This is a genomic window from Blautia sp. AM23-13AC (assembly GCF_003435675.1).
In the GTDB taxonomy this organism is placed as follows: domain Bacteria; phylum Bacillota; class Clostridia; order Lachnospirales; family Lachnospiraceae; genus Fusicatenibacter; species Fusicatenibacter saccharivorans.
In genome coordinates this window covers 115,344-230,686 of sequence record NZ_QTUL01000003.1, presented here as the reverse complement: position 1 = coordinate 230,686, position 115,343 = coordinate 115,344, and the positions used below count along the sequence as shown (strand labels likewise).

General features: G+C 46.9%; 101 protein-coding genes, 4 pseudogenes, 1 CRISPR repeat array and 1 riboswitch (2 of these 107 cut by a window edge). Of the genes and pseudogenes, 87 read left to right on the top strand and 18 right to left on the bottom strand.

Features of this window, described 5'->3' with window-relative positions; translation table 11 throughout:
- From DW642_RS05805 to gloA2, 21 genes are all read left to right on the top strand, one after another.
- A protein-coding gene (locus DW642_RS05805) for a nucleotide sugar dehydrogenase (RefSeq protein ID WP_117509575.1) crosses the window boundary here: on the top strand, window positions 1-149 show its 3' end. It extends 1,099 nt beyond the left edge of the window; only the last 149 of its 1,248 coding nucleotides appear in the window; its start codon lies off the left edge, out of view; it ends in the stop codon at window positions 147-149.
- Window positions 150-181: 32 nt separating this feature from the next.
- Window positions 182-1,855, top strand: coding sequence for a phospho-sugar mutase (locus DW642_RS05800; RefSeq protein WP_117509574.1), 1,674 nt, complete (start codon window positions 182-184; stop codon window positions 1,853-1,855).
- 21 nt (window positions 1,856-1,876) lie between these two features.
- Window positions 1,877-3,187 carry a sugar phosphate nucleotidyltransferase gene (locus DW642_RS05795; protein WP_117509573.1) on the top strand — a complete coding sequence of 437 codons (1,311 nt, stop codon included), beginning with the start codon at window positions 1,877-1,879 and terminating at the stop codon, window positions 3,185-3,187.
- A gap of 19 nt (window positions 3,188-3,206) precedes the next feature.
- Window positions 3,207-4,172 (top strand): type I phosphomannose isomerase catalytic subunit, encoded by a 966-nt coding sequence (locus DW642_RS05790; RefSeq protein WP_117509572.1) that lies wholly within the window; start codon window positions 3,207-3,209, stop codon window positions 4,170-4,172.
- 25 nt (window positions 4,173-4,197) lie between these two features.
- Window positions 4,198-4,938, top strand: a complete 741-nt coding sequence (locus tag DW642_RS05785) for a WecB/TagA/CpsF family glycosyltransferase (protein ID WP_117509571.1) — start codon at window positions 4,198-4,200, stop codon at window positions 4,936-4,938.
- Between the two features lie 8 nt (window positions 4,939-4,946).
- Complete coding sequence (locus DW642_RS05780; RefSeq protein WP_117509570.1) at window positions 4,947-5,822, top strand: glycosyltransferase; 876 nt, start codon at window positions 4,947-4,949, stop codon at window positions 5,820-5,822.
- Window positions 5,823-6,055: 233 nt separating this feature from the next.
- Window positions 6,056-7,171, top strand: a complete 1,116-nt coding sequence (locus DW642_RS05775; RefSeq protein WP_117509569.1) for a glycosyltransferase family 4 protein — start codon at window positions 6,056-6,058, stop codon at window positions 7,169-7,171.
- Between the two features lie 15 nt (window positions 7,172-7,186).
- A complete protein-coding gene (locus DW642_RS05770; protein WP_117509568.1) occupies window positions 7,187-8,302 on the top strand; it encodes a glycosyltransferase family 4 protein in 1,116 nt (371 codons plus the stop codon).
- Between the two features lie 43 nt (window positions 8,303-8,345).
- Entirely contained in the window at window positions 8,346-9,416 is a 1,071-nt protein-coding gene (locus tag DW642_RS05765) for a glycosyltransferase family 4 protein (protein WP_158554983.1), read from the top strand.
- An 18-nt stretch (window positions 9,417-9,434) separates the two neighbouring features.
- Window positions 9,435-10,643, top strand: coding sequence for a glycosyltransferase family 4 protein (locus DW642_RS05760; protein WP_117509566.1), 1,209 nt, complete (start codon window positions 9,435-9,437; stop codon window positions 10,641-10,643).
- A 15-nt stretch (window positions 10,644-10,658) separates the two neighbouring features.
- Window positions 10,659-11,813, top strand: coding sequence for an O-antigen ligase family protein (locus DW642_RS05755; protein ID WP_117509565.1), 1,155 nt, complete (start codon window positions 10,659-10,661; stop codon window positions 11,811-11,813).
- Window positions 11,814-11,901: 88 nt separating this feature from the next.
- A complete protein-coding gene (locus DW642_RS05750; RefSeq protein ID WP_117509564.1) occupies window positions 11,902-12,714 on the top strand; it encodes a glycosyltransferase family 32 protein in 813 nt (270 codons plus the stop codon).
- Between the two features lie 35 nt (window positions 12,715-12,749).
- Window positions 12,750-13,655, top strand: a complete 906-nt coding sequence (locus DW642_RS05745; protein WP_117509563.1) for a glycosyltransferase — start codon at window positions 12,750-12,752, stop codon at window positions 13,653-13,655.
- A 32-nt stretch (window positions 13,656-13,687) separates the two neighbouring features.
- The gene (locus DW642_RS05740; protein WP_117509562.1) at window positions 13,688-15,214 is read left to right on the top strand and encodes a lipopolysaccharide biosynthesis protein; all 1,527 of its coding nucleotides are present in this window, start codon (window positions 13,688-13,690) and stop codon (window positions 15,212-15,214) included.
- Between the two features lie 6 nt (window positions 15,215-15,220).
- Window positions 15,221-15,673 carry an acyltransferase family protein gene (locus DW642_RS16210; RefSeq protein WP_242991135.1) on the top strand — a complete coding sequence of 151 codons (453 nt, stop codon included), beginning with the start codon at window positions 15,221-15,223 and terminating at the stop codon, window positions 15,671-15,673.
- Between the two features lie 52 nt (window positions 15,674-15,725).
- Window positions 15,726-16,208: a hypothetical protein gene (locus tag DW642_RS16205; RefSeq protein WP_242991134.1), complete on the top strand. Its 483-nt coding sequence runs from the start codon at window positions 15,726-15,728 to the stop codon at window positions 16,206-16,208.
- A gap of 64 nt (window positions 16,209-16,272) precedes the next feature.
- Entirely contained in the window at window positions 16,273-16,458 is a 186-nt protein-coding gene (locus tag DW642_RS05730) for a hypothetical protein (protein ID WP_117509561.1), read from the top strand.
- Window positions 16,459-16,598: 140 nt separating this feature from the next.
- Entirely contained in the window at window positions 16,599-17,369 is a 771-nt protein-coding gene (locus tag DW642_RS05725) for a glycosyltransferase family 4 protein (protein ID WP_117509560.1), read from the top strand.
- A gap of 16 nt (window positions 17,370-17,385) precedes the next feature.
- The gene (locus DW642_RS05720; protein ID WP_117509559.1) at window positions 17,386-18,288 is read left to right on the top strand and encodes a sugar phosphate nucleotidyltransferase; all 903 of its coding nucleotides are present in this window, start codon (window positions 17,386-17,388) and stop codon (window positions 18,286-18,288) included.
- 40 nt (window positions 18,289-18,328) lie between these two features.
- Window positions 18,329-18,658 (top strand): hypothetical protein, encoded by a 330-nt coding sequence (locus tag DW642_RS05715; protein ID WP_117509558.1) that lies wholly within the window; start codon window positions 18,329-18,331, stop codon window positions 18,656-18,658.
- 120 nt (window positions 18,659-18,778) lie between these two features.
- The gene (gene gloA2, locus DW642_RS05710; RefSeq protein ID WP_117509557.1) at window positions 18,779-19,162 is read left to right on the top strand and encodes an SMU1112c/YaeR family gloxylase I-like metalloprotein; all 384 of its coding nucleotides are present in this window, start codon (window positions 18,779-18,781) and stop codon (window positions 19,160-19,162) included.
- A gap of 102 nt (window positions 19,163-19,264) precedes the next feature.
- Here the strand turns inward: gloA2 and DW642_RS16760 are convergent, their stop codons facing one another.
- A complete protein-coding gene (locus DW642_RS16760) occupies window positions 19,265-19,321 on the bottom strand; it encodes a hypothetical protein (RefSeq protein WP_442857742.1) in 57 nt (18 codons plus the stop codon).
- 50 nt (window positions 19,322-19,371) lie between these two features.
- On the bottom strand, window positions 19,372-19,782 hold the full coding sequence (gene tnpA, locus DW642_RS05700; RefSeq protein ID WP_242991132.1) for an IS66 family insertion sequence element accessory protein TnpA: 411 nt from the start codon (window positions 19,780-19,782) through the stop codon (window positions 19,372-19,374).
- Window positions 19,783-20,038: 256 nt separating this feature from the next.
- Between tnpA and DW642_RS05695 the strand changes: the two genes are divergently transcribed.
- From DW642_RS05695 to DW642_RS05650, 10 genes and pseudogenes are all read left to right on the top strand, one after another.
- Window positions 20,039-21,436 (top strand): ATP-binding protein, encoded by a 1,398-nt coding sequence (locus tag DW642_RS05695; RefSeq protein ID WP_112483362.1) that lies wholly within the window; start codon window positions 20,039-20,041, stop codon window positions 21,434-21,436.
- Between the two features lie 533 nt (window positions 21,437-21,969).
- Window positions 21,970-22,383, top strand: a pseudogene (locus DW642_RS05690) (reverse transcriptase domain-containing protein); the annotation flags it as partial.
- A gap of 59 nt (window positions 22,384-22,442) precedes the next feature.
- Window positions 22,443-23,033, top strand: a complete 591-nt coding sequence (locus DW642_RS05685; protein WP_242991131.1) for an IS3 family transposase — start codon at window positions 22,443-22,445, stop codon at window positions 23,031-23,033.
- A pseudogene (locus tag DW642_RS05680) lies at window positions 22,990-23,295 on the top strand (ATP-binding protein); the annotation flags it as partial. The gene DW642_RS05685 and the pseudogene DW642_RS05680, both read left to right, overlap by 44 nt.
- Window positions 23,296-23,404: 109 nt before the next feature.
- A pseudogene (locus DW642_RS05675) lies at window positions 23,405-23,557 on the top strand (MerR family transcriptional regulator); the annotation flags it as partial.
- Window positions 23,558-23,931: 374 nt separating this feature from the next.
- On the top strand, window positions 23,932-24,303 hold the full coding sequence (locus tag DW642_RS05670) for a hypothetical protein (protein WP_242991130.1): 372 nt from the start codon (window positions 23,932-23,934) through the stop codon (window positions 24,301-24,303).
- A gap of 53 nt (window positions 24,304-24,356) precedes the next feature.
- The gene (locus tag DW642_RS05665; protein ID WP_022461287.1) at window positions 24,357-24,749 is read left to right on the top strand and encodes a helix-turn-helix domain-containing protein; all 393 of its coding nucleotides are present in this window, start codon (window positions 24,357-24,359) and stop codon (window positions 24,747-24,749) included.
- Window positions 24,750-24,830: 81 nt separating this feature from the next.
- Window positions 24,831-28,604 (top strand): HD domain-containing protein, encoded by a 3,774-nt coding sequence (locus tag DW642_RS05660; protein WP_117509554.1) that lies wholly within the window; start codon window positions 24,831-24,833, stop codon window positions 28,602-28,604.
- A 323-nt stretch (window positions 28,605-28,927) separates the two neighbouring features.
- The gene (locus tag DW642_RS05655) at window positions 28,928-30,124 is read left to right on the top strand and encodes an AAA family ATPase (RefSeq protein WP_117509553.1); all 1,197 of its coding nucleotides are present in this window, start codon (window positions 28,928-28,930) and stop codon (window positions 30,122-30,124) included.
- Entirely contained in the window at window positions 30,124-30,885 is a 762-nt protein-coding gene (locus DW642_RS05650; RefSeq protein ID WP_022461284.1) for a hypothetical protein, read from the top strand. Before DW642_RS05655 ends, DW642_RS05650 begins: the two co-directional genes overlap by 1 nt.
- Before the next feature lie 363 nt (window positions 30,886-31,248).
- Here the strand turns inward: DW642_RS05650 and DW642_RS05640 are convergent, their stop codons facing one another.
- Window positions 31,249-32,421, bottom strand: coding sequence for a sensor histidine kinase (locus DW642_RS05640; RefSeq protein WP_117509551.1), 1,173 nt, complete (start codon window positions 32,419-32,421; stop codon window positions 31,249-31,251).
- Entirely contained in the window at window positions 32,418-33,065 is a 648-nt protein-coding gene (locus DW642_RS05635; protein ID WP_022461282.1) for a response regulator transcription factor, read from the bottom strand. Before DW642_RS05635 ends, DW642_RS05640 begins: the two co-directional genes overlap by 4 nt.
- A gap of 133 nt (window positions 33,066-33,198) precedes the next feature.
- On the opposite strand from DW642_RS05635, the gene DW642_RS16640 reads away from it, so the two are divergent.
- The 3 genes from DW642_RS16640 (at window position 33,199) to DW642_RS05620 (ending at window position 35,274) form a co-directional block, all read left to right on the top strand.
- Window positions 33,199-33,342, top strand: coding sequence for a CD1871A family CXXC motif-containing protein (locus DW642_RS16640; protein ID WP_055218540.1), 144 nt, complete (start codon window positions 33,199-33,201; stop codon window positions 33,340-33,342).
- Window positions 33,335-34,249: a 4Fe-4S binding protein gene (locus tag DW642_RS05625; RefSeq protein ID WP_117509550.1), complete on the top strand. Its 915-nt coding sequence runs from the start codon at window positions 33,335-33,337 to the stop codon at window positions 34,247-34,249. Before DW642_RS16640 ends, DW642_RS05625 begins: the two co-directional genes overlap by 8 nt.
- A gap of 83 nt (window positions 34,250-34,332) precedes the next feature.
- Complete coding sequence (locus tag DW642_RS05620; RefSeq protein WP_117509549.1) at window positions 34,333-35,274, top strand: TlpA disulfide reductase family protein; 942 nt, start codon at window positions 34,333-34,335, stop codon at window positions 35,272-35,274.
- A 370-nt stretch (window positions 35,275-35,644) separates the two neighbouring features.
- Here the strand turns inward: DW642_RS05620 and DW642_RS05615 are convergent, their stop codons facing one another.
- Both DW642_RS05615 and DW642_RS05610 read right to left on the bottom strand, forming a co-directional pair.
- Window positions 35,645-37,114, bottom strand: coding sequence for a PTS transporter subunit EIIC (locus DW642_RS05615; protein ID WP_117509548.1), 1,470 nt, complete (start codon window positions 37,112-37,114; stop codon window positions 35,645-35,647).
- Between the two features lie 210 nt (window positions 37,115-37,324).
- Window positions 37,325-37,804 carry a PTS sugar transporter subunit IIA gene (locus tag DW642_RS05610; protein ID WP_117509547.1) on the bottom strand — a complete coding sequence of 160 codons (480 nt, stop codon included), beginning with the start codon at window positions 37,802-37,804 and terminating at the stop codon, window positions 37,325-37,327.
- Between the two features lie 537 nt (window positions 37,805-38,341).
- On the opposite strand from DW642_RS05610, the gene DW642_RS05605 reads away from it, so the two are divergent.
- The 4 genes and pseudogenes from DW642_RS05605 to DW642_RS16635 form a co-directional block, all read left to right on the top strand.
- The gene (locus DW642_RS05605) at window positions 38,342-39,682 is read left to right on the top strand and encodes a TrkH family potassium uptake protein (protein ID WP_055227415.1); all 1,341 of its coding nucleotides are present in this window, start codon (window positions 38,342-38,344) and stop codon (window positions 39,680-39,682) included.
- Between the two features lie 19 nt (window positions 39,683-39,701).
- Window positions 39,702-40,349 (top strand): potassium channel family protein, encoded by a 648-nt coding sequence (locus tag DW642_RS05600; protein ID WP_022462603.1) that lies wholly within the window; start codon window positions 39,702-39,704, stop codon window positions 40,347-40,349.
- A 235-nt stretch (window positions 40,350-40,584) separates the two neighbouring features.
- Window positions 40,585-42,573: a DUF4118 domain-containing protein gene (locus DW642_RS05595; RefSeq protein ID WP_117509546.1), complete on the top strand. Its 1,989-nt coding sequence runs from the start codon at window positions 40,585-40,587 to the stop codon at window positions 42,571-42,573.
- Window positions 42,566-42,652 (top strand): annotated as a pseudogene (locus tag DW642_RS16635) (DNA-binding response regulator); the annotation flags it as partial. The gene DW642_RS05595 and the pseudogene DW642_RS16635, both read left to right, overlap by 8 nt.
- A 285-nt stretch (window positions 42,653-42,937) precedes the next feature.
- Here the strand turns inward: DW642_RS16635 and DW642_RS05585 are convergent.
- Both DW642_RS05585 and DW642_RS05580 read right to left on the bottom strand, forming a co-directional pair.
- Entirely contained in the window at window positions 42,938-44,218 is a 1,281-nt protein-coding gene (locus tag DW642_RS05585; protein WP_117509545.1) for a metallopeptidase TldD-related protein, read from the bottom strand.
- A complete protein-coding gene (locus DW642_RS05580) occupies window positions 44,218-45,639 on the bottom strand; it encodes a TldD/PmbA family protein (RefSeq protein WP_117509544.1) in 1,422 nt (473 codons plus the stop codon). Before DW642_RS05580 ends, DW642_RS05585 begins: the two co-directional genes overlap by 1 nt.
- 244 nt (window positions 45,640-45,883) lie before the next feature.
- Here DW642_RS05580 and DW642_RS05575 point away from each other — a divergent pair, with 244 nt between their 5' ends.
- The 23 genes from DW642_RS05575 to DW642_RS05465 all read left to right on the top strand — a co-directional run bounded on the left by DW642_RS05575 (window position 45,884) and on the right by DW642_RS05465 (window position 74,345).
- Complete coding sequence (locus DW642_RS05575) at window positions 45,884-46,813, top strand: beta-ketoacyl-ACP synthase III (RefSeq protein WP_117509543.1); 930 nt, start codon at window positions 45,884-45,886, stop codon at window positions 46,811-46,813.
- Window positions 46,814-46,864: 51 nt separating this feature from the next.
- Window positions 46,865-47,092 carry an acyl carrier protein gene (gene acpP / locus DW642_RS05570; RefSeq protein WP_022462597.1) on the top strand — a complete coding sequence of 76 codons (228 nt, stop codon included), beginning with the start codon at window positions 46,865-46,867 and terminating at the stop codon, window positions 47,090-47,092.
- Window positions 47,093-47,122: 30 nt separating this feature from the next.
- A complete protein-coding gene (gene fabK, locus DW642_RS05565; RefSeq protein WP_022462596.1) occupies window positions 47,123-48,061 on the top strand; it encodes an enoyl-[acyl-carrier-protein] reductase FabK in 939 nt (312 codons plus the stop codon).
- A complete protein-coding gene (gene fabD, locus DW642_RS05560; RefSeq protein WP_117509542.1) occupies window positions 48,058-48,978 on the top strand; it encodes an ACP S-malonyltransferase in 921 nt (306 codons plus the stop codon). Before fabK ends, fabD begins: the two co-directional genes overlap by 4 nt.
- Window positions 48,979-49,006: 28 nt before the next feature.
- Window positions 49,007-49,747, top strand: a complete 741-nt coding sequence (gene fabG / locus DW642_RS05555; RefSeq protein ID WP_022462594.1) for a 3-oxoacyl-[acyl-carrier-protein] reductase — start codon at window positions 49,007-49,009, stop codon at window positions 49,745-49,747.
- 16 nt (window positions 49,748-49,763) lie between these two features.
- Window positions 49,764-50,999 carry a beta-ketoacyl-ACP synthase II gene (gene fabF, locus DW642_RS05550; RefSeq protein WP_055227403.1) on the top strand — a complete coding sequence of 412 codons (1,236 nt, stop codon included), beginning with the start codon at window positions 49,764-49,766 and terminating at the stop codon, window positions 50,997-50,999.
- Window positions 51,000-51,035: 36 nt separating this feature from the next.
- Window positions 51,036-51,551: an acetyl-CoA carboxylase biotin carboxyl carrier protein gene (gene accB, locus DW642_RS05545; protein WP_055218562.1), complete on the top strand. Its 516-nt coding sequence runs from the start codon at window positions 51,036-51,038 to the stop codon at window positions 51,549-51,551.
- 26 nt (window positions 51,552-51,577) lie between these two features.
- Entirely contained in the window at window positions 51,578-52,015 is a 438-nt protein-coding gene (fabZ, locus tag DW642_RS05540; protein WP_022462591.1) for a 3-hydroxyacyl-ACP dehydratase FabZ, read from the top strand.
- Window positions 52,012-53,358: an acetyl-CoA carboxylase biotin carboxylase subunit gene (locus DW642_RS05535; RefSeq protein ID WP_117509541.1), complete on the top strand. Its 1,347-nt coding sequence runs from the start codon at window positions 52,012-52,014 to the stop codon at window positions 53,356-53,358. The genes fabZ and DW642_RS05535 overlap by 4 nt, the downstream gene beginning before the upstream one ends.
- A gap of 392 nt (window positions 53,359-53,750) precedes the next feature.
- A complete protein-coding gene (locus DW642_RS05530; RefSeq protein WP_117509540.1) occupies window positions 53,751-55,586 on the top strand; it encodes an acetyl-CoA carboxylase carboxyltransferase subunit alpha in 1,836 nt (611 codons plus the stop codon).
- A 1,146-nt stretch (window positions 55,587-56,732) separates the two neighbouring features.
- The gene (cas3, locus tag DW642_RS05525; protein WP_147326101.1) at window positions 56,733-59,255 is read left to right on the top strand and encodes a CRISPR-associated helicase Cas3'; all 2,523 of its coding nucleotides are present in this window, start codon (window positions 56,733-56,735) and stop codon (window positions 59,253-59,255) included.
- A gap of 19 nt (window positions 59,256-59,274) precedes the next feature.
- Window positions 59,275-60,009: a type I-C CRISPR-associated protein Cas5c gene (cas5c, locus tag DW642_RS05520; RefSeq protein WP_117509538.1), complete on the top strand. Its 735-nt coding sequence runs from the start codon at window positions 59,275-59,277 to the stop codon at window positions 60,007-60,009.
- Window positions 60,006-61,940, top strand: a complete 1,935-nt coding sequence (cas8c, locus tag DW642_RS05515; RefSeq protein ID WP_117509537.1) for a type I-C CRISPR-associated protein Cas8c/Csd1 — start codon at window positions 60,006-60,008, stop codon at window positions 61,938-61,940. The genes cas5c and cas8c overlap by 4 nt, the downstream gene beginning before the upstream one ends.
- Window positions 61,941-61,944: 4 nt before the next feature.
- Window positions 61,945-62,802, top strand: coding sequence for a type I-C CRISPR-associated protein Cas7/Csd2 (cas7c, locus tag DW642_RS05510; protein ID WP_117509536.1), 858 nt, complete (start codon window positions 61,945-61,947; stop codon window positions 62,800-62,802).
- Window positions 62,803-62,836: 34 nt separating this feature from the next.
- Window positions 62,837-63,502, top strand: coding sequence for a CRISPR-associated protein Cas4 (cas4, locus tag DW642_RS05505; RefSeq protein ID WP_055264944.1), 666 nt, complete (start codon window positions 62,837-62,839; stop codon window positions 63,500-63,502).
- Entirely contained in the window at window positions 63,499-64,530 is a 1,032-nt protein-coding gene (gene cas1c / locus DW642_RS05500) for a type I-C CRISPR-associated endonuclease Cas1c (RefSeq protein ID WP_117509534.1), read from the top strand. The genes cas4 and cas1c overlap by 4 nt, the downstream gene beginning before the upstream one ends.
- Before the next feature lie 10 nt (window positions 64,531-64,540).
- Window positions 64,541-64,831: a CRISPR-associated endonuclease Cas2 gene (cas2, locus tag DW642_RS05495; protein WP_117509533.1), complete on the top strand. Its 291-nt coding sequence runs from the start codon at window positions 64,541-64,543 to the stop codon at window positions 64,829-64,831.
- Window positions 64,832-65,002: 171 nt separating this feature from the next.
- Window positions 65,003-67,217: direct repeats of the CRISPR family, unit length 30 nt; unit sequence GTCGCCCTCCGTGAGGGCGTGAGTTGAAAT.
- A gap of 289 nt (window positions 67,218-67,506) precedes the next feature.
- Window positions 67,507-67,911, top strand: a complete 405-nt coding sequence (locus tag DW642_RS05490) for a YbaN family protein (protein ID WP_117509532.1) — start codon at window positions 67,507-67,509, stop codon at window positions 67,909-67,911.
- Window positions 67,908-68,255 (top strand): nitrous oxide-stimulated promoter family protein, encoded by a 348-nt coding sequence (locus DW642_RS05485; RefSeq protein ID WP_022462170.1) that lies wholly within the window; start codon window positions 67,908-67,910, stop codon window positions 68,253-68,255. Before DW642_RS05490 ends, DW642_RS05485 begins: the two co-directional genes overlap by 4 nt.
- A 13-nt stretch (window positions 68,256-68,268) precedes the next feature.
- Window positions 68,269-70,008 carry an ABC transporter ATP-binding protein/permease gene (locus DW642_RS05480; protein ID WP_117509531.1) on the top strand — a complete coding sequence of 580 codons (1,740 nt, stop codon included), beginning with the start codon at window positions 68,269-68,271 and terminating at the stop codon, window positions 70,006-70,008.
- A complete protein-coding gene (locus DW642_RS05475) occupies window positions 70,008-71,738 on the top strand; it encodes an amino acid ABC transporter ATP-binding/permease protein (RefSeq protein WP_117509612.1) in 1,731 nt (576 codons plus the stop codon). Before DW642_RS05480 ends, DW642_RS05475 begins: the two co-directional genes overlap by 1 nt.
- A gap of 63 nt (window positions 71,739-71,801) precedes the next feature.
- Window positions 71,802-71,995: riboswitch (cobalamin riboswitch) on the top strand.
- 294 nt (window positions 71,996-72,289) lie between these two features.
- A complete protein-coding gene (locus DW642_RS05470) occupies window positions 72,290-73,594 on the top strand; it encodes a sirohydrochlorin cobaltochelatase (RefSeq protein WP_117509530.1) in 1,305 nt (434 codons plus the stop codon).
- 139 nt (window positions 73,595-73,733) lie between these two features.
- Window positions 73,734-74,345 carry a hypothetical protein gene (locus DW642_RS05465; RefSeq protein ID WP_022462174.1) on the top strand — a complete coding sequence of 204 codons (612 nt, stop codon included), beginning with the start codon at window positions 73,734-73,736 and terminating at the stop codon, window positions 74,343-74,345.
- Between the two features lie 112 nt (window positions 74,346-74,457).
- On the opposite strand, the gene DW642_RS05460 is transcribed toward DW642_RS05465, so the two are convergent.
- Window positions 74,458-74,916 carry a DUF2798 domain-containing protein gene (locus DW642_RS05460; RefSeq protein WP_022462175.1) on the bottom strand — a complete coding sequence of 153 codons (459 nt, stop codon included), beginning with the start codon at window positions 74,914-74,916 and terminating at the stop codon, window positions 74,458-74,460.
- Between the two features lie 359 nt (window positions 74,917-75,275).
- Between DW642_RS05460 and DW642_RS05455 the strand changes: the two genes are divergently transcribed.
- A complete protein-coding gene (locus tag DW642_RS05455; protein WP_117509529.1) occupies window positions 75,276-76,100 on the top strand; it encodes a TrmH family RNA methyltransferase in 825 nt (274 codons plus the stop codon).
- A gap of 91 nt (window positions 76,101-76,191) precedes the next feature.
- Here the strand turns inward: DW642_RS05455 and DW642_RS05450 are convergent, their stop codons facing one another.
- Entirely contained in the window at window positions 76,192-77,067 is an 876-nt protein-coding gene (locus tag DW642_RS05450; protein WP_158554981.1) for an AraC family transcriptional regulator, read from the bottom strand.
- A 198-nt stretch (window positions 77,068-77,265) separates the two neighbouring features.
- Here DW642_RS05450 and DW642_RS05445 point away from each other — a divergent pair, with 198 nt between their 5' ends.
- Window positions 77,266-78,810: an alpha-amylase family glycosyl hydrolase gene (locus DW642_RS05445; protein ID WP_117509527.1), complete on the top strand. Its 1,545-nt coding sequence runs from the start codon at window positions 77,266-77,268 to the stop codon at window positions 78,808-78,810.
- Between the two features lie 58 nt (window positions 78,811-78,868).
- On the opposite strand, the gene DW642_RS05440 is transcribed toward DW642_RS05445, so the two are convergent.
- The gene (locus DW642_RS05440) at window positions 78,869-80,920 is read right to left on the bottom strand and encodes a HelD family protein (RefSeq protein WP_117509526.1); all 2,052 of its coding nucleotides are present in this window, start codon (window positions 80,918-80,920) and stop codon (window positions 78,869-78,871) included.
- A gap of 136 nt (window positions 80,921-81,056) precedes the next feature.
- Here DW642_RS05440 and sigK point away from each other — a divergent pair, with 136 nt between their 5' ends.
- The 11 genes from sigK to DW642_RS05385 all read left to right on the top strand — a co-directional run bounded on the left by sigK (window position 81,057) and on the right by DW642_RS05385 (window position 93,882).
- The gene (sigK, locus tag DW642_RS05435) at window positions 81,057-81,683 is read left to right on the top strand and encodes an RNA polymerase sporulation sigma factor SigK (protein ID WP_022462180.1); all 627 of its coding nucleotides are present in this window, start codon (window positions 81,057-81,059) and stop codon (window positions 81,681-81,683) included.
- 195 nt (window positions 81,684-81,878) lie between these two features.
- Entirely contained in the window at window positions 81,879-83,402 is a 1,524-nt protein-coding gene (locus DW642_RS05430) for a YifB family Mg chelatase-like AAA ATPase (protein WP_117509525.1), read from the top strand.
- Window positions 83,403-83,405: 3 nt separating this feature from the next.
- Entirely contained in the window at window positions 83,406-84,275 is an 870-nt protein-coding gene (dprA, locus tag DW642_RS05425; protein ID WP_117509524.1) for a DNA-processing protein DprA, read from the top strand.
- A gap of 367 nt (window positions 84,276-84,642) precedes the next feature.
- Window positions 84,643-86,724: a type I DNA topoisomerase gene (topA, locus tag DW642_RS05420; RefSeq protein WP_117509523.1), complete on the top strand. Its 2,082-nt coding sequence runs from the start codon at window positions 84,643-84,645 to the stop codon at window positions 86,722-86,724.
- 261 nt (window positions 86,725-86,985) lie between these two features.
- Window positions 86,986-87,807, top strand: a complete 822-nt coding sequence (gene codY, locus DW642_RS05415) for a GTP-sensing pleiotropic transcriptional regulator CodY (protein WP_022462184.1) — start codon at window positions 86,986-86,988, stop codon at window positions 87,805-87,807.
- A 347-nt stretch (window positions 87,808-88,154) separates the two neighbouring features.
- Complete coding sequence (groES, locus tag DW642_RS05410) at window positions 88,155-88,439, top strand: co-chaperone GroES (RefSeq protein ID WP_022462185.1); 285 nt, start codon at window positions 88,155-88,157, stop codon at window positions 88,437-88,439.
- 36 nt (window positions 88,440-88,475) lie between these two features.
- On the top strand, window positions 88,476-90,101 hold the full coding sequence (gene groL, locus DW642_RS05405) for a chaperonin GroEL (protein ID WP_117509522.1): 1,626 nt from the start codon (window positions 88,476-88,478) through the stop codon (window positions 90,099-90,101).
- 268 nt (window positions 90,102-90,369) lie between these two features.
- The gene (locus tag DW642_RS05400) at window positions 90,370-91,041 is read left to right on the top strand and encodes a hypothetical protein (protein WP_117509521.1); all 672 of its coding nucleotides are present in this window, start codon (window positions 90,370-90,372) and stop codon (window positions 91,039-91,041) included.
- Entirely contained in the window at window positions 91,034-91,543 is a 510-nt protein-coding gene (locus DW642_RS05395; RefSeq protein ID WP_055227377.1) for a DUF6106 family protein, read from the top strand. The genes DW642_RS05400 and DW642_RS05395 overlap by 8 nt, the downstream gene beginning before the upstream one ends.
- 69 nt (window positions 91,544-91,612) lie before the next feature.
- Entirely contained in the window at window positions 91,613-93,070 is a 1,458-nt protein-coding gene (gene guaB / locus DW642_RS05390) for an IMP dehydrogenase (protein WP_117509520.1), read from the top strand.
- 101 nt (window positions 93,071-93,171) lie between these two features.
- A complete protein-coding gene (locus DW642_RS05385) occupies window positions 93,172-93,882 on the top strand; it encodes a peptidoglycan recognition protein family protein (RefSeq protein WP_022462190.1) in 711 nt (236 codons plus the stop codon).
- A gap of 97 nt (window positions 93,883-93,979) precedes the next feature.
- Here DW642_RS05385 and DW642_RS05380 read toward each other — a convergent pair whose 3' ends face one another.
- The 4 genes from DW642_RS05380 to DW642_RS05365 are packed head-to-tail and all read right to left on the bottom strand — an operon-like array spanning window position 93,980 to window position 97,030.
- On the bottom strand, window positions 93,980-94,504 hold the full coding sequence (locus DW642_RS05380) for a VanZ family protein (RefSeq protein WP_117509519.1): 525 nt from the start codon (window positions 94,502-94,504) through the stop codon (window positions 93,980-93,982).
- 43 nt (window positions 94,505-94,547) lie between these two features.
- Window positions 94,548-95,372 carry a metal ABC transporter permease gene (locus DW642_RS05375; RefSeq protein ID WP_117509518.1) on the bottom strand — a complete coding sequence of 275 codons (825 nt, stop codon included), beginning with the start codon at window positions 95,370-95,372 and terminating at the stop codon, window positions 94,548-94,550.
- Window positions 95,369-96,076 (bottom strand): metal ABC transporter ATP-binding protein, encoded by a 708-nt coding sequence (locus DW642_RS05370; protein WP_117509517.1) that lies wholly within the window; start codon window positions 96,074-96,076, stop codon window positions 95,369-95,371. The genes DW642_RS05375 and DW642_RS05370 overlap by 4 nt, the downstream gene beginning before the upstream one ends.
- Complete coding sequence (locus DW642_RS05365) at window positions 96,077-97,030, bottom strand: metal ABC transporter substrate-binding protein (RefSeq protein WP_242856691.1); 954 nt, start codon at window positions 97,028-97,030, stop codon at window positions 96,077-96,079. It lies immediately after the preceding gene.
- 13 nt (window positions 97,031-97,043) lie between these two features.
- Here DW642_RS05365 and DW642_RS15975 point away from each other — a divergent pair, with 13 nt between their 5' ends.
- Window positions 97,044-97,397, top strand: a complete 354-nt coding sequence (locus DW642_RS15975) for a hypothetical protein (protein ID WP_173815799.1) — start codon at window positions 97,044-97,046, stop codon at window positions 97,395-97,397.
- Window positions 97,398-97,399: 2 nt separating this feature from the next.
- Here DW642_RS15975 and DW642_RS05355 read toward each other — a convergent pair whose 3' ends face one another.
- Window positions 97,400-99,184, bottom strand: coding sequence for an ABC transporter ATP-binding protein (locus tag DW642_RS05355; RefSeq protein ID WP_117509516.1), 1,785 nt, complete (start codon window positions 99,182-99,184; stop codon window positions 97,400-97,402).
- Between the two features lie 67 nt (window positions 99,185-99,251).
- Entirely contained in the window at window positions 99,252-101,015 is a 1,764-nt protein-coding gene (locus DW642_RS05350; protein WP_117509515.1) for an ABC transporter ATP-binding protein, read from the bottom strand.
- Between the two features lie 643 nt (window positions 101,016-101,658).
- Between DW642_RS05350 and DW642_RS05345 the strand changes: the two genes are divergently transcribed.
- Genes DW642_RS05345 through DW642_RS05335 form a run of 3 tightly spaced genes read left to right on the top strand, consistent with a single transcriptional unit; the run spans window position 101,659 to window position 105,539 of the window.
- Window positions 101,659-102,498 carry a carbon-nitrogen hydrolase family protein gene (locus DW642_RS05345; protein ID WP_117509514.1) on the top strand — a complete coding sequence of 280 codons (840 nt, stop codon included), beginning with the start codon at window positions 101,659-101,661 and terminating at the stop codon, window positions 102,496-102,498.
- 23 nt (window positions 102,499-102,521) lie between these two features.
- Window positions 102,522-103,706, top strand: a complete 1,185-nt coding sequence (locus DW642_RS05340) for an iron-containing alcohol dehydrogenase (protein ID WP_117509611.1) — start codon at window positions 102,522-102,524, stop codon at window positions 103,704-103,706.
- A 15-nt stretch (window positions 103,707-103,721) separates the two neighbouring features.
- Window positions 103,722-105,539 carry an N-acetylmuramoyl-L-alanine amidase gene (locus DW642_RS05335; protein ID WP_022462200.1) on the top strand — a complete coding sequence of 606 codons (1,818 nt, stop codon included), beginning with the start codon at window positions 103,722-103,724 and terminating at the stop codon, window positions 105,537-105,539.
- 97 nt (window positions 105,540-105,636) lie between these two features.
- Here DW642_RS05335 and DW642_RS05330 read toward each other — a convergent pair whose 3' ends face one another.
- Window positions 105,637-106,869 (bottom strand): argininosuccinate synthase, encoded by a 1,233-nt coding sequence (locus DW642_RS05330; RefSeq protein WP_055218598.1) that lies wholly within the window; start codon window positions 106,867-106,869, stop codon window positions 105,637-105,639.
- 282 nt (window positions 106,870-107,151) lie between these two features.
- Between DW642_RS05330 and argC the strand changes: the two genes are divergently transcribed.
- The 9 genes from argC to DW642_RS05285 all read left to right on the top strand — a co-directional run.
- A complete protein-coding gene (argC, locus tag DW642_RS05325; RefSeq protein ID WP_022462202.1) occupies window positions 107,152-108,192 on the top strand; it encodes an N-acetyl-gamma-glutamyl-phosphate reductase in 1,041 nt (346 codons plus the stop codon).
- 52 nt (window positions 108,193-108,244) lie between these two features.
- A complete protein-coding gene (argJ, locus tag DW642_RS05320) occupies window positions 108,245-109,468 on the top strand; it encodes a bifunctional glutamate N-acetyltransferase/amino-acid acetyltransferase ArgJ (protein WP_117509513.1) in 1,224 nt (407 codons plus the stop codon).
- A gap of 48 nt (window positions 109,469-109,516) precedes the next feature.
- A complete protein-coding gene (argB, locus tag DW642_RS05315) occupies window positions 109,517-110,413 on the top strand; it encodes an acetylglutamate kinase (protein ID WP_022462204.1) in 897 nt (298 codons plus the stop codon).
- On the top strand, window positions 110,400-111,590 hold the full coding sequence (locus tag DW642_RS05310) for an aspartate aminotransferase family protein (protein WP_022462205.1): 1,191 nt from the start codon (window positions 110,400-110,402) through the stop codon (window positions 111,588-111,590). Before argB ends, DW642_RS05310 begins: the two co-directional genes overlap by 14 nt.
- A gap of 292 nt (window positions 111,591-111,882) precedes the next feature.
- Entirely contained in the window at window positions 111,883-112,314 is a 432-nt protein-coding gene (locus DW642_RS05305) for a DMT family transporter (protein WP_117509610.1), read from the top strand.
- Window positions 112,315-112,427: 113 nt separating this feature from the next.
- Window positions 112,428-113,132 (top strand): helix-hairpin-helix domain-containing protein, encoded by a 705-nt coding sequence (locus tag DW642_RS05300; RefSeq protein WP_117509512.1) that lies wholly within the window; start codon window positions 112,428-112,430, stop codon window positions 113,130-113,132.
- Window positions 113,133-113,149: 17 nt separating this feature from the next.
- The gene (locus tag DW642_RS05295; protein ID WP_022462209.1) at window positions 113,150-113,839 is read left to right on the top strand and encodes a response regulator transcription factor; all 690 of its coding nucleotides are present in this window, start codon (window positions 113,150-113,152) and stop codon (window positions 113,837-113,839) included.
- A complete protein-coding gene (locus DW642_RS05290; RefSeq protein WP_242991129.1) occupies window positions 113,784-115,262 on the top strand; it encodes a sensor histidine kinase in 1,479 nt (492 codons plus the stop codon). The genes DW642_RS05295 and DW642_RS05290 overlap by 56 nt, the downstream gene beginning before the upstream one ends.
- Before the next feature lie 12 nt (window positions 115,263-115,274).
- On the top strand, window positions 115,275-115,343 hold the 5' end (the start) of the coding sequence (locus DW642_RS05285; RefSeq protein ID WP_055227346.1) for a GerMN domain-containing protein. Its footprint extends 855 nt past the window's final position; the window shows 69 of its 924 coding nt (coding positions 1-69); it begins with the start codon at window positions 115,275-115,277; its stop codon lies beyond the right edge, outside the window.

Below are 115,343 nucleotides of genomic sequence, written 5' to 3'. Positions count from 1 at the left end.
ACGGAGAGACTTTCTTTGGATCAGTAGTGGTTAATGATCTGGCTAAGTTCAAGGAAATGAGCCACGCCATCATCGCAAACCGCTATGACAAGAGCCTTGATGATGTGAAAGAAAAAGTTTATACGAGAGATATTTTCCAGCGTGACTAAGAACGCAAACAGAAGATGAGGGAATAAAAATCATGAATATTAAAAAGGAATACGAGCGTTGGCTGGCAAATGCAACCGCAGATGCAGATGTTGCTGCCGAACTGAAATCGCTGGACGATGCCAAAATCGAGGACGCATTCTATCGTGACCTTGCCTTTGGTACGGGAGGTCTGCGTGGCGTGATTGGCGCGGGCACGAACCGGATGAACATCTACACCGTGGCAAAGGCTTCTCAGGGGCTGGCGGACTATTTAAAGAAGAACTTTGAAACTCCGTCTGTGGCCATCGGTTATGACAGCCGCATCAAGAGCGATGTGTTTGCAAAAGTCGCCGCTGGGGTGTTTGCGGCTAATGGTGTCAAGGTCAACATCTGGCCTGTTCTGATGCCTGTTCCTACCGTGTCCTTTGCGACCCGCTATCTGCACACCTCCGCAGGTGTCATGGTGACGGCCTCCCACAATCCCAGCAAGTACAACGGCTACAAGGTCTATGGCGCGGACGGCTGCCAGATTACCACTGAGGCCGCTGCAGAAATCCTTGACGAGATCGAGAAGCTGGACATTTTTGCCGACGTCAAGACCAGCGACTTTGAAGCAGGTGTGGCAAACGGCAGCATCCAGTACATCCCGGACGAGGTCTATACCGCATTCGTGGAGCAGGTCAAGAGCCAGTCTGTTCTGTTTGGCGAAGAAGTCAACAAGAACGTGGCCATCGTGTATAGTCCGCTGAACGGCACCGGCTTGAAACCTGTGACCCGTACCTTAAAAGAAATGGGTTACACCAATATCACTGTTGTCAAGGAGCAGGAGCAGCCGGATGGCAACTTCCCGACCTGCCCATATCCCAACCCGGAAATCAAGGAAGCTATGGCACTGGGCATGGAGTATGCCAAAAAGTGTAATGCTGACTTGCTGCTGGCGACTGATCCCGACTGTGACCGTGTGGGCATCGCCGTCAAGAACAAGGCAGGGGAGTACGAATTGCTGACCGGCAACCAGACTGGTATGCTGTTGCTAGATTATATTTGCAGCCAGCGCGTCAAGCACGGCAAGATGCCCGCAGACCCGGTCATGGTCAAGACCATTGTCACCATGGATATGGGCGAACAGATCGCCACCCACTATGGCCTGCGCACCATCAACGTGCTGACCGGCTTCAAGTTCATCGGGGAGCAGATCGGCAAGCTGGAACAGCAGGGCAAGGCCGACAGCTATGTGTTCGGCTTTGAAGAGAGCTATGGCTACCTGACCGGCTCCTACGTCCGGGACAAGGACGGCGTGGACGGTGCCTATATGATCTGCGAGATGTTCAGCTACTATGCCACCAAGGGCATCAGCCTGCTGGACAAGCTGGAGGAGCTGTATAAGACCTACGGCTACTGCCTGAACACCCTGCACAGTTATGAGTTCGACGGCAGCGCTGGTTTTGCCAAGATGCAGAACATTATGCAGGCGTTCCGGGGCGACATCAAGGAGTTCGGCGGCAAGAAGGTCGTGAAGCTGCTGGATTACGCTCCGGGTCTGGACGGTCTGCCCAAGTCCGATGTGCTGAAGTTCCTGCTGGAAGACAACTGTTCCATCGTGGTGCGCCCCTCCGGTACCGAGCCGAAACTCAAGACCTATATCTCGGTCAGCGCGGAGAACAAAGCTGCGGCCGAAAAGGTGGAAGTAGAGATCTGCAAGAGTGCGGAAGAGTATTTGAAATAAGGAATAGAGGAGAAAATAAAAATGAATGTTATTTTACTTTCTGGTGGTTCCGGCAAGCGGCTCTGGCCTCTTTCAAACGATGTGCGCAGCAAGCAGTTTATCAAGCTGTTTAAGAATAATGACGAGTATGAGTCTATGGTGCAGCGTGTCTACCGCCAGATCACTACGGTAGATGCAGATGCAAAAATCACCATTGCGACCAGCAAATCGCAGGCAAGTGCCATCAAGAATCAGCTGGGTGAAAAGGCATCTATTTGTGTAGAGCCCTGCCGCCGTGATACCTTCCCGGCCATCGCACTGGCTGCTGCCTATCTGCACGACGAACTGGGTGTGGCAGAAAATGAAGCTGTTGTTGTCTGCCCGGTTGACCCCTATGTGGATAACACTTATTACGAAGCCGTCAAAAACCTGCAGGAACTGGCAGAGCAGGGTGGAGCAAATCTAACCCTGATGGGCATTGAACCGACTTATCCCAGCGAAAAGTATGGTTACATTATCCCTGAAAGCGGCGAAAACGTCAGCAAGGTCAAGGAGTTCAAGGAAAAGCCGGATGTGGAAACTGCCAAGAAGTATCTGGCACAGAGTGCATTGTGGAATGCAGGCATCTTTGCATTCAAACTTGGCTATCTGCTGGACAAGGCTCATAGCATGATCGACTTCGAGGACTACCGTGACCTGTTCAATAAGTATGAAACCATGACAAAAATCAGCTTTGACTATGCCGTGGTCGAGAAAGAGTCCAGCATTCAGGTTCTGCGGTATAGCGGTGACTGGAAGGATGTTGGTACATGGAACATGATGGCTGAGGTCATGGCAGACAAGACCAAGGGCAAGGCTGTTCTGGATGAAACCTGCGAAAACACCAATGTGGTGAATGAACTGAATATCCCGATTCTTTGTATGGGCTGCAAGGATATGATCGTTGCGGCTAGCGGCGATGGCATTTTGATTGCTGATAAAGAGCGCAGCGGTTACATGAAGCCCTATGTGGAGAAAATCGAGACCGAGGCAATGTATGCCGAGAAGTCTTGGGGTAGTTATACGGTAATCGATGTGCAGCCCGGCTCTATGACAGTTAAGATTTCCATGAGAGCGGGTGAGCACATGACTTACCACATGCATAACTACCGTGAGGAAGTCTGGACAGTTGTTTCTGGTAAGGGCAAGGCAGTCGTAGACGGCATGGAGCAGGTGCTGCGTACAGGCGATGTGATTACCATTGCAGCAGGCTGCAAGCACACGGTTGAGGCTATCACTGCATTGGACATGATCGAAGTTCAGCTTGGTGATGAAATTAGCGTTGCTGATAAGATCAAATTCCCCATGGTGTAAGAACTAAGGGGTGATGGCTATGGAAATCATGAAATTGATTCCGACTGGAAAGGACTATCTATGGGGCGGCACCCGACTCCGGGAAGAATACGGAAAGAAAATTGATTTGACCCCGCTGGCGGAGACATGGGAATGCTCTGTACATCCGGATGGCCCTAGCTATGTGGCGAATGGAATCTATAAGGGACAAATGCTGGCAGAGGTGCTGAGTGCTCACCCCGAATATCTTGGTACAAAGGTGGAGAACGGAGAACTGCCTGTATTAGTAAAATTCATCGATGCCAAGAAAGATTTGTCTGTTCAGGTTCATCCGGATGATGCATATGCACGAGAACACGAAGGCGACAACGGCAAGACCGAGATGTGGTATGTTGTGGATGCTGACGAAGGCGCACATTTGATTTATGGCTTTCAACATAAGGTGACGGAAGAGATTCTCCGGAAAGCAGTTGAAACTGGAACTTTGGACAAGCATCTGCAAAAAGTGGAGGTTCACAAGGGCGATACCTATTTTGTCCCGGCGGGAACTGTACACGGCATTGGCAAGGGCATCTTGGTAGCTGAGATTCAGGAAAGCTCCAATGTAACCTACCGTGTCTATGACTATGACCGTGTGGATAAGAACGGCAAAAAGCGTGAGTTGCACTTTGACAAGGCTGTTCAGGTCATGGATATGAATGTTGAACCGGACGTGAACCAGAAACCGAGAATGGTGAAATACTATTCCGGCTGCTCTCGTGAGCTACTTTGTCGTTGCAAATATTTTGAAACAGAAAGAATACAAGTAACGAAAGGCTTTGCATTTTCTGTTATGGATGCATCTTTTCAGGTGTTAATGTGCCTAGATGGATACGGTGAAGTGCAGACGATGGATGCGGAGCAGAAGCCGATGCGATTCAGCAAGGGCGAAACACTGTTTTTACCAGCTGGGCTGGGCAGATGTTTAGTCGTTGGAGATGCAGAATTGATTAAAGTTCGGTGCTAAATCAGTCGGTGGTGAGGATGATTAAATGGCAAGAATGAAATTTATGAATACAGAGATTGATAATCTGACAATGCAGGAAACATTGCAGGCTATTGATCGACTGATTCAAGAGGATAAAAGTGCATATGTGGTAACTCCCAATGTGGATCATATTGTACAGCTTGAAACAAGTAAAGAATTACAGGCGGTTTATGAAAATGCGTCATTGATTCTGACGGATGGTAAACCACTGTTGTGGATCGCTAAATGGTATGGAACACCGATTAAAGAGAAAATTTCAGGATCGGATTTGTTTCCACTCTTGTGTGATATGGCTGCGAAAAAAGGATATAAGATGTTCTTTTTAGGTGCTGCTGAAGGCGTAGCAGCCAAAGCAGCTGAAAATCTTATGCATAGATTTAAGGGCTTGCAGGTTGTCGGTACATATTCTCCGCCATTCGGTTTTGAAAAGAATCCTGTGGAAATGGATAAAATTAAATCCATGATAAAAGAGGCTAATCCGCACATTTTGATTGTTGGATTAGGATGTCCGAAACAGGAAAAGTTTATGTACCATCATTGTAAAGAACTTGGAGTACCGATTTCCTTTGGATTAGGTGCCAGTTTTGACTTTGAAGCAGGAAATATTAAGAGAGCTCCCCGGTGGATGTCCAATCATGGCCTGGAGTGGTTTTTTAGAATCACGCAGGATCCGAAGCGTATGGCAAAGCGTTATTTAGTAGATGATAGAAAAATTCTCGGACTAGCGATTAAGTATAAAAAATAGGTGGATAAATGAATTTAGTAACGATAATTACCCCCATTTATAATGGTGAAAAGTACTTGATCCGCTATTTTGAGCAGGTAAATGCGATTAGGTACAAAAATTTACAGATAATCGTTGTTAACGACGGAAGTAAAGATAAAACATCAGAAATAGTACAAAAATATGCAGAGGAAGATAGCCGAATAGAATTCATCGATAAAAAGGTGAATGACGGTGTCAGCAGCGCAAGAAATGATGCCTTAAAAAGAGCAAAAGGGACGTTTTGTTTCTTTTTTGATTGTGATGATACTTTTGATGCACAAATCGTTGAAAAATGCGTAGCAAAAGTAAAATCTGATACAGACACTGTTTGCTATAATTATGCGTCGGTGCGTAGAAATGGAAGCATAGCTGAACATCAGTTTTCCTATTTAAAATGTCAATATAATAAAACGGAAATTTTGGAGCAGGTATTACCAAACTCCTTTGGAACATCGATAACAGACTTAAAGGGATATCTTTCAGGAAAGCGTGGAATGCGTCAAGGAAAGGAACTAAACGGTCCATGGCGCATGATGTATTCGCTCGAGATAATCCGAAAAGAAAATATCTACTTCCGAAAAGATCTGCGTGTTGGTGAAGATACGATTTTCACTAACAAATATCTGGCAGTAGCAGATGTGATTTACACTATAGATGAGCCATTGTATTATCTTCACAACAATGACGGATCAGCGATAGAAACATATAATCTTGATGCCAATCGAATGATTTTGGGCAAATTGCAGCTTATTAAGGCGAAAGATGAGTTAAGTGATGAACTGCAACGGAATGGCATGGATACATATGAGCTGTGGGGGGGGGAGAATATATACTTTCCTCCGTTCAAATTGGCTATGCTTTAGCGAAGAATAAAAAATTATCATTCGCTGAAAAATGTAAGGCCTTAAAAAGTTACCATTTGAATTCCTTGGTAAAAAATCAATGGAATCGCCTTAGAGTAAAAGACATTATGGAAACAAAAAGCATTAAGGCAATTCCGGTTTTGCTATTAAAAATAAACTGGATAACTCTTACAGAGTTAATGCTTATCTTGTTTTGCAAAATGGGATTTAAAATCAGCTAAGAAAGGGCAGAGATGAAAGTATTAATAGATTTGACTTCTCTTGCAGATAACTTTTCTGGAATTGAGCGATTCGCGCTTAGTATTACGAAGGAACTGATTACAGATCAAAGCAGAAGTGATATTGAATTTATACTCGTTTTCAAAAATGAGGTGCATAAAGAATTTGCTGCGGAGCAGCATAATGTAAAAAAAATTATTGTGAGGGGAAAGAACAAACTGGTTTTTAATCAGTTGCAGTTACCATTAAAACTTGCAGCTATAAAAGCCAATTATTACTTTTTCCCGGCGTTTCCGGCACCATTTTTCTTCTTTAACCGGAATGCAATAAGTGCAATTCATGACGTGGGATGCTGGGATTGTCCAAGCAAGAATAGAAAATACATGACGCTCTATTTTAAGATCATGTATAGAAAAGCTGCGTTTGGGCATAAGAATGTCGTTACGGTGTCACAGTTCTCTAAAAATCGGATTTCAAAGATTTTGAAAAAAGAGCCTGACGAGATTGCAGTTATTTATGACGGTTTGTCGGACTGTTTTGCTGATTTCTGCTACGATAAAGAACAAGACATGAAAGCAAAAGGAGCTTATGGACTTCCTGAAAAGTATATTCTTTGCCTCTCAACATTAGAGCCGAGAAAGAATATGAGACTTTTGGTAGAGGCATTTAGTGAGTTGACTAAAGAAAAGAAAATTGATACCAATCTAGTTCTAGCCGGGAGAAAAGGTTGGCTAATGGATGATTTGTTTTCCAACTTGGATAAAGAAATTGTTGACCGGATTCATTTCACGGGCTTTGTGGATGATAACTTATTGCCATATGTGTATAGGAATGCACAGGTCTTCGTATTCCCATCGGTATATGAGGGATTCGGAGTGCCTCCAATTGAAGCAATGTCTATGGGAATTCCGGTGATCTCCTCAGATGCAGCTTCATTACCAGAGGTTTTGGGTAATGCGGCTTATTATTTTGAAAATCGTAATCTAAAAGATTTGAAGAAACAGATTGTAACCGTCATGAATCTTCCAAAGGAAAAGATGGAGCTGACGAAAAAGGCTGGGGTAGAACAAGCACAACTATTTAATTGGAAAAATGAAGCATTGAAGTTAAGAGACACGTTGTTTAGGTGATGTGGGGGTGATTAAATGCGAATTGGCATAGATGCAAGACCTTTGATTTCAGAGTCCCCTTCTGGAATTGGTATCTATCTGCTGGAGATACTACGAAATCTTGAAAGAAATGAAAATACTACATATATTCTCTATACGAACGAGCCAATCAGAAATCAAGATCCAGTGCTGGCTGGGTTTGAGAAACATGTAGTTCATGGAAAAATTGGAACGTTCACCATATGCTTTGGTTTAGATAAAGCATTAAAAGCGGACAAAATAGATGAATTTTGGGGGACAGAACATATGCTGCCCCTTTTTGCGCATGGTGTAAAAAAAGTTTTAACTGTGCATGATTTGGCATTACTAATTAATCCGAAATGGGGAAGCAGGAAAAATGCCATTATGCAAAATATTTTCTGCCGTCTTTCTTGTAAGCGGGCAGACAAGATAATTGCAGTTTCAGAAGCTACGAAAAAAGATATTGTTTCGTTATTATCAATTGACGCAAATAGAATTACGGCAATTCTAAATGGGGGGGGGTACGGCAAGTATATAACTCCCTCTAATGAAGAATGTAAAAAAATTAAGAAGAGATTTGAAATAGAAGCCGGACCATTCTTTGCGTATACTGGTAATATTGAGCCGAGAAAAAACATTGTTACGATTTTAAAGGCGTTTGAAATAGCTTGTGACAGGTTGGATAAAACTACATCGCTTGTTTTAGCAGGAAAATTGAGTTGGAGAACACAGCCTATTATCGGAGCGATAGAGCAAAATAAATACAAAGATCGAATTCATCTGCCGGGATATATTTCAGAAGAAGAAAAGAAATACCTGATGCACAATGCATGTGCATTTGTATTCCCATCTAATTATGAGGGATTTGGAATTCCGGTAGTAGAAGCAATGTCTTGTGGTGGCATAGTTATTACTGCGGACAATTCCTCTCTAAAAGAAGTTGGCGGAAAAGCTGCCTTTTATGTACAAAAAACAGATGAGGTGTCGCAATTGGCAGATAGAATGGTGCAGTGCTTTAATCTGTCAGATGCCGAAAGAAAGAAATTAACGGTGGATGGAGAAAGCTGGGCAGCACAATTTAGTTGGAAAAAGTGTGCCCATGAAACACAAGCAGTGTTAGAGCAAGGTTAAAAACAAATCTCTCCTTAATTACATGTTTAAGGAGAAATTATCGATGAAGAGAATTGTTTTTAACGGATGCTGGGTAGGAACAAATGTTGTTGGAGTTAGTAGATATGCTTATAACATAATAAAAGAGTTGGATAAATTGCTTGAGGGCTCTAAGGATAAGTATTATGTGGAGTTACTCGTTCCAGCTGATGCTGTTGAGTGTGATTTAGGCTTTAACAATATCACGATAGTGAAGAAAGGCCAATGTACTGGAAAAGTAAATAAAATCTTTTGGGAACAAGTGGTTTTTCCGCATTATGTAAAAGAAACTAAAGGGGTTGGCGTTGATTTAACGCTGAGCATTCCGGTGCATGGGATAAAATATATTGCTATCCATGATTGCATATATGAAAGCTTTCCGGAAAACTATAAAGGGCACGAACTTCATCGAGCACTATATATGTGGAAAGTAAAGAAGGTTACACGGCAAGAGAAGGTTCAAATAATAACGGTCAGTAATGAGTCTAAGAGGGAAATTGTTAAATATTATAATGTTGCACCTAACAGAATAACTGTAATTGGTAACGGTTGGGAACACATGAAGGACATTACCTCAGATGAGCGAGTGTTTGAAAAATGTAAAATTGATGATAAGAAACCGTATTTCTTTGCACTGGGTTCAAAATATAAACACAAAAACCTGACATGGATTTTGAATGCTGCGAAAAAGAATCCTGAATACAATTTTATTTTGACGGGGAATGATTCCTTTTCAAATGAGTCTGAGGAATTGAATCGGAAAAAAGTAGATAATGTTATATTTACCGGCTTTGTGTCTGACGGAGAAATGAAAGCATTAATGCTTAATTGTGAGGCCCTGATACAGCCGTCGTTTTATGAAGGGTTTGGAATTCCGCCGATTGAAGCTTTAAGCATGGGTAAAAAAGTAATTGTAGCAAAGGCAAGCTGTTTGCCAGAAATATATGAGGATTCAGCGATTTATATTGACCCTAATAATAGCGATGTAGATTTGAACCTGCTTATGAAAGAGCCGGTCGGAGATGCCAAGTACATTTTGGAAAAGCATTCATGGAAGAAATCAGCAAAGGAAATGCTCAAATTGATTGGCAGTTGAGTAAGGGAGGAATTCGCTTTGAGAATACTGATTATAAATTCTTTCTATGCACCAGATATTCGTGGTGGAGCAGAATACAGTGTGAAAAAACTTGCAGAAGGGCTGCAGAGCAAAGGACATACAGTTCGTGTTCTATGCCTTGGAGATTTTAACACCGAAGAAATAATTGACGGCATCGAGGTTGTTCGTTTCAAGCCATCTTGTGCACATAAGGAAAAGAATATTCATGATGTGCCGCGGTGGCGAAGACTTTTAGGACATCTTTTGGAAATATGGAATATTGGAAACTCGAAGCGTTTGTCCCAAGAAATTGATCGGTTTGCGCCAGATGTAATTAATACGAACAATTTATATGGCATTACGCCCGTTGTGTGGAAAATTGCTAAACAGAAAAAAATTCGCTTGGTTCATACGATCCGTGATTACTACCTAATGTGCCCTCTTGTTGCGATGTCGTGCAAAAAGACAAATGGTGAAAAATGTGTACATCCGGGATATGGGTGCCAGCTGCATAGAAATTTGAACCGAGTGCATTCGAAATACGTTGATTGTGTAACGGCTCCCTCAGCATTGACGCTAAATGTATTGGTAAATGACGGCTTTTTCAAAAATAGTGAAAAGAAAGTTATCGCAAACGCAACAGATTTTGATATTGATGCGGTAAAAAAAATCTTATCGGTTCGAGTGGCCGAGGTTGACAAACGGCAAAGTGTTTCATTTGTATATCTTGGAACATTGAGCGAACAAAAAGGTATCCGCTGGATGATAGATTCGTTTGAGTCTATAGAAAATAAAACGTGTAAGTTGTATATCGCAGGAAAAGGTGATTTGCAGAACTACGTCATGGAAGAAACAAAAAAGGATAATAGAATTGAATTTGTTGGTTTCTTGAATGAACAGCAGGTTTCACAGCTTCTTCAAAGTGCGGATGTTTTGCTTTGCCCTTCATTGTGGGAAGAACCTTTTGGGCGCGTTGTGCTTGATGCCTATAAAAATGCAATGCCTGTGATTTGTAGCAATATGGGAGCATTACCAGAATTAGTCGAGGATGGAAAAACGGGTTTTGTTGTTGAAGCAAGGAATCTTGAACAATTCAAGGATCGAATGACGTATTACATCAATGATAAGAAGAGAATTGTCCAGCAGGCGGAGAATGGCGTTAATCAGTTGGAAAAATATACGATAGAACATCAGATAATTGAATTTGAAACGGTGTATAAGGACTAAAGAGAGGAGGATTAGATGTCATTTACAATAAAGAAGCCAACTATGAAGTTGCCAATATATTGGATTTTTATCCTTTTCTTATTACCGCCATTTCTTCTAAATAGATCGGATTTGTTCATTATATGTGATTTATGGCACCTAGCGCAGCTAGTAATGGTATGTATAATGGCATTTTACTATTTTGTGAATTATAGAGCCAGAAACACTATAGTAAATGCAGTTTTATGCTATTATATCGTGGCAATAATATCAAGTTATTTAAATGGGTATTCTATTAACACAATAAAATGGGATATTGCGAGTGATCTTGGTATTGTGTTGGTAATATATTTGCTATTCAATAAAAACAAAGAAAAAGCGCTGTATTATTTATCAAAAATTTTATGGCTGTATTTGCTTATTAATACATTGGTTATGCTCATATGGTCGAACGGCATTGCATCTGGACGTATCGGCCAGATAGTTTGGTTTTTAGGCGGAAAGAATAATATATTGCCATGGATTTTGATTGGCGGAGGATGCATAATACTCGATTCATATGAACGAAACAAGAAAATAACCTTTATTACATATTTGAAATTAGCAATATGTAGTGTACAGGCTTTTTTATGTGATTCTTCCACAGCAGTGGTGGTTATGATTATTCTTTGGGGAATTTATGTGATTAATATTATAGTGCATAATCAAAAACTATTAAATTTCTTTATTGGTGGAAAACGCCTGTTTTTACTTGTTGCCATTGGATTTGTTTTTGTTGTTTTTTTTACAACCAGGTCAAATGTTTTGCAAGAGTTCTCAGAATGGTTTGGAAAAGATGTAACCTTTAATGGCAGAACTGGCATATGGATAGTAGCATTAAATTATATAAAAGATAATCCTTTGTTTGGCGCTGGTCCGGTTCTTGTTTTTGACATGGGATGGAGTGTGTATATGACACATGCCCATTGTTTGTATCTTAATATATGTGCTCATAATGGAATCATTGGATTGAGTTGCTTAATATATATATTATGGAATGTATTAAAGAATGCAAAAAAAATACCACTTGTTGTTATATTTAGTCTGTTTTTATATTTAATAGGTTCCATTGTTGAGGTGTATTCATTGAGTACGTTGCTTTTGTTCTGCATGGTTCTCAATTGTCTTGAACAGAAAAATAGTAGAACGTAGAAATAATACAAAATTGAACATCGTTAAGGATTCCGGTGTAACTTTGATATAAAATATATTTTACATAAGAATTTTGAAAGGAAAAATAATGATACCTAAAACGATACATTACATTTGGTTGGGTGAAAATGAGCCAAATGAGCACGTAAAAAAATGTATGCAATCATGGTGCATTCTTCAAGATAGTGGTTGGAATATTAAGAAATGGGATGACCACAGTCTCCAACAGTTAAACATGCCTAAAGTTGTGCTTGCTGCACTTGAAAATAAAAAATATGCGTTTGCGGCCGATTGGCTAAGACTTTATGCTTTATATTTAGAAGGGGGGGTGTATCTCGACACAGATGTTGAAATAATTAAAAAGTTTGATGATCTTCTGACGGAAGAGACAGCAATGCTTTTGGGCTATATTTTTGATGCTTCATTGGGAACAGCAGTTATAGGAGCTGAACCTGGAAATCAAGTGATTGGTGCATTACTAAAGCAGTATGAAACAGCAGAGTATCAATATAACTCTGAAACCCGAGATTTTAAAATCAAGTTTGAATTTATGCCGGAAATGTTTATGGTTAACAATAACGATATGTTTACGGCTTATTTTCTGAAAAATGTTAAAGGATTTGCATTGACTGGGAAAAAATGCCGATGCGGTGACAATGGAGAAATTCAAATTTATCCAAAAGAATATTTTGAGGGCTATTCAATGTGCTTTAAGAATAATTACTCAATACATCATTGCTTTGGAAGTTGGCGTTATTTTGAAAACGTGAATGAAAAACATGAGGAAAGTACACTTCGAAACTATTTAAAAAATATCTATTTTCTAAGGTGGGTGAAAGATAAATACATAAGGATGAAAAAGAAAAATCTACCATTCCAAAATTATTTGGTTAGAAGATAGATGCGTAAATGCCATAAAAGGAGATCTTAATTATAATGAAAGCGATGCTAGACATCATATCACAAAAGATGGAAAACCGGTTCCGTAGATATAGAGACTATTGTATAAAAGGAGAAAAATCATTACAGATCGAAAATGAGCTTTTAAAATTAGAATCACAGTATAGAGTAAATACTGTACAGCGTGAACAGAAAATCATAGTATCATTAACTAGTTTTCCTGCGAGATTTGAAAAACTTCATCTCGTTATCAGAAGCCTGCTTGTTCAAACAATGCCGCCGGATGCAATTATATTATATCTAGATGATGATGTTGTTGTTGAGGAACTACCGGATTCCTTAAGAAAATTAGAAAAATACGGTCTACAAATAGAATGGCGTCATGGGCGGATAAAGCCACATAAAAAGTATTATTACGCTATAAAAGAACATCCCGATGATATTGTTGTAACGGTGGATGATGATGTGATGTATCCAGCAGAGTTGATCGAAAGTTTATATAAAGCACATCAGAGATTCCCGGGTTGCGTCGTAGCGACACGAGCGCATAGAATATTATTTAGTAACCATAAGACGATTAGAAGCTATAATAATTGGCATTGGGCGGATGAACATCGTAATAAGCCATCGCTAGCACTTATGGCTACCGGAGTTGGTGGTGTTCTGTATCCACCATATTGCATGAGCGAAGAACTTTTGAATCAAGAATTGTTTTTGAAGTTGTCTCCCAATGCAGATGATTTGTGGCTGAAAGTTATGCAAATAAAAAAAGGAACAAAGGTTGTTTTGTGTGATAGTAAAGTGTCGCATATGAGAGCAGATATTCAAGGCACACAAGAACAATCTTTGAATTCAAGTAACGTGCATAAATGCGTTAATGATGAATATATGGAAAGAATGATTCAGTATTTTCATTTAACAGCAAATGATTTCGGTTGCTAAGACAAAAGGATAATCAACGGGGAAAAGGTTTAATGGATAATTCAAGAACAAAAAAATCAATAAGGAATACAATAGTTGCACTTGTTGAGCAGGGAATATATACTGTTATGTCTTTTTTTTGCAGGACAGTATTTATTTATTCGCTGGGAAAAACTTATTTAGGATTTAGCGGTCTTTTTAGCGATATTTTAACGCTTCTATCTTTGGCAGAGCTTGGTGTCGGTACTGCGATTCTATATTCCATGTACAAGCCAACAGCTAAAGGTGACCACAAACAAGTGACAGCTTTACTTAATCTCTATAAGAAAGTTTATAATACGATTGGCGTTATTATCACGGTTGTTGGCCTTTCATTGACGCCGTTCTTGAAATATCTGATTTCGGATATTCCGGATATGCCGGAAATACCGCTGATTTATATTCTTTATCTATTAAATACAACAGCGAGTTATTTCTTTGTTTATAAGAAGAGTATTCTGATTACAGATCAAAAAAGCTACATTGCTTCGTTGACATATATATGTACGACTACATTGCAGAATCTGCTTCAAATTGTATTCTTACTGACGACACATAATTTTATTATTTATCTTTTGATTCAAATTGCGTGTACGCTCGCGAATAATATTATTATTTCCGTTTACGTTAATCGACACTATTCGTACTTAAAGCAGTATAAAGATGAACAGCTGTGTAAAGAGGACAAGCAAGTAATCTACAATAATGTTAAAGCGATGTTTGTCAGCAAGATTAGTTCTGCAGTTGTTACGTCAACGGATAATCTTCTGATTTCAAAGTTTGTCAGTACGATTGTCCTAGGCTTGTATTCAAATTATACTCTGTTTACGACAATGCTTCGTACAATTCTCTCAAGGATTTTTGAGGCATTGACAGGAAGCGTTGGAAATCTTGTGGCACTTGAATCCAGCGATAGGGTATACAAGACTTTCAGAAAAATATGGTTTGTTAATTTCTGGTTGGTATCTTTTTCCTGTGCAGGACTATTTGCCCTTGTGAATCCTTTTATTACTCTTTGGGTGGGAGAATCGTATCTGCTGGAAGAGAAGGTTGTGTTCATTGTTTGCTTGAACTTGTACATGCGACTCATCAGAAATACATTTTTGACATTCAATGATACATACGGCATGTTTAAGCAGCTGAAGCCGAAGTGCATTGCAGAAGCTATTATTAATTTGACGGTATCACTACTTTTTGTTGGGCCGATGAAGATGGGCATATATGGAGTCCTGCTTGGTACATTTGTAAGTAATATTACAACGAATTTTTGGTACGAGCCATATTTGCTCTTTAAGAAGTTTGGGGTTAGTCTGAGAAAATATTTCCTGCTGTTTGGAGAATATATTCTGTTAACAGCAATAAGTGCAGGCACAATGTTCTGGGTATGCAACTACGTAATTGCTTTGAATGGGTGGATTGGCTTTATCCTCAAAGTTGCGGTTACATGTGTCTGCATTAACTTGTTCTATATTGTAGTGTTTGCAAGGACGGATGAGTTTAAGTATTTTTTGGAAATTGTCAAGGCAAAAATTAAAAGGTAAAGACAAATGGAAAAAGGTAACAGATTGCAATCAGTTGATATCGCAAAAGGAATTTTAATTATATTAGTGGTTATTGCGCATGCACAAGTTGACATGGTTCATGATATTATCTTTATGTTCCATATGCCTCTTTTCTTTGTAATTTCTGGCTTTCTTATGAAACGAGAAACGCTGGTAAAGGTTGGGTATGTACGCGGAAAGATTAAGCATCTGATGATTCCATATATGACATATTTAGTGCTTGATATGCTGCTTGTACGAAAGACACTTTCTGTACACGATTGGATGTATGCTATTTGGGGTGGTCGAGCAGTAACAGGTGTTTACTGGTATATAACCTGTTTTATCTTCACCATTTTTATGCTCACTGTTCTTTTGAGAAAATTTTCCGACAGAATAGTGAAAGGTTTAATTTTAGTGGGGGGGTATAGCGATTCTCGAATCGCACCTTCTGGATAGGGTTCATTTTCTGAAGTTTCCTGGTATTCCGTGGAATCTGGATGTTGCTTTGATGGCACTTGTCTATGTTGGAATTGGGTTCTTTTATAAGGATAAAATTAAAGAACTACTGGAATGTGATTCAAGGAGATTCGATTTATTGTCAGGGTTGATAGCGGTAGCTTTATCTCTATTCTGTTGGTTCATTTATAGAAATGAAAATCAACTTTATTATTTTGATATGAAACCAGTGTACTACAAAGAATTTATATCGGCATTATTGATTCCGTGTGCATTTGGAATGGTGCTCGCAAGGTTGGTTTATTGGATGCAAAAAAATAAATGGCTAGATAGCTGGAATCGTTTTTTTGTACTTTGTGGGCAAGCAACTATTCCAATCATGTTTATGCACATCCCACTGAATCACTGGAAAACTGAATTGGCCTATGGTCGTTGGATTTTTGTATTGATTGGAGCAGGTTTACCAATAGTATCAACCATTTTGTTCCACAGTAATAGAGTTATGAGGAAACTCTTTGGATTACCGAATTTGTGAAAAATTTCCTTGTGAACTAAGATGTTGCTGAACGATGCGGAAAAAGGTTGAGAGGAATAAAATAATGAAAGTAGCTTTTTTTATTGATGATATCACAAAAGATGGAGGGACTGAGAGACGCACAGCAGTTTTATCTGATTTGCTTGCTGGCAGGGGATTTGACGTTTCTATTCTATCAATAAATGCAAGTAAAAATAGAAGCAAATATGAGATAGATTCTAATGTGAATGTCAAAACGTTTAATTTGTAAAAAATTGAAAATGCTGTAAGTAGACGTATGAAAACATTCAAATACTTAGGACATGAAATTATGGGGGGGGGTACGACGTAATTGTTGTAGTAGATACCTATAAGTCTTTATGCTTTGTTCTGTTTGTGCCTTTGTTGAAGATGACAAAAACAAAACTGATTTCGTGGGAGCATTTCAACTATAATTTTGGCGATAAACATTCCCCACGATGGTGGGGAAGAAAAGTTGCGGCAAAAATAAGCGACGCTGTTGTAGTTCTATCGAAAGCTGATTATGATGTATGGAAAGCTGATGTAAAACAAAAAGAACGTCTGAAACAGATTTATAATTTTCCTTGTTTTGATTTGAAAAAGCCTCGATTTGATGTTGAGTGCAAAACTGTTTTAGCGGTTGGTAGACTTGAAGAACAAAAGGGATTCGACTATTTGCTTGATATATGGAAGCTTATAGAAAATGATAAAGATTTTAATGAATGGAAGCTTCAGGTAGTGGGAAGCGGCTCTCTTGAACAGCAATTACGCGATAAAGAAAATAATTTGGGACTGAAAAGAGTAAAATGGTTGCCTTTCACAGAGCATATTGAGGAGTGTTACAAAAACGCATCTATCTATGTGATGAGTAGTCGATTTGAAGGATTTGCGCTCGTTTTGCTCGAAGCAAAAGCCTTTGGTCTTCCTATAGTTAGTTTTGATATTAAAAATGGACCAAATGAAATTGTGCAGAATGGCGTGAATGGTTATATAGTACCACCTTTTGATATAAGTATGTTTGCTGAAAGTCTAAAAGTACTTATGAAAGACGATAAGCTGAGAGCACATTTTACAGAAGATTCTCAGAGAAATATGTACCAGTTTTCAAAAGATAAAATTGTTGCAAATTGGATTCAGTTGTTAGAAGAACTTACAGAGTAGGAAGAGACATACAAAAATGAAAACAACATTACTTATCATGGCGGCCGGAATCGGCAGCCGCTTCGGAACAGGAATTAAACAGTTGGAACCAGTTGATGATGCTAACCATATCATCATGGACTACTCAATCCATGATGCGATTGAAGCTGGTTTCAACCATGTGGTATTTATTATCCGTAAGGATATCGAGAAGGAGTTCAAAGAGGTTATCGGCAATCGCATTGCCTCCATTTGCTCTTCTCATAACGTAACAGTAGACTACGCTTTTCAGGATATCAACGATATTCCGGGAGTTCTGCCGGAAGGTCGTACTAAGCCGTGGGGAACCGGACAGGCCGTGCTTGCAGCGAAGGCCGTAATTAAAACTCCGTTCATCGTCATCAATGCAGATGATTACTATGGCAAGGAAGGCTTCAAGGCTGTCCATGAGTATCTGGTGAATGGCGGCAAATCCTGTATGGCGGGCTTTGTGCTGAAGAACACCCTGTCTGATAATGGCGGTGTGACTCGTGGTATCTGCAAGATGGATGAGAATGGAAACTTGACTGAGGTTGTGGAAACCAAGAACATCGTAAAGACTGCAGATGGAGCAGAGACAGACGGTGTGGTTGTTGATGTGAATTCTCTGGTATCCATGAACATGTGGGGATTGACTCCGGAGTTTCTGGATGTACTGGAGGAAGGCTTCAAAGAGTTCTTTGAGAAAGAAGTTTCGGGTAATCCTCAGAAAGCCGAGTATCTGATCCCTATCTTCATTGGAGAATTACTGGAGCAGGGCAAGATGTCTGTAAAGGTTCTGAAGACTAACGACACCTGGTATGGAATGACCTACCATGAGGATGTCGCAGCAGTAAAGGATAGCTTTAAAAAGATGCTGGAGAACGGTGTGTATAAGGCTGATTTATTTGCAGACTTGTGATATACTTGAACCATCATAACAGGAAAGAGGTTTGTGTCCTATGCCTAGAACTAAAGGTAGCAAGAATAAGCCCAAAACTGTGACTGCAGATTTTGCAACACAGATTGCAGAAAAGCAGTCCGCGAAGGAAGCACTCGTAGCCGAGATTGCATCCATCACTGCAAACATTGATACTTTGAAAGCTGACCTGAAAGAAAAGAAGACTGCTCTGAAGAAAGCTGAAAAAGAAGTGGCATCCCTGGAAGCGAAGAAGGCAAAGGCAGATGCTAAGGCCGCTGAAGAAGCAAAGAAGGCTGAAGCCGAGAGTGTGGTTAAGAGATTATTAGCCAGCGGTGTGAGCGCAGAGGAGATTCTGGAAAAGCTGAAATAAACAAGGAACCCAAGAAAAAAATAAATGCCGTGTGGACAAACTGAACTCCAGGAGTTCACACGGTATATTTTGAAGGTAGTTATATAGCTTATAACGGAAATAAAAAGGAGCGTGAGAACAATGAACTTATCAAAAATACATCACATCGCAATCATCGTATCCGACTACGAAGCTGCAAAGGATTTCTATGTGAACAAGCTGGGATTCTCTGTCATAAGAGAAAACTACCGCTCGGAGCGTAAGGACTGGAAACTGGATCTTCGTGTTAACGAACACACAGAGCTGGAGATTTTCGCTGAGGAAAATCCTCCGAAGCGTGTGAACCGCCCGGAGGCATGTGGTCTGCGTCATCTTGCGTTCTGCGTAGACAGTGTAGAGCAGACGATGAATGAACTGGCAGAGGTAGGGATTGAATGTGAGCCGATCCGTGTGGATGATTATACCGGAAAGAAGATGACATTCTTTCACGACCCAGATGGACTGCCGTTGGAGCTGCATGAGTAAAATGAAGAAAACAAGAAAACCAGGCGGTGGTCGGAAGAAGCTGAAGCCGGAGTACGATGCCGGGAAGAACCTGAAAGAACAGATGGAAAGTGCAGTGGCGCTTTATGAGGAAGACTGGTCTTCGATAACGGTGCAGAGTCCGTCAATAGATTTCCTCATATCCGTGTAGCCACAGACAATGTAGATCTTCTCAAGTCCGGAAACATCGCCTAACATGAAAACTCCTGAAGCATGCGAAAAGTCCTGGTGAGCAGAACAGGATCCGCATCATTGCTGATGCGGACTGTGATATCCTTCATAGAAACTTCAATCGTATGTGAATTGTCAAGGTTCGAATTTAGCATCTGCGATGCGGTATGCTGTTCCGGAATGTGATCCGGAACAATGTCAATGGGAACCACGTCCTGTTTCGGGCGTGGAACCTCAAGATGACCATAATTCGCCGCTGGGATCTGATCCGCTGCTGTTTTCCGACAACGGCTGACCCAGTTGTAAAAGGTGCTTACTGCAATGTCGTTTTCACGACACCAGTCAGCATCTGTCATGCCGCTCTGACGGCATTCATTGATAAGTCTGATCTGTTCCACCATCGGAACGCGGGTCTTGCGAATACCTGCCATAACCTATCCTCCATAATTGTAGTGAAATAATCTAAGTATCTATCAGCTGCAATTATAGGGGAAATCTAAGGATTTGAAAATCCGCAGGAATACTTGGCGCTTACCGTACAAAGAGCTGGCAAGTCAGTCGGACTTCGATCGATTCTAAAGGTTCGACTTATTTTACTTGACTTTGCAGACTATCTGATTTATTATACTCGTAAAGAAGTAACTTACGAGTTACTAACTCACGAGTATAATTATTGGAGGTGAGTAGATGAGTCAATTCTATTGCCGTGAGGATGAGCTGCGGAAACTGAATAAACGGTATGCAGGTGATAAGTTTGAGTGCATTGTCATCTACGGCAGACGGCGTGTTGGTAAAACGGCACTGATCAACGAGTTCTGCAAAGATAAGCCTACCATTTTCTTTTCTGCATTGAACACGACAGGAAAGGAAAATCTGGAAGCTCTCTCAAAGTCGATTATGAGTTTTGAGCGGCCGGATATGGAGTCTGCACCGGAGTTCAGGTCCTATGATGCAGCTTTGGATGAGTTGACAGCACTTTCAAAGGAAAAGAGGATTGTCTTTGTCATTGATGAGTATCCTTATCTTGCAAAAGCAAAACCAGCTATTTCAGCGATGCTGCAGCACATCATCGACCACAAATGGACAGAGTCCAAGATGTACCTGATTCTTTGCGGCTCCTCTATGAGCTTCATGGAGAGTCAGGTGCTTGGAAAGGAAAGTCCGTTGTATGGCAGACGTACTGGCCAGTTTAAGATTGAGCCGCTAGACTATAAAGAAACCGCTGTGTTCCACCCAAATCTGTCTGCAGAAGACAATTCCCTGATTTATGGGATCACGGGAGGAGTTCCCCACTATATCAATAAGTTGGATGTGCGAGATAGTGTGGATGAAGCTCTGTTGGATAATTTCTTTGACCGCTCCAGCTATCTGTATGAGGAACCGGGGAACTTACTGAAGCAGGAACTCCGGGAGCCGGCCATTTATAATGCAATCATTAAAGCGATTGCAGAAGGTGCTTCCCGAATGAACGATATCAAGATGAAGGTCGGCGAGGAAAACTCGGTCGTATCGAAGTACCTGAAAACGCTGATCGACCTTGGCATTGCGAAGAAAGAAACACCGATTACAGAAAAACCGGGTAAGAAAACCATCTATCTGCTGGCTGATAACTTCTTCCGTTTCTGGTATCGGTTTGTGCCAATCAATATGAGTGCCATTGACTCTGGCAGAATTGCAAAGACCTATCCACACGCTGTAAAGCAGTATCTTCCTGATTACATGGGTCTAATTTATGAGAAGATGTGTCAGGATTACCTGCTCTATTATTCGGATAGCCTTCCTATTGAGCTGAGTGAAATCGGCCAGTGGTGGGGGACAGACCCGAAGAAGAAAAAGCAGATACAGATTGATATCGTCGGAACTCCTGTTGAGGGCAAAGACTATATCATCGGTTCATGCAAATACCGGAATGAGAAAATCGGTGTGGATGAACTCGATTTGATTCGGGATTATGCCTCAGTTTTTGGAAAGGGCAACAACTATCACTACTATATCTTCTCGAAAGGCGGATTCACAGATGGACTTCTTCAGGCACAAGAGCGAGGTGAAGTTCGGCTGATAACGCTGGAAGACCTTTACAAGTAAAAATTCTAATCAACCCTGCTGGTGAAAGCTGGCAGGGTATTTTTAGTTTGCGCGCCATGGGCGCGCTCTAACGGGTGAAAGTCCCGAACACGCCTAGGCGACAAGGAAGTGTATAGCTGAACAGCAAGGGTGTCTATCGTAAGGTAGAATCTGAAGGAAGCTGTAAGCAAACTCTTGGTCTGACGGACAGAAATCACATATGAGGCTAGGTTCCGCTTGGTAAGTCTGCTAAATAAGACAAAGCCGTAAAGTTGCCGTTTGTAGGAACCGAGTAAATGTGGCGGATATATGAGAGGAAAGAGCGTGCACCTTAAGCGTGGAGGTCTCACAGAGGTTTCATTAGCCTAGTAACAACGAACTGTGAGAAGTCAGCCGAGCCCATAGTAGCGAAGAAGTCTCTGTAATGGAGATGGAGCGAAGGGGCGAACAATCAATAAGTTTGAGTATGTCTCGTATTGCAGAAATGACAACATCTGCCGTAACCAATCGGGAAAAGGGTGGTCAAATCAAGCGAGACGGAAAGGAAAGAACGCATGGACACAAGTAGTCTAATGAAGCAGATACTATCCAGCGATAATCTCAACAGAGCATATCTGCAAGTCGTACGAAATAAAGGTGCCGAGGGAGTGGACGGAATGAAGTACACAGAACTTAAAGAACATCTTGTAAAGGACGGCGAAATTATCAAGGAACAGTTGAGGACAAGAAAATATAAACCTCAACCAGTACGAAGAGTGGAGATACCAAAGCCAGACGGTGGTGTCAGAAACCTGGGAGTACCAACAGTAACAGACAGATTCATACAACAAGCCATTGCACAGGTCTTAACACCAATCTATGAGGAACAGTTCCATGACCATAGCTACGGATTCAGACCGAATAGATGTGCACAGCAAGCAATCCTAACAGCACTTGATATGATGAATGATGGTAAGCCATTTATCTTGAAGTGTCTGAGAAGACGGAAGCTGCCAAAAAGGCTGGATGCCGGGTTTCCGTTTCCGGAATGTTGAAATTTTTAGGTGTCTCTCGCTCAGGATATCTTGCATGGCTCCACCACGTACCTTCTGATACAGAAAAACGTCGTAAAGCTGTAAAAGCAAAAATACAGGATATTTATGATAATTCCAAGCAGAACTACGGTGCTCCGAAAATCACTGTAGAACTTCGAAAAACTGGTGAAGTCATTTCGGAAAGAACCGTTGGTACATATATGCGCCAAATGGGAATTCGTGCTCAGTGGAGCAAACCATGGACGATCACCACAAAAGATTCCGATTTTAGCACTGAATTACAAAATATCCTTGATGAGCAATTTAATCCTGATCGTCCGAATGCAGTCTGGTGTTCGGATATTACCTACATCTGGACAATAGATGGATTTGTCTATCTGACCAGTGTTATGGATTTATTTTCCAGAAAAATTATAGCCTGGACGCTTTCAGAAACACTGGAAGTATCTTGCGTGATTGATACTATAAACAAAGCCAAAGCTCGCCGAAATATCGATCAACCATTCATTATCCATTCGGATCGTGGCAGCCAATATGTTGCAACAGGCACGCATCAAATCCACAAATCTGGATTACCTGAATAAACTGACCAAGCTGGATCTGCTTGTGATCGATGATTTCGGTCTTATGGATCTCGACCTTGATAAATGCCGGGCTCTCTTTGAAGTCCTTGACACCAGAGATGGAAGAAAATCAACTGTAGTCATCTCACAATTTCCAGTCAGCACATGGTTCGATATGTTTGCCGATAACACCTACGCCGATGCGTGTCTTATACGAATCACGGATAAGCACCATACGTATCGTCTGGAGATGAACGGTATAAATATGCGTGAAACAGAATGATGTAATCTAGCGGTACTTCGTACCGTTAAAAATGGAATAGCCGTTCCGCAGTAGCGGAACTGGCGTTCCGTTTAAGCGTAATTTGCAGTGTACGATGAACACGTCAAATATCAGAAATTATAAACCAAAAGATTTTGCTGAATTATTAGGGGGTTCGGTCAAAACGTTGCAGCGATGGGACCGGGAAGGAATTTTAAAAGCCAACCGTACTCCAACAGACAGACGCCATTACACTTATGATCAGTACCTTCAATTTAAAGGAATTCATACAGAGTGGAGAGTATTGGGGTCAGACCCTCTTATGATTTTCTTACAATGAATTTGCACTTTTTAAAAGGAAGAAAGCTGCTTATCACGGCCGGTGTGTATGAATCGGAAGTGGCGGAGAAGGTACAGGATACCTTTGAGAAGTATCGAGAAACACAGAGTTATAAAGAAGCCATCCTCTCAACCGCAAATACTCTTCAACTTTCCAAAGCCTCCGTCACCTCATACCTGCCATATCAGAAAGGCGTGTACTTCCCGAGTACAGCAGATAAAGAGAAAATCAGTGTTGGAGCAGAGCGGCAGCGGAGATACAGAGCGATAAGAAAACTGAGATCAGAGCCGACAGAGGAGCACCTGTGGGAGACGGTCTTGCTTTATTGTGGTGTGCAATTTAAAACCTATTCCGGCTTACCCTTTACCTATGAAATACGAAAGGGCAGAAGCGGCGAATATACAAAGGAATTGTGGATCGACCGCCGAGGGAAGAGCAAAAGCCTGGCGTGGAGTTCTGTGCTGCTGGCACTGGGGAATATCAAAAAGGTAGGAGAAGTAGTTGAACGACCAAAGGCTCTGAGTGACATCCGGGGTGTGACTTACATCTATGGGATGTTCTATCGCTTCGGACTGATCGATGTGCCGAAAGAAGTGAAGGAAAAGAAAAATGATCGAGGCAATAAAAAACAGAAGAAGGGAAGAGAAGATATGCTTGAAGAAAATATAAAATTTTTTAGGAGACTTTAAAAATCCTATCATTTATGATATGATCTATATAATATATGCGAGAGGAAAAATATATGGATTACGATATTGAAATGAATAAGAAGGATTACCAAAGAGAAAAAGAAGCTCGTGCGAAGCGGTTGGAAGCATATGCGGAAGCGATTCAAACGATCACTTTGCAGAAATCGTCCAAAGTGATAGAAGAACTTATAGAGGAGAGACGCAGGCAGGGGCTGACACAGCAGGACTTAGCGGATATGACGGGAATTCTTGCACCGAATCTGGCGCGGCTGGAGAGCAGAAAAAGGGTTCCAACACTGGTCGTGCTGCAAAAATACGCTTCGGCGTTAGGAATGCACATTGAAGTAAAATTGTGTGATGGAACAGAAGAGGAAAGATATACAAGATCAGATGTGACAAATCAAGAATATGATACCGATGTGAAACGGGTGGCGAAGCCGGTATAGGTGAATATATGCAAAAATTATATGGGAAAATCTTTTAGTTATACGAGAAAACATATTTGATAGTAAAGGGGCAAAATACAAATGAAAACCAGACGAATCACCTTAGAAACGCATCTGCACAAGATAGCAGAATATGATGAAACTGTAAAAAATCTGGAAAGTGTATTCAATATTCAGAAGCAGAAAGTTATAAGATATATCGGCTCTGTCGTTACATCGTTTCCCACTTATAGTACGCACGATGCCGTTCATTCCATGAATATTATTTCAGCGATCGAAAAGATTCTTGGACAAAAGACGATTAAGAAAATGTCGGGCATTGATACGTTTTTAATCTTAATGTGTGCTTATATGCATGATACAGGAATGCTGTATTCGGACGAAGAAGTGAAACAATTATGGGAAACGGAGGGATTTCAGGATTTTCTCACTTCTGCCAGAAAGAGAGAAGATGAAGTAGGAAGAGCTGCGCGGAAGATTGATAAGGCAGAAAAAGGAGAAGGATGTTCGGTTCTTGAAGTACGCCGTTCTGTTGCTGTGATTCTGATGGAGTATTTCCGCCCAAGACATGGCCAGAGAATCAAGCATGTGACAGATGCCAGAACAAGTGAATTTGGTTCATTACTGTCGATAGATGATTCATTCCTGCCAGACAGAATTATTCATAACATCTATCGGATATCCATGGCGCACAACTGGTCGTTTGAGGATATTTTAAAAGAAATGCCATTGGCAGATTCATTCGGTGTTGAAGAATTCCATCCGAGAATGGTTGCATATCTGATCCGTATGGGCGATTTATGTGATATGGATAATAATCGTTTTAATGGTGTTGGAATCAAAGTATTCGGCAATCTCGGAGAAGAAAATCTTGCACATTATTTCAAACATAAGAGTGTAGAGACTTTACATATATCTTCGGATGGGATAGTAGTTGTTGCCAATGTCTGTTATGATATGATTCAGAGGGAATGTGAAGAGAACTGGCTGAAACATATGGAGAAAGCAGAACGGGATTCTGCGCTGAAAAATATATTTCAGAATACGGTGAAAGAGCATATTAACTGGAAATCCTGGCTGGAGCAGGAGGTTACTGCAGGAAAGATGCATTCAATGGAATTATTTCCAGAGAAAAAGTTTATTTCTGTTCCTGAACTGAAGTATAAGATTTTGATTGACGGAGAGGAATCTGAATCTACACATAAAAATCTGAAGTTTCTTTTCTCATCTGAAAAGGCATTTAAACTGATTGAAGATATCAGCATTTACCAGAATAATAAATTGATTTTTGTGAGAGAACTGATACAGAATGCACTGGACGCAACAAAGATGCAGTTATACAGGACGTTGTCTGCGTATGGCTTTCAATTTAATGAAAAAACATCGCCGTTTGATGTAGAAAGAGCATATCCCAATATTTTTGAGGAACATGCGATTATGATTCACACAGACTATAGTCGTGAAACGGGAAAAGTTTATTTTTCGATTCGGGATAAAGGGATTGGCATCAGCATGGATGAGTTTAAACGTAATATTCTGACAACAGGACGAAGCTGGCCGGAACGAAAAGAATACCAGGATGAAATCAAAAGAATGCCGGAATGGCTGAGACCGACAGGGGCATTTGGAATTGGACTGCATACGGTATTTTCAGTAACAGATTCCCTGACGATACGAACTAAGTCCGATAGTGAGAACAAGGCAAATGAGATGACATTATATTCAGGGAAAAAAGGTGGTTATGCATTTTGCAAGAAAACGAATCAGACTCTGCAAAGGGGATCAGAATTTAGTTTTTCGTTTCTGTTAACGGAAGAACTGAAAGAATGGGTAACCGGAAGTAATGGTGGAAAATTGTTTCTCGAAAATGTAAATGATGGAATACAAAAGGAAATTAAAAAGATAATGGAAACGTGGTGCGTAACACCTATGGTTTCCATCTATGCGGATCAGGATTATGGAATACCAGCTTTTTCGCAGTCGACCTGGTACAATGAACTGAGCAGAACAGAAAAAGAAAATCAATTGATTGATCAGTCTGTCGAGTCAGAACGATATCATTTTGCGTTTACAGATGACTACCGGTCGATAATGGTGTGGGATCGGGAGAAGGATTGTGCATTAAGTTTTGGAATGGAGAGCATGGAAGGAAATAACGTTTGCTATAAGGGGATTCGTCTTACAGAAAGGATGGAATCTGGCAAATGCAGTGACAGCTTATATCTGAATCAGATGGATGTGCTGGATGGTGCAGGAAATGATTGGGTGGACGCAGCAAGAATGAAATTATCTCTGGCAGCACGCAGAAAACTGGAAAGCGTTGTGGAAGAGGCTACTGCATTTGCAAAAAGAATATATGTTTTCATGTTGGATGAATTTTATCAAGACAATGATATTAGAAATCTCACAAATGATATTGATGCAATGGCAAATAGAATTTATCAGAAGAAAGAGATATCATTGAAAGAAATATGGACAGAGGGCTGTGAACTTAAGAAAAAATATTGGGGAGTGCCAGAGTGGTGGAACCATAAAATGCTTACCAGAAAGATACTGCCATATTTTTTAATTGTAAAAATGTTAGATAAAAGCATAAAACTGTGGGATCCAGAGTCTGGGATGGAAGAGGTGCAGCATATATTTTGCCTTGCAGATCAGTTGATTAAAAGATGGAAAATGGATTGGAACGGAATGCACGGGGAATCCTTTCAACAGTCGTATTTTGATCAGCAGATGAGAACTCTGCTGTGGCATTTTCTGCAGATTGCAGGAATTGGATTTTCCTATGTTGCGTTTGAAAAAGTGAATTTTGACGATAACGAAAAAAATACGTTGTTTGAATATAAAAATTTGATTACGCAGAAAAGCTTTCAATTTTATCAAAAAGCATTTCCGTTCTGCTCGCAATGGAAATTTACAAAAGATATGTATCAGTGCGTAGAGGAGAGTGCCATAAGCGGGTTGATTCGATGGCGACCGGAATTCAGGAACAGAGTTCCGGATTTTATTAGATGGAAATATTGCCTGCCGAATTCGGCTTTGGATAAAGTGTTTGTGGAATGGAGAGCAGAGCACTGTTTTTCAAATGTAAAACCGTTGGAAATATTCCTGAGATTTTCAGGGATTCCTGAAATTGTATTAGACATACCAGGGGAAAACTGCCCGATTGGAGAAAAAGAGAAAAAAGTATGGCGTAAATTCTGCACAGAGTCCTATCTTAACTGGAAACTGTTTTATCGAATCAGACCATTATCTGAAGTTGCAAAAGATATGCTGAATAAAGAGACGATTGTTTTAAGGAGACCATTTACGACATATATAAGTGAACTGTTTCCGGTTTTCCACAGAATGTCTCTTGTAAGTATGGACGAAAGAAGGATGGAATTCAGCATTCATAACAGTAACACACACGGAGTACAGATAGATTCACAGACGAAAAAGAGAATATTTAAAGAATTCTGGAAAGAAGTAGAGCGGAGCCATGATCCGAAGGGATATGTGGCTATGATTGGAATGGAAGAATATCCGATGCTTGGAATTGAAAATGCAGAAGAACAATATCATGCACAGATTGGAATGCTGGCGAAGTATCCGGAGATACCATTATGGGATTATGGGGCAGGAATCAAAGCGTTTATGGATCAATTCATTGGATGTCCAATTGATGAAAAGAGTCAGGAAATTATAGATCGTATTATTAATTCAGAGGGTGGAAAGGCAGTGATTCATTACATCGCAGTGTACAGAAAAAAGACGGGAGATGATGTGAAAGAAGAGAAAATTGAGACACAGTACAGGGAGTTTTTGAAAGACTTGATTTATTGTTGGGCAGATGGAAGATGCACGTTTGGATGAAAAAACGAAAAATAACAGTATACGAATCCCTGCCATTTTGATTCGCGGAGTTGATATTATGCCATCATTAGCATCATTTACGAGAGTATGAAACTTTTCTGTAAAATAATGTTTAGAAGGTTTTTCTGTGATGCAATAAATATCGTTAGGAGGGTCTTTATTATGGAAAGACAAAAGAAACCTGTATATCGAGTACAAATTTTCAAAACGAAGAAAAATTCTAAAATAAGTTTGTAATTATTTTAGAAAACTGGTATACTTAATTTGAAACATGGCAAAGCTTATGTTAAGCTTGAGCTGGCTTTATGAAGGAAGTGAGTGCTTTGAACATTAAAAAGCTAGTTTTTAAAAATTTCAAGACATTGGAAGAGGTGTCGTTTGAGCCGGGACGTGTAAATGTTTTTATTGGAGCAAATGGCTCTGGAAAAACAACAATCCTTGAGGCTATTGGTTTGCTTTGTGCTGCTATGACAGATCGAGTAGATAACGCAAGTATGCAGCGGAAAGGTATTCGTCTTAGTGTTCCGGGACTTTATAAGTCGGCATTCTCCGATTTAAGGAGAAAAGCACCAACCATCAATTTTGATGTGTCTTGGCGACAAAATGAAAAGAACTATCAATATGGAGTCAATTTGAATGTTCCAAATGAATCGGATTCAGCCAGACGAGACATGTGGCGTTATCATTCGGAAAAATTGACTGTAAATAATCAAACACTGTGGGGAAGAAGCGGTGCATCAAAAACAACATATGATCCGTATGTGGGGTTACTGATGCTCGAACCTAATGAAGAACTTGCTGAGGTTAGACCGGAAATTGAGAAGTTTAAGAACTATGCGATTTATCAACCTAACACACAAGCATTGAGAGGAACGCTCCCTGATCCGTATCAGGTTAATCCTATCGGTTTGTGCGGAGGCAGACTTGCAGAGGCAATTGAAGAAATCATGAGGCAAGATGAAGACGGTGAAAGCTACTTGCAGAATCTTCCACTGGATGAAGTCTTGGAACTGATCGATTGGGCAAGTGGGTTTGATGTGACTGCACCTAAAAAGTCAAGCGTAAATGCTGCTGTTCCGACGACGAGAAGAATTTTGGAGTTCCAAGATCGATATTTGACTTCAAAAACAAGCTTTACCGCTTACGATGCCAGTGAAGGAGCGTTGTATGTTCTGTTTCTTCTTTGCTTGGCATTGCACCCTGATGCACCGGGCATTTTTGCTGTGGATAGTTTTGATCATGCAATGCATCCTAGACTTGCGAGAGAGACGACAAAGCTGTTCTGTAAAACAATTCTGGAACAGGATAAGACTGTTTTTGTAACAACCCACAACCCTCTGGTTTTGGACGGACTTGATTTAATGAATGATGATATAAGATTGTTTGCAGTAAACAAAAGCAGAAAATCAGGTCACACATCTTTACAGAGAATTCAGGTGACTAAGGAGTTAATGGATTCTGGTTATTCTCTGTCGAGATTGTGGACAGAAGGACGGTTAGGGGGCGTACCAAATCTGTAATGAAAACGATAGGAATTGTTGCAGAAGGCCCACGGGATTTTGAACTGATTGCAGCAGTCATTGATACAATTACCAATGAAGAAAACAATTATCAAATGATTCAGCCAGAACCCAACATGATCGGACAGTTTGGAAATGGTTGGAAAGGTGTCTGGAAATGGTGTGAAGACAATCAGGGAAAGCTGAAGGCCTATATGCATTCCTTGACACCAGTACTTGATCTTTTGGTTGTCCATATGGATGGAGATGTCCAAAGATGCGAGAAAGAAGTCCATTGTGTTTGTCAAAGGGCACTTTGTGATGCGCCGGAAGGAGCACATCCGCTTACCTGTGAAAAAATAATTGGAGATAGAAACGAATGTCCGGTTGCGTTACCGTGTGAACACCATGGAAATACTCCAGATGCAGAGGCTGATTTTTTAAGAACATTCATAGGGACGTTGTTGCTTCCGGAAGATGGACTGGCTGTGAGCTATATGATTCCGTTTGATGCAACGGATACATGGATTGTGGCAGCCTGTGATCAGTACGATGATTATGAAACATTACTTGATCCGTGGGTTAACATCATTGCACATTCACCGCAATATCATGGAGTGAAAATTAAAAATCGTCCTAAAAAAGAAAAACGGACATACGAAAAGTTAATTGAAACTGTTTGTGAAAATTGGGATGATGTGGTTGCAAAATGTCCACAAGCAAAACGGTTTGATGAAGATGTGCGTGATTTTTTGATTGAACAGAAAACAGCAAATGTGTGATAAACGGGGCTTCTTTTCGCTGAGGAAAGTGACTGAAGCACATCCGAATCAGTATTATTTTGAGCGAATTGATACATGTGATAATGCGTTGGTTCGCTCTTTTTTTGCCCAACGGAAGGAAGCATGAAGGCTGTGCCTCATACCGCATGAACCACAGACAGCACCCAGGTGTAATCCGAAGTGCAGCTGTGGCTTATGCGGTTTTGTTTCTGAAACTGGAAAATATTGGACTGAATAAAATAAAAGTTTCCGAAATGGGAAAATATTTTGATGTTCTGCGTATAATATGCCATACTGAGAAAAAAAGAAGAAATGGAGTCACACCAGAACAGATGATATCATCGACTGGCTTTTGGGATGATGTCACTGTGTAAAAACTACCTCAAAGATCGTTCCACCGGACGGGCTGGACTGAACGGTTATTCTGCCGTCATGTACGCGCACGATTTCACGAACCAGGGCCAGCCCAAGGCCTACTCCGCCAAGCTGGCGGCTTCTGGATTTATCTACGCGGAAGAATGGTTCAAATATGCGTTCTTTTAATTCAGCCGGGATTCCGCTTCCGGTATCTTCTACGGACAGGCAGATGTTTTTTCCGCTCCGGTATGCGGTTACGGTAACCTGTCCGCCGAAATGGTTGTATTTGATTGCATTCTCAACAAGATTGTATACCATCCGGTAAATCAAAATGTCACTTCCGACCATAGTGGTATCTTTACAGTTCCCGATCAGTTTTATCTCCTTTTCCTGGGCAAGCGGTTCCAGATCCACCAGTACTTCATCGACAAGGGCGTCAACGGCAATGGTTTCATCCCGCCCTATCGTTTGAAGCTCACTCATATCGAGCAGTGTCTTGACCATTTTGCTGAGCCGGCCGTTTTGCTCTGTCACCATTTTCAGTGTTTGTAAGGTGTCGGCGTCATTGCCCGGATGCGGGGTGGAATGGTATAAATCGAGCTGTACCTGCATGACAGACAATGGGGTTCGAAGCTCGTGTGCTGCATTTGCCGTAAATTGTCTCTGGATTTCAAAAGCATCTGCGAGACGTTCCAGCATCTTGTTATACGAAATACGAAGCTGGTTCAGCTCTTTTACTTTGTTTTCTTCAATGCGCGAATCGGCCAGATTCTGTGCCTGCACCTCCTCAATTTTTTCAGAGAACTCACGAATGGGCCGAAGTGCATGACCACTGATAAAATAGGTAGCGACACCGCCAAGAAGGGCCAATAAGGCGGAAAGGATCAGACTGTTTCTTTTGTAGTCTGCTTTGTTGTTATACACCTGCACAGAGAAATCTCTGGCAAATTCATCCCAATTGTCCTCCGGAATGCTGATATAGATTTGATCGGAACCGTCTGCGGTACCGTCTCCGCCCTGATCTCCGGCATCATCGCCCCGGGCATCTACGGTCTCCTGCAGGGAATCGATATAATAAATTCCGTTTTTATAGACAAGCAGGGTCAGACATCCACAGATGACCGCAATATACAGGGTAATGATACAGGTAAGTCTCCACTGCAGTGATATTTTTTTCATCGGTCGGACTCCTCTCGTATTTGATATCCTTCGCCTACTTTATTCAAAATCGGATCGTATCCAAGTACCGCCCTGAGCTTTCGCCGAAGCGAAGACATATGGACGCGGATGGATCCGCTGAAGCTGTCCACGGAGGCATCCCAGACATGCTCGATCAATTCTTCCTGGCTTACCGGTCTGCCAAGGTGAAGAAGCAGATATTCCAAAATTCCGTTTTCTTTTCTTGTCAGGGAAACCAGGGTTCCGTTGGCATAGGCCTCTCGTTTGATGGTATCGAATTTGATCCCGCCACTTTCCAGACAGACATCCTTCTGCACAAATTTTCTTCTTGTCAGACTGCGGATCCGCGCTTCCAGCTCCTGCAGATGGAACGGCTTTTCCATATAATCATTTGCCCCGGCATCGAGTCCTTCTACTTTGTCTGCAATCTGTCCTCTTGCAGATAAGATCAGCACCTTCGTTTCTTCGTTTTCCTTCCGGAGTTCTTTTAGAAGATCCATTCCGTCCATGCCGGGCAGATTGAGATCCAGGACAATCAGATCATAATTTTCTGCCAGGATGCATTCCAGAGCCTCCGCGCCATCATAGCAGGTATCTACCTCGTACCCGGCGGCGTACAGACTTCTGGCAACTGTGTCACACATTTGTTTCTCATCTTCCACGATTAATAATCTCAAAATTTTTTTCACCTGCCCATTTCTTAACAATGATTTTACAACAGCTATTGTATAATATCAGAGTCAGCTGGTCAATCAATAAAATCAAAGGAGCAACCACATTTTGAAATGCAGAAAAATATCTCAAATTGTTTTAGTTATCACAGGCATAGCAATGATGGGCTATGGCGCCGTCAGAGGGGAAGCGGCTGCTGTGCTTGGGAAAGCAATTAAATTATGTCTGGAGTGTGTCGGAATTGGATAAGAAAAAGAAGTTACTATCAAAGAAAATAGCCGGAATACGCGGGTGGATCCAGGCAGCGGCCACACTGCTTACCAATCCTCATATCCCCAATTTTTTTCAGGGCAAAATATATCAGGGCAAAGCGAAAACGGTATGCGTACCGGGACTAAACTGTTATTCCTGTCCTGCCGCGACGGGAGCGTGCCCCATCGGAGCCTTTCAGGCGGTTGTCGGATCATCCAAATTTAAGTTTTCCTACTACATAACCGGGTTCCTGATTTTACTCGGCGTGACACTGGGAAGATTCATCTGTGGTTTTTTGTGTCCGTTTGGATGGTTTCAGGATTTGCTTCACAAAATCCCCGGAAAGAAATTCTCTACGGCCAGACTGAAGCCGCTGCGGTATCTGAAATATATCATCCTTGTTGTTTTTGTGATTCTTCTGCCGATGTTTGCAACGAATTCGATCGGGATGGGAGATCCGTTCTTCTGCAAATATATTTGTCCGCAGGGCGTTCTGGAGGGGGCGATCCCGCTTTCCATCGGAAATGTCGCAATCCGGTCTGCACTGGGCAAGCTGTTTTCGTTTAAATTCGGTATTCTGATTACGGTTGTCGTGCTCAGCATCTTGTTTTACAGACCCTTCTGCAAATGGATCTGTCCTCTTGGGGCAATCTATTCCTTATTTAATAAGGTAAGCTTTTTACATATCACGATTGAAAACAGCAAATGTGTCGGATGCAATCAGTGTTCCAGGGCATGTAAAATGGATATCGACGTGTGCCGGACCCCAAATCATCCGGAATGCATCCGATGCGGAGCCTGCATCAAGGCCTGCCCGAAGGATGCGATCCACTATCAGTTTATGGGAAAAACGTGTCAGAAAAAGGACACCGGAGATCAACAGTCAGAGATCAGAAACCATTGATTAGCAGCAGATCACGAAGCATCGAAGGATGATATTGAATTTTTGTTTTTTACATTATACTATCTTAAAAGGAGCCATAATTTATGAAAACCAAAAGAACTTTTATCCCTGTTTTTACACTCAGCGTAGCATTATTACTTACCGCATGCAACGGAAAAGAGGCTGCAGACACAAAGAAAACGCAGACAACCCAGACGGAGTCCGGCACAGAAGCTGTTACGGGATCTGTTGCGGAATCCGGAACCGAAACGGCAGGGGCTTCCGGCACAAAGCTGGACGATTTATATCAGCAGGAGAACCAGATTTTTTCAGATCATGCGGATGTATGGAACAAGGTGTTTGGCATGATGAATAAAAGCACGGCTGATCCGAGCGGAAATTATGGGGATTATCTGGCAGACACGGTTGAAGCCAACAAGGACTCTTTTTCAGAGGACGAGCTGAATACACTGACGGATGATATTGCAACGATACGAAAAATCGAGGAACAGATAGCGGAAATGGAAAACGGCAATACAGCATCGGAAGATACCGACGCGAAAAACGATTCCGAAGAGGCATCTCCGTTCCGGGATTTCTCGGGTCAGGATTATGATGGCAATACAGTTGACGAAAGTCTGTTTTCCAAAAATGCGGTAACGGTCGTGAATTTCTGGTTTACCGGCTGCAAGCCTTGTGTTGCTGAGTTATCCAAGCTGAACGAATTAAACGATGCAATCAAATCCATGGGAGGCGAGGTTGTAGGCATCAACACAGAAACCTTCGACGGAAATCAGGATGCGATCAAAGAAGCAGCAGCGGTTCTTGAAAGCCAGGGTGCGAAATACCGCAATCTTTCCATTGACTCTGCTTCCACTGCAGGAAAGTATGCTTCCGATATTATGGCATTTCCGACCACAATCTTAGTCGATCGAAATGGAAATATTGTGGGAGAACCGATGCTTGGCGGAATCGACAATCAGGAGAATTATGATACGCTGATGAAACAGATCCAGTCTGTGATAGATGCAGACAGCGCGAAGTAAGACGAGAGCTGCGGCGTTTTTTGGGAGAGAAAATGGGAGTGCGAAAAAACAAAGTTACGTTTTTTCGCACTCCTTTTCATAACAAGATTTTAAAAAAATACATTTACGAAACGATGTACTGTGCTGTACCTGTCCCGAAAAGCTGCTCGGTGCTTAGAACAAGAGCTGAGGTCACACGGCGATTCCCCACATATATGCACACGTTTTCGGAACCACCAGTAATCCGACCTTTGGTTTTGATAGCAGCCATTTGACAAACAACAGCCGGGTTCCTGCTCTGCGAAAGGGCAGAAAATAAGGAAAACTTTGCGCAATTAAAAGGAGCATACCGCATCAGCGATATGCTCCTTTTGGACTACCTGGGTAAATATTATTCACAAAGCTTGGAGAAAGCGTCAGCTACGAACTGAACCTTTGTTCCAACGATAACCTGTACAGAGGTTTTGCCAGGTTTGATCACGCCTGCCACACCGGCAGATTTGATTACCTTGTCGTTTACGGCAGTGATATCTTTCACTTCCAGTCTCAGTCTTGTAACGCAGTTATCAATGCTTGTGATGTTTTCTTTTCCGCCGCAGCCTTCCAGAATTTTAGCTGCGATTGCGGTATAGTTATCACTTGCCAGTTCTACTTTTTTCTCTGCTTCGAGATCGTCATCTTCGCGTCCAGGAGTCTTCAGATCCCATTTCTTGATAGCAAACAGGAATACGAAGTAGAATACGAGGAATGCTGCGATTCCAAGCGGAATGATCAGCCATATTTTCTGTGCTGCGGGCAGTGAGGATGAGAACAGGAGGTCCATAGCACCGGCGGAGAAGCTGAATCCTGCACGGAAGCCGAGAGCAACTGTGATCATAGTAAAGATACCATACAGTAATGCATAGATTACGTACAGAACAGGAGCAAGGAACATAAATCCGAACTCAAAAGGTTCTGTAACGCCACAGATGAATGCGCAGACTGCAGCAGAAGCTACCAGACCGATCGCAGCTTTTTTCTTTGCAGGTTTTGCACATCTTACCATAGCAAGTGCAGCACCAGGAATACCGAACATCATACATGGGAAGAATCCGGACATGTACATACCAAGGCTCCAGGTTACATCAGCAGATGTTTCACCAGCCCAGAAGTGCTTCAAGTCACCAAGACCGATCGTGTCAAACCAGAATACATTGTTCAGAGCGTGATGTAATCCGGTCGGGATCAGCAGACGGTTCAGGAATGCATAGATACCGGCACCGACAACATCAAGGCTGACAATAGATTTACCGATTGCTACCAGAGCACCGAACAGTAATGGCCATACCAGTAACAGAACAGCAGATACAACGATAGAAACAACACCGGAAACAATTGCTACACAGCGTTTGCCGCTGAAGAAGGATAACCAGTCCGGAAGCTTGGTGTCTTTGAAACGGTTATAGCAGGCAGATCCGATGATACCGGCCAGGATACCGATGAACGGGTTTTCGATCTTGTCAAAGGCCAGCGTCTTTGTAGCACTCTCAGCGATGGACGGGATGATAGTTGTAACAACTCCGGTAGAAAGAAGTGTTGTGATCATCAGCCAGGATGCCAGAGCTGCGATTCCGCCGGTACCGTCATTCTTTTCTGACATACCGACACCAACGCCGATTGCAAAGAGGATTGCCATGTTGTCGATCAGAGCTGCTCCTGCTTTTACGAGAAACAGACCGATCAGGTTTACTACGCCCGAGATCTCGCCGCCCTGCATCGTTGCCGGACACAGCCGGTATCCGATACCCATCAGGATACCGCAGATCGGCAGTACTGCTACAGGAAGCATGAGGGCTTTCCCTAGTTTCTGAAGAAATTTCATATATTTCTCCCTCCTTAAAAGATAATTTATATAACTGGATACCTCCAATTAGATACGTGAATTTACCGAATCCACCCAATATACTTACAAAAGCAAGTGCAGAAAAGACATGGAGAGTGCATTTCACAAAAGCAAGTGAGAAAAGACTTCAAGCGTACATTTCATAAAAGAAGAGGATGAAGATTCATCTGACGAAAGATCAAAAAAAGATCAGGAAATACTGAGAACGGCTTCGTCTAAGGAAACTTCGCCCTCTTTTTTCAAGCTGATTTTCTCGTAATCATCGGTATTGCAAATCAGTACCGGAGTGACTGTGTTCAATCCGGATCCGGTGATCTTGTCCAGATCGACATCCATCAGAAGATCTCCTTTTTTGACCTGATCGCCGGCTGCAACGTGTGCGGTAAACGGTGCGCCCTTTAGTGTAACCGTATCCAGGCCGATGTGGATCAGGATTTCGGTTCCGGAGCTGCTTGTGAGCGTGATGGCATGAAGAGTATCAAATACCATGGCTATTTCACCGTCTGTCGGTGCATAAATTTTTCCCTCAGACGGAATCACTGCAAATCCGTCCCCCAGGATTTTTTCGGAAAAGGTAGGATCCGGGACTTCGGAAAGCGGAACTACTTTTCCTTTGCAAGGTGCGTAAAGAACATTTTCTTTGTTCTTTCCTTTTAGAAAATGAAACATAAAATTGATATCTCCTTTCGAAAATAAGGTGCGATGTTTTTTCGGGATAGGGATCCGAGTTCATCTGTAATTACGTTGAGTGATTTTTTGTGAAAAAATTTGGTGTTTTACCCTTTGATCCGTTCTGTTTGACGTAAAAAGTCAACAAAATGCCGTTGGAAAAGGAAACAGAGTATTTATTAAAAACAAAATTGCATAATTCTGCACGAACTTCTCAATAGATTATATACATAATAACTGATACGTAAGGATTTGTAAATACTTTTTTTGATATTTATGACAAAAGAATCTACTTTCAAAAGGAGAAAAATCGGTAGTTTAACCAACTAATGCGTTACTGCGATAAAAGAAGAATATACACACATTGGGGTCAGACCCCATTACTGTTGTGGGAAACTTTTGGGCGGTTCCTGTTTTTTGGTTTGAAATTCGAAAAATCTTTATACAATCTTAATGCCATGGAAAAGGTATTTATACGTTTTTAAAGCGGAAGTCTCTAAAATAAGGAGGAATCAAAAAGAAGGAGTAAAAAGAGAAATGTGGAGTATAAAACTGCGATACAGGAAACAATGGTCGTCGTTTGAAATTATCATTCTTGGATTTGCGGGGGTAATTCTGGCAGGAGCACTGCTTTTGATGCTTCCTGTGGCTTCGCGGGAAGGAAATGTAACGCCATTTACAGAAACACTGTTTACTGCAACATCAGCCGCCTGTGTGACAGGACTGGCAGTCAGAGATACAGGAAGCTACTGGTCCGTCTTTGGACAGAGCGTGATTTTGCTGCTCATTCAGATCGGTGGTCTTGGTGTGGTTACGATCGCTGTTTCGATTGCGATGCTTTCTGGGAGAAAAATTTCCCTGATGCAGCGAAGCACGATGCAGGATGCGATTTCTGCCCCGAAGGTGGGCGGAATTGTGCGCCTGACGCGTTTTATCCTCAAAGGAACTTTTGGAATTGAACTGTTGGGGGCGTTGTTTCTTCTGCCTGTTTTTTTACGGGATTACGGCGGAAAAGGAATCTGGATGGCGTTGTTTCATTCTGTATCCGCATTCTGCAATGCAGGATTTGATCTTCTTGGAAAAACGGATCATCTGTATCCGTCCCTGACTTCTTATGTGGGAAATCCACTGGTTAATCTTACGATTATGGGGCTGATTGTAATAGGTGGAATCGGATTTCTGACCTGGGATGATATCTATACAAAAAAATACCATTTTCGTCAGTACTGCATGCAAAGCAAGGTGATCCTGCTTACAAGTCTGTTTCTGATTTTTGTTCCGGCGGCTTTCTTTTTCTTCCGGGATTTCGCCGGAATGCCGGTCAAGGAGCGGACGCTCTGCGCATTGTTTCAGTCCGTGACAACAAGAACGGCCGGATTTAATACAGCAGATCTTTCCGGGATGACAGGTGCCTCCCAGGCGATCATGATTGTTCTGATGATGATTGGCGGAGCACCGGGATCAACGGCTGGCGGAATGAAAATTACCACATTTGCCGTGCTGACAGCTAATGCGTCTGCTACGTTCCGTCAGAGAGAGGACACACAGATGTTTGGACGCAGGGTGGGCCAGGAGGTATTAAAAAATGCATCTACGATTCTGATGATGTATCTTTTTCTGGTGCTGATGGGAGGAATGGTGATCAGTGTGGCAGAAAATCTGCCGATTTCTGAGTGTCTGTTTGAGACAGCATCTGCTGTTGGAACGGTTGGCCTGACGCTTGGAATTACGCCGCGGCTCGGTGTTCTTTCGAAAGGAATTCTGATCGCACTGATGTTTCTTGGAAGGGTTGGCGGTCTGACGCTTGTTTATGCTGCGATGCCGGGGAGAAAGAGCGCACATGCAAAAATGCCGCTGGAAAAAATAAATGTAGGATAAGAAGAGAGGAAGAGATGAGATGAAAAATATTTTACTGATTGGAGTAGGAAGATTTGGGAGACATATTGCCATGCATCTGAATCAGCTTGGACATCAGGTGATGGCGGTAGACCGAAATGAGGAACGGATCGACGCCGTGATGCCGTATGTGACAAATGCACAGATCGGTGACAGTGTCAATGCAGACTTTCTGCGATCCCTTGGTGTGGGAAATTATGATGTCTGTATTGTGACGATCGGAAGCAGCTTTCAGGATTCGCTGGAAACCGCGTGTCTTTTGAAGGAGCTGGGCGCAAAATGGGTCGTGTCCCGGGCAGAACGGGATGTACAGGAAAAATTCCTGTTGCGGAACGGAGCGGATCAGGTTGTTTATCCGGAAAAACAGATGGCAAAATGGACAGCGATTCGTTACAGCTCGGATCATGTGTTTGACTATATTGAAATTGACAGTCAGTATGCGATTTTTGAGGTTGAAATCCCGGAGAACTGGATTGGAAAAAATGTCGGCCAGCTGGATATCCGGAAAAAATACGGTATTAATATTCTGGCAACAAGAAAATATGGAAAAACAGATGTTGCGGTGTCTCCTGAGACAGTTCTGGATGGCGATGCTACCATATTGGTTCTTGGTGAATATAAAGCGATCCAGAAATGTTTTCGAATCTGAAAGAGAGGTGATTTCTGTGTTAAGTGTAGGACTGCTCTTCGTTACCCTGGTCGGTTTTTTGTCTGGAGGCGTGCTCGTAGATCAGATAGAGACATTTTTCACGGAAAACAGAAGAGAGGAACCGGAAACGGGACAAAATTTCACAGAAAACAGAAAACAAGAACAGGGAACGGGAGAAAAAAAGATTTCCTGACTATAGCTTTCTCTTCGTTTATGATCTACAATAGGAGGTGGGGTGAGACAGTTGGAAAAAGAAAAACAAAAAAAAGAGCATATCCTGGTGTGTCTGTCCTCTTCGCCATCCAATGAAAAAATTATTCGGACTGCGGCGCAGATGGCACAGGCGTTTCAGGCCGGCTTTACGGCATTGTATGTGCAGACAGCAGAAAAAACAGAAAAAACACCGGAGGATCTGGCAAGGCTGCAGAAGCATGTTCGTCTGGCAGAGCAGAGCGGGGCAGAAATTGTAACGACACACAGTGAGGATATTGCCCTGCAGATTGCAGAATACGCAAGAATTTCCGAGGTGACGCGGATTGTCATTGGAAAGAGCATGATGAAGCAGGGCTATTTCCATCAGCGAAGGGTGTGGACCGAGCGTCTGACGGATCTTGTGCCTGATCTGGAAATTCACATCATTCCAGACTCAGACGTGTACCGGAGATATCAGAAACGAAAAAAATTTCCGGAGTGGATGGAGCTGCCTTCCTGGAAAGAACTGATGCTTACGGTTCTGATTCTGGCTGCTGCGACCGGAATCGGAGAAATCTTTTTTCGGCTCGGTTTTACGGATGCCAATATCATTACCGTATATTTGTTTGGCGTCATGCTGACATCTATTCTGACCAGCGGTTATACCTGTAGTGTGGTCAGCTCTGTGGCAAGTGTTGTCCTGTTTAATTATTTTATGACAGAGCCAAGGCTTTCGTTGTATGCGTATGGTTCCGGCTATCCGGTGACCTTTGCGATCATGCTTGGCACTTCAATCCTGACCAGTACGCTTGCTTCAAAATTGAAAGAAAATGCAAAGCTTTCTGCACGAGATGCCTTTCGAACCAAGATTCTTTTTAATACCAGCCAGCTTCTGCAAAAGGCAGAGGATGCGTCAGAAATTTTTGATATTACGGCAACGCAGCTGATAAAGCTTCTGGGAAGAAATCTGGTTGTGGCGCCGGTAGAAAAAAAGAAAAACGGCATTGTGCAGGGAACTCTTTATAACGCCGAAACAGGAATAAAATCAGAAAAAGTTTTTAATGTGAAAGAACAGGAAATCCTGCAGTGGGTTCTGAAAAACCGGAAACGGGCGGGAGCTATGACAGAACGTTTTTCTGAAGAACCGTATCTGTACCTTTCCATCTATGCGGCACAGAACAGATATGGTGTGATCGGCATTTTCATCGGACAAAAGCCACTGGATGCGTTTGAGAACAGTATCCTGCTTTCTATTCTGGGAGAGTGCGCCATGGCACTGGATCGGGAACAAAGTGCGAGAGAAAAAGAAGAGGCGGCAGTCATGGCGAAAAATGAGCAGCTTCGGGTGAATCTGTTGCGGACGATTTCCCATGATCTGCGCACACCACTGACATCAATTCTCGGCAATGCAGACTCTTTGATCAGTAACTTTGACGCACTGGACGAAGGGATGCGGAAACAGATTTTTTCGGATATTTATGAGGATGCCGGATGGCTGATTGAACTGGTGGAAAATCTGCTTGCGCTTACGAAAATAGAAGATGGAAGTGTAAAACTGCAGTTATCTGATCAGGTGGTTGAGGATGTAGTACGTGAGGCGCTGCGCCATGTAGAACGGCGGAAAAACGAACATAAAATTACGGTGGACTGCGGGGAAGATGTACTGCTCGCCCGCATGGATGCAAAGCTGATAGTACAGGTATTGGTAAACCTGATCAACAATGCAGTAAAATATACACAGACAGGATCCAAGATCCGGATTACAGCCGGAAAAGAAGAAAAAAACGTATGGATTGCGGTGGAGGATAATGGACCCGGCATTCCGGCGGAGTGCAGGGAGCATGTATTTGAAATGTTCTATTCCGGAAAAAATAAGGTGAGTGACAGCCGCAGAAGCCTTGGCCTTGGGCTGGCACTGTGCCGCTCCATTGTAAATGCGCATGGCGGGGAACTGGTGCTTCGTGACTGCGCTCCGCACGGCTGTCATTTTCGTTTTACGCTGCCGCTCAGTGAGGTGAATTTAAATGAATAAGACATTGATACTGGTCGTGGAAGACGATACGCCGGTCCACAACCTGATTACGACAACACTGAAAACACACGATTATAAATAACCACATTGGGGTCAGACCCCATTACTGTTTAGAAATTTTGTTCTTGCTTTGGCAATTCTGACACTGCAGACTGTGCTGAATGACAATATCAAAACGGCAGAAGATGTTGAAACTTATCTGGGTCTTAACACCCTGGTCGTTGTTCCGGATTTTGGAAGCAAAAAGAAATCCAGAAGACGAAGAAAAGACTGAACATAAACACAGAAAATTAAAAAGGAGCATCTCCGGTTTCGAACTTGAAACCTGGAGATGCTCCTTTTTCGTATGCTGCAGAATGAAAAATTATTTTCCCGCCACCGTCACATCCCGCAGCAGTACCGCACACGGTACCACGCGGTTGTTTATCTGCTGTGTCTCTTTCGAGAAAGTCAGATTTTTCAGCACATCGTCATAACGGGCGGAAAGTGATCCGCTGGTTGTCGGATGGGAGGTGGTTCCGTCGCTCTCATACGCGAGCCGGATCTCACCGCCGCAGGTGCCGCTTACGGCATCCATATCAAACGCACTGAAATCGGTGATTTCTATATGCGGCATGCTGCGCAGCTCGTCGAGTGTTTTCGAACCGCCTTCAACTACCATGTTATTCATGGAAGTAGTATCCTTCATGCCGATATAATGGGCATGCTGAAGGCTGCCCCAGTAGGAGCGGCAGATGCCGTTTTCAAACAGAACGCGCTCGGCTACCGGCATACCGGTTTCGTCGTACGGCGCGTTTTTGGCAGAGCCGTCGAGCGTCGGCACGAGGCGGATATTCAGCGGATCGGCATCTGCGCCGGTGATGGCTTCGCCGATTTTTGCTTTTGCAACGCCCATATACTGATAAGAAGCGTTGGTATGCATGGCAAAATACTGGAAGAAACTGCCGACGGCATTTCCGGTCAGGAGAACATCAGCATGCTCATTCTGGCGGGTCGGAACAGCATTCAGACGCTGGCGGCCGGTGTGGAACATTCCGCGCACTTCGGCGATGATCTTCTCGGCAGATTTGTCGGAGAAGCGGAGATCCTTGTAGATCTCAATCTCATGATCATCCTTGCGGGAGTTTGTGACAACCTCGATCTCGCAGTCAAAGCCGGAGAAGGTGACATCGACACCGCGGGAATTGCGGATGTGTGTCTGCTTCTGGTTGACGAAAATCTCATATGAGTTTACACGGGAATCCTCTTCCGCCTTGATTTCCTGCATAGCCTGCACCAGTTTTACGAGTTCAGCGGTAAGATCGCGGGAAGCATCAGCCGTGTCGGCGCTTGCCTGGGCATCCGATGGCTCTGCAACAGGGTACCATGGGTTCTGCACAAACTGTGCGGCGAACAGCGCCTGGTCAGTTTCCTGCTTCATTTCTTCGCGGGAAATGCCCTGGTGGATCTCTTTTTCTGCGCTTCCGCGGAATTTTCCATCCTCACTGTCGACAAAGACGGTCAGAAACGTATGAGTTACTTTTTTCGCGCGGCTCATGTCGAGCTTCTGACCGATGAAAAATGCCTCGCGGGATTCGGTCTGCTCTTCGCGGATCAGAAAGTCGCTGGCTTTGCTTGCTTTTAATACATCGTATAATTCGTTCATCAGCCTAACCTCACTTTACATTTCAGATACGGGCCGCCATCGCTGACTTTGACCCATTCTTTGTGACCTTTTCCGCACATGCCGGAGCCGAAGAGCTCTTCTTTGTCGGAAACCATGGAGATGCTCTTTAAGAGATCCGGAACGTAGCCGGTCAGGGTGACAGGAGATACGACTTTTCCGGTCAGCTTACCATCTTTGATCTCGCGGCCGAGTCCGACCATGCACTGGATGCCCCAGTGTTTCGGGTCTTCCATACCGGACTGAACGCTTTCGAGAAGATAGCCGTGCTCAATCGAAGCGATCATATCATCGAGTTTGTCTGTGCCTGCGGTGAAGTAGGTGTTGGTCATACGGGAGTAGACTTTGCGCTCGAAGCTCTCGCGTTTTCCGTTTCCGGTCGGCGTGGTGCCAAGGCGGAGTGCGCTTACGAGATCGCTGATGCCGGTAACGAGTGTACCGTGGTCGATGACCGTGGTGTCGGTGCCGAGCGTTCCCTCATCATCAAAAAGATAACTGCTGACCTGCTGTGCGCCGACTGCTCCGTCGTGCATGGAGGAGAGCTGGGAGGCAACAGGCTTGCCGATATACTCTTTGGCGAGTGCGCGGTCTTTGACAAACATATCCATCTCGACACCGTGGCCGAATGCCTCGTGTGCAATCACGCCGGTGACATCCGGTGCGGTGATGACATCGTACATGCCAGGGGTGACCGGATCGGAGTGGAGCTTGTCGTACAGAACGGCGATGATTTCCTCAACAATCGCATCCATCTCATTTAAGATTTCCACGCCTTTCAGGCCGGAGCAGGAACGGTACGACATATTCTGTTTTCCGTTTTCTGTGCCGATTGCGGAAAGGGAGCCCTCCGAGAAAGCGTAGGACTGCATCAGATCCTTTTTGGAGGAGAGGAACAGCTTGTTGACACGGGCAAAGCTGACGGTACTCTGGAATTCCAGAATTCCTTCATGGGCAGCGCCGGCGTTGCAGAGTTTCCGAAGGTGGGAGAGAATCTCCTCTGCGGAGACGGTCTCTGGGTCAATCTCGATTTCATTCTGCATCGTTTTTGCGATGGCTTCTTCCTGCACGAGAGGAGACTCCATCTGCGCAATGCCGAGTGCCTTTAATGCCTGAAATTCGGATTTCAGCGCGGAAGTAATTTCCTCCGCAAGATCTGCGGCATCGGTGAGGTTGTTGAAGGAATATTCGGTGTAGGAACCGTCCTGCCATGCACGGACAACGAAGCCGCGTTCACAGAAGTGATAATCGCCGACGGTGGTCTGATGCATGCTGACGCGGTAGGTCGTACCTTTGACATCGGTGCAGAGCACGCTGACATAATCGAATTCGCGCTCGAGCAGACGGATCAGTTCCTGAATCTGTGGTTTGATTTCCACAAGATAGGATGACATTGGAACCTGCATAAGTTTGGTGTCCTTTCTGGAGCCTGCCGGAGTGTTCGATAGAGAACCTGCGCCGGGGCTCAAAATAATAGAATCCGGAAAAAATAGTTTCGAAAAAATCCCGAACATAGTTTCATTATAGAAGTGGGAAATGGAAAAAGCAATAAAAAAAGGTTGACAAAATGAATTTTGATGATATACTTTGAATATCAAAACATTTGAAAAGAAAAATGTTTGAGAATGAAATAAGCAAGAGGACAGTAAGGTGAAAAACGGCAGAATTGCGGGAACCGGTTCGTATGTACCGGAGACGATATGGAAAAATGAAGATCTGGAAAAGATGGTGGATACGAGCGATATCTGGATCCGGGAGCGGACGGGAATCGGTGCGCGCCACATAGCCGGGGAGGAGACGGTTGCCCAAATGGCAGTAAAGGCGGCGAGAAGAGCGCTGGAAAATGCCGGGATCTGTTCGACAGAACTGGATCTGATTCTTGTCGGAACCTCCTCGTCGGAGAGCATCTTTCCGAATACCGCCTGTCTTGTGCAGGATGAAATCGGTGCCTTCCGTGCCGCCTGTCTCGATGTCAGCGCCGCCTGCACCGGATTTCTTGCGGTGTATGAGCTGGGCCAGCTGTATATCCGGAGCGGCAAGGCAAAAAACGTGCTGCTGATCGGCGCGGATGCCCTGAGCCGCCTGGTGGACTGGAGTGACCGCGGAACCTGCATTCTGTTCGGGGACGGCGCGGGAGCCGTTGTGCTGACGGCAGAGGAGCAGGAGACAAAAGCGTGCGAAAAGATCCATTCTGATGGAGAAAAAGGCGTGTCGCTGACCTGCGAAAAGGGAACGTATCTGCAGATGGACGGCCGTGCCGTGTTCCAGTTTGCTTTATCCCGCGTGCCGGAAGTCATCCGCGAGGTGCTCGCGGAAGCCGACATGGCGGTCGAAGAGATTGATGCGTTTATCCTTCATCAGGCAAACAGCCGCATCATCGACGGCGTGGCAAAACGACTGAAAGCACCGAAAGAAAAATTTCCGCGGAATATCGAAGCATACGGCAATACATGTGCGGCGAGCATTCCGATTCTGCTGGATGAGTGGAACCGGTCCGGCAGAGCCAAAAAAGGACAGAGAATCGTTCTCTCCGGTTTCGGAGCAGGACTGATCTGGGGCGCGGCGTACCTGGAATGGTAAGAAACGCCCATATAAAATAAGAAGAATAAGAAAAAAAGTGAGGACAAAAACATGTTAGAAAAAGTAAAAGAAACCGTAGCAGAAGCACTGGGAGCAGACATTGATACCATCACAGCGGAGACTTCCTTCAAAGAGGATCTCGGAGCAGATTCCCTGGATCTGTTTGAAATGGTCATGTCCCTCGAGGACACCTGCGGCGTGGAAATCCCGACCGAGGATCTGGAAACGATGGTAACTGTCGGTGATGTTGCAGAGTATCTGGAGCAGCACAAAAACTAAGAAAGATCGGGAAGCAGGAGGAAGCGATTCATGATCACAGAAGTGACAAAATTACTCGGGATTCAGTATCCAGTCATTCAGGGCGGCATGGCCTGGGTGGCGGAGCATCATCTGGCAGCGGCAGTTTCCGAGGCCGGCGGCCTTGGCCTCATCGGAGCATCGGCGGCACCGGCAGAGTGGGTTCGGAATGAAATCCGCGAAGCAAAAAAACTGACGGACAAACCGTTCGGCGTCAACATCATGCTGATGAGCCCGTATGCGGATGAGGTGGCAAAAGTGGTTGCCGAGGAAGGCGTAAAAGTCGTTACGACGGGCGCAGGAAATCCGGAGAAATATATGGAACTGTGGAAAAACGCTGGTATCCGCGTCATCCCGGTGGTCGCTTCCGTGGCTCTTGCAAGACGAATGGAGCGCGCAGGCGCAGATGCCGTTGTGGCAGAAGGATGTGAGTCCGGCGGCCATATCGGCGAGACGACAACGATGGCACTCGTTCCGCAGGTGGCAGATGCCGTAAAAATTCCAGTCATTGCGGCCGGTGGAATTGCGGACGGACGCGGCATGGCAGCAGCCTTTATGCTGGGTGCCGAGGCGGTTCAGATGGGAACGCGTTTTGTCGCTTCGAAAGAGGCCGTTGTGCATGAAAATTACAAGCAGCTGGTGATCAAGGCGAAAGATATTGATACCCGCGTGACAGGCCGCACAACCGGTCATCCGGTGCGGGCGATCCGAAATGAGATGACACGCCATTATCTGGAACTGGAAAAAGAGGGAGCTCCGTTCGAAGAGCTGGAAAAACTGACGCTCGGCGGTCTTCGAAGAGCCGTTGTGGACGGCGATGTCAAAACCGGAAGCGTGATGTCCGGTCAGATTGCAGGTATGGTAAAAGACGAGAAAAGCTGCAAAGAAATCATAGAGCAGATGATGAATGAGATGGAAGAACTTCTGAAAGGAGCACCGGCGCGGTTATGAGTAAAACAGCATTTATGTTTCCTGGACAGGGTTCCCAGTGTGTCGGCATGGGCGCGGATTTTTATGAAGCATGTCCGAAAGCGAGAGCCGTCTACGATATGGCATCCGAGCTGATCGGGATTGATATGAAAAGACTCTGTTTTGAGGAAAATGAACATCTGGATCAGACAGAGTTTACCCAGATTGCACTGCTGACAACCGGAATGGCGATGGAGCAGTCCATCCGGGCGTGCGGCCTTACGCCGGATGTGACAGCGGGCCTCAGCCTTGGCGAGTACAACGCGATTGTGTCCGCCGGCGGTATGGAAATGGCGGATGCGATGAAGGTCGTCCGCAGAAGAGGCATCCTGATGGAGGAGGCCGTTCCGGCAGGCGAGGGCGCGATGGCGGCGGTGCTCGGCATGGAAGCTGCAAAAATCGAAGAGATTTTGAGCGGGATTTCCGGCGCCTACATTGCCAATTACAACTGCCCGGGTCAGATTGTCATCACCGGATATGAGGCGGCAGTGGCAGAGGCTTCGGAAAAGTTAAAAGAAGCAGGCGCAAAGCGGGTACTTCCGCTGAACGTAAGCGGCCCGTTCCATTCCCCGATGATGGAATCCGCATCCAAGGGACTGACGGAGGCGCTCGAGGGTGTCGGTTTTATGGAACTCGCGATTCCGTATGTAACGAATGTAACCGGTCAGTATGTGCGTGACATTGCACTGACACGCGGCCTTCTGATCCAGCAGGTGGCATCCGGTGTGCGGTGGCAGCAGAGCATCGAGGCAATGATTGCGGACGGCGTTGATACCTTCGTGGAGATCGGACCGGGAAGAACACTGACCGGCTTTTTAAGAAAAATCAACCGGGATGTAAAAGGTTACAATATCCGCAACTATGAGGAAATGCATCAGGTGTGCGAAACTTTATTATAGATAGTGGATTATGCAGCAGGAGAATGAGATGTTAAGTGGAAAAACAGCAGTAGTAACGGGCGCATCCCGCGGAATCGGGCGTGCGATTGCAGAAAAACTGGCGGCGGAGGGAGCCTTTGTTGTCATCAATTACAATGGTTCAAAAGAGGCGGCCGAAACCGTGCTTGCGGGAATCCGCGCGGCAGGAGGAGACGGCTGCGTGATGCAGTGCAATGTATCGGATTTTGCGGCGTGTGAAGCGTGGATGAAGGAAATTCTTGCTTTGTATGGGAAAATCGATATTCTGGTTAACAACGCGGGCATCACAAAGGACGGCCTTCTGATGGGCATGTCGGAGGAAGCCTTCGACCGTGTCATTGAGACAAACCTCAAGGGAACGTTCAACTGCATCCGCTTTGCGGCACGGCCGATGATCCGTCAGAAGAGCGGCTGCATCATCAACATGGCTTCTGTGGTCGGCGTGGCAGGAAACGCCGGACAGGCAAATTATGCGGCATCGAAAGCAGGTGTGATCGGCCTGACGAAAACAGCGGCACGGGAACTGGCATCCCGCGGCATCCGCGTCAATGCGATTGCGCCGGGCTTTATTGAGACCGATATGACGGAGGTTCTTTCGGATAAAGTGAAAGAAGCATCCGTATCCCAGATTCCGCTTGGCCATTTCGGAAAGCCGGAGGATGTGGCAAACCTGGCCGCATTTCTGGCATCCGAAGCGGCAGCTTACATCACCGGACAGGTGATTCACTGCGACGGCGGCATGGTGATCTAAGAAAAGGAGAGTTGGAATGAAGAGAAGAGTAGTCATCACAGGGCTGGGTGCGGTAACCCCGATTGGAAATACCGTGGAGGAATTCTGGAACGGCGTCCGCAAGGGAGCCTGCGGAATCGGAACGATTACGAAATTTGATACAGCAGAATATAAAGTACATCTGGCAGGCGAGGTCAAAGGCTTCGTGGCAAAAGAGCGCATGGATTTCAAAGCGGCAAGACGAATGGGAACCTTTTCCCAGTATGCCGTTGCAGCAGCAAAAGAAGCGTTTGCAGATGCCGGCATTTCCATGGAGAATGAAGATCCGTTCCGCGTCGGCGTTCTGGTGGGCTCCGGCGTCGGTGATCTGAATGCATGCGAACAGGCGAAAGCCAAAATTGATGCCGGAAATCCGTCCCGCGTCAACCCGTTTACCGTTCCGGTGATGATTGCGAACATGGCGGCGGGAAACGTTGCGATTGCACTCGGCGCGAAAGGAAAATGTACCAGCGTGGTGACGGCGTGTGCGACAGGAACGCACTGCATTGGCGATGCCTTCCGCGCAATTCAGTACAACGACGCGGACATCTGTGTGGCAGGCGGCGCGGAGAGCGCAATTACGCCGGTCGGCGTGGCAGGCTTTTCGGCACTGACCGCACTTTCCGAGTCGGAAGATCCGCTGCGGGCTTCGATTCCGTTTGATAAGGACCGGAACGGTTTCGTCATGGGCGAGGGCGCCGGCATTCTCGTACTTGAGGAGCTGGAGCACGCGAAACAGCGCGGCGCGAAGATCTATGCAGAGGTAGTCGGATACGGCGCAACCTGCGATGCGTACCACATTACTTCTCCATTGGAAGATGGAAGCGGTGCGGCACGTGCGATGGAGCTTGCGATGGAAGAAGCGGGAGTAAAACCGGAAGAAGTTACTTATATTAATGCACACGGAACGTCCACACATCACAACGATCTGTTTGAAACGCGTGCGATCCGGAAAGCCTTCGGTGATGCGGCAGACCATGTGCTGGTCAACTCGACGAAATCGATGGTCGGTCATCTGCTCGGCGCGGCAGGCGGTGTGGAAGCTGTTGTCTGTGCGAAATCCATTCAGGACGGCTTCGTGCATCAGACGATTGGAACAAAGGAAGCAGATGCGGAATGCGATCTGAATTACTGCATCGGCGCTCCGGTGGAAACCGATGTGAAACTGGCAATGAGCAATTCCCTTGGTTTTGGCGGCCACAATGCGGTGCTGCTGTTTCAGAAATATGAATAAAGCGGCATCGTGTTCCGGTGCAGAAAGGAAAATAAGATGGAATTAGATCAGATTTTACAGTTGATTGATAAAGTTTCGGATTCTTCGCTGACCGCGTTTGATTACGAGGCTGATGGGATCAAGATTGCCATGGAGCATGGAAAAGCAGCTCCGGTGCAGGTGCAGATGAGCGGGGTTCCATCCGGTGCCGGTCTGCAGATGGCAGAGATGATGGGCGGAGCAAATGGCGTGACAGCGAAAGAAGCAGCCATGCCGGAGAGAAAAGAAACGGCAGGAAAAAGTACAGCGGCTGAGGATCACAGTGAAGCAGAAGAAGGCGTTTTTGTGACATCCCCGCTGGTCGGAACGTTTTATACAGCTCCGGCAGAGGATGCCGAGCCGTTTGTGAAGGTTGGCGACACCGTGAAAAAGGGACAGGTTGTAGCGATTGTGGAGGCCATGAAGCTGATGAATGAGATTGAGAGCGAAGTGGACGGCGTGATTGCGGAGGTTCTGGTGAAAAACGGCGAGATGGTTGATTACGGAAAACCGCTGTTCCGGGTAAAAGCGTAAAGCCGGGACGAGAAAGGAAGCAGCGAATGAACAGTTTGACAACGAAACAGATTCAGGAGATTATTCCACACAGACATCCGTTTCTGCTGGTGGATTACATAGAAGATTTTGAGCCGGGCGAATTCGGCATTGGGTATAAATGTGTGACGTACCGCGAGGATTTTTTTGCGGGTCATTTTCCGCAGGAGCCGGTGATGCCGGGCGTGCTGATTATCGAGGCGCTGGCGCAGGTCGGTGCGGTTGCGATTCTTTCTCTTGACGAGAATAAGGGAAAAATTGCATTTTTCGGCGGCATCAACAAGTGCCGCTTTAAGGGAAAAGTGAAACCGGGAGACAAGCTTCGTCTGGAGACGAAAATTATCCGCCACAAGGGACCGATGGGCGTCGGGGAAGCGGTTGCTTCGGTTGACGGCAAGGTGGTCGCGCAGGCGGAACTGACCTTTATGGTGGGGGCAGCACAATGATTCGAAAAGTTTTGATTGCAAACCGTGGGGAGATCGCGGTCCGGATTATCCGGGCATGCCGTGAGATGGGAATTCTCACGGTTGCTGTTTATTCGGAGGCGGACCGGGAGGCACTGCATGCGCAGCTCGCGGATGAGGCGGTGTGCATCGGGCCGGCACCGTCGAAGGACAGTTATTTAAATATGGAACGTATTTTGAGTGCGGCGCTTGTGACGGGGGCGGATGCGGTTCATCCGGGATTTGGATTCCTGTCGGAGAACAGCACGTTTGCGCGGAGATGCCAGGAGTGCCACATTACGTGGATTGGGCCGTCGCCTGAGGTGATGGACCGTCTGGGTAATAAGTCTGAGGCGCGAAATACGATGCAGGCAGCCGGTGTGCCGGTGATTCCGGGGACGAAGGAACCTGTTTTTGACTGGGAGACGGGTCTTTCTGAGGCCGACCGGATTGGTTTTCCGGTGATGATTAAGGCGGCGCTTGGAGGCGGCGGCAAGGGTATGCGCATGGCGGAGACTCGCGGGGAGTTCCAGAGTGCGTTTCAGACGGCGCAGAAGGAGGCTAAAAGTTCGTTTGCGGACGGGACGATGTATGTGGAGCGGCTGATTCGTCATCCACGTCATGTGGAGTTTCAGATTATGGCGGACTCGTTCGGGAATGTGATTCATCTGGGGGAGCGGGACTGCTCGATTCAGAGGAATCATCAGAAGATGATTGAGGAGTCGCCTTGTGTGGCGATTGATGACACGCTGCGGGAGCGGATGGGCTCGGCGGCGGTCCGGGCGGCGAAGGCGGCGCATTATGTGAATGCGGGGACGATAGAGTTTCTGCTGGAGCCGGACGGGAATTTTTATTTTATGGAGATGAATACGCGGATTCAGGTGGAGCATCCGGTGACGGAGTGGGTCACGGGGGTGGATCTGATTCAGGAACAGCTTCGGGTGGCTTCGGGGATGCCGCTGTCGGTGACGCAGGGGGAGGTCCGGCTTTCGGGGCATGCGATTGAGTGCAGGATTAATGCGGAGAATCCGGCGAAGAATTTCAGGCCTTGTCCGGGGAAGATTACGGAGATGCATCTGCCGGGCGGGTTTGGAGTACGGGTGGATACGGCGGCGTATGACGGGTATGTGATTCCGGCGTTTTATGATTCGATGCTGGCGAAGCTGATTGTGCATGGGAGGACGCGTGAGGAGGCGATTGCGCGGATGAGGAGTGCGCTGGGGGAAGTCGTCATCGAGGGAGTCGACACTAACGTTGATTATTTGTATTCTATTTTAAATGAAGAGGAGTATCTGGCCGGGAGGGCGGATATTGAGTTTGTGGAGCGGTTGACGGAGAGATTGTGAGAGACGGACGCCGCCCGGCAGTACAGCAGAGGGGGACGGCGCGGTTTCAGAGGAAAGAAACACTAAGGACTCCAGCATTTGCTAAAACCATTTTCAAAAATCCAAAACTCGCTGTCGCTCAGACAGTTAGATTTTTGAAAATAACGCAAATTCTGGAAGCCTAAGTGTTTCTATAGCAAATGCGCCGTCCCCCTCTGCTGTACTGCCGGGCGGCTGAGATCAGACACACGACTGTGAGAGTGTGGTCAGCGACACCGCAGGGCGGTGCGGCTGGGATGACAGGAGTGAGCGGTGAAGAGAGAATGAATGCCTCGATGGGTGAGGTGTGTGGTTGGAAGATTGTTATGGTGACAATAGAGTGAAAGTGTTATGACGTAAGGAGTGATGGTGGTATGATGCTGGGTAAGTATTTTAAGAAGACGGTGTTTCGGAAGGAGCACACGGCGGATGGGGTGGTGCCGGAGGCGCCGCAGGGGATTTTGAAGAAGTGTAATGCTTGTAAGGGGGCTATTTTTACGGAGGATGTGAAGAGGAATCTTTATATTTGTCCGAAGTGTGGGAATTATTTTCGGGTGCATGCGTATCGGAGGATTGAGTTTCTTCTGGATGATGGGAGTTTTGAGGAATGGGATCAGGGGATGACGGCGGGGAATCCGCTGGGGTTTCCGGGGTATGAAGAGAAGGTGAGGGCTCTGCAGGAGAGAACAGGACTTACGGAGGCTGTTGTGACTGGTAAGGGACGGATCAACGGGATGGAGACGGTGATCGGGGTCTGTGATGGCAGGTTTATGATGGCCAGTATGGGTGAGGCTGTTGGGGAGAAGATTACGCGGGCGGTGGAGAGAGCGACGAAGCTCTCGCTGCCGGTGATTTTGTTTGCGTGCTCGGGAGGGGCGCGGATGCAGGAGGGGATTGTTTCTCTGATGCAGATGGCGAAGACGTCGGCGGCGCTGAAAAGACACAGTGATGCGGGGCTTTTGTATGTGAGTGTGCTGACGGACCCGACGACGGGCGGCGTGACGGCGAGCTGGGCGATGCTGGGGGACATTATTCTGGCGGAGCCGCATGCGTTGATCGGGTTTGCGGGACCGAGGGTTATTGAGCAGACAATAGGACAGAAACTGCCGAAAGGGTTCCAGAGGGCGGAGTTTCTGGTGGAGCATGGGCTTGTGGATCGGATTCTGCCAAGAGAAGAGGCGAAAGAGGTGCTGTCGGAGATTCTGCGGATGCATGGGAAGCGTGCGGAAGGTATGGCATCGGGCGGTGGCGATTTGATGAAGAATTCTGTGCCGGAAGAAAACGGGAAGGAACTGCAGAAAGAAGAGACTGCGGCAGAAAGCGTGAAGGCGCTGGCAGAAGAAACTGAAAATACGGAAACTTCCAGGGACGGACAGGAAAAATCGCTTCGGGGAGAAAAAGAAGAGACGGAGTGGGAGAATCTGCGGAAATCGTCGGCCTGGGATTGTGTGCAGAAAGCGCGGAAAAAAGACCGGCCGGTCGGAGGGGATTATATTCGGGAGCTGTTTTCGGATTTTATTGAGTTCCACGGCGACCGGCTGTATGGCGATGATGCGGCGATCATCGGTGGTATTGCGTCGTTTGACGGCACACCGGTCACGGTCATCGCCGAGGCGAAAGGCGCGGATACGAAAGAAAACATCCGCCGCAATTTCGGCATGCCGTCCCCGGAGGGCTACCGCAAAGCCCTGCGTCTGATGAAACAGGCCGAAAAATTCCACAGGCCTGTTATCTGTCTCGTAGACACCCCAGGCGCCTTCTGCGGAATGGAAGCCGAAGAACGCGGCCAGGGCGAGGCGATTGCGCGGAACCTGTATGAAATGTCAGCGTTAAAAACGCCGGTTCTTTCTATTGTCATTTCAGAAGGCGGCAGCGGCGGTGCACTGGCACTCGCCGTGGCGGATGAAGTGTGGATGATGCAGAATGCCATCTACTCCATCCTGTCGCCGGAGGGATTTGCAAGCATCCTGTGGAAAGACGGCAAACGCGCGCCGGAGGCCGCCGAGGTGATGAAGCTGACGGCGGGGGATTTGAAGGAACTGGGAATTGTAGAAGAGATTGTGGAAGAGCCGGGGGAGTTTACGGTGGACACAATGCCAGTGGTGTGTGAAGAATTGAGAGGCAAAATTCTGAGATTCCTGGAAAAGTATGAGAAGATGGATGGGGAAGAACTGGTAGAGGAGAGGTATCGGAGATTTCGGGATATGTGAAAAGAAGATTTTGACATATTCTGAAATACATGATATTATGATATTGAAAAGAGTGCTACCGATAGACGGTTAGTCCATATTTATTGGTTTATGTAAAAATAGTCGCCAAAGTTTGCAGGACTGGGCGGCTATTTTTGTGATTTCGCAGTATCTTTGCCGAAGTTGTATCCAAGGCGAAAGCAGGTTAAGCCGAAACTTACAACTGCTATGAAGTCGATAATACTCATGGCTTAGCCCTCCTTTCCAAGGAATTCCCATATAAAGGGTTTCTATGTAATCGGAGAGTCACAGTCCCTCCGTAGAAGGACTAACCGCCTACCGTTATGGCAGCACCCGTATATTGAGTATAACAGTTTCTTGTAGTCCATTCAATAAAAATATGATTGAAATGCAGAATAAAAATATACGGATTTTAGATATACAAAATAAATAGAGGATTTGAAGGGAGGAATAACTAATTGACGTTGGCGGAATTTATGGTAAGATAAAAGGGCAGGATACAAATACCGAGGATATTCTGCGAGTTCAGACTTAGGTCTGTGAGTTGAAAAACATTTTTGGATAAGTGTTAGACAAAAAGCATTAGAAAATATTCTAGTGCTTTTTATTTTAGTATTTATGTTATACAACAATGTAAACTTTACATTATTGTATAAGTATAAAAATATAATTATTGTTGCATATTAGTAAAAAAGGTGATATAGTGAAAGGGTAAAAAGAAGAAGTTATCAGATATTGGCAGTATCGGATAACTTCTTCAAGTAGAAAACTGATTCAATTTAGAAATAAGATCTAAAAAGAATAGTAAACTACGAACATATACTATTCTATACGTTATTTTCTAATTTGTAAAGTCTTCTATAATTTTAGAGTAAAAAATACTCTAACACACAAAGGAAGAATTACAAAATCTAAAAATCTTTGTAAATTCCCAATGTGAAAATAAAAATCAAATTGATACTAAGGCAGAAATGCGATTTAAGAGGAGAGGTGGTAAAAAGGATTTTGAATAGAATTATTTGACATGTCAAAGTAGAAAACGATGAGGTATAAACTAAATATATGATCGAACAAAAGTTTGAAAATATATTGCGCTACAGGTCGGAGTCTGCTATAATGTGGTAAAAGTGAATAAAAAATCAGAACTTGACTCCGAAAAATAAACAAAATAGACAAAAGGAGAAAGTGATGAATAATACAAACGAAAATAAAACAAGTGACATTTATCTTGCACATGTGGATTTTGAAACAGGCCGTACCCAGAGCTTTCAGGAACATACAGATAATGTAACATCATATGCAAAAAGCATTTGTCCTATGGAAGAGATTCAGAAACTTGTCGAGGCGGCCGCACTTTTTCATGATGCGGGGAAACTCTCTGATGATGTGCAGAAAGATTTTCAAGATATCTTGAAAAAGGGGGATCAGGCACACCGAAACGATTTGGATCACTCAACCGCAGGTGGACGGATGCTATGGAAAATGATGCGGCAGAAAACAGCAGCAGAGCTGTTAAGTACAGTTGTGTACTCACATCATGGAATCAGCGACTGTATTGATTTTGAAAGCGGGTGTACCTTACAGGAACGCAGAGCGGAAAAAGAGTGTCAGGAAGACATTGTGAAGGAAAGATTTTTTCGGATCTTTGATAAAGAGAAAATCCAAAAAGTGTGCGAAGCAGCAGATGCACAATATGTTCAGATTAATAAAAAAATAGGAATGTTTGTGCGAAAAAGCACAAAACAAAATCGTCATTGTGGAAATGGATATTTTTATATTGGAATGTATTTCAGAGTATTGCTTTCTATGCTGCTTGACAGTGATTGGACAGATACGGAAAAATTTTTTCAGAATGAAGAATTGAAACAACGTATTTCAAAGAAAGAAATACAGAAAATATGGCAACAGAGTATACAATGTTTTGAGAACTATCTTAATCATGAAATTCGAAACAAGGCAGAAAATGGCCAGAGTCTTCAGGCAGTCCGGCAGGAGATTTCTGAGAGGTGCTATGAAGAGGCAGAAAAAGAAACGAGACTGTATCGTCTGACAGTACCAACGGGAGCTGGAAAGACATTAAGTAGTTTGCGCTTTGCACTGTATCGTGCCGAGCGGACCCAAAAACAGCATATTATTTATGTTGCCCCATTTAACAGTATTTTAAGCCAGAATGCCGATGAGATCCGGAGAGCAGTTGACGATCCGGATATCGTACTGGAACATCATTGCAATGTGATTCTTTCGGAGGGAAAGCAGGAGAAAGACTATAAAAAACTGACAGAAACATGGGATGTGCCAATTATTATGACATCAGCTGTACAGGTATTGAATGTACTTTTTTCGGGACAGAAAAGAGATATCCGCAGAATGCATACCTTATGTAACAGCGTGATCATTTTTGATGAGGTACAGGCCATTCCGAAGAAGTGTATGGAACTTTTTAACTTAGCAGTAAATTTTCTTACCAATTTTGCGGAATCGGATGTTGTATTATGTTCAGCTACCCAGCCATCCATTAAAGATTTGAAAGAGAATAATTTAAGTGAATGCATGGAGATGACGGAAATCATAGAAAAGTATGAAGAAGCCTTTCGAAGAACGGATATCGTAGATTTGACAGAAACAGAAGCGTATCCGGGCGGAATGGAAATTGAGGATCTCTGTGATTTTACGTTGCAGCAAGCTGAGACATTTCGAAATGTGCTGGTCATAGTAAATACAACCGAATGTGCAAAACAAGTATATGAAAAGATAAAAAGCGGCTGTTCAGACGAAGATCAAGTTTTTCACCTGAGCAATAAACTTTGCCCGCAAAATAAAGAGGACACGTTGGAAACGGTCCATGCGGCATTACGAAAAAATAGAGAATCCGGATATACAGGCAGAGTGATCTGCATCAGTACACCGGTTGTAGAAGCGGGTGTAAATTTTTCTTTTGGCTGTGTCATTCGATCAAAAGCGGGATTGGATCATGTGATCCAGGCCGCTGGAAGAGGAAATCGCCACAAGGAGTATCCCTGGTTTGGAAAGATTTACATTGTACAATTGACAAACGAGGCCGAAAGTCTGGAAAAGCTGCCAGAGATACAAGAAGAACAAAGAGCAGTACAAAAATTATTAGAACAATTTCGAAGTAAGCCTGAAATTTTTGAAAAAAGATTAGATTCGTCGAAAGCGATAGCGATTTATTATCAGTATTACTATCAGGTGCTGCAGGCTGATATCACGAAATTTCCGGCGAAAAATTATAAAACGACCTTGCTAGAAATGCTGGGAAAAAATTGTCCGGGAAGAAAACAATATTGGCATAAGTTTGAACAAGAGTATAAGGGGGGAATGGCACAGGCATTTGCAACGGCAGGAAAAGAATTTGAAGTTATTTCTAATGATTATAAGATTCCAGTTGTGGTTCCCTATAATGATGAGGCCAAAAAACTGATTGCAGCATTTGTCGGAGCAGATGGTGAGTATTTACCTTGGGAGGAAAAGCAGAGGATGCTGCGGGAACTGCAAAAATATACGGTTGGAATTTCAGAAGTGCAGAAGGAACGTCTTAATAATGCAATATATCAAATTAGTGATGAAGAAATACTCGCGTTGAGCGAAGGGTATTACAGCAATGAAGTTGGTGTGCTGGAAGAACCGCAGATGAACTTTGAGAACTATTAAACATATTGGAGGTGGTACAATGGAAAAACATGCGAATACCATAGAGTACGAGGTGTATGGGAACTATGCATTGTTTTCTGATCCGGTGGTGCGTGTTGGAGGCGAAAAAACAAGTTATTCAATTCCAACTTACGAGGCATTGCGAGGTATTACGGAAAGCATATTTTGGAAACCCACGATCTTTTGGGTAATTGATGAAATTCGCGTTATGAACCGGATTCAGACGGAAACAAAAGGTATTCGTCCTATTAAATACAATGGCGGAAACGAACTGGCATACTACACGTATTTAAAGGATGTGCGTTATCAGGTACGTGCTCATTTTGAATTTAATGAGCATCAGGTCAACATGGTACAGGATAGAAATGAGCGAAAATATCAGTGCATGTCAGAAAGAATGGTAAAGAGCGGAGGCCGGAGAGATATTTTTCTTGGAACAAGAGAATGTCAGGCATTTGTGGAACCGTGTGAATTTGGCAGTGGAGCAGGATATTATGATGATATGGAAAAAGATATAGATTTCGGTTTCTCTTATCACGGAATTACTTATGCGGAAGAAGCCGTTTTGTCGGAGGATCAGGGAAAAATGACGGTAAGATTCTGGGAGCATCCGACCATGACAAGGGGAGGCTACATCGTTTATCCCCGTCCGGAAGAGTGTACAATCAAACGTCATATACGAAAAATGCAGCCGAAAATATTTGAAAATATCGAGAAAGAAGAACATGAAAAAAGGGAGGTGAAAGATACGTGAACTGGGGAAGAGAAGCACTGGATTTGTACGAAAAAAATCTGAACAAGGTAGGAAAAATAGAATATCGTGGTGAATTTCCCTATACGCTGCTTCCAATATTCCACTCAACGGCAACGGCACAGATTACGGTAACCATTGATGAAGAAGGTAACTTTTTACATGGCGAACAGGTTCCTGCAAATGATAAATTTACCGTTATTCCGGTTACAGAAAAATCAGGAAGCCGAACATCTGGAAAAGAAGCCCATCCCCTGTGTGATAATTTAAGATATCTGGCGGGCGATTATCCGCTTTATGTGGCGGACGATGGAAGCTGTTTTGAAATTTATATGGAACAATTAAAAAAATGGTATGAGTCAGAATTTTGCCATGATAAAGTAAGAGCAATTTATTATTATCTGCAGAAGAAAAGTTTGATGCATGATTTGATTGAACAGAAGGTATTGAAGCAAAATGAAGATGGAACGCTGGCAGAAAAGGAAACGATTCAGGGAATTGATCAAAGTAAAGCGTTTGTGCGATTTATTGTGCGCTCTTTAAGTAATCCATTGACAGAAACAGTTGATGAATGCTGGAAAGATAAGACCTTATGGGAAAAATATCAGCAGTATCAGCGGTCTATGGAAGGGGAAAAGGGACTTTGCTATTTAAGTGGAAAAAGAGAAAGTATTTCCTATCTACAGCCAAAGAAAATCCGAAATGAAGGAGACGGCGCGAAACTGATTTCTTCAAATGATAAGGATAATTTTACGTATCGTGGTCGATTTACAACGAAAGAAGAGGCATTTGCAATTGGAAATGAAACATCCCAGAAGGTTCACAACGCATTGAAATGGATTATCCGCAGACAGGGAGGCACATATGATACCATGGTGTTTGTTACATGGGAAACAGCGGAGGATTCAGCAGGAGAATTAGAAGTTCAATGGGACTCGGATACGGAGCATATTATATCTGAATTTGATGAATGGGATACCGGACTGGAAGATCCGGAGTTTGACACCAATGCGATCGGAGCGGAGCTGTTTCAGAAGGCGATGAGTGGGTATCGCACGCTGCAGAACGAGGAAAAATGTCCCACGACCATGAAATATATGGTGTTATTAGGAGTCGATGCAGCAACACCGGGGCGCCTAGCAGTCGTGGAAGCAAAAAAAATTGAAGAAACGCGATATTTAGAGAATATCAGAAAATGGCACAAGGACTGCTGGTGGCGTCATGAAAAATGGAGAGACGGAAAAAGAATTGTTTATTATGGCATGGTTGGAGTAAAGGAGATAGCGGATCTTTTATTCGGAATAGAAAATAATGGAAGTATTACCATTGTAGATGGAAACAGCAAAAAACTTTATGCTGAGGTTGCAAAGCGTATCTTGCCATGTATTTGGGATGGGCAGAGAATACCAGCTGATTATGTGGAAAGGGCGATAAATAAGGCATCTAATCCATTGGCATATAAAGAACGGAGAAACTGGGAGCAGATTTTGCAGCTTGCGTGCTCCATGGTTAAAAAAAGAAGAAAAGAACTTTATAAGGAGGAATGGAAAATGGCGGTAGACAAAAATTGTACAGAAAGAGATTACCTGTATGGAAGATTGCTTGCTGTAGCAGATCGAATTGAATATCGGACTTTTGATATGGATAAGGACAGAAGCAGAATTACAAATGCAAAGCGATACATGAATAATTTTTCGCAGAGACCGTTTGAAACCTGGAAAGTTATTGAAGAGAATATTCAGCCGTATTTGAGCAAATTGCCAGTGCCGGAACGAAGATTTTATGAAAATCTGCTGGACGAAATCGAGGACGCATTTGAAAGTGTAAACGATTATCAGGAGAATAAACGTTTGAGCGGCTTATATTTACTTGGATTTCACAGTCAGTCCTGTGCGCTGAGAACTTACAAAACAGAGAAAACAGAGGAGGAATAAAGAAATGAGCGAATTAAAAGGAAAAATTGATTTTACATTATTTGTGAGTGCAACGAATGCAAATCCCAATGGAGATCCACTGAACGGAAACCGTCCGAGAATTAATCTGGATGGATATGGGGAAATTTCAGATGTCTGCATTAAACGAAAAATCCGAAACCGCCTGCAGGATCTGGGACAGAAAATTTTCGTGCAGTCAGATGACAGAACGGACGACTCATTCAAGAGTCTGAAGGAGCGCGCAGATGGTTGCGAGAAGCTTAAAAAACAGATGGGAAATAAGAAAGATGCGAGCAGAGATCTCTGCGCACAGATTGCATGCAGGGAGTGGATCGATGTGAGAGCATTTGGACAGGTTTTTGCATTTAAAGGAATTCCAGTATCCTTTGGCGTACGCGGTCCGGTGTCGATTCATCAGGCAGTAAGTCTGTCTCCGATTGATATCATGAGTATGCAAATCACCAAGAGCGTAAACAGCGAGGCCGGAAAAGAAGGAAAGGCATCTGATACGATGGGAACGAAACATAGAGTTGGGTTTGCTGTATACAAGGTGATGGGAAGTGTCAATGTGCAGCTCGCGGAAAAGACGGGCTTTACCCAGAAGGATGCTGAGATACTGAAAGAAGCACTCATGACATTGTTTGAAAATGATGCATCGTCAGCACGTCCGGAAGGAAGTATGGAGGTATGCCGGATGTACTGGTGGCAGCACGAGGAAAAAACACCGGCTATTTCGAGTGGAAAGATCCAGAGAGGATTTGACTGGAATAAAGATTTAGATCATCCGAGAAGCTTTAAGGATTATGATATTACCTGGAATGTAGAAGGATGCAGAGAACCGGAGATTTTTGATTTTGTCTAAAGATACGGTCGTTTTCCGTGAGGGGTGAATTGGAATGTATGATGAGGATGATTATCTGCAGTTGTCAGGAATTCAACATTTTGCATTCTGCCGGCGCCAATGGGCACTTGCATATATCGAGATGCAGTGGCAGGAGAATGTCCGCACGGTAGAGGGAAAGATTCTTCATGAAAATGCACATAATCCGGGTCTCAAAGAAAAAAGAGGAGATCTGCTGATTGTGCGTGCGATGCCGGTTCACTCCTGCGAAATGGGAGTGAGCGGCGAGTGCGATGTGGTGGAATTTCATCGGGTGAAAGAGGGGATTTCACTGCATGGAAAAGAAGGATTTTATCGTGTAGTGCCAATAGAATATAAGCGGGGAAAACCAAAAGAAGGAGAAGAGGATATCCTGCAGTTGGCAGCGCAGGCGTTTTGTCTGGAAGAAATGCTGTGTTGTGAAATCGAGTATGGATATCTTTATTACGGTGAAGTCCGCAGACGCCATAAGGTAGAATTTGATAATGCAATCCGGGAAAAAGTGAAGCAGATATTTGCAGAAATGCATAAGTATTATGAACAACAGTATACACCGAAAGTAAAAATAAGCAGGAAATGTAATGCATGTTCCTTGAAAGATATTTGTCTGCCGGTTTTAAATAAGAATAAATTGGTTGCGGAATACATTACCAAGAGAATGCAGGAAGAGGAAAATCTATGAAAAGATTGCTGAATACCTTGTATATTACTTCTGGAAATCGTTATCTTTCACTTGATGGGGAAAATGTCGTAGTAATGGAGGATAAAAAGGAAATAGGAAGAATCCCTTTACATAATTTACAGGCGATCGTGACCTTTGGCTATACAGGAGCGAGTCCGGCATTAATGGGGGCGTGCGCGCAAAGAGACATTGAATTATCCTTTATGTCCGGAAATGGCCGTTTTCTGGCGAGAGTCAGCGGAGAAGAAAAGGGAAATGTGACACTGCGAAAAACACAATACCGCATCAGCGAGAAAAAAGAAGAAAGCGTCAAAATAGCAAACAATTTTATTCTTGGCAAAGTCTATAATGCCAGGTGGGTGCTCGAGAGAGCCGCCAGAGATTACAGTATGCGGCTGGATGCAGAATTGCTTAAGAAAAAATCAGCTTTTCTGGGGCAGAGTATGAATAAAATCAGACAATGTGAAGATGCGGGAACACTTTTAGGACTGGAAGGAGAAGCTGCATCGGTATATTTTTCCACTTTTGATGAACTTATTCTGCAGCAGAAAGAGGATTTTTATTTTCATGGAAGAAATAAGAGACCACCGTTAGATAATGTGAATGCGATGCTTTCGTTTGGATATTCTTTACTGGCAGGAATGTGCGGCGGGGCGCTGGAAGCAGTGGGCCTGGATCCATATGTTGGATTTTTCCACACAGATCGTCCGGGACGAATGTCATTGGCGCTGGATCTGATGGAAGAATTTCGTAGCGTTATAGTAGATCGGTTTGTTCTGACACTTATCAACAAGAGGATTATGAAGCCAGAATATTTTTTAACTAAGGAAAACGGTGCCGTTATTATGACGGAGGAGGGACGAAAAGCCTTTCTTAGTGCATGGCAGGGAAAAAAACAGGAGATGATTACGCATCCATTTTTAGGCGAAAAGATCGAGTGGGGAATGGTTCCATATGCACAGAGCATGCTGCTGGCACGTTTCCTGCGAGGGGATCTGGATGAATATCCGCCATTTTTGTGGAAGTAGGTGATTTTTAATGCTGGTGCTGATCACATATGATGTAAATACACAAACCGTAGCAGGCAGAACGCGATTGCGCAAGGTAGCAAAAGAATGTACCAATTACGGCCAGCGAGTCCAAAATTCTGTCTTCGAGTGCCAGATGGATGCGGCTAAGTGCCGACAGGTAAAAGATATACTAGAAAAAATCATAGATAAAGAGACCGATAGTTTGCGGTTTTACTATTTGGGTGAAAAGTACAAAAACAAAGTAGAACATGTTGGTGCAAAAGCGGGATTTGACGTGATGGACACACTGATTCTGTAGTGCGAATGCTAAGTGCACAGAAAAAAGCAGGAAGATTCGCACTTGAAATTTAAAGGATTTTTGCTGAAAAGATAGAATTTGGGGGAGGAGGGAGAGGAAATGAGGAAGAAAATATAGAGATATTGAATAAGCATAGCCGCGATTTAGAAGAAAAATTTGTCTAAATTTGCAGTCGCCCTCCGTGAGGGCGTGAGTTGAAATCGTAAAAAAATATCAAATCAATGAGATGGGAGAGAGTCGCCCTCCGTGAGGGCGTGAGTTGAAATCGCTGGATGTCATGTTATTAAGCGTCCAGAACACGTCGCCCTCCGTGAGGGCGTGAGTTGAAATCTGCTGTTCTGCGGAATGGGGGTTACGCTCTGGGGTCGCCCTCCGTGAGGGCGTGAGTTGAAATGGGATGATGCAATGAAAAACTACAAAGCACTTAATGTCGCCCTCCGTGAGGGCGTGAGTTGAAATTTTCTGGCTAAATATCTTGAGATGCACAGAAATAGTCGCCCTCCGTGAGGGCGTGAGTTGAAATTGAGATCGGAACATCCATGCAGAGCCAGGAAGGAAGGTCGCCCTCCGTGAGGGCGTGAGTTGAAATGTTGTCCTCGTATGTATTAATCAGGGTAAGGGCGGTCGCCCTCCGTGAGGGCGTGAGTTGAAATGCTTGTCTGCTCGCATCTATGAATTGCCTTGTTGTCGCCCTCCGTGAGGGCGTGAGTTGAAATGCACACGATGCACGAATTTTATGCATCACATGCGTCGCCCTCCGTGAGGGCGTGAGTTGAAATAAATTCTCCGCCGTATCGTTTCCGGTTCACTTTCGTCGCCCTCCGTGAGGGCGTGAGTTGAAATCTGTATACTTTTCGCTTACCTTCAATGTGATCGGTCGCCCTCCGTGAGGGCGTGAGTTGAAATATCACGTCCCTCTGCGGGAGTCCTATCCGATAGCGAGTCGCCCTCCGTGAGGGCGTGAGTTGAAATAAGGTGACTACAAAGAAAGAGATGTTAGACACATTGTCGCCCTCCGTGAGGGCGTGAGTTGAAATCTGGCAGGAGGAACAACGGTATATCTTTCCTGCGGTCGCCCTCCGTGAGGGCGTGAGTTGAAATGTCTCGTCCGATACGCTTCCATGAAGGATCTGATTGTCGCCCTCCGTGAGGGCGTGAGTTGAAATGATAGCCAGGATGCACCGGAGCCCGAAGCGGATCCGTCGCCCTCCGTGAGGGCGTGAGTTGAAATAAATCAGAAAATCCAAACTATGAAGATCTGAGTGCGTCGCCCTCCGTGAGGGCGTGAGTTGAAATTTCAAAATTGTATTCTTCTACAACATCTAACCCGTCGCCCTCCGTGAGGGCGTGAGTTGAAATCATCTTCCACAGCTCAATGTTGACCTCCTTCATGTCGCCCTCCGTGAGGGCGTGAGTTGAAATGAACAATCCGCGCAGATGCGGCTGTGCATTCATGTCGCCCTCCGTGAGGGCGTGAGTTGAAATGAAAAACACGGATATGAGGTAGAAAAACCGGCTGCGTCGCCCTCCGTGAGGGCGTGAGTTGAAATGATGTCATCAGCAACGGAAAACCAACCGTAACACCGTCGCCCTCCGTGAGGGCGTGAGTTGAAATTTTTCCGTGCGAAAAGAAAATTCGGTTGCATTGCAGTCGCCCTCCGTGAGGGCGTGAGTTGAAATCTTTCCACTTACGTTCCACGATGCGGGAAAGGATCGTCGCCCTCCGTGAGGGCGTGAGTTGAAATATGGAAGAATTGGGACACAGTCAAAGAAAAATGTGTCGCCCTCCGTGAGGGCGTGAGTTGAAATAGCAATTGCTACTTTGGTGGCTGGCGGAGTGCGTCGCCCTCCGTGAGGGCGTGAGTTGAAATGTGAATTTCCCAACATGCATGATATCCATACTGGTCGCCCTCCGTGAGGGCGTGAGTTGAAATAGGAGTACGACGCGGACCTGATCATCTGCGATGGTCGCCCTCCGTGAGGGCGTGAGTTGAAATGCAACTTCTACAGCATCGGTGGAAACTCTGGCCGAGGTCGCCCTCCGTGAGGGCGTGAGTTGAAATATCCTAGGATATATGGTAGGAATACAGCAAGAACGTGTCGCCCTCCGTGAGGGCGTGAGTCGAAATGGTCATAGAGTGCAACGATGATGTTGCCGAGCTACGTCGCCCTCCGTGAGGGCGTGAGTTGAAATGATAGTCAATCGACCACCTTTTGATAGTTTTAAAGTCACCCTCCGTGAGGGCGTGAGTTGAAATATCGCTTGGTGCGCAAAAAAAAATAACCAATGGAGTCGCCCTCCGTGAGGGCGTGAGTTGACATAAGAGACCGGAGAGCCAGTGGCGGCAGGTTGATGGTCGCCCTCCGTGAGGGCGTGAGTTGAAATGATGCGTCCCCACAAACCGGCCCGATTCCTTTGTCGCCCTCCGTGAGTTGAATCTTCAAACATTGGCGGAATTATTTAGAGTATGATGTATCACACTTCGTGAGTTGAAATAACAGCAGTTATTCTGCAAGCAGAGGAGCGTTCTCTAAGGAGTGAAATGTGTTTGACATGAAAGTTAAATAATGTTAATCTATAACTAGCGTAAGCGACAACTAACCGCTCATGTATTCGCAAGAACCATGAGCGGCTATTTTTCTATTTTAATATTCGGTGAGAAAGGAGGAAAATTGTGAAGAGTCCATTTAAAATATTTTGGATCGTACTCGGCTTTCTGTGCCTGGGATTTGGCACCATCGGCATTGTGCTTCCGATTCTGCCGACAGTTCCATTCTATATGGCGACCCTGTTCTGCTTTGCGAAAAGTTCGGAACGGCTGCACAGCTGGTTTATTGGAACTCAATTATATAAGAAGCATCTCGACAGCTTCGTACAGTATCGGGCGATGACGGTAGGAACGAAATGTAAAATTATCGGGATGGTAACGGTTGTGATGGCGATCGGCTTTTTTGCTATGAAGAATGTGCCGATTGGAAGAATCTGTATTGCTGTGGTATGGATGTGCCATATTTTGTATTTCTTCCTGCGGGTCAAAACCGTAAAAACAGAAGATCATATCCTAGGAGAAACAAAATGAACAAAGTAGAAAAAAAGCGGCAGAAAGAACAGTACGTCGTGGAAGAGATGATCCGCCTGTACTGCCGGAAGAACCATGGAAAAGAGGGGCATGCATCCGGCGGAATGTGTCCGGAATGTCAGAAATTAGCGGACTATGCAAAACAGCGGAGCCAGAAATGTCCCTTCATGGAACAGAAAACATTCTGCGCAAACTGCAAAGTACACTGCTACAAGCCGGAAATGCGGGAAAAGATCCGCGCCGTTATGCGGTTTTCGGGACCGAGGATGCTGCTGTATCATCCGATTTTAGCTATCTGGCATTTGATTTGCAGCATGAGAGAGAAGCGAAAAGCAAAAGCATAAAAGAGAGGTACTTATGATTAAAACAAGACTGGTGGGGCTGCTGTCCCACGCGAAAAAGTATATCGTGTACACGATTCTGTGGCAGTGGGCGGCGCTTCTGTCGCAGGTGATCGCGGTATTTACGATTGCCGATCTGCTGGAGCGGGTTGTGTATGGCGCGGTAACGGCGACGGCTGTGAAACGGACGGTTTTTATGCTGGCAATTGTTGTTGTGATCCGCTTTTTCTGCGAGCGGATGGGTGCGAGGTCTTCGTATCTTGCGTGTGTGGATGTGAAACGGATTCTGCGTGAAAAAATTTATGAGAAAATGCTGAAACTGGGGGCATCCTACAGCGAACAGGTATCATCCTCGGAGGTCGTACAGGTATCCACGGAAGGCGTGGAGCAGCTCGAAACCTATTTTGGAAAGTATCTTCCGCAGCTGTTCTACAGCCTGATTGCGCCGCTCACGCTGTTCGCCATCCTCTGCCGGGTGAGCATGAAAGCGAGCGTGATTCTTCTGATCTGTGTGCCGCTGATCCCGATTTCGATTGTGGTTGTGCAGAAGATTGCGAAGAAGCTGCTGAACAAATATTGGAGTATTTACACAGGGCTCGGCGATTCGTTCCTTGAAAATCTGCAAGGCCTGACGACCTTAAAAATCTATCAGGCCGACCAGCAGAAAGCCGACGAGATGGATGTGGAATCCCAGAACTTCCGCCGGATCACGATGAAAGTTCTGACGATGCAGCTCAACTCAACGAGCGTGATGGACATCGTAGCATACGGCGGCGCGGCGGTTGGCATGGCGGTGGCGGTATCGGAATTTCTGAAAGGAAACCTCACCGTGTCCGGCACACTCTGCATTGTACTGCTGGCGAGTGAGTTTTTCCTGCCGCTGCGTCTGCTCGGATCGTTCTTCCACATCGCGATGAACGGCATGGCGGCGAGTGACAAGATTTTCAAAATTCTTGATCTGCCGGAGCCGCAGGCGGGAGAACGGACGCTGCCGGACGGACCGCTGGATGTCGTGTTGGAGGATGTGCATTTTTCCTATGAAGAAGACCGGGAAATTCTGAAGGGCATCGACCTTACACTCCCGGCGGGCAGTTTTGTATCGCTGGTCGGCGAATCCGGCTGCGGAAAGAGTACGATTGCGGGTATCCTTGCGGCAAAGAACCGTGGATATACAGGGCGCATCACCCTGGGCGGTGTGCCGCTCTCGGAAGTCGCTGAGACGGATCTGATGAAGCACGTTGTTCTGGTCCGCCACAACAGTTACTTATTTAAAGGAACTGTAGAAGAGAACCTGCGCATGGCGAAACCGGATGCGACGAAGGAGGAGATGGAGGCGGTTCTGCAGAAAGTCAATCTGCTGGGATTCCTACAGACACAGAACGGACTGCAGACAGAGCTTCTCGAAAAAGCAGGAAACCTCTCCGGCGGCCAGTGCCAGCGTCTTGTGATTGCGCGGGCGCTGCTTCGGAGCGACAGTGCGGTGTATATCTTTGATGAAGCCGCATCGAATATTGATGTCGAGAGTGAAGAGCTGATCATGAATGTGATTCATGAACTCGCAAAGACGAAAACGGTATTGCTGATTTCCCACCGCCTTGCGAACGTCGTACAGTCAGATCAGATTTATTTCCTGAAAAACGGTACCATCTGCGAGCGTGGAACGCATGCGGAACTGATGGAACAGAACGGCGCATACCGTCATCTGTACGACAGCCAGATGGTACTGGAAAACTATGGAAAGGAGGGGAATGCATGATGAACGAGAAGAAAAATACAGCAAAACGCAGAAGCGCCCTCCGGATTATGGGAAGCCTGATCGGGCTGGTGAAGCCATTGCTTCATATTATGATGGCGGCAATTATTCTTGGAACAATGGGATATTTATGTGCGATCTTCCTGACGATTCTGGCAGGACAGGTCATCGTGCATGGCTTACTGACGGGCGCGGCAGGGACGAGCCTTTCGGTGCAAAACATGTGGCTTGTACATACCCCGGTAAAAACGATACTCACGGTGATGATCGTGATCGCGGTGCTGCGCGGCATTCTGCATTATGCGGAGCAGTACTGCAACCACTTTATTGCTTTTAAACTGCTGGCGATCATCCGCCATAAAGTGTTTGCAGCTTTGCGGAAGCTCTGCCCGGCGAAGCTGGAAGGACGGGACAAAGGAAATCTGATTTCGATTATCACAACCGATATCGAACTTCTGGAAGTATTCTATGCGCATACGATTTCCCCGATTGCGATTGCAGCATTAACTTCTCTGATTATGGTATGCTTCATTGGAAGATACCATGTTCTGGCAGGGCTGCTTGCACTTGCGGCGTATCTGACGGTCGGCGTTGTGATCCCGATGTGGAACGGAAAGCGCGGAAGCCAGAAAGGAATGGAGTTCCGGACAGGCTTTGGCGAGCTGAACAGCTTCGTGCTGGATTCCCTGCGTGGCCTCGACGAGACGATTCAGTACGGACAGGGCGAAAAACGGAAAGAGCAGATGTCAGGGCGGTCGAAAGAACTGGCTTCTGTGCAGGAAAACTTAAGCCGCATGGAAGGCTCCCAGCGGTCTGTCACCAACATGGTGATTCTTCTGGCATCGTTCGGCATGCTGGCACTGACGATCTATCTTTACACGAAAGGCGGGATCGGATTTGAGGGAGTCCTGACCTGCACAGTCGCGATGATGGGTTCCTTCGGCCCGGTCGTGGCGCTGTCCAGCCTGTCGAATAACCTGAATCAGACGCTGGCAAGCGGCGAGCGTGTGCTTTCCCTTCTCGAGGAAGCGCCGCTGGTGGAGGAAATTCCGGGAGATGCGGCATCCGGCGGTGACCACGCATTTGCAGGAGCCGAGGCGCAGAATGTAACGTTTGCCTACGAAGACGAGACGATTCTGGATCAGTATTCGCTGAAACTGGAACCGGGAAAAATCACCGGCATCCACGGCGCGAGCGGTTCCGGAAAATCGACGATCTTAAAACTTCTGATGCGCTTCTGGGATGTCCAGACGGGGCGCGTTTCCGTGGACGGAGCCGATGTCCGCAAAATCCCGACAAAGCATCTGCGCGATATGGAAAGCTATGTGACGCAGGAGACACACCTGTTCCACGATTCGATTGCGAACAATATCGCTATTGCAAAACCCGGCGCGAAGCGGGAAGAAATTATGGAGGCGGCGAAGAAGGCGTCCATACATGATTTCATCATGACACTGCCAAATGGCTACGACACCGAAGTCGGAGAACTCGGCGATACGCTGTCCGGCGGAGAAAAACAGCGGATCGGTATCGCGCGGGCATTCCTGCATGACGCATCCATGATCCTGCTGGACGAGCCGACATCGAATCTTGATTCCTTAAATGAAGGAATTATTCTGAAATCCCTGAAAGAATCGGCAGAAGAGAAAACCATTGTGCTCGTATCGCACAGAGTGTCCACGATGAACGTCGCGGATGTGGTATATGAAATGGAAAATGGCCGGATTTCCTGATTTTACAGCACTTGACAGAGAAAAGACGATGTGCTACACTAACAGTCGTTAAAGAAAAGACAATTAAATATCGATGTGTAAGGTGTCGGACATACGTGTCCGGTGAAAAGGGAAGCAGGTGTGAATCCTGCACGAACTCGTCACCGTATTTTGCAAGCAGGGGAATGATCCACTGGGAAACCGGGAAGGAGACCGATGCGCTGGAGTCAAATCCTGAAGCAATGAGCCGGGAGACCTGCCTTTCGCAGTACAGGAACGTTACGTTCGTGCCACGAGGAACTGGCAGTACAAAACAGGAAAGCGGACATTTGCCCCACAGCGGGTGAGATGGTTTTCTTTGTGATGAAAATACTGGAAGCCCCTCGTTGAAAAACGAAAGGGCTTCTTTCTATTTACGCGGGCAACGAGCCAAAGTCCGTGCTTGCACGAGACCTTAGCGACTGCCGCGATAACTTGAGAAACTCGCGGAGCGTGTTTCTCATAGTTTGAAATGTAAAACGTCCCCGATATTGGTTGTTGCAAAGATACCAGCAAATGGGAGGAAAACAAAAATGAAAAAGAAACTTGTAGTCGCTTTAATTTCAGCAGCTATGGTAACATCTATGCTCGGCGCATGCGGAAGCAGCAACGCATCCAGCAGCAGCGCAAGCAGCACAGCAACAAGCAGCGTAAGTGCATCTTCCGCATCTGAGGAAGACACCACAGCAGCAAGCAGCAGCGTAAGCGCATCTTCTGCATCTGAAGAGGTATCCGCAGATGCAGACCAGGAGGCAGCAGATAAAGTGGCAGCTTTGATTGACGCAATTTATGTACAGGAAAGAAATGATAACACCGACGAGCAGTGCAAAGAAGCAAAAGAGGCATGGGATGCCCTGACAGACGCACAGAAAGAACTCGTAGAAGGTGAGAACGCAGATCCGGATTACTTCGGAAGAGACACAGGGGATGCTTCCAAGGATGATCCGTTAAACGGAGACGAGATCGGCGAGAATGAGCTTCTGGTTGTAAGCTTTGGTACTTCCTTCAACGACAGCCGTGCTGAGGATATCGGAGGCGTTGAGAAAGCTCTGCAGGCTGCATATCCGGACTGGTCCGTAAGACGTGCCTTCACTGCACAGATCATCATCAACCATGTACAGGCCCGCGATGACGAGAAGATCGACAACGTAGATCAGGCACTGGAAAGAGCTGTAAGCAATGGCGTGAAAAAACTGATTATTCAGCCGACTCATCTGATGCACGGCGCAGAGTACGACGAGCTGAAAGAAGCAGTAGATAGCTATAAAGATAAATTTGAGTCCGTAACCATCGCAGAGCCGCTGCTTGGCGAGGTTGGAAGTGACGCTACCGTAATCAACGAGGACAAACAGGCCGTTGCAGAAGCAATCACGGCACAGGCAGTAAAATCTGCAAATTATGACAGTCTGGATGCAGCAGCAGAGGACGGCACTGCTTTCGTATTTATGGGACATGGTACTTCCCACACTGCAAATGTAACCTACAGCCAGATGCAGACACAGATGGATACTCTTGGATACAAAAACGTATTCATCGGAACCGTTGAGGGCAAGCCGGAAGAGACCGCTTGCGAGAACGTGATCGAGGCAGTAAAAGCAGCCGGATACAAGAAAGTAATTCTTCGGCCGCTGATGGTTGTTGCAGGTGACCACGCAAACAACGATATGGCAGGCGAGGATGAGGATTCCTGGAAGAGCCAGTTTGAGGCATCCGGTGCATTCGACGAGATCGACACTCAGATCGAAGGTCTTGGAAGAATTGATGCTGTTGAGCAGCTGTATGTACAGCATACCAAGGCAGCTATGGACGGCAACGGCGTTCAGGACGATGCTGAATAATTAGGGGTTGCATTCCGAACGTAAAATAGAGTAAAATAAGATCCGGCAGTACGGCTGAAGAGACTCAGTGTGCTGTCGGATTTTAAGTTGAGCGGATGAAAAAGATCCGCTTCAAGGTGATACAAGGAGGAATTTTATTATGAGAAAAAAATTGGCAGTTCTTTTTCTTGGAGCAGCACTGACTGTATCCATGCTCGGCGCATGTGGCGGAAAGGATGCAGCGTCATCTTCTGCATCTGCAGTATCTGCGTCTTCTGCGGCAGACGCATCTTCCGCTTCTGTACAGGATGCATCTAAGGCAGAGAGCAGTACATCCACATCAGATGTTTCAGCAGAAAGCGCATCGGCAGCGGAGACTGCAGGAGAAAGCAGCGCATCAGAGCTGGAAGACGGTACGTATACGGCAGACTTCAATACAGACAGCAATATGTTCCATGTCAATGAAGCAAAAGAAGGAAAGGGTGTCCTGACGGTAAAAGACGGAAAAATGACCATCCACGTCAGCCTGGTATCCAAAAACATTGTCAATGTCTTTGTGGGAACAAAAGAAGAAGCACAGGCAGACGGCGCAGAGCTGATCGAGCCGACCACAGATGAGGTAACGTATTCTGACGGAACCACAGATGAAGTGTACGGCTTTGATATCCCGGTAGAAAAACTGGACGAGGATTTCAATGTTGCGATCATTGGTAAAAAAGGAACCTGGTATGATCATGTAGTCAGCGTATCCAATCCGGTACCGCAGGAGTAATCCCGGAAGAAAACAAAAGATATCCACAGAAGGCGAACCATTTTGCACCGTCTGTCCACAGAAATTGTGGAAAGAGAGGGGAAAAGCGGTTCGCCTTTGTGGATATCTTTTCTTATTTTTCCGGAAACAGTTTGCGGAACAGAAAACGGATGAAGGGTCCGCAGTACATGAGCTGCCAGAAGAAGGCAACCGGGAAGTTTAAAAACGTGGTCTGGAGCCAGACAGCAACGAATTCCTTTCCGGCATTTTTAAACAGCAGCGTTGCAATAAAACTCATAATCGGACACATAATAGCAATAATCATAATGGAAATTGCCAGCGTGATTACGATCGGACGATCCTGCGGTGTTACCATGCAAAAAGCTAATTTGTGAGCCAGATGATCCACGAGGAAAAACTCGAGGATAAAAGCGGCCGGCCACATGATTATCATCTCGTGAAACGCCATCAGAAAGACCTGATTTGTCATTCCGCCGATGTTCATGGAAATGTTGTAGCAGATCATGGCATAGACCATCAGAAAGGACATCATGAGGGTAAATACAACGTTTTGAAATTTTGTTTTTGGCATCGATTGTTCTCCTTTTCTTTGCAATTTTGAAAAATGGGCGCAAAAAAGACACATGTGTTGTTCGTTAACCAAGCAATGCACTTGTGCCGTTTCCAATCTGATACCAATCTTTTCTGCAGTTTTTAATTTTGAACCGTCGATTATTATAACGTCTCCGGCGGCGTTTGGCAAGAGGAAATTGAGAAATTTTTAAAAAAGACAGATAAACAAGAAAATTCGATGCGTGCTGGAAGCACGGTTTGGCGAATGGTGCGGGGAACGGCACCGGCGGGAAAAAGAATGGATTGCGAAACGGGAGCGGGATTGCTACAATAGAACATAGTGAAAACAAAGAGAAAACGCAAAAGGAAATCAATATTATGTCAGAGATCAGAAAAATCGAAAACTTTGCGGCACCGGAGCTCGACGTGTATGCGCGTCTTTCAGAACCGCAGTTATTGCACTATTATGAACCGCAGCCAGGCCTTTTTCTCGCAGAGAGTCCGCGTGTCATCGAGCGCGCACTGGATGCCGGTTATGAACCGGTTTCATTCCTTGCCGGAAGCGCAGAGCTTGCCGCAAACGAGGCACTCTTTGCGCGTTACCCGGACGCGCCGGTCTATACGGCGGAGACAAAAGTGCTGGAACAGCTGACAGGCTTTGCCCTCACGCGCGGCATGCTCTGCGCGATGCACCGCCGTCCGCTTTCCACAATGGAGGAAATCTGCCGGAACGCCCGCCGCGTGGCGATTCTGGAAAATGTCGTGAACCCGACGAATGTCGGCGCAATTTTCCGTTCCGCCGCTGCACTTGGCATCGATGCCGTGCTTCTTACATCAGGCTGCAGCAATCCGCTGTACCGCCGTGCCATCCGCGTGAGCATGGGAAATGTCTTCCAGGTCCCGTGGACCGTGCTGCCAGGCGGCAGTTACTGGCCGGAGCAGGGAATTGCTGCACTGCAGGAACTTGGATTTTATACCGTTGCGATGGCATTAAAAGAAGACTCCGTTCCGATGGATGATCCGTCGTTAAAAACGCATGAAAAGCTCGCCATTCTGCTCGGAACCGAGGGTGACGGACTGGCAAGTGATACGATCGCTGAAACAGATGCAACCGTGCTGATTCCGATGACACACGGTGTGGATTCACTGAACGTCGCTGCGGCGAGCGCTGTCGCATTCTGGGAGCTGGCGGGAAGAAGATAAAGATGTTCCGTCGGTACCGGAGATTACGGAATAAAAATAGGATCAGAGATAGATTTTCGGGATGCATATTTTGATGCATCCCTTTTTGAATTTACGGATTTTGAAATTCCTTCCGATACATCTGCGGCGTACATCCCACTTTGTTTCGGAACTGCCGGTTGAAGTTGGAAAGGTTGCGGAAACCATTGTCGTACGCGATTTCGGACACACTCCGCGTCGTACTGCGCAGCGCCTCGCAGGCGGCTTTGATCCGAAGCTGTGTCAGATATTCAACGGCCCCGAGTCCGAAGGTCTGCTTAAAACAGCTCATAAAATAGCTTTTGCTCAAATGCGACAGCCTGGCAAGTTCCTCTATGGTAATCGGGTCGGCGAAGTGCTCCTGGATATAGGCGAGCACAGGCCGCAGGTTTTCAGCAGCCGCAGGCATGGCGGGACGATCGGTGCAGAGTTCCGGCGATGCGGCGAGCAGATAGAAGAAGCGGAGCAGCTCACTTTTCAGCAGAAGATCGGAGACAGCAGAGTTTTCACGGATGCAGCGGAAAATCTGATGGACGGATGCAGAAAGTGCAGCATAACCGAAATGTTCGGGTGAAATCGGTGCCTGGATGCGGCGCCGGGCGGAGAAAAACGGCTGCAGAATTTCCGTGTAGCTGCGGTCGTCATACCCGCCGATCAGCATATTCTGGTGGAAAACAATCGTATCATAAAACATCGACTCCTGCTCGGCGGGCAGAATGGCATGTACGAGGTTCGGCTGAATCAGAAAAATATCACCGGCATGCGCCGTAAGCAGACGGTCCTCATACTGAAAATACCCCGTTCCGCGTTTGATATAATTCAGCTCCATCTCCCCGTGCCAGTGCAGCGGTACGCCGGGAAAATAGTCGGGCATCCGGCAGTCATAATAACTGTAGGGAACCTGCATGGAGCCGTGCTGGCGTTTTTCTTTCGCAGCAGAAAGCATCATAAAATCCTCCTCCAAAAAGCATGTGCGTAAAATGCCGGAAATGGCAGAGCGCGGCATGCATAAAATCATAGAATAGTATTAGAATGAAATAGGAAATTACTGGTATTTCAGCGGATACAGTAGTAATATATCATATAGAAACACTTGCTGCAACGACGAAAATACAGCAGAAATAAGAGCGAAAGAGGAAAAGAAAAAATGTCAAAATGGTTAGATAACGCAGTATTTTATGAGATTTACCCGCAGTCCTTCAACGACACCAACGCCGACGGAATCGGAGATTTCCAGGGTATCATTGAAAAATTAGACTACATCAAGGAGCTGGGCTGCAACGCCATCTGGATCAACCCGTGCTTCCTGTCCCCATTCGGTGATGCAGGATACGATGTCGCAGATTACTGCCGCGTTGCACCGCGCTACGGAACGAATGAGGATCTGAAGAGAGTTTTCGAAGAGGCACACAAACGTGACATGCACGTTCTGCTCGACCTGGTTCCGGGCCATACATCTGTTGAGCATCCATGGTTCAAAGAATCCATGAAAGCAGACCGCAATGAATTTACAGACCGCTACGTATGGACCAATAACGTATGGGAAGCACCGGAAGGAATGGGAAGCCTGCGCGGCATTTCCGAGCGTGACGGCGCCTGCGCCATCAACTTCTTCTCCAACCAGCCGGCCCTGAACTACGGCTTTTATCAGCCGGATCCGGAAAAACCGTGGCAGCAGTCCTTTGATGATGAGGGACCGCAGGCAACGCTGGCAGCGATGGAAGATGTCATGAGATTCTGGCTGAACATGGGCTGCGACGGCTTCCGTGTCGATATGGCGGGCTCTCTGGTAAAGAACGATCAGGAAGGCAAAGGAACCATCCGCCTGTGGCAGCAGGTACGGAATTTTCTCGACGCCGAGTTCCCGGATGCAGCCATGGTATCCGAGTGGGGCGAGCCGGACAAATCCTTACAGGGCGGCTTCCACATGGACTTCCTGCTTCACTTTGGACCGTCCCATTACAACGATCTGTTCCGCTGCGATGAGCCATTCTTCTCCAAACGCGGAAAAGGAGATATCTCTGAGTTTGTAGAGACCTACAAAACCAACTACAATAAGACCGCACAGAAAGGCCTGATCTGCATCCCGTCCGGAAACCATGATATGGACCGTCTGGCACGCCGTCTGCAGGGGGATGAGCTGAAAATTGCTTTCGCTTTCCTTCTTTCCATGCCAGGTGCGCCGTTCATCTACTACGGAGATGAAATCGGTATGCGCTACGTCGAAGGCCTGAAATCCGTTGAGGGCGGATACAACCGCACCGGTTCCCGTTCTCCGATGCAGTGGGATGACAGCACCAACGCAGGATTCTCCAGCGCACCGGCCAGTGACCTCTACATCACCATGGATCCGGGCAAAGACCGTCCGACCGCCAAAGCACAGATGGCCGATCCGGATTCCCTGTACCACGAAGTTAAAAAACTCATCCAGATCCGCCAGAGCAGCAAAGCACTCTTAAGCCGCGGAACCATCGAGTTCGTTTATGCAGAGAAAAACCAGTATCCGCTGGCATACGTCCGTGAGGCTGAGGGTGAAAAAGTCCTCGTTATCATCAACCCATCCGACCAAGAGCAGTCCTTCCCATACAGTGCAGAGCTGAAGGATGCCCTCTACACGATCGGAGGAAAAGCAGAATCCAAAGACGGAACCATCACCATCCCGGCACAGTCCGCAGGATTCTATCATATCTGATCGAAAATAAAAATGACAGGGAGATCCAATCGAATTTTTTCGGAGGATCTCCCTGTTTTTAAATATGATACACTCTCAGCTCATGCAATGCCCTGGTCGCTGCAATATACTGCGCCTGCATCATTATCTCCCGTTTCTCGTCCTTCGGGAAAATAGAGAACACCTGATCAAACTCCAGCCCTTTCGCCAGATAAAATGTGGTAACCGTCAGTCCTTTCTTAAAACTGGAGCTGTCACGGTTCAGCCAAGAAAGCCGCTTCCCGCAGTCAAAATCTTTTTCTGCCAGAATCTCCCGCAAAATCAAATAAGCTCGTTCCGCCGTCTTCTCATCCGGGACAATCACCGCCGCCGTCTCATACGTTTTCTCATCTGGAAACAGCGTATCCACTGCCTCCCGCAGAGCCGCCTCAAGATCCGTGACATCCCGTTCCAACACCGGCATTCCGTGCCGTTCAAACAGCTCCAGATCCGTCACGCCAATGAGATTTGCCGCATACGACGCAATTTCCACCGTATTCCGGTAACTCTTCCGCATCTCAATCCGCCGCAGATCCTTCCCGAAAATCCCCGGTAAAAACTGCAGTACATCCTGCTGCTGATCCGCCATCGTCTGCGCCCGGTCGCCGAGAATCGTCATCTTACAGGAAAACATCCGCCGGATAATCAGATACTGGAGCCGCGAATAATCCTGCATTTCATCAATCACCAGATGCTTAATATTCGACCGCTCCGCCTGCCGCGACAGGCGGTACTTCAGATACAGAACCGGATACACATCCTCATACCGCAGTTTCCGCTTCTCCAACGGCCGCCGCGGCAGCGTCTGATATCCCTCTTTCTTCAGAAAACGATTGTAGAGAACATAAAAATCCATCGTCTCATACATCTTCTGGAATTTTTCGATGAGCGGAATCCGCTCCTCCTCCGGCAGATCCCGGTTCAGCAGCGTCTCGATCTCGTCAATAAACGTCTCCGCCACCGCATCCATCCGCGAGAGCAGCGGAATATCCGCAAACTTGTCATAAAACAGCGTAATAATCTCCGATTCTGACTTCACAAACGACTTATACGAAACGTCTGAGAAATTCATCAGCTCGTCCTCAAGCTCCAGCGCAAATCCCTCCATCTGGTCCACAAACGCCTGCGACTGTTTTAAAGCAAACCGTTCTGCGGCTTTTGGATCCCGCATCTCCCGCTCAATCTGATCACAGCGGTCCTCACAGTCCGCCGCCGTGTCCTGTAATTTGCGGTAAGCAAAGAGATCAAAACTCATCTCCTGAATATTCTCCTCACCGAGCTCCGGCAGAATATGTGAAATATAATCCGAAAATACCCCGTTCGGCGATAAAATCAGAATATTCGAAGACTTCAGATTCTGTCTGTCATGATACAAAAGGTAGGCAATCCGATGCAGCGCCACCGATGTCTTGCCGCTTCCCGCCGCTCCCTGAATTACCAGAATCCGGTCCTTCGTATTGCGGATGATCGCATTCTGTTCCTTCTGAATTGTGCGGATAATATTCTTCAGCTGTACCTCGCCGTTGCTGCCAAGCTCCGCCTTTAAAATATCATCATCAATTTTCACATCACTCTCAAATCCGTAAATCATCTTTCCATCCCGGATCTTATACTGCCACTTGGAACAGATTTCCCCTGTCATCTCGCCGCCCGGCGCCAGATAGGAAGCCGGCCCGCGGTCAAAATCGTAGAAAAGACCGCTGACCGGGCTTCTCCAGTCGTAAATCAGCGGCAGCTCGCCCGGCCGCTCCGCAAAATTGCCGATGCCGATATAGAAAATTTCCGGCTCATCATCCCCGTCATAGCAGAAATCCACACGCCCGAAGAACGGAGAATCCAGCATTTTCCGGAAGCGGCTCCGCAGAAGAAGCTGCTCCTGATTCGCATTCACCTGATGCAGCAGCGCCTGCTGATTGTCGTAATCCTCATATCCGTACTGGTCCATCTCGGTATAGTTCTGCCAGTAATAATCGTGCATATTTTCAATCTCTTTCTGTCCGTCCAGCAGAGACTGGCTGATCTCGGCAAGACGCGCCTGCAGCTTTTCCAGCACAAAAGAAAGATATTCCTGTCCGTTTTTCTGGTCTGTCATAAAAGGAAACCTCCTCTTAAAAATATAATGTCGAGTGCCGGAAAACCCGGCTGATCTTATCAGTATAGCAGACAGGCACGTTTCCTGCAATTCAAACATAAAATAAAGAAAAATCCCCTTTGAGGTGCCGCTTTTCTTGGAACCCTTTTTAAAACCACTGTCTGCACAGGAAGAAAAAAGCTGTCTGGATGCGTATCAGAGGGGCGATACAAAAGCCAGAGACATTCTGGTCGAGCGGAATCTGCGCCTGGTCGCGCACGTTGTGAAAAAGTATCAGGGCCTGCCCGATGATCTCGACGATCTGATCTCCATTGGAACGATCGGCCTCATCAAGGCGGTGATGACATATGATTCGAAAAAAGGAAACCGGCTGGCCGCATATGCCGCCCGCTGTATTGATAATGAGCTGCTGATGTATCTTCGGAGCAAAAAGAAAACGGCACGGGAGATTTCCCTCTACGAGCCGATCGGAACCGACAAGGAGGGAAATGAGATCCATCTGCTCGACATCGTGGAGGGCGGCGGGGAGGATATCGCGGAACAGTACAACCGGAAAGAGGACGCGGTGCGGCTGTACTGTTATCTGGATTCGGAATTAAAAGAGCAGGAAAAACAGGTGCTTCTTCTCCGGTACGGCCTTGGCGGAAAAGCAGAATACACACAGAAACAGGTCGCTGCCCGGCTTGGCATCAGCCGTTCGTACGTGTCGCGGATCGAGAAGAATGCAATTGAAAAGTTGCGGTTACGGTTTGCCGCTTCGTAAATGCTTGACATTTCAAACGGACTGCTTCTATAATAAAGGGTAAGGAAATCAGGTGCAGAAAAGGTTTCCTTATCCTTACTTTTTCGAACAAAAATCAAAGATAATATCTTCCCGGTGTTCTTGCCGGACATTTTCCCAAAATGAAAAATAAATAGGAACTATACGACCTGCTACTGAAAGAAAAGGAGGTTTTCTTTGTATTGCAGTGTATTATCAGCCACCGTCTCGGGCATGGAGATGATTCCGGTGCAGGTGGAGGCGGATGTCAGTGACGGCATGCCGCAGTTTACGATGGTCGGCTACGTGAGTGCCCAGGTAAAGGAGGCGCAGGACCGCGTGCGGACAGCCCTCAAAAACATGGGAATTTCCCTGCCTCCGAAACGAATTACGATTAATTTATCCCCGGCGGACGTCCGAAAAGAAGGATCGCGTTTCGATCTTCCGATTGCAGCGGGCGTTCTGATGACGCTCGGCCGGATTCCGCCCGGGTCACTCCGGAAAACGATGGTGCTCGGCGAACTCGGCCTTGACGGCCATGTGCAGGAGATCAGCGGTGTGTTTCCGGCAGCGGCGAAGGCGCGGGAGCTTGGATGCACAACGCTTCTTGTTCCGGCCGGAAATGCCGCGGAAGGGGGTCTGGTCGGCGGGCTTCACGTCGTTGGAATCCAGAATTTACAGGAGCTTTTGAACTACTGCTGTGAAGGGAAAATGCCGTCGCTTCCGTCTATAGAAAATCAAAAGAAGGAGGACGGAAAAGAGCCGGACTTTTCCGAAGTGCAGGGCCAGACGGCGGCGCGGCGGGCGGCGCTCATCGCTGCGGCCGGATTTCACAATCTGCTGATGCTGGGGCCGCCGGGCAGCGGAAAATCCATGATTGCAAGGCGGATTCCGACGATCATGCCTCCGATGTCTGAGGAGGAGCAGATGGAAGTAACGCGGATCTACAGCATCGCCGGAATGCTTGCCAAAGGAGAGGGTGTCCGCCGGGAGCGGCCCTTCCGTGCTCCGCATCACACGATGTCGCCGCAGGCTCTTGCAGGCGGCGGAAAACAGCCGTCCCCGGGCGAAATTACGCTGGCACACCGCGGTGTTCTCTTCCTTGATGAACTCCCGGAGATGACGCGCACAACCATTGAGATCCTGCGCCAGCCGCTCGAGGAGCACCGGATTGTGATTTCCCGTGTCAGCGGAAACTATGTGTTTCCGGCGTCATTTCTGATGGTGGCGGCAATGAACCCCTGCCCCTGCGGCTTTTACCCCGACTTATCGCGCTGTACCTGCGCACCCGGCGACATCAGCCGGTATCTCTCGAGAGTCAGCCAGCCGTTCCTCGACCGCATGGATCTCTGCGTGCAGGTGGAAGCACTTTCCTACGAGGATCTGCACGGCGAGGAGCGGTGCGAATCCTCGGCCAGGATGCGGGAAAAAGCGACGGCAGCGGCGCAAATTCAGGCGGCGCGCTACCGGCAGGAGTCGATTCATTTCAATAGCGAACTGAAAGCAGGCCAGATCGAGAAATACTGTATCCTGGAAAAGGCAGCGGAAGAGCTTTTAGAGGATGCCTTCCGCCGCCTGCGCCTCAGCGCGCGTTCCTACCACGGGATTATCCGCACCGCGCGGACAATTGCGGATCTGGACGGGGCGGTCAAAATCGGCGTGCCGCATATCAGCGAGGCGATCTGCTTTCGGAGCGCCGACAAAAGTATATGGAGGATCTGACGTATGGCGATGGAAATCTTTACAGTCGGCCGCGGGCAGGAGGGCTATCCGGAGCGGCTTATGCCGTTCGCGGACATGCCGTCCCGCCTTTTCGTGCGGGGCGCGCTGCCGGTGGATGAGCAGAAAACAGCGGCGATTGTGGGCGCGCGGATGTGTACGGCGTACGGAAAGAGCCAGGCGGCCTTTTTCGCGCAGGTGCTGGCGGCAAACGGCGTGGCGGTGATCAGCGGACTGGCGTGTGGAATCGACGCGGCGGCGCACGAGGGGGCACTGCGCGGAAAGGGAAAGACGTTTGCCGTGCTTGGCTGCGGCGTGGATATCTGCTATCCGAAACAGAATTACCCGCTGATGCGGCGGATGCTGGAGAACGGAGGCGGTGTCTTAAGCGAATTTCCGCCGGGCGCAGAGCCGCTTCCGTGGCATTTCCCGATCCGCAACCGCGTGATCAGTGCGCTGGCAGATGTCGTTCTGGTAATTGAGGCAAAAGAGAAGAGCGGCTCGCTCATTACGGCGGACTACGCGCTGGAGCAGGGAAAAACGGTATTTGCCCTGCCCGGACGGACAACGGATGCGACAAGCCGCGGCTGCAACCGCCTGATCGCGCAGGGAGCGGAAATTGCGATTTCACCCGAAACGATTCTCGAGGAGCTGGGCGTGAAAAAGGCCGGAACAAAAAGAGCCGCACCGCGTCCGCGCTATGGAAAAGAGGCGGAAATGGTTCTGAAAACACTCGCGGCAGAACCGCAGAATCTTGCACAGCTTGCCGGCAGCACCGGAATCCCGCTGCAGGAGCTGACCGGCATTCTGCTGGCACTCGAAATTGACGGCGTTATTGCGGAAAATCCGCCGGGCGTGTACATGGCGTTATCGTAAAAGGGACGAGGAAAAGAAAGGTTTTGTGATATTCCGCCCGGTGCACAATTATAATAGAAGAAAAAGAAAAAAGGGGGCTCTTCTGCGCCGCGTGCATGTCTGAAAAAGGAAAAAGAAAAGAAAAAAATCAGGAAAAATCGTTAAAAAATTGAAAAAATCCTGTTATTTTGTCGGGAAACATCGAAAAATGGTACATTTTAAAAATGGAAAACACTTGCAAGAAAAAACTTTTTGGTGTATAGTCAGTGGAAGTTACGACTAATTTAGGAATTATTCTGGAATTTGTAATGATGCAGAACTATGCGATATGAAAAACGCAATATAGATCTGGACAGTTATAAAAATATGTATTCAGGAGGCATCAGAGGTGGCAAAATATCTTGTAATAGTGGAATCACCGGCAAAAGTCAAGACGGTGAAAAAGTATCTCGGGGCAAATTACGAAGTTGCAGCATCTATGGGCCATGTGCGCGATCTGCCGAAAAGCCGGCTTGGAATTGATGTAGAACATGACTTTGAACCAAAATATATCACCATCCGCGGAAAAGGAGAGCTTCTGGCATCTCTTCGAAAAGCCGCAAAAAAAGCAGATAAAGTTTATCTCGCAACTGACCCTGACCGCGAGGGAGAGGCAATTTCCTGGCATCTGTCGATTGCGCTGAATCTCGATGAGAACAAGATGCGCCGCATCACCTTCAACGAGATCACAAAATCAGCAGTCAAAGCGTCGATCAAACAGGCACGCGACATCGATATGAACCTGGTGGACGAGCAGCAGGCGCGCCGCTGCCTCGACCGTATGGTAGGTTATGAAATCAGCCCATTGTTATGGAAGAAAATCAAACGCGGACTTTCCGCCGGCCGTGTGCAGTCCGTTGCACTGCGCATCATCGGCGACCGCGAGGATGAGATCAATGCGTTCATTCTGAAAGAATACTGGACACTGGAAGCAGATCTGAAAATTCCGGGCGAGAAGAAACCGCTCGTCGCAAAATTCCACGGCAAAGGCAGTGAAAAGATGGCGATCGAGACGAAAGAGCAGCTCGATGAAATCTTAAAGGGACTGGAAAATGAGACCTTTACCGTATCCGAAGTGAAAAAAGGAGAGCGTTCCAAGAAAGCACCGCTTCCGTTCACCACGAGTACCCTGCAGCAGGAAGCATCGAAGGTGCTGAACTTCTCCACGCAGAAGACGATGCGTCTGGCGCAGCAGCTCTACGAGGGCGTGGAAGTAAAAGGAAAGGGAACGATCGCTTTGATTTCCTATCTGCGTACCGATTCTACACGAATCAGCGAGGAGGCCGATGCGGCAGCACGTTCCTTTATCCAGGAGCAGTACGGCACAAAATATACCGCAAGCGGGGACACGACGGAGAATAAAAACAGCAAGGCACAGGATGCGCACGAGGCCATCCGTCCGACCGATGTGACGAATACACCGGTAATGGTAAAAGAATCCCTGCCAAGAGATCTGTTCCGCCTGTATCAGCTGATCTGGAAACGCTTTGTGGCAAGCCGCATGCAGCCGGCCGTCTATGAGACAATTTCCGCACGGATCAATGCAGGAGAGTATCTCTTTACAGCAGCTTCCTCCCGTCTGGCATTTGATGGTTTCATGTCCGTTTACACAGATCCGGATGAGGAAAAGAAAGAGAAAAACGCCGCTGTCCGGAGCCTGGAGGCAGGAACGGAGCTGGCACTGGAAAAGATGGATCCGCAGCAGCACTTCACACAGCCGCCGGCACACTACACCGAGGCATCCCTTGTCAAAATGCTTGAGGAACTCGGCATCGGCCGTCCAAGTACGTATGCGCCGACCATCACAACGATCATCAACCGCCGTTACGTGGCAAAGGAGAACAAGAACCTTTACATGACAGAGCTCGGCGAGGTGGTCAACAACATGATGAAAGAGGCATTCCCGAGCATCGTGGATGTCAACTTTACGGCAACGATGGAAGCTCTGCTCGACAGGGTTGGAGATGGCAGTGTTCCGTGGAAGACAGTAGTCGAGAACTTCTGGCCGGATCTCTATGAGGCGGTCACAGAGGCAGAAAAGAACCTCGAAGAAGTTAAGGTAGAGGATGAGGTGACGGATGTCATCTGCGAGAACTGCGGCCGCAACATGGTGGTCAAATACGGCCCGCACGGAAAATTCCTCGCCTGCCCGGGATTCCCGGACTGCAAGAACACGAAGCCGTATCTGGAAAAGATCGGTGTTCCGTGTCCGAAGTGCGGAAAAGAAGTGATCCTGCGCAAGACGAAAAAAGGACGGAAATATTATGGATGCGAAAACAATCCGGAATGCGATTTCATGTCCTGGCAGAAACCGTCTGCCAAGAAATGCCCGCAGTGCGGCGGCTATATGCTGGAAAAAGGCAATAAGCTGGTCTGCGCGGACGAGCAGTGCGGCTATGTAGAAGCACGCGAAAAGAAAGACGAAGACTGAGAATGACAAAGCGGTCTGTACTGGTGAAAAACTGGTGCAGGCCGTTTTTTTTTGCTTATCGAGGCGGAAAAACAGGAAGATCCGAAAAAATTTAGCATGAATTTTTATAAAATTTATAGTTTTCTGAAAAATATATTGATTTCCGGAAAACTACATGATAGAATGAGCTTAGTTTTAAGGGTTGTCTGAAAAAGGCATCAGTGTGCATTTTTTTCGGCGGATACGCCAAAAAAATGCAGAAAATAAAGAAAGGAGAAGAACATGAGCGTACAACTGCTGGATAAAACCAGAAAAATCAACAAACTGCTTCATAACAATCACTCCACGAAGGTCGTGTTCAACGATATCTGTGAAGTCCTGATGGAAACGTTAAGTTCCAATATCCTGGTGATCAGTAAAAAAGGAAAAGTGCTGGGCATCAGCCTTTGCCCGGGCGTGGAAGAAATTACGGAGCTGATCGAGGATAAGGTGGGCGGTTATGTCGATGCCGCATTAAACGAGCGTCTCCTCGGCGTACTCTCCACAAAAGAGAACGTCAATTTACAGACCCTCGGCTTTGAGCGGCCTGGTGTAGAGCGCTACACCGCAATTATCTGCCCGATCGAGATCGCCGGAGAACGCCTTGGTACCGTATTTATGTACCGCTGCACCCCGCAGTACGATATCGACGATATCATCGTCAGTGAGTACGGCACAACCGTTGTCGGACTGGAAATGATGCGTTCCGTCAACGAGGAAAATGTGGAGGAAAACCGCAAGGTTCAGGTGGTTAAATCCGCATTCAACACGTTGTCCTTCTCCGAACTGGAAGCCATCATCCATATCTTTGATGAACTGAACGGGGATGAGGGCATTCTGGTTGCAAGCAAAATTGCAGACCGCGTCGGCATCACAAGATCCGTCATTGTAAATGCCCTCCGCAAATTCGAGAGCGCAGGCGTCATCGAGTCCCGTTCCAGCGGTATGAAGGGAACGTATATCAAGGTATTAAATGATTATATCTTTGATGAACTCGACGAGATCAAAGCAAGAAAGAACCTGAAAGGAAAGGGCGATGCCCATCCGGACGAGGCGAAAAAATAAAAAAGTGGAATGTAGAAAAGAATCGGAGCCGTTTAAGAATGGCGCCGTTTCTTTTTGTGCAAAAAAGCATTCGTGGAGCGGAAAAAAATGGTATCATTCCCGTTTTTAGGAATAAACTATAATTAGATTCTAAAGAGAGTATAAAATATGAAAAAGTTGCCAAAATAAGAAAAAACGAGAAAATAAGAGAAATTAAGAGCTATCACGAGAAAAAAAAAGAGAATTACAAAATTCATACATTTGCGAAATGAGGTGGAAAACACTATAGTAAGAACCATCAAGTAGCACTCGAATGAACTGAGTGCTAATAAATAAAACTGAATGAAATCTTGAAGGAGGAAACATAAATGAAGTTAGTACCTTTAGGTGACAGAGTTGTATTAAAAGAGTTAAAAGCAGAGGAAACCACAAAATCCGGTATCGTACTTCCGGGACAGGCACAGGAGAAACCGCAGCAGGCTGAGGTTATCGCAGTAGGACCTGGAAAAGTAGAAGACGGCAAAGAAGTAAAAATGGAAGTTGCAGTCGGAGATCAGGTAATCTATTCCAAATATGCAGGAACCAACGTCAAACTGGAAGACGAAGAGTATATCATCGTAAAACAGGATGACATTCTGGCAGTTGTAAAATAAAGAATAATCAAGTAAAAATCAGGAGGCATGACAATCATGGCAAAAGAGATTAAATATGGAGCAGAGGCAAGAAACGCTCTTCAGAATGGTGTAAACCAGCTTGCAGATACCGTACGTGTAACCCTTGGACCGAAAGGAAGAAACGTTGTTCTGGACAAACAGTACGGCGCTCCGCTCATCACAAACGATGGTGTTACGATTGCAAAAGAGATCGAGCTGGCAGACGGCTTTGAAAACATGGGCGCACAGCTCATCAAAGAAGTTGCTGCAAAGACCAACGACGTAGCAGGTGATGGTACCACAACCGCAACCGTTCTGGCACAGGCTATGGTAAACGAAGGAATGAAAAACCTGGCAGCAGGTGCGAACCCGATCGTTCTTCGTAAGGGAATGAAGAAAGCAACCGATAAAGCTGTTCAGATCCTTGCAGAGATGAGCCAGCCGGTAGCAGGCAAAGAGCAGATTGCAAAAGTTGCAGCTGTTTCTTCCGGAAGCGAAGAAGTAGGCCAGATGGTAGCTGACGCTATGGAAAAAGTTTCCAAAGACGGCGTTATCACCATCGAGGAGTCCAAGACCATGCAGAACGAGCTGGAGCTGGTAGAAGGTATGCAGTTCGACCGTGGATATATCTCCGCTTACATGTGTACCGATATGGAGAAAATGGAAGCCGTTCTCGACAATCCATATATCCTGATTACCGATAAGAAACTGTCCAACATTCAGGAAGTTCTTCCGCTGCTGGAGCAGATCGTACAGAACGGCGCAAGACTGCTGATCATCGCTGAGGACGTAGAGGGCGAGGCTCTCCAGACACTCGTGATCAACAAACTGCGCGGAACCTTCAACGTAGTAGCTGTCAAAGCACCGGGATACGGCGACAGAAGAAAAGCAATGCTCGAGGATATCGCAATCCTGACCGGCGGCCAGGTGATCTCCGAGGAAGTTGGTCTGGAATTAAAAGACGCTACTCTGGAAATGCTCGGACGTGCAAAATCTGTTAAAGTTCAGAAAGAGAACACCGTTATCGTTGACGGTGCCGGCGCAAAAGATGCCATCGCAGCAAGAATCGGTCAGATCAGATCCCAGATCGAGGAGACCACTTCTGAGTTCGATAAAGAGAAACTGCAGGAGAGACTGGCAAAAATGGCAGGCGGCGTAGCTGTTATCCGTGTAGGTGCAGCAACCGAGACCGAGATGAAAGAAGAAAAACTCCGTATGGAGGATGCTTTAAATGCAACGAGAGCAGCCGTAGAAGAGGGTATCATCGCAGGCGGCGGTTCTGCATACATCCATGTAACAACACAGCTTGCAGAGCTGATTGACAGCTTGGACGGCGACGAGAAGATCGGTGCAAGAATCGTACAGAAAGCACTTGAGGCTCCTCTGTTCCACATCGTAACAAACGCAGGTCTGGAAGGCGCTGTTGTTATCAACAAAGTAAAAGAGTCCAAAGTAGGTGTTGGATTTGATGCATACAACGAAGAGTATGTAGACATGATCCAGGCTGGTATCCTTGATCCGGTTAAGGTTACCAGAAGCGCACTGCAGAACGCTACCAGCGTTTCCGCAACCCTGCTGACCACCGAGTCCGTAGTTTCCACCATCAAAGAGCCGGCTCCGGCTATGCCGGCAGGCGCAGACGGCGGAATGGGAATGATGTAATTTCCGGGATAAAAATGTCTGGTAAAACAAAATAAGAAAACCGGCTGGCAAAGACCGTAGCGGAACATGGGTTCCGAAGTCCTGTCTTTGCCGGCCGATTTTTTAGTGGAAAGTTTTTCTTCCATTTCGCATGGCCCTGAATCGTTACAAAAAATTTCAGAAAGTTTTCATGCTTTCGCCGGGCGGCGTATATGGACGCTTCCGGCGTTTTATGCTATACTGATTTGTAGGATGTTGGGGGAAATACAACAAAGGAGAAGAAACACACATGGCAAGTCGTTATGAATCCGACATGACAAGGAAGGAGAAGATGCAGCTCGAAAAAGAGAAGCTGTCGAAAATGAATTTTAAAGAGAAACTGGCCTATATCTGGGAATACTACAAGGCTGTCATTTTCGGCATCATCGCTGTTATCTTCATCATCGGCACGATTGTGAATATCCATGAAAATGCGAAGTATTATGACCTCGTGAGCATTGCCGTAGTGGATTACGCAGGACTGCAGGATGTAAGTCCGATCGAGGAGGACCTAAAAGAAGCGCTCGGAACCGGAGATAAGTACGAAAAGGTAAGCATCGATACAAGCTACAGCTTCGGTGAAAACCTGGAAAACGCGGATTACAACACGCTGATGAAATTCACAGCCGTGATTGCCGCACAGAGCATGGATGTTCTGATCTGTTCACAGGCCGTGTACGACAACTACAGCAAAGACGATTATTTTCTGGATCTGTCCACACTGTTTGACGAAGCGACGTGTGAGAAGTACGGGATAAAGGCGGGAGATACCTGCCTCGACATTTCCAAATTGAAAAAGTACCAGGATATGGGCCTTACGTACTATGAGCCGTGTTATCTGACCGTGTTGGTCAATACAAAGAACGCGGACAATGCAGCAAAACTGATCGAATATCTTGAGGAGGATGGAGTAAATGAGTGATCTGTACACAGAAGTGCTGGTGAAAAAACAGCAGACAGGAAAAGACAAGGCGATCAAAGGAGTTCTGATCTTCTTTACCGTTCTTTTTGCAGCCGCAGGAATTATGATGAATCCGCTGATTCTGCTTCTTGCGCTGGTACTTGGAATCGTAGACTATATTTTTATCCCGAAGCTTTCGGTAGAGTTTGAGTATCTGTACGTCAACGGCGAGCTCGATATCGACCGTATCTATTCGCAGTCAAGAAGAAAAAGAGCCGCAAGCTATGAGCTTTCCAACATGGAAATCCTGGCTCCGTACCAGTCCCATCAGCTTGATTCCTACAAAAACAACCAGAGTATCAAACGTTACAACTATTCCTCCGGCATCGAAGGACAGGGCCACAAACCGTACGCATTCGTCATCTCCAAGGACAATGCCATGCAGATGGTGATCTTCGAGCCGGACGAAGTGATGTTAAAAGATATCCGCAACCGTGCACCAAGAAAAGTATTTATGGATTGACAGCTTTTTTGTTTTATGTTAAATTAGGTGATAAATCAAAAAGACTTAAGAAGAAAGGAAGAAATGAAAATGGGTACAATTATTGGTGATGGTATTACCTTCGATGATGTGCTTCTGGTTCCGCAGTATTCTGAAGTAACCCCAAACATGGTAGATCTGACTACGCATCTGACCAAGAAGATCAAGCTGAACATCCCGATGATGAGCGCCGGCATGGATACGGTTACAGAACACCGTATGGCAATTGCCATGGCACGTCAGGGAGGAATCGGTATTATTCACAAGAATATGTCGATTGAGCAGCAGGCAGAAGAAGTAGACAAAGTAAAACGTTCTGAGAACGGTGTTATCACCGATCCGTTCTATCTGTCTCCGGAGCACACCCTGGAAGATGCCAATAATCTGATGGCAAAATTCCGTATTTCCGGTGTCCCGATTACCGAGAACGGAAAACTGGTTGGTATTATTACAAACCGTGATCTGAAGTTTGAAACTGATTTCACCAAGAAAATCAAAGAGTCCATGACCAGCGAAAACCTGATCACTGCAAAAGTAGGCGTTACGCTGGACGAGGCAAAAGCAATCCTTGCAAAATCCAGAAAAGAAAAACTTCCGATTGTCGATGACGATTTCAACCTCAAAGGTCTGATCACCATCAAAGATATCGAGAAAACCATCAAGTACCCATTGTCCGCCAAGGATGAGCAGGGACGTCTGCTCTGCGGTGCCGCAGTCGGCATCACGGCAAACGTGCTCGATCGTGTCGATGCGCTGGTAAAAGCACACGTAGACGTGATCGTCATCGACTCCGCTCACGGACATTCCGCAAATATCTTCAAAACACTTCGTCTCATCAAAGAGCATTATCCGGATCTGCAGGTAATCGCCGGAAACGTGGCAACCGCAGAGGCAACAAGAGACCTGATCGCAGCCGGAGCAGACGCTGTTAAAGTCGGTATCGGACCTGGTTCTATCTGTACGACCCGTGTCGTTGCAGGTATCGGTGTACCGCAGGTCACAGCCGTTATGGACTGCTATGAGGAAGCAAAGAAGACCGGAACTCCGATCATCGCCGACGGCGGTATCAAGTACTCCGGAGACATGACAAAGGCTATCGCAGCCGGTGCCAATGTCTGCATGATGGGAAGCATCTTCGCAGGATGCGATGAGAGCCCGGGAGATTTCGAACTGTTCCAGGGAAGAAAATACAAAGTATACCGTGGAATGGGATCCATCGCAGCCATGGAGAACGGAAGTAAAGACCGTTACTTCCAGACCGGCGCCAAGAAACTGGTTCCGGAAGGTGTGGAAGGTCGTGTAGCATACAAAGGCCTCGTAGAGGACACTGTATTCCAGCTGATCGGCGGACTTCGTTCCGGTATGGGCTACTGCGGAGCGAAAGATGTTGAGACCTTAAAGGAGACCGGAAAATTTGTGAAGATTTCCGCAGCATCCTTAAAAGAGTCCCATCCGCATGATATTCACATCACCAAAGAGGCTCCGAACTACAGCGTGGACGATAAATAAGAATAAAAAGTCGCAAAAGGCAGAAGGGGGAAAGGGCAGAAACTTTTCAGCTTCTGCCTTTTCAAATGAGGGAGCGCTTATTTGCAGCGGGGAGAGAACATATGGCACAGAAGAGACGGGGAAAAATGACAAGAAAACAGAGGCAGCGCCAGCTTCACCGCAGAATGTTTCTGACGGGAGTTCTGGTGGTGCTGATCTGCGTCGGCATTTACAGCGGCATCCGCCGTGTGGCAAAAACGGCAAGTGATATCACGGCCGTTGACTATTCCGGTTCTGATTATGAGGACAACGATATCACCGACTGGACCGGCGCTCCGCCGATTGATGTGGAGCTTCTGACGCCGAACAGCTGGTCCAGACCGCAGACGAGGCTGAAAAAGGTGGACGGTATCGTTATTCACTACACCGCAAACCCGGGAAGCACGGCGATGCAGAACCGTGATTACTTTGAAAACCTGCCTGAGACGCAGGAGGCGCAGGCCAGCAGCCATTTCGTCGTCGGCATCGAGGGAGAAGTCGTTCAGTGTATCCCGACGAGTGAATGGTCGTATGCATCGAACCAGCGTAATTTCGATACGATCTCGATTGAATGCTGCCACCCGGATGACAGCGGTGAATTTACCGATGAGACATACAATTCTGTGGTCCAGCTCGCCGGTTTCTTATGCAAGCGGTTCAATCTGACTTCGGACGATGTGATCCGTCACTATGATGTAACCGAAAAGCTCTGCCCTCTGTACTACGTGGAGCATGAGGATGCCTGGATTCAGATGAAGGCAGATATTCAGGCGTATGCGGATTCACTTTCCTAAGAGCTGTTTTTAAGAAAAATGAAAAAATCCCCGTTGGGAAAATCAGTTTCAGGAGAAATGATTTTTCCAACGGGGATTTTTCTGTTATCCAATATTTTTAGTAATAGTAACGCCGTCTGCGCCGCTTTCTTTTTTTCGTATTTCCGCCGAGTGCAATCCAGCAGAACAGCCGTACAAACGTGATGCCGAAGAGAACGCCGATGCTGTCGATGCCGACGTCCTTTACCGACGGGCCGCGGTTGGCGACCATCGTCTGGTGGAACTCATCGCTCGCGGCAAAGGCGACACAGAGGATGCCGGCAAGAAATGTGAGCGCGAAGCCGCGCAGGCCGTAGACGTAGAGCGGAAGCGAAACACAGATTGCAAGCAGACAGTACTCTGTCATATGAGCCAGCTTCCGTACCGGGTACTGATACTCGTCAGCCAGTTCCTGGATCTTCTCATCATCCCATCCGCGGTCCATGACGTGGTCGATCGTGATGAAAATGCCGCGCGCCACTTTTTCACTGAGCTGTGAGGATTCCGTTCCGTTCTGGGAAGAGAAGGAGAAAATCAGCGACATCATCAGAATCGCCGGGATGAAGGAAAACGGTTTTAACAGTGCAATTACAATTCGATTCATAAAATACCTCCAGTAAAACAAAGCAGGTCAGATCGGAAACTTTTTATGCGGTATGCTCGCGGATTCCGGCAATCGCAGAAAAGATCAGGAATGCCAGCAGGTTCACGATTACGACCGTCGCTCCGGCAGGGGAGGACAGGAAAAACGAGAGGGACATGCCAAGAAGGAAGCACACCACCGAGAGAACCGCAGAGCAGATCACCACGCTCTGGAAGGTATGGCAGAGACGCATCGAGGTCAGTGCCGGGAAAATCAGCAGGCTGGAGATCAGAAGTGCGCCCATCATGCGCATGCCGAGGACGGTGGTGATGGCGGTTAAGAATGCCAGCAGCATGTTGTAAAGCTCTGCGCGGACACCGGTTGCTCTGGCAAATGTTTCATCGAAGGTGACAGCAAAAATGCGGTTGTAGTACAGAACGAACAGGAGCAGCACGACGATGGAGAGCACCACGGAGAGAACGACGTCCTCATCACTCATCGCAAGGATGCTTCCGAACATGTAGTTGTTGACATCGGTGTTCATGCCGCTCGACCACGAAACCGTGATGACACCGATCGCAAGCGCAGAGCTTGAAATCAGGCCGATGGCGGCGTCGCCTTTGATCTTGCTGGATTCGTTCATGCGGAGCAGCAGAAAGGCGGCAAGCACGACGACAGGGATTGTGAAGGCAAGCGGAGCAAAACCGAGTGCCGTTGCAATTGCAAGAGAGCCGAATCCGACATGGGAGAGGCCGTCGCCGATCATGGAGTAGCGCTTTAACACGAGGCTGACGCCAAGCAGTGCGGCACACAAAGAGACGAGAATGCCGACCACAAGGGCACGCTGCATAAACGGATAAGAAAGCATTTTCAGCAGATTCGAAATCATAAGTCGGCACCTCCTAAAAACTGTTTTCCAGCCTCGGTTTTCAGATACTCGTCCGTCGGACCGAAGAAGACCTGCTTCTGGTCGAGCTGGAGAATGTGCGTTGCGTCCGGCAGAATATTGCGGATATCGTGGGAAACCATGATGATCGTAACGTTCTGCTCGCGGTTGATGCGGCGGATGAGCTGGTACATTTCGTTTGTCATGACCGGGTCAAGGCCAGTGACCGGCTCGTCGAGGAGCAGCAGTTTCTTTGTGGCGCAAAGCGCACGAGCGAGAAGCACACGCTGCTGCTGGCCGCCGGAGAGATCACGGTAGCACCGTTTCTTTAATGAAAGGAGGTCGAGAAGCTCCATATTGCGGAGCGCGTCCTCTTTGTCTGCCTTTGTGTAAAACGGCGGGAAATGCGGGTGGTTCTGCCGGCCGGACAGCACGACTTCCCAGACGCTCGCCGGGAAATCCTTTTGTGCGGCGGTCTGCTGCGGCAGATAGCCGATCTCGCTTGGATGAAGCCCGTCGCCGGTTGTGATCGAGCCGGTGGACGGATTTTTTAAGTGAAGCAGTCCCTTGATCAGAGTACTTTTTCCGGAACCGTTCTCGCCCACAATACAGAGGTAGGAGCCGGCTTCCAGGGCAAAGTTGACATCGGTCAGGACCGGGATGCCCTCGTAGGAGAAGGTGACATCACTGCAGGTAAGTAGAGCCATTTAGTTTAAAGCCTCCTTTAATGCGGAAACGTTCTGTTCCATGAGGGAGAGATACGTAGCGCCGCTTTCGAAATCATCTTTGGATACATTGTGACAGGAATGAAGCAGCAGCTTTTTCGCGCCGGTCGCCTCACAGATGGAGTCCGTCATTTGTTCATTGGACAGCTCGGTGTGGAAAACGACGGGAATCTGTTCTTCCTTGATTTTATCAATTAAAAAAGAAAGGGTTTTGGCACTTGCCTCGGATTCCGAGGAGCAGCCGGGAAACGCCGCGTAGTAGTCGAGGCCGTAGGTGTCCGCAAAGTAGCGGAACGGGAAACGGTCGCCGAAAACAATGGTATGGCGGCTTGCAATTGCGGTGACATCGGAAAATTCCTCATCGAGGGAGGCAAGCGAAGCAAGATACGAGGCGGTGTTTGCCTGGTATTCATCCGCATGCTCCGGGTCGAGGCGGCAGAGGGAATCGCAGAGTTTCTGGACAATCCGCATCGCATTTTTCGGCGAGGTCCAGACGTGCTCGTCCTGTTCGCCGTGGGATTCGTGCGCATGATCATGGGAAGATTCGTCGTGTGTATCCTCGTCCTCATGGTCGTGTACATCCTCGTGATCTGCATCTTCGTCCTCATGGTCGTGCGCATCCTCGTCTTCATGATCGTGTGCGTGGCCGTGGGTCTCCATTCCCTCGACGGTTTCCTCGGCAACGGTGTCAACGCAGTCCATCAGCGTCACTACCTCTTTGTTCGAGGTATCGACAGAATCAAGGATTGTCTCGACCCAGGCATCGGAATCGCCGCCGACGTAGACGAAGAGATCACATTCGGAAACCGTAATCATATCGCCCGGTGTCGGTTCAAACGAGTGACTTTCCGCACCCGGGGAAAGCAGCATGTGGAGATCGAGATGATCGCCGCCGATGGCGCGCAGAAAATCATACTGCGGAAAAATCGTAGCCACGGCGGAGAGTTTCGTGTTCTCCTGGGAATCCGCCGTCTCTTTTGAGGATCCCGCACAGCCCGTCAGAAGAAGGAGGGCAGGAAGGAGGAGAAGGCGTAACGTTTTTTTTGAAAAAAATGTCATGATACTCCTTTCTGAAAGAAAACACGGAGGCATTCGAAAAAGCTCCGTATCAGACTGTTTCGTGACAAATGCCGCAGGAGTGGGAAGCGGCAGACGGGAACAAATGTCCCCGAAAAAAGATCAGTTATCATCATATAGCAGGGAGGATTCATTTGTCAAGGAAAGGAAAACCAGTTATAGAAAAGAGGGAAAAAAACTGCCTTTCCCTGTAAAAAAGAAAGGCAGTTTTGAGAAAATTTCTTGATTTTAGGATACCCTGCGGAACTGTGCCTGGTAGAGCTGGTAGTACGCGCCCTGTTTTGCCATCAGTTCGTCGTGGGTTCCCTGCTCGAAAATCTTTCCGTGGTCGATCACGAAAATCCGGTCCGCATTTTTAATAGTAGAAAGACGGTGCGCAATGATGAACGAGGTACGGCCCTTCAACAGGCTTTCGATTCCCTGCTGCACCTGAATTTCTGTCTGTGTGTCGATGCTGGACGTCGCCTCGTCGAGAATCAGAATCCGCGGATCGGACACCATCGTTCTGGCAAAGGCGAGAAGCTGGCGCTGGCCGTTGGAAAGACGGGCACCGCGCTCGCTGATCTCGGTGTCGTAGCCGTCCGGCAGTTCTATGATAAAGTCATGGGCATGCACGGCCTTTGCGGCGGCAATGATTTCTTCCTCCGTGGCATCGAGCTTTCCATACGCAATGTTGTCGCGAATCGTGCCGGAGAAGAGAAAGTTGTCCTGGGTCATAACGCCCATCTGGGCACGCAGGCTGTTGATGGAGACATCCGTCAGGCTGTAGCCGTCGACGCGGACCGTTCCAGAAGTAATATTGTAGAAACGGCTGATCAGATTGACAATGGTCGTCTTTCCAGCGCCGGTCGGGCCGACGAGTGCGATCGTCTCACCGGGAGCCGCTGTAAAGCTGACATCCTTTAAAACCAGCGTGTCCGGATCATCGGAGTAGGCAAAGCTGACGTGGTCGAACGTTACTTCTCCTTTGATCGGCGGCAGTTCTGTGACGCCAGGCTTGTCGGCAACCTCCGCCGGTGTGTCGAGGATCTCAAAGATTCGCTCCGCAGCGGAAAGGTTCGTGATCAGCTTGTTGTAAAAACCGGCCAGGTTCTGGATCGGATCCCAGAACATCGTCAGATACATCGCAAACGCCGTGAACGTACCGATCGGAACGGCATCCACGCCGAGTACGGAAATACCGATAAAATACAGAAGAAACGTTCCGATGCCCCATGTCACTTCGATCACAGCGGAAAAACCATCCGCCAGGCGGACCGCATGGATGAAGGAGTTCTGATGCTCAAGAAGAAGCCGGTCAAACTCGCCCTGCGATTCCTGCTCTGCGGTAAAGCTCTTGATGATGCGGATACCGGAGAAGTCCTCGTGGATATACGCCGTAACATTGGAAGATTTTTTTCGGAACGTCTGCCATCTCTTGTGTGCGACGATCTGAATAAAATACATGCCGATAGCGATCAGCGGCAGCACGAGAATCGCACTTAAGGAGAGCCAGATGTTTTTGATCATCATGATCACCAGAATGGCGATGATCGTGAGAATGTTTGGAATCAGCTTTGTGACACCGTCGTTCAGCACATCCTTTAACGAGTTGACATCGCCGATGATGCGCGCCAGGATCTTTCCGGCCGGGCGGGTATCGAAAAAGCTGAAGCTTAAGGTCTGGATATGCGTGTAGAGCTCGTCACGGATTTCCAGAAGAATGTTGTTGGTAATGCGCGCCATCAGAAGCATCCGCAGGCGGACACCGGCCGCGTAAACCAGGTTGATCACAACCATGAATACGCAGAGGGCAACAAGCCCACGCCAGTCTTTCTGCGCAATATTGACGTCGATGGCGTACTCCAGGAGCAGCGGGTTCACAGTGGAAATCGCGATGGTAACGGCGAGAACCACGAGAACGACGGCAACCTGGCGTTTATAATTTTTTAAGTAGGAGAAGAGGCGGCGGATGGTCGCGCTCTTTAAGACCTCTTTCTGCTCTTCATCTACTTTACTGGAATTGATAGCCATAATCGTATTGTTCCTCTCTTAACGGGTAAGTAAATACAGAAGTTGTCGGGTAATAGATTAAATTGAATTAAGCATTGGCAGGAAGTGCCTGCTCGAGGGCTGCCTTTGCTTTATGGTAATCACCGTACTGAGCCTCCCAGGTGGAGTAGTACAGGCCTTTCTGTGCCATCAGACTCTCATGCGTGCCGCGCTCGGCGATGCGTCCGTGATCGAGATACAGGATCTCATCGGCATTCTGCACCGAAGAAATGCGGTGGGCAATGATGATCTTGGAAACATCTTTTTTCTCGGCGAGATGGCTCTGGATTTCGTATTCGGTCTCCATATCGAGCGCCGAGGTGGAATCATCCAGTACGAGGATCGGAGCCTGTTTTGCCAGGGCGCGTGCGATGGAAAGACGCTGCTTCTGACCGCCGGAAAGTCCCATGCCGCGTTCGCCGATGACGGTTTCGTACTGATCCGAAAGATGGTCGACGAACTCGGAAGCACATGCAGCGGAGACGGCGTTATGTACCTCCTCGGATTTCATCGTGCTGCGGCTGCCGAGGCGGACATTCTCAGAAATGGTATCTGAGAACAGGAAGACGTCCTGCATGACGACGGAAGAAGTATCGCGCACGGTGCGCAGCGGCAGGGTGCGGATATCGTGGCCGTCGAGACAGATGTAACCGTTGGTGACATCGTAAAAACGCTCGAGCAGATTGACGATGGTTGTTTTTCCGGAACCCGTCATACCCATGATGCCGAGTGTGTGGCCCTGCTTTAAGGTAAAGTCGATATCCTGCAGAATCGGTGTGTCATGCAGGGAGAAATCGACGTGATGGAATTCCAGGTCACCCGGAAGTTTTGAAAGCTCCACCGGATTTTCCGGTTCTGCGATCTGCGGCTCCTCTGCGAGAATTTTGTTCAGCTTCTTGTTGGAAGCAATCGCAGAAGCGAAGCAGTTGCCGAGCCAGCCGACGTTTTCGATCGGCCAGGTGATCTTGGAGGTGTACTCCATAAAGGCCGTTAAAACACCGAGCGTAATGCGTCCGTGGATGACACCGTAGCCGCCCGCGAGAAGGACGAGCACGCGCATCAGCTTCGTAAGAAACGAGATGGCGGGATCGTATTTCATCAGGACGCGCGCCTGATCCATGTTGAGATCGCAGTATTTCTGATTGTGTTTCCGGAATTTTTTGATCTCATACGGTTCCCGTGCAAAGGATTTGACGGTGCGGACACCGGCGAGATTTTCCTGTGCAACGGTATTCATGACGGCGTTTTCCTCGCTGATCGCATCGTAGACACGGTCGAGTTCTTTTTCGAGGCGGATTGCGATGCCTGCGACGAAAGGGAGGATCGCCACGGAGACGAGTGTCAGCGGCAGATCCAGTTTGACCATACTGACCATTGCCATCATGATACAGATCAGGCCTTCTAAGATCAGCATGCCGGCAAAGCCGAGGATATCCCAGATCCGGTCGACGTCATCGCGCACGCGGGCGAGGAGTTCGCCGGTATTGTTTTTGTCAAAGTATTCCACCGAAAGCCGCTGGACGTGGCGGAACAGGTTGTCCCTCATCTGGCTGGCGACGCGGACGCTGCTGACATCGAATAAAAATTCTTTGATGTACTGAAACAGGGCTTTTGCGGCACCGATCAGAAGAAAGGCGGCAAGGTATTTCCAGAGCAGTTCCATTTTGTGACTGACCAGCACGTCATCCACGATGTGCAGCGTGACAAGCGGCGCGAGCATATCGAGAAAGACACTTAAGGCCATGGAACCAAAAGCGAAAACGTAGTAGTACCAGTTCTGGAGCAGGTACTTACCGATTGGATTTTTCTTCATGAATGTTAAAACCTCCTCATTGATGTCGTTTGGGTGTCTGGCAGAACATAGGCTTTCAAAAGCTCCGTAAGTGTGGGAACGGAACAACGGGAAACGAAAGCGAAGGCTGCGTTTGTATATAAAAGAAGGGAATCGATGCGGTAAGAAGACCGCGGAATCTGCCTGCCGGAAACGGAGCGAAGCCGGAAAGAACGGTTTCGTACTGTTTATAGCAATAAAAAAAGCCGCAGTATCGACGTACCGCGCCTTCTGTGCGAAATAGCAGGCATAAAGAATGCATAGAGATTTGTTATGCAGAGTTAATGCTTACAAAGAATTTCGAAAGAAGGGCAGCCACCTGGTTTGATCGCCATACGAAGTTTATTCTGTTTTACGCTGGATGCATAAATAAGATTGATCATAAGTGGTGTTCTCCTTTCATGATTTTTTCTGCCGCATCTGATCGAACACGACAGCTTATGGTTCTAAGCTACTCCTGTTTTCCAGATTTGTCAATTGTTATTTTCAAAAATTAAAAAATAAAAGCTGCAAAAGGTATGAAAATTGCGAATTTGGGTAGCTGTTTCGGGGAATATGCGATATAATAAACGAGAGTATAAGCGGAAAAATCACAAGCTAACATGTGAAACGAGGGGACAAAAAGATGGAAAAAATAATTGCAGGCCTGGTGCAGATGGATTCTGGGCCGGATATGAATGAAAATATGCGCATGGCCGAGCAGTATGTGCAGGAGGCGGCGGAACAGGGAGCGAAGCTGATTCTTTTCCCGGAGACCGCAGAATACACGGGAGCAGACATGCCGGGGCACGCAAGTGCAGTGCCGGGCTACGTCAGCCGCCGGTTTTCCAGCCTTGCCAAACGGTACGGTGTCTATCTGCACTGCGGCAGCATGACGGTACGGCGCCATCCGGGGCGTCCGTCCAACACGTCGTTTCTGTTCGGACCAGATGGAGAAACGATTGCAGAATACAGCAAAATACATATGTTTGATGTAAATATTCCGGGCAGTGTCTCCTACGAAGAATCACACGAGATCTGCCCGGGAAATGAAATTGTTCTTGCGGACACGGCGCTTGGCCTGTTCGGCATGAGCATCTGCTACGATATCCGCTTTCCGGAACAGTACCGGCTGATGGCATCCTCCGGAGCAGATGCATTTCTGATAGCGGCGGATTTTACGAAAGCAACGGGAGAGCGCCACTGGGAAGCACTGCTGCGCACGCGCGCCATTGAAAACGGATGCTACGTGCTCGCCGCCAACCAGTGCGGCCAGAAAGCGCGGTTTGAGGCGTACGGCCATTCCATGATCATTGCGCCGGACGGCGAAATTCTTGCGGAGGCAGATGATACCCCGCAGGTACTCATCGCAGAGCTGGATCCGGAAGTGCTGGAGCGGACAAGAAATGAAATCCCGTCTCTGGAAAACAGGAGAGACGATCTTTACCGTGTAAGCTCGGGAAACGTACGGATTTATGAAGAATAAAAATGCAGGGAGGAAATAAGAAGATGGATCAGTTTATACAGTATACCCCGACGGAAGTCGTGTTCGGAAAAGAGACCGAAAACCAGGCAGGCGCTGAGGTAAAGAAATGGGGCGGCACAAAGGTGCTCGTCGTTTACGGAGGCGGAAGTGCAAAACGGAGCGGTCTTCTGGAACGAGTGGAAGCATCTCTTGCAAAAGAGGGCCTTGCCTTTGAAGAGCTTGGCGGCGTAAAACCAAACCCGAGACTTGCCCTTGCCGAGGAGGGTGTGAAAAAAGCAGTGGAAATGCAGGCAGACTTTATTCTTGCCGTCGGCGGCGGAAGCTCGATTGACACCGCAAAAGCCGTTGCGCATGGAGCTGCAAATCCGGCGGAGGCACTCTGGGATATCTGGACGAAAAAAGTACCGCTGACAAAATCTCTCCCGGTAGGAGCGGTTCTGACGATACCGGCAGCCGGAAGCGAGATGAGCGATTCAGCCGTTCTGACAAACGAGGCAATCGGCAAAAAGGCCGGCATCAACACGCCGTTCAACCGCTGCAAATTTGCCATCATGAATCCGGAGCTGGCAGCAACCCTGCCGAAATACCAGATTGCCTGCGGCGTAACCGACATCATGATGCACACGATGGAGCGCTATTTCATTCCGGAGAGCCAGTGCGAGATGACGGACGAGATCGCAGAGGGACTCCTCCGTACCGTAATCAAAAACGGACCGAAGGTTCTGGAAAACCCATCCGATTACAATGCGATGGCGGAAATCATGTGGTGCGGAAGCCTGTCACACAATGGACTGACGGAGTGCGGACGCGGCAAAGATTTTTCGGTACATAAATTCGGCCATGCGTTAAGTGCAAAATACGATGTAGCACACGGCGCATCCCTGGCGGCAGTCTGGGGTGCCTGGGCGAAATACCAGTACGATGAGGAGACGGTTCTCTGGCGGTTTGCACGGTTTGCAGAAAAAGTCTGGGGCATCACAGAGGGAAGCGATCACAAACGGGCAACGGAAGGCATTGAGCGCACAGTAGCGTTCTTCCATTCGCTCGGCATGCCGACCTCCCTGCATGAGCTTGATATCCCGAACCCGTCGGATGAGGATCTGCGTGCCCTTTCCATGGATGCAACACAGCAGGACACTGTAAAACTGTCCCGCATCCGCAAGCTGGGCGCACAGGAAGTATATGAGATTTACCAGATGGCGCGATAAAAGGAGGAAAACCAGATGGCAAAAAAGAAAATCGCAGCACTGCTGATCGCAGCGGCCGTTGCGGCGGGAGGCTGGGCGCTTCCGGCAAGGGTAAGCGCAGCAGAAAATGACGGCACGGCCGTAACCTGGCAGCAGGATGAGACGGAAAGTTCCGAGCAGAATTCGGATGAGGAAGCGGCAGCGCAGGAGCAGAGCGGTACTTCGGAAAACGAGACGCCGGCTGTTACGATTCCAGGTGAGGACAACGAACAGGAGCCGGAAGAGAAACTTCCTGCCGGCTGGGTGAAACAGGAGGACGGAAGCTGGAAATACAGAAAAGAGGACGGCACGATGGCCGCCAGCGAGTGGATCACCCATCTGAACCGGAGATATTATCTGAATGCAGACGAAATCATGTGCACGGGTCTTTCGATGGTCAACGGAAAGCTCTATTATTTTGAGAGCTGGGGCGGAGCCGGATTCCAGGGCTGGAAAAAAGTCGGCGGGGCATGGTACTATCTGAACGAGGACGGAAGCGTCAAAACGAATGAATGGTTCGTTCACGACAAGAGAACATACCATGTAGATGAAAACGGTGTGATGAGCACCGGACTGCAGAAGATTGACGGAACGCTCTACTACTTCGAGAGCTGGGGCGGAGCCGGATTCCAGGGCTGGAAAAAAGTCGGCGGAACATGGTACTATCTGAATGAGGACGGAAGCCTCAGAACGAATCAGTGGTTTGTGCATGATAAAAGAACGTACCATGTAGACGCAGACGGTGTGATGAGTACCGGCTGGCAGACGATTGACGGCGTTGATTATTACTTTGAAAGCTGGGGCGGCATGCGCGTGAACGCCTGGGCGGCCAAGGGCAGTGACTGGTATTACATGGACAGCAACGGAACCCCAAAAGGGGAAGGCTGGCTGCTGTATGACAAGAACTGGTATTATCTGAGGCAGGACGGCAAAATGATGCACAGTGAATGGCTGTGGTATGATAATAACTGGTATTACCTGCAGAGCTGGGGCGGCATGTATAAGAGCCAATGGGTAACGATCAAAGGCGCAACGTATTACTTCCGGAGCTGGGGCGGTATTTACAAGAACGGCTGGCAGGAAGTGGACGGAAAAACGTATTACTTCCGAAGCTGGGGCGGCATCTATAAGGATACCTACATCGACGGCTATTACGTTGATAAAAACGGTGTCCGCCGGAACAGCAAAAATATCTGCGTGGCAATCGACGCAGGACACCAGAGAAGAGGAAACAGCGAGAAAGAGCCGATCGGACCGGGATCATCGACCTATAAGGCGAAGGTTGCTTCCGGAACATGCGGTGTGGCAACCGGCATCAATGAGTATGAGCTGAACCTTGCGGTATCTTTAAAGGTACGCGATATCCTTGAGGAGCGCGGCTACGATGTTTACATGATCCGCGAGACGCACGACGTCAATATCAGCAACTCCGAGCGTGCAAAACTTGCCGTGCAGAACGGAGCAGACATTCTCGTGCGTGTACACGCGAACGGAGATTCGAACCAGTCGGTTTACGGAGCACTCACGATGGCACCGAGCAGCAGAAATACGTATCTTTCCGGTGATGTGGTCAGCAAGAGCCAGAAGCTCTCCCAGAAGATGATCGCAGCATTCTGCAAAGACACCGGTGCGAAGAACCGCGATGTGATTTACACCGATTCCATGAGCGGCATCAACTGGAGTACCATTCCGGTCACGATCATTGAGCTTGGCTTCATGAGCAATCCTTCCGAGGACCGTTTGATGGCAACCGAGGATTACCGAAACAAGATGGCACAGGGAATTGCGGACGGAATCGACGCATATTACGAATAAACAAAGGGACCTGCCTGAAATGGGCGGGTCCTTTTTGTATGCAAAAAAAGAAAGCGGAGCGAGTCCGCTTTCTTTTGGGAATCCATAGGATCAGATCTTATTTGTTGTTGTTTTTCTCCAGCTCCTGCATTTTCATCGCACGAACCTTCAGCGGCAGACCGAACAGTGTGATGAATCCGTCTGCATCGTGGTGATCGTAGAGATCGCCGGTGGTGAAGGAAGCAAGAGACTCATTGTACAGGCTGTACGGAGAAGACTCGCCGGCTTTGATGATGTTGCCTTTGAACAGTTTGAATTTTACTTCGCCTGTTACATATTTCTGGGTGACATCAACGAATGCCTGGATTGCCTCGCGCAGAGGAGTGTACCATTTTCCTTCGTAAACAACCTCAGCAAGCAGGTTTCCGAGATCTTTCTTTGTTTTCAGGGTCTCACGGTCGAGAATCAGCTCCTCTAACTGCTCATGTGCAGCCATCAGGATGGTTCCGCCAGGAGTCTCATAAACACCGCGGGATTTCATGCCGACAACACGGTTCTCAACGATATCAACAATACCGATGCCGTGTTTTCCGCCCAGCTTGTTCAGCTCGGTGATGATTTCAGAAACTTTCATTTCTTTTCCGTTTAAGGTCTTCGGAACGCCGGCCTCAAAGGTCATGGTTACGTACTCGCCTTCGTCCGGAGCTTTTTCCGGAGGAGTGGTCAGTACGAGAAGATCGTCGTAGTTCGGCTCGTTGGACGGATCCTCAAGCTCAAGTCCCTCATGGCTGATGTGCCACAGGTTACGATCACGGCTGTAGCTGTGGTTTGCATCAAACGGAAGGTCGATGCCGTGTGCTTTACAGTAAGCCAGCTCGTCTTCACGGGACTGCATGGTCCATACATCGGTCATTCTCCAAGGAGCGATTACTTTGATATCCGGAGCAAGGGCTTTGATGCCGAGCTCGAAACGGATCTGGTCATTTCCTTTACCGGTAGCGCCGTGGCAGATGGCAACAGCACCTTCTTTTCTTGCGATCTCAACGAGTTTCTTTGCGATAACCGGACGTGCCATGGAAGTACCGAGCAGGTATTTGTTCTCATAAACAGCGCCTGCTTTTACGCACGGCATGATGAAGTCTTCACTGAACTCGTCGATAACGTTTTCGATATATAATTTGGAAGCGCCGGAAAGTTTTGCTCTCTCATCGAGGCCAACCAGCTCGTTTCCCTGGCCGCAGTCGATGCAGCAGCAGATTACTTCGTAGTCAAAGGTCTCTTTCAGCCACGGAATAATGGCAGTAGTATCAAGTCCGCCGGAATAGGCAAGTACAACTTTTTCTTTCATAATGTAAGATCCTCCTTGGATTTCTCGTGCACCTATATGCGCGGTGCATCGTCAATGACTAAAATATACATCATACGACAGGATTATGCAAGCTTTTTTTCAGAAATTCAAAAAAAACTTGCATAATATACATTTGAGGTGTATACTTATGCAATCGACGGTATATGACAGCAGAAAACAAAGATTTTTCATTGAAAAAAGAAAATAATTGAGATATCATAAAGAAAAAAGAAAAAATGTCCGGCAAGACAAGAAAACGGGCGAAAGAAAAAAGGAGAAAAAGGTATGATCAGAGCAGGAATTATCGGTTCTACAGGATATGCAGGAGGCGAGCTGGTGCGTATTCTCCTGGGACACAAAGATGTGGAGATTAAATGGTATGGTTCCAGAAGCTATATCGATAAGAAATATGCGTCGGTTTACCAGAATATGTTTCAGTTAGTAGACGATGTCTGCAAGGACGACAACATGGAGCAGCTTGCAAAGGAAGTAGACGTCATTTTTACAGCAACTCCGCAGGGACTCTGTGCTTCCCTGGTAAATGATGAAATTCTTTCGAAAGTAAAGGTCATCGACCTGAGCGCCGATTTCCGTATTAAAGATGTAAAAACGTATGAAGAGTGGTACAAGATCGAGCATAAATCCCCGCAGTATATCGACGAGGCGGTTTACGGACTGTGCGAGATCAACCGTGAGAAAGTAAAACAAGCGCGCATCGTGGCAAACCCGGGATGCTATCCGACCTGCTCAACTCTTTCGATTTATCCTTTATTAAAGGAAGATCTGATTGATGGAAACACCATCATTATTGATGCAAAATCAGGAACTTCCGGAGCAGGAAGAGGAGCGAAAGTGGACAACCTCTACTGTGAGGTCAATGAAAACATCAAGGCATACGGCGTTGCCGGCCACCGCCACACACCGGAGATCGAGGAGCAGCTTTCCTATGCAGCCGGCTACCCGATCACCCTGAACTTCACCCCGCATCTTGTTCCGATGAACCGCGGCATTCTCGTAACGGCATATGCATCCCTGAAAAAAGATGTGACTTACGAAGAGGTTAAAGCCGTTTATGATAAGTATTATGCCAACGAGCAGTTTGTACGTGTTCTCGATAAGGATGTCTGCCCGCAGACGAAATGGGTCGAGGGAAGCAACTATGTGGATGTCAACTTCAAGATCGATCCGAGAACGAAACGAATCATCATGATGGGTGCGATGGACAACCTGGTCAAAGGCGCAGCAGGACAGGCGGTACAGAATATGAACCTGATGTTCGGCCTGCCGGAAAACGAAGGCCTGTGCATGCCGCCGATGTTCCCGTAAAAAAGACAGAAGCAGACAACAGACGGAATTTACGAAAAGTGAGGATAAAAGAATGAAAAAGATTGAAGGAGGCATCACTGCTGCAAAAGGTTTTCAGGCAGCAGGCGGCGCAGCAGGAATTAAAAAACAGGGCGTAAAGGATATGGCACTTGTCTACAGCGAGGTACCGTGCGTAGCAGCAGGAACCTTTACTACAAACATCGTAAAAGCAGCTCCGGTCAAATGGGACCAGGAGATTGTATACAACCATCCAACCGCACAGGCAATCGTCTGCAACAGCGGAATCGCCAATGCATGCACCGGCGAGGAGGGCCATGGCTACTGCAGAAAAACCGCAGAGGCAGCATCGGCTGCACTTTCCATTCCAGAGGACTCCGTTCTCGTTGCATCGACCGGTGTTATCGGAAAACAGATTCCGATCGATAAGATCGCAGCCGGCGTGGAAATGCTGAAACCGCAGCTTGCAGCTACAAGAGAAGCCGCAGCTACAGCAGCACAGGCGATCATGACAACCGACACCGAGCCGAAGGAAGTTGCTGTTCAGATCGAAATCGGCGGAAAAACCGTAACGATCGGCAGCATGTGCAAGGGCTCCGGCATGATCCATCCGAATATGTGCACCATGCTGAGCTTTGTGGCAACCGATGCCAATATTTCGAAAGAGATGCTGCAGAAAGCACTGAGCGAAGTCGTACCGGACACCTACAACATGGTTTCCGTAGACGGTGATACTTCCACAAACGATACCGTTCTCCTTCTGGCAAACGGTCTTGCCGGAAACCCGGAAATTACGGAAGAAAACGAGGATTACAAGATTTTCAAAGAAGCACTCTTTGAAGTCAATAAAACACAGGCGATGCACATCGCAGGCGACGGCGAGGGCGCAACCGCACTGTTCGAAGTGACGATTCAGGGAGCCGAGAGCAAAGAGCAGGCCGTGACACTGGCAAAATCCGTCATCACATCGAGTCTGACGAAAGCGGCAATCTTCGGCCATGACGCCAACTGGGGAAGAATCCTCTGCGCGATGGGTTACTCCGGAGCAAAATTCGATCCGGAAAATGTAGATCTCTACTTTGAGAGCGCAGCCGGAAAACTGCAGATTATCACGAAAGGTGTTGCCGTTGACTACAGCGAGGAGGAGGCAACGAAGATCCTCTCCGAGCCGAAAGTAACTGCGATCGCCGACATCCACATGGGAGAGGCGACAGCAACGGCATGGGGCTGCGACCTGACCTACGATTACGTAAAAATCAACGCAGATTATCGTTCCTGACCGGATCCGGAACAGGCACGGGAAAAGAGCATAAGAGGAGAAAAAATCATGGTAAATCAGATGTATCTGGACAAAGCAAATGTGCTGATCGAGGCACTTCCTTATATTCAGCGGTTCAACCGCAAAATCATTGTCATCAAATACGGCGGAAGCGCAATGGTGGATGAAGAGTTAAAGAGAAACGTCATCCAGGACGTAGTTCTTCTGAAACTGGTCGGCTTCAAACCGATCATCGTACACGGCGGTGGAAAGGAAATCAGCCGCTGGGTCGGAAAAGTCGGCATGGAACCGAAATTCGTCAACGGTCTTCGTGTAACGGATGCCGATACGATGGAAGTGGCAGAGATGGTGCTGAATAAGGTCAACAAAGAGCTTGTCACCATGATTCAGTCACTCGGAGTTAATGCTGTCGGCATCAGCGGAAAAGACGGCGGACTCTTAAATGTAGAGAAGAAGCTGTCCAAGGGCGAGGATATCGGCTTCGTTGGAAATATCAAGAACGTAAACCCGAAGGTGCTGTACGATCTTCTGGAGAACGACTTCCTTCCGGTTGTCTGCCCGGTAGGCATGGATGATGATTTCAATACTTACAATATCAACGCAGACGACGCGGCATGCGCCATCGCTGAGGCGTTAAATGCAGAAAAACTGGCATTCCTGACCGATATCGAGGGTGTCTACAAAGATCCGAAGGATCCGGAGAGCCTGATTTCCGAGCTCCACGTACAGGAAGCAAGAGATCTCATCACAAATGGAAATGTCGGCGGCGGCATGATTCCAAAACTGCAGGGCTGCATCGATGCGATCGAGAACGGCGTATCGAGAGTCCACATCATGGACGGAAGAATCCCGCACTGCCTGCTGCTTGAGATCTTTACGAACAAAGGAATTGGTACGGCTATTTTAGGGGAAAACAAGGAGAAATTCAATCATGAAGACGAATGAGTATATGGAACAGACCGAGCAGTACGTGCTCCACACCTATAACCGGTTCCCGCTTGTGATCGACCACGGCGAGGGCGTTCATCTGTATGACACCGACGGAAAAGCATATCTGGACTTTGCGGCAGGTATCGCGGTATATGCGCTCGGCTACAGCAATGACGATTATAAAAAAGCAGTGAAAGACCAGGTGGACAAAGTCATCCATGTTTCCAACCTGTTCTACAATGTTCCGATGGGCTCCGCGGCGGAAAAGCTGGCGAAGGCATCCGGCATGGATAAAGTATTCTTTACGAACAGCGGTACGGAGTCGATCGAGGGAGCCATCAAAGTAGCGAGAAAATACGCTTACTTAAAAGACGGCAGCAACGATCACGAGATCATCGCGATGAACCATTCCTTCCATGGAAGAAGCCTTGGAGCGCTTTCTGTAACAGGAAATACGCATTATCAGGATCCGTTCAAACCGCTGATCGGCGGCATTAAATTTGCGGATTTTAATGATCTGGAGAGCGTAAAGGCACAGATTACCGACAAGACATGTGCGATCATCATGGAGACTGTACAGGGCGAGGGCGGTATCTATCCGGCAACGAAAGAATTTTTACAGGGCGTGCGCGATCTGTGTGACGAGCACGACATCCTGCTGATCCTCGACGAGATCCAGTGCGGTATGGGAAGAACAGGAAAACTGTTCGCATGGCAGGATTACGGCGTACAGCCGGATGTCATGACGTGTGCAAAAGCACTTGGCTGCGGCGTTCCGGTCGGCGCCTTCGTGCTGAATAAAAAGACGGCAGAGCATTCGCTCGTTCCGGGAGACCACGGAACGACATACGGCGGAAACCCGCTGGCCTGCGCGGCTGTCAATGCTGTATTTGAATGCTATGAGAAACAGCATGTCGTAGAGCATGTAGCAGAGACGGCTCCGTATCTGGAGAAAAAGCTGGACGAGCTGGTGGAAAAATATGACTGCCTCGCAGCACGCCGTGGAAAAGGCTTTATGCAGGGCCTTGTCGTAACGGGCCGTCCGGTCGGAGAAGTCATCAACCGCGCGATTGAGAACGGACTTCTTGTGATTTCCGCCGGAAGCGACGTTCTTCGTATGGTACCGCCGCTTGTGATTACGAAAGATGACATCGATGAGATGATTGAAAAACTGGAGAAAGCATTACAGTAATGTGAAATAGACAGCCGTCTGGTTTCCTAGGCAGGAGACCGGGCGGCTGTTTTTCTGCTGTCCCTGAGTTCTGTATAAAAACGGGGAAAAAAGGAATAGTATAAAATGTACTCTCGGAGCCTTTCTGCACTTGCTTTTACGGCCGATTTTCCGCCAGCTGCACCCAAATTTCATCAACGTACGCACCGCGTACGCCTCAGAAATTTGGGCACAGCTGACAAAAAATCTTCTCGTAAAATCAAGCGCAGAAAGACTCCGAGAGTACATAAAAAAACAGCAGGAGGAAAAATCAATGGCGGGAATTTTAACAGCGCTGCTTTCCGGCGCACTGATGAGTATTCAGGGCGTTTTCAACACAGAGGTGACGAAACAGACGAGTACATGGCTGGCGGCCGGCTGGGTGCAGATTAGTGCGTTTGCCGTCTGTCTTGCGGCATGGTGCATCACCGGGAGGGAGCCGATCGGGGATCTGTTCCGCGTAAAGCCGTGGTATCTGCTGCTCGGCGGGGCAATTGGCGCGTTTATCACGATCACGGTTATCTGGAGTATGGCAGGCCTCGGCCCGGCGAAGGCGGCGATGCTGATCGTCATTTCCCAGCTCGCAGCGGCGTGGCTGATTGAACTGTTCGGCCTTTTCGGTATGGAAAAAACGGATTTCACCGTGCGCAAGTTGCTCGGCATGGCAGTGGCAGTTGTGGGAATTGTAGTGTTTCAGTGGAAATAAAGGTACAGATTTCTACTTGTATTTTTGCGGCATCTCCGATACAATAGAAACGTAGTTATGCGTACACAAGGGACCCTTGCGCGTCAGATGCGAAGCGGAAGGGAGTACACAGCATGAAATTGAAAAAACAGCAGAACAGAGGCAGAAAACATGCAAAAATACTGGCGGCGATGCTGGTTTTTTTGCTCTGCGGATGCAACCACAGGGATACAGAATACAAACTGTCAGATAGCACGGGCGGGAGCACGGCGGAAACCGTTTTCGGGAATCAGAAGGAAGTGGATGAGGAGCAGACGGTTTCCGAAAAAAGCGCCGGAGAAACCACAGGCATTCCGGAAAAACGTGAGGCACAGGAGACAGCACCGGAAGAAACAGTGCAGGTTTATATCTGCGGTGCGGTTGCTTCCCCCGGTGTCTACACGCTGCCGGGCGGAAGCCGCGTAGTGCAGGCTGTGGAAGCGGCAGGCGGATTTCTGCCGGATGCTGAAGAAAAAATCCTCAATCTTGCACGGAAAATCGAAGACGGAGAGCAGATCACCGTCTGGACGCGCGAGGAGGCAGAAAACATGGAAATCACGGAAACGCCGCAGCAGAATACGGGCGGCACGGAGCAGGCTTCCGGTTCCGGCAAAGTCAACCTGAACACGGCCGGAAAAGAAGAACTGATGACACTCTCCGGCATCGGAGAGAGCCGTGCGGATGCCATCATCGCCTACCGCGAAGCAAACGGCCCGTTTGGTTCGATTGAGGAGATTATGAACATTGAGGGCATCAAGGGAAAGATGTTTGAAAAGATAAGGGGTTCTATCGAGGTTTAGAACAAGAAGGAGAAGAAATGGCAAAGAAAGTTCTTGTAGTTGATGATGAAAAACTGATCGTAAAAGGAATCCGCTTCAGCCTGGAGCAGGACGGCATGGAGGTTGACTGCGCATACGACGGCGAGGAAGCACTCTCCATGGCAAAAGAAAAAGAATACGATATGATCCTTCTGGATCTGATGCTGCCAAAGCTGGACGGATTGTCCGTCTGCCAGCAGATCCGTGAATTTTCCAACGTTCCGATCGTCATGCTGACCGCAAAGGGCGAGGACATGGACAAAATCCTGGGACTGGAATACGGCGCAGATGATTACATCACAAAGCCGTTCAACATTCTGGAAGTAAAAGCACGCATCAAGGCCATCATGCGCCGTGCGGCCCGCCAGGAGCCAAAAGAAGAGAAAGCAAAAGTCGTACAGGTGAAAGACCTGCGGATCGACTGCGAGAGCAGAAGAGTCTTCATCGGAGACCGCGAGATCAATCTGACTGCGAAGGAGTTCGATGTGCTCGAGCTTCTCGTCTTCAATCCGAACAAGGTGTACAGCAGAGAGAACCTGCTGAACATTGTCTGGGGCTATGAGTACCCGGGCGACGTGCGCACCGTAGATGTACATATCCGCCGTCTGCGCGAAAAGATTGAGAAAAATCCAAGTGAACCGAAGTACGTTCACACAAAGTGGGGAGTTGGTTACTATTTCCAGGCTTAAAAACAAAGAAAAATGGAAGTTTCTGCGGAGTCTGCGCTTCCGCATCACGGTGATTCTTGTGATCATCGGCATTGTACCGTGTGTGATCCTTGAGAAGAGCATCGTAAACAGCTATGAGGACCGTGCGGTATCGGTGCGCAGCATTACCGTAAAAAATCAGTGCGATATTATCTGCAACCAGCTCATCCAGCAGAATTACATGGAAGATCCTGGATCGGATGTCATCAACGGACAGCTCAGTATGCTGACGAATATCTACGGCGGCAGAATCCTGATTATCGACCAGGATTTCCGCGTCATCAAAGATACGTACGATATGGACCGCGGAAAGACGATTATCTCGCAGGAGGTCATCCAGAGCTTTCAGGGCAAGGAGACGAGCCAGTACGACCGGAAAAACAGCTATCTGGAAATGACGGTGCGGATTCAGAATACCGAGACGAAGGAGACGCTCGGCGTTATGCTCGTCAGCATTTCGACGGATGAGATCCGTGCGAATATGAAAATTCTGGAGACGAAGGGAATGACGATTCTTTCGATCATTACGCTTCTCGTGCTGGTCTTTGGCTATCTGCTCGCGGGCATTCTGATGAAGCCGTTCCAGAAGGTCACCCGTTCCATCGAGGACATCACCGACGGCTATCTCGACGAAAGCATTTCTGTTCCGGATTACCTCGAGACAGAGCTGATCACGGACGCATTCAACAAGATGCTGACCCGCGTCCGTACGCTCGACGATTCCCGCCAGGAATTTGTTTCGAACGTCTCGCATGAGTTAAAGACGCCGCTTGCGTCCATGAAGGTTCTGGCGGATTCGCTGAACGGGCAGGAGGGCGTTCCGGTGGAACTTTATCAGGAATTCATGCAGGATATTACCTCGGAGATCGACCGCGAAAACCAGATTATTACCGACCTTTTGTCGCTGGTCAAGATGGATAAAAAGGTGGCAGACCTCAATATCACCCAGGTCAATATCAACGAGCTGTTAGAGCAGCTGCTGAAGCGGCTTCATCCGATTGCCGCACAGAAAAATGTGGAGCTCATTCTCGACAGCTTCCGCCCGGTCAATGCAGAGGTGGATGCGACGAAGCTCTCGCTGGCGTTCTCGAACCTGATCGAAAACGGCATCAAGTACAACAACGAGAATGGATGGGTGCGTGTATCCTTAAATGCGGATCACAAATATTTCTACGTGACGGTGGCAGACTCCGGCATCGGCATCCCGGAGGAGTCGATTGCGCATATCTTCGAGCGTTTCTACCGCGTGGACAAGTCCCACTCGCGGGAAATCGGCGGAACCGGCCTTGGCCTTGCGATTGCGCGGAGCGCGATTGTCATGCACCGGGGAGCGATCCGTGTATACAGCAAAGAAAACGAGGGAACGACATTTTCCGTGCGGATTCCTCTGAATTACGTGATGTAGGAGGTGGCGCACATGAAACGGATACTTGGCGTACTGCTGGCCGGCGTGCTGCTTCTTAGCGGCTGCGGGCAGTGGCAGAAG

Coding starts and splice junctions, on each gene's coding strand:
- DW642_RS05475 (WP_117509612.1), top strand. CDS start 70,008: ATGAACGAGAAGAAAAATACAGCAAAACGCAGAAGCGCCCTCCGGATT.
- DW642_RS05665 (WP_022461287.1), top strand. CDS start 24,357: ATGGATTACGATATTGAAATGAATAAGAAGGATTACCAAAGAGAAAAA.
- tnpA (WP_242991132.1), bottom strand. CDS start 19,782: ATGGCAGGTATTCGCAAGACCCGCGTTCCGATGGTGGAACAGATCAGA.
- DW642_RS05440 (WP_117509526.1), bottom strand. CDS start 80,920: ATGACAGACCAGAAAAACGGACAGGAATATCTTTCTTTTGTGCTGGAA.
- DW642_RS05660 (WP_117509554.1), top strand. CDS start 24,831: ATGAAAACCAGACGAATCACCTTAGAAACGCATCTGCACAAGATAGCA.
- DW642_RS05580 (WP_117509544.1), bottom strand. CDS start 45,639: ATGCAGGTTCCAATGTCATCCTATCTTGTGGAAATCAAACCACAGATT.
- DW642_RS05380 (WP_117509519.1), bottom strand. CDS start 94,504: ATGAATCGAATTGTAATTGCACTGTTAAAACCGTTTTCCTTCATCCCG.
- DW642_RS05455 (WP_117509529.1), top strand. CDS start 75,276: ATGTCAGAGATCAGAAAAATCGAAAACTTTGCGGCACCGGAGCTCGAC.
- DW642_RS05300 (WP_117509512.1), top strand. CDS start 112,428: ATGAAATTGAAAAAACAGCAGAACAGAGGCAGAAAACATGCAAAAATA.
- DW642_RS05370 (WP_117509517.1), bottom strand. CDS start 96,076: ATGGCTCTACTTACCTGCAGTGATGTCACCTTCTCCTACGAGGGCATC.
- argJ (WP_117509513.1), top strand. CDS start 108,245: ATGAAAAAGATTGAAGGAGGCATCACTGCTGCAAAAGGTTTTCAGGCA.
- fabD (WP_117509542.1), top strand. CDS start 48,058: ATGAGTAAAACAGCATTTATGTTTCCTGGACAGGGTTCCCAGTGTGTC.
- DW642_RS05615 (WP_117509548.1), bottom strand. CDS start 37,114: ATGAAATTTCTTCAGAAACTAGGGAAAGCCCTCATGCTTCCTGTAGCA.
- DW642_RS05715 (WP_117509558.1), top strand. CDS start 18,329: ATGCCTAGAACTAAAGGTAGCAAGAATAAGCCCAAAACTGTGACTGCA.
- DW642_RS05450 (WP_158554981.1), bottom strand. CDS start 77,067: ATGATGCTTTCTGCTGCGAAAGAAAAACGCCAGCACGGCTCCATGCAG.
- DW642_RS05800 (WP_117509574.1), top strand. CDS start 182: ATGAATATTAAAAAGGAATACGAGCGTTGGCTGGCAAATGCAACCGCA.
- DW642_RS05725 (WP_117509560.1), top strand. CDS start 16,599: ATGACAAAAACAAAACTGATTTCGTGGGAGCATTTCAACTATAATTTT.
- cas5c (WP_117509538.1), top strand. CDS start 59,275: ATGGAAAAACATGCGAATACCATAGAGTACGAGGTGTATGGGAACTAT.
- DW642_RS16210 (WP_242991135.1), top strand. CDS start 15,221: ATGGAAAAAGGTAACAGATTGCAATCAGTTGATATCGCAAAAGGAATT.
- DW642_RS05465 (WP_022462174.1), top strand. CDS start 73,734: ATGAGAAAAAAATTGGCAGTTCTTTTTCTTGGAGCAGCACTGACTGTA.
- DW642_RS05750 (WP_117509564.1), top strand. CDS start 11,902: ATGATACCTAAAACGATACATTACATTTGGTTGGGTGAAAATGAGCCA.
- DW642_RS05355 (WP_117509516.1), bottom strand. CDS start 99,184: ATGGCTATCAATTCCAGTAAAGTAGATGAAGAGCAGAAAGAGGTCTTA.
- DW642_RS05600 (WP_022462603.1), top strand. CDS start 39,702: ATGAAAAATATTTTACTGATTGGAGTAGGAAGATTTGGGAGACATATT.
- DW642_RS05605 (WP_055227415.1), top strand. CDS start 38,342: ATGTGGAGTATAAAACTGCGATACAGGAAACAATGGTCGTCGTTTGAA.
- DW642_RS05635 (WP_022461282.1), bottom strand. CDS start 33,065: ATGTGTGACACAGTTGCCAGAAGTCTGTACGCCGCCGGGTACGAGGTA.
- accB (WP_055218562.1), top strand. CDS start 51,036: ATGGAATTAGATCAGATTTTACAGTTGATTGATAAAGTTTCGGATTCT.
- DW642_RS05775 (WP_117509569.1), top strand. CDS start 6,056: ATGAAAGTATTAATAGATTTGACTTCTCTTGCAGATAACTTTTCTGGA.
- cas4 (WP_055264944.1), top strand. CDS start 62,837: ATGTATGATGAGGATGATTATCTGCAGTTGTCAGGAATTCAACATTTT.
- DW642_RS05350 (WP_117509515.1), bottom strand. CDS start 101,015: ATGAAGAAAAATCCAATCGGTAAGTACCTGCTCCAGAACTGGTACTAC.
- guaB (WP_117509520.1), top strand. CDS start 91,613: ATGGGTACAATTATTGGTGATGGTATTACCTTCGATGATGTGCTTCTG.
- argB (WP_022462204.1), top strand. CDS start 109,517: ATGGTAAATCAGATGTATCTGGACAAAGCAAATGTGCTGATCGAGGCA.
- DW642_RS05695 (WP_112483362.1), top strand. CDS start 20,039: ATGAGTCAATTCTATTGCCGTGAGGATGAGCTGCGGAAACTGAATAAA.
- DW642_RS05470 (WP_117509530.1), top strand. CDS start 72,290: ATGAAAAAGAAACTTGTAGTCGCTTTAATTTCAGCAGCTATGGTAACA.
- DW642_RS05535 (WP_117509541.1), top strand. CDS start 52,012: ATGATTCGAAAAGTTTTGATTGCAAACCGTGGGGAGATCGCGGTCCGG.
- acpP (WP_022462597.1), top strand. CDS start 46,865: ATGTTAGAAAAAGTAAAAGAAACCGTAGCAGAAGCACTGGGAGCAGAC.
- DW642_RS05480 (WP_117509531.1), top strand. CDS start 68,269: ATGATTAAAACAAGACTGGTGGGGCTGCTGTCCCACGCGAAAAAGTAT.
- groES (WP_022462185.1), top strand. CDS start 88,155: ATGAAGTTAGTACCTTTAGGTGACAGAGTTGTATTAAAAGAGTTAAAA.
- DW642_RS05745 (WP_117509563.1), top strand. CDS start 12,750: ATGAAAGCGATGCTAGACATCATATCACAAAAGATGGAAAACCGGTTC.
- DW642_RS05305 (WP_117509610.1), top strand. CDS start 111,883: ATGGCGGGAATTTTAACAGCGCTGCTTTCCGGCGCACTGATGAGTATT.
- cas1c (WP_117509534.1), top strand. CDS start 63,499: ATGAAAAGATTGCTGAATACCTTGTATATTACTTCTGGAAATCGTTAT.
- DW642_RS05295 (WP_022462209.1), top strand. CDS start 113,150: ATGGCAAAGAAAGTTCTTGTAGTTGATGATGAAAAACTGATCGTAAAA.
- DW642_RS05375 (WP_117509518.1), bottom strand. CDS start 95,372: ATGATTTCGAATCTGCTGAAAATGCTTTCTTATCCGTTTATGCAGCGT.
- DW642_RS05310 (WP_022462205.1), top strand. CDS start 110,400: ATGAAGACGAATGAGTATATGGAACAGACCGAGCAGTACGTGCTCCAC.
- DW642_RS05765 (WP_158554983.1), top strand. CDS start 8,346: ATGAAGAGAATTGTTTTTAACGGATGCTGGGTAGGAACAAATGTTGTT.
- fabZ (WP_022462591.1), top strand. CDS start 51,578: ATGAACAGTTTGACAACGAAACAGATTCAGGAGATTATTCCACACAGA.
- DW642_RS05585 (WP_117509545.1), bottom strand. CDS start 44,218: ATGAACGAATTATACGATGTATTAAAAGCAAGCAAAGCCAGCGACTTT.
- DW642_RS05790 (WP_117509572.1), top strand. CDS start 3,207: ATGGAAATCATGAAATTGATTCCGACTGGAAAGGACTATCTATGGGGC.
- gloA2 (WP_117509557.1), top strand. CDS start 18,779: ATGAACTTATCAAAAATACATCACATCGCAATCATCGTATCCGACTAC.
- DW642_RS05755 (WP_117509565.1), top strand. CDS start 10,659: ATGTCATTTACAATAAAGAAGCCAACTATGAAGTTGCCAATATATTGG.
- DW642_RS05385 (WP_022462190.1), top strand. CDS start 93,172: ATGGCACAGAAGAGACGGGGAAAAATGACAAGAAAACAGAGGCAGCGC.
- dprA (WP_117509524.1), top strand. CDS start 83,406: ATGGCGATGGAAATCTTTACAGTCGGCCGCGGGCAGGAGGGCTATCCG.
- cas2 (WP_117509533.1), top strand. CDS start 64,541: ATGCTGGTGCTGATCACATATGATGTAAATACACAAACCGTAGCAGGC.
- DW642_RS05770 (WP_117509568.1), top strand. CDS start 7,187: ATGCGAATTGGCATAGATGCAAGACCTTTGATTTCAGAGTCCCCTTCT.
- DW642_RS05650 (WP_022461284.1), top strand. CDS start 30,124: ATGAAAACGATAGGAATTGTTGCAGAAGGCCCACGGGATTTTGAACTG.
- cas7c (WP_117509536.1), top strand. CDS start 61,945: ATGAGCGAATTAAAAGGAAAAATTGATTTTACATTATTTGTGAGTGCA.
- DW642_RS05445 (WP_117509527.1), top strand. CDS start 77,266: ATGTCAAAATGGTTAGATAACGCAGTATTTTATGAGATTTACCCGCAG.
- codY (WP_022462184.1), top strand. CDS start 86,986: ATGAGCGTACAACTGCTGGATAAAACCAGAAAAATCAACAAACTGCTT.
- DW642_RS05345 (WP_117509514.1), top strand. CDS start 101,659: ATGGAAAAAATAATTGCAGGCCTGGTGCAGATGGATTCTGGGCCGGAT.
- DW642_RS05340 (WP_117509611.1), top strand. CDS start 102,522: ATGGATCAGTTTATACAGTATACCCCGACGGAAGTCGTGTTCGGAAAA.
- DW642_RS05795 (WP_117509573.1), top strand. CDS start 1,877: ATGAATGTTATTTTACTTTCTGGTGGTTCCGGCAAGCGGCTCTGGCCT.
- DW642_RS16205 (WP_242991134.1), top strand. CDS start 15,726: ATGGCACTTGTCTATGTTGGAATTGGGTTCTTTTATAAGGATAAAATT.
- DW642_RS05640 (WP_117509551.1), bottom strand. CDS start 32,421: ATGAAAAAAATATCACTGCAGTGGAGACTTACCTGTATCATTACCCTG.
- fabF (WP_055227403.1), top strand. CDS start 49,764: ATGAAGAGAAGAGTAGTCATCACAGGGCTGGGTGCGGTAACCCCGATT.
- DW642_RS05530 (WP_117509540.1), top strand. CDS start 53,751: ATGATGCTGGGTAAGTATTTTAAGAAGACGGTGTTTCGGAAGGAGCAC.
- DW642_RS05610 (WP_117509547.1), bottom strand. CDS start 37,804: ATGTTTCATTTTCTAAAAGGAAAGAACAAAGAAAATGTTCTTTACGCA.
- DW642_RS05780 (WP_117509570.1), top strand. CDS start 4,947: ATGAATTTAGTAACGATAATTACCCCCATTTATAATGGTGAAAAGTAC.
- fabG (WP_022462594.1), top strand. CDS start 49,007: ATGTTAAGTGGAAAAACAGCAGTAGTAACGGGCGCATCCCGCGGAATC.
- DW642_RS05485 (WP_022462170.1), top strand. CDS start 67,908: ATGAACAAAGTAGAAAAAAAGCGGCAGAAAGAACAGTACGTCGTGGAA.
- DW642_RS05685 (WP_242991131.1), top strand. CDS start 22,443: ATGTTGAAATTTTTAGGTGTCTCTCGCTCAGGATATCTTGCATGGCTC.
- fabK (WP_022462596.1), top strand. CDS start 47,123: ATGATCACAGAAGTGACAAAATTACTCGGGATTCAGTATCCAGTCATT.
- DW642_RS05395 (WP_055227377.1), top strand. CDS start 91,034: ATGAGTGATCTGTACACAGAAGTGCTGGTGAAAAAACAGCAGACAGGA.
- DW642_RS05740 (WP_117509562.1), top strand. CDS start 13,688: ATGGATAATTCAAGAACAAAAAAATCAATAAGGAATACAATAGTTGCA.
- argC (WP_022462202.1), top strand. CDS start 107,152: ATGATCAGAGCAGGAATTATCGGTTCTACAGGATATGCAGGAGGCGAG.
- groL (WP_117509522.1), top strand. CDS start 88,476: ATGGCAAAAGAGATTAAATATGGAGCAGAGGCAAGAAACGCTCTTCAG.
- DW642_RS05335 (WP_022462200.1), top strand. CDS start 103,722: ATGGCAAAAAAGAAAATCGCAGCACTGCTGATCGCAGCGGCCGTTGCG.
- DW642_RS05620 (WP_117509549.1), top strand. CDS start 34,333: ATGAAAACCAAAAGAACTTTTATCCCTGTTTTTACACTCAGCGTAGCA.
- DW642_RS05730 (WP_117509561.1), top strand. CDS start 16,273: ATGAAAGTAGCTTTTTTTATTGATGATATCACAAAAGATGGAGGGACT.
- DW642_RS05785 (WP_117509571.1), top strand. CDS start 4,198: ATGGCAAGAATGAAATTTATGAATACAGAGATTGATAATCTGACAATG.
- DW642_RS05400 (WP_117509521.1), top strand. CDS start 90,370: ATGGCAAGTCGTTATGAATCCGACATGACAAGGAAGGAGAAGATGCAG.
- DW642_RS05460 (WP_022462175.1), bottom strand. CDS start 74,916: ATGCCAAAAACAAAATTTCAAAACGTTGTATTTACCCTCATGATGTCC.
- DW642_RS05720 (WP_117509559.1), top strand. CDS start 17,386: ATGAAAACAACATTACTTATCATGGCGGCCGGAATCGGCAGCCGCTTC.